The organism is Flavobacterium succinicans LMG 10402 (assembly GCF_000611675.1).
In the GTDB taxonomy this organism is placed as follows: domain Bacteria; phylum Bacteroidota; class Bacteroidia; order Flavobacteriales; family Flavobacteriaceae; genus Flavobacterium; species Flavobacterium succinicans.
Window position 1 is genome coordinate 1 of sequence record NZ_JATV01000012.1, and the last position, 115,343, is coordinate 115,343.

The 115,343-nt window shown below is 35.4% G+C and carries 95 protein-coding genes and 6 tRNA genes; 54 read left to right on the forward strand and 47 right to left on the reverse strand.

Annotation, left to right across the window (positions count from 1 at the left end; all coding sequences use genetic code 11):
- Positions 1-230: OmpA family protein (locus tag AO58_RS17245; RefSeq protein ID WP_035717770.1), on the forward strand; the 230-nt coding region annotated here is incomplete at its 5' end.
- Positions 231-290: 60 nt separating this feature from the next.
- Here AO58_RS17245 and AO58_RS0112285 read toward each other — a convergent pair.
- Positions 291-1,439, reverse strand: a complete 1,149-nt coding sequence (locus AO58_RS0112285) for an 8-amino-7-oxononanoate synthase (protein WP_024981991.1) — start codon at positions 1,437-1,439, stop codon at positions 291-293.
- 153 nt (positions 1,440-1,592) lie between these two features.
- Positions 1,593-2,081 (reverse strand): DUF1761 domain-containing protein, encoded by a 489-nt coding sequence (locus AO58_RS0112290; RefSeq protein WP_024981992.1) that lies wholly within the window; start codon positions 2,079-2,081, stop codon positions 1,593-1,595.
- A 180-nt stretch (positions 2,082-2,261) separates the two neighbouring features.
- Between AO58_RS0112290 and AO58_RS0112295 the strand changes: the two genes are divergently transcribed.
- Positions 2,262-3,080, forward strand: coding sequence for a leucine-rich repeat domain-containing protein (locus AO58_RS0112295; RefSeq protein WP_024981993.1), 819 nt, complete (start codon positions 2,262-2,264; stop codon positions 3,078-3,080).
- Positions 3,081-3,205: 125 nt separating this feature from the next.
- Here the strand turns inward: AO58_RS0112295 and AO58_RS0112300 are convergent.
- Both AO58_RS0112300 and AO58_RS0112305 read right to left on the reverse strand, forming a co-directional pair.
- Positions 3,206-3,278, reverse strand: a tRNA-Met gene (locus tag AO58_RS0112300).
- A 35-nt stretch (positions 3,279-3,313) separates the two neighbouring features.
- Positions 3,314-3,386, reverse strand: a tRNA-Met gene (locus tag AO58_RS0112305).
- Between the two features lie 151 nt (positions 3,387-3,537).
- On the opposite strand from AO58_RS0112305, the gene era reads away from it, so the two are divergent.
- The gene (gene era / locus AO58_RS0112310; protein WP_024981994.1) at positions 3,538-4,419 is read left to right on the forward strand and encodes a GTPase Era; all 882 of its coding nucleotides are present in this window, start codon (positions 3,538-3,540) and stop codon (positions 4,417-4,419) included.
- Between the two features lie 104 nt (positions 4,420-4,523).
- Positions 4,524-4,700, forward strand: coding sequence for a hypothetical protein (locus AO58_RS18020; RefSeq protein WP_155959421.1), 177 nt, complete (start codon positions 4,524-4,526; stop codon positions 4,698-4,700).
- A gap of 20 nt (positions 4,701-4,720) precedes the next feature.
- Here the strand turns inward: AO58_RS18020 and AO58_RS0112320 are convergent, their stop codons facing one another.
- Both AO58_RS0112320 and AO58_RS0112325 read right to left on the reverse strand, forming a co-directional pair.
- Positions 4,721-5,488, reverse strand: a complete 768-nt coding sequence (locus AO58_RS0112320) for a TlpA family protein disulfide reductase (RefSeq protein WP_024981995.1) — start codon at positions 5,486-5,488, stop codon at positions 4,721-4,723.
- Positions 5,489-5,508: 20 nt separating this feature from the next.
- Entirely contained in the window at positions 5,509-6,006 is a 498-nt protein-coding gene (locus AO58_RS0112325) for a hypothetical protein (RefSeq protein ID WP_024981996.1), read from the reverse strand.
- A gap of 139 nt (positions 6,007-6,145) precedes the next feature.
- Here AO58_RS0112325 and der point away from each other — a divergent pair, with 139 nt between their 5' ends.
- On the forward strand, positions 6,146-7,456 hold the full coding sequence (gene der / locus AO58_RS0112330) for a ribosome biogenesis GTPase Der (protein WP_024981997.1): 1,311 nt from the start codon (positions 6,146-6,148) through the stop codon (positions 7,454-7,456).
- Positions 7,457-7,498: 42 nt separating this feature from the next.
- Here the strand turns inward: der and AO58_RS0112335 are convergent, their stop codons facing one another.
- The 6 genes from AO58_RS0112335 to AO58_RS0112360 all read right to left on the reverse strand — a co-directional run bounded on the left by AO58_RS0112335 (position 7,499) and on the right by AO58_RS0112360 (position 11,816).
- Positions 7,499-8,251 (reverse strand): DUF2490 domain-containing protein, encoded by a 753-nt coding sequence (locus AO58_RS0112335; RefSeq protein WP_024981998.1) that lies wholly within the window; start codon positions 8,249-8,251, stop codon positions 7,499-7,501.
- Between the two features lie 226 nt (positions 8,252-8,477).
- Positions 8,478-9,293, reverse strand: coding sequence for a TPM domain-containing protein (locus AO58_RS0112340; RefSeq protein WP_024981999.1), 816 nt, complete (start codon positions 9,291-9,293; stop codon positions 8,478-8,480).
- On the reverse strand, positions 9,293-9,730 hold the full coding sequence (locus AO58_RS0112345) for a TPM domain-containing protein (RefSeq protein ID WP_024982000.1): 438 nt from the start codon (positions 9,728-9,730) through the stop codon (positions 9,293-9,295). The genes AO58_RS0112340 and AO58_RS0112345 overlap by 1 nt, the downstream gene beginning before the upstream one ends.
- A 59-nt stretch (positions 9,731-9,789) precedes the next feature.
- Positions 9,790-10,377 (reverse strand): LemA family protein, encoded by a 588-nt coding sequence (locus AO58_RS0112350; protein ID WP_024982001.1) that lies wholly within the window; start codon positions 10,375-10,377, stop codon positions 9,790-9,792.
- A 62-nt stretch (positions 10,378-10,439) separates the two neighbouring features.
- Positions 10,440-10,772, reverse strand: a complete 333-nt coding sequence (locus tag AO58_RS0112355; RefSeq protein WP_024982002.1) for a MerR family transcriptional regulator — start codon at positions 10,770-10,772, stop codon at positions 10,440-10,442.
- A 66-nt stretch (positions 10,773-10,838) separates the two neighbouring features.
- Positions 10,839-11,816 carry a M23 family metallopeptidase gene (locus tag AO58_RS0112360; protein WP_024982003.1) on the reverse strand — a complete coding sequence of 326 codons (978 nt, stop codon included), beginning with the start codon at positions 11,814-11,816 and terminating at the stop codon, positions 10,839-10,841.
- Between the two features lie 193 nt (positions 11,817-12,009).
- Here AO58_RS0112360 and alaS point away from each other — a divergent pair, with 193 nt between their 5' ends.
- On the forward strand, positions 12,010-14,640 hold the full coding sequence (gene alaS / locus AO58_RS0112365) for an alanine--tRNA ligase (RefSeq protein WP_024982004.1): 2,631 nt from the start codon (positions 12,010-12,012) through the stop codon (positions 14,638-14,640).
- 59 nt (positions 14,641-14,699) lie between these two features.
- Here alaS and AO58_RS0112370 read toward each other — a convergent pair whose 3' ends face one another.
- Positions 14,700-15,077: a RidA family protein gene (locus AO58_RS0112370; RefSeq protein WP_024982005.1), complete on the reverse strand. Its 378-nt coding sequence runs from the start codon at positions 15,075-15,077 to the stop codon at positions 14,700-14,702.
- Positions 15,078-15,157: 80 nt separating this feature from the next.
- Between AO58_RS0112370 and AO58_RS0112375 the strand changes: the two genes are divergently transcribed.
- Together AO58_RS0112375 and AO58_RS0112380 are read left to right on the forward strand one after the other, a co-directional pair.
- Positions 15,158-16,114, forward strand: a complete 957-nt coding sequence (locus AO58_RS0112375) for a GSCFA domain-containing protein (RefSeq protein ID WP_024982006.1) — start codon at positions 15,158-15,160, stop codon at positions 16,112-16,114.
- Positions 16,115-16,116: 2 nt separating this feature from the next.
- A complete protein-coding gene (locus AO58_RS0112380) occupies positions 16,117-16,737 on the forward strand; it encodes a DUF4230 domain-containing protein (RefSeq protein WP_024982007.1) in 621 nt (206 codons plus the stop codon).
- A 119-nt stretch (positions 16,738-16,856) separates the two neighbouring features.
- Here AO58_RS0112380 and AO58_RS0112385 read toward each other — a convergent pair whose 3' ends face one another.
- Positions 16,857-18,620: an aromatic amino acid hydroxylase gene (locus AO58_RS0112385; RefSeq protein WP_024982008.1), complete on the reverse strand. Its 1,764-nt coding sequence runs from the start codon at positions 18,618-18,620 to the stop codon at positions 16,857-16,859.
- A gap of 515 nt (positions 18,621-19,135) precedes the next feature.
- Here AO58_RS0112385 and phnW point away from each other — a divergent pair.
- Positions 19,136-20,233 (forward strand): 2-aminoethylphosphonate--pyruvate transaminase, encoded by a 1,098-nt coding sequence (phnW, locus tag AO58_RS0112390; protein ID WP_024982009.1) that lies wholly within the window; start codon positions 19,136-19,138, stop codon positions 20,231-20,233.
- A gap of 236 nt (positions 20,234-20,469) precedes the next feature.
- Complete coding sequence (locus AO58_RS0112395) at positions 20,470-21,045, forward strand: helix-turn-helix domain-containing protein (RefSeq protein WP_024982010.1); 576 nt, start codon at positions 20,470-20,472, stop codon at positions 21,043-21,045.
- A 5-nt stretch (positions 21,046-21,050) separates the two neighbouring features.
- Here AO58_RS0112395 and AO58_RS0112400 read toward each other — a convergent pair whose 3' ends face one another.
- The 6 genes from AO58_RS0112400 to AO58_RS0112425 all read right to left on the reverse strand — a co-directional run bounded on the left by AO58_RS0112400 (position 21,051) and on the right by AO58_RS0112425 (position 29,424).
- Positions 21,051-22,589 (reverse strand): purple acid phosphatase family protein, encoded by a 1,539-nt coding sequence (locus tag AO58_RS0112400; RefSeq protein WP_024982011.1) that lies wholly within the window; start codon positions 22,587-22,589, stop codon positions 21,051-21,053.
- Between the two features lie 71 nt (positions 22,590-22,660).
- Positions 22,661-23,335, reverse strand: coding sequence for a phosphonatase-like hydrolase (locus AO58_RS0112405; protein ID WP_024982012.1), 675 nt, complete (start codon positions 23,333-23,335; stop codon positions 22,661-22,663).
- Between the two features lie 4 nt (positions 23,336-23,339).
- Entirely contained in the window at positions 23,340-24,500 is a 1,161-nt protein-coding gene (locus AO58_RS0112410) for a TIGR03364 family FAD-dependent oxidoreductase (RefSeq protein WP_024982013.1), read from the reverse strand.
- 15 nt (positions 24,501-24,515) lie between these two features.
- The gene (locus AO58_RS0112415; RefSeq protein ID WP_024982014.1) at positions 24,516-25,826 is read right to left on the reverse strand and encodes a DUF5690 family protein; all 1,311 of its coding nucleotides are present in this window, start codon (positions 25,824-25,826) and stop codon (positions 24,516-24,518) included.
- A 24-nt stretch (positions 25,827-25,850) separates the two neighbouring features.
- Positions 25,851-28,682, reverse strand: a complete 2,832-nt coding sequence (locus AO58_RS0112420) for a TonB-dependent receptor (protein WP_024982015.1) — start codon at positions 28,680-28,682, stop codon at positions 25,851-25,853.
- Between the two features lie 358 nt (positions 28,683-29,040).
- The gene (locus AO58_RS0112425) at positions 29,041-29,424 is read right to left on the reverse strand and encodes a group III truncated hemoglobin (RefSeq protein WP_170852025.1); all 384 of its coding nucleotides are present in this window, start codon (positions 29,422-29,424) and stop codon (positions 29,041-29,043) included.
- A gap of 239 nt (positions 29,425-29,663) precedes the next feature.
- On the opposite strand from AO58_RS0112425, the gene AO58_RS18320 reads away from it, so the two are divergent.
- Positions 29,664-32,780 (forward strand): Ig-like domain-containing protein, encoded by a 3,117-nt coding sequence (locus AO58_RS18320; protein WP_244530709.1) that lies wholly within the window; start codon positions 29,664-29,666, stop codon positions 32,778-32,780.
- 57 nt (positions 32,781-32,837) lie between these two features.
- Here the strand turns inward: AO58_RS18320 and ilvA are convergent, their stop codons facing one another.
- The 5 genes from ilvA to AO58_RS0112460 form a co-directional block, all read right to left on the reverse strand.
- Positions 32,838-34,082, reverse strand: coding sequence for a threonine ammonia-lyase IlvA (gene ilvA, locus AO58_RS0112440; protein WP_024982017.1), 1,245 nt, complete (start codon positions 34,080-34,082; stop codon positions 32,838-32,840).
- A 10-nt stretch (positions 34,083-34,092) separates the two neighbouring features.
- Complete coding sequence (locus tag AO58_RS0112445; protein ID WP_024982018.1) at positions 34,093-34,521, reverse strand: hypothetical protein; 429 nt, start codon at positions 34,519-34,521, stop codon at positions 34,093-34,095.
- 313 nt (positions 34,522-34,834) lie between these two features.
- Positions 34,835-35,371, reverse strand: coding sequence for a DUF4136 domain-containing protein (locus tag AO58_RS0112450; protein ID WP_024982019.1), 537 nt, complete (start codon positions 35,369-35,371; stop codon positions 34,835-34,837).
- A 27-nt stretch (positions 35,372-35,398) separates the two neighbouring features.
- A complete protein-coding gene (gene hutU / locus AO58_RS0112455; protein ID WP_024982020.1) occupies positions 35,399-37,384 on the reverse strand; it encodes a urocanate hydratase in 1,986 nt (661 codons plus the stop codon).
- Between the two features lie 683 nt (positions 37,385-38,067).
- Positions 38,068-38,256: a C1orf53 family protein gene (locus AO58_RS0112460; RefSeq protein WP_024982021.1), complete on the reverse strand. Its 189-nt coding sequence runs from the start codon at positions 38,254-38,256 to the stop codon at positions 38,068-38,070.
- An 89-nt stretch (positions 38,257-38,345) separates the two neighbouring features.
- On the opposite strand from AO58_RS0112460, the gene AO58_RS0112465 reads away from it, so the two are divergent.
- From AO58_RS0112465 to hemL, 4 genes are all read left to right on the forward strand, one after another.
- The gene (locus AO58_RS0112465; RefSeq protein ID WP_024982022.1) at positions 38,346-38,687 is read left to right on the forward strand and encodes a hypothetical protein; all 342 of its coding nucleotides are present in this window, start codon (positions 38,346-38,348) and stop codon (positions 38,685-38,687) included.
- Positions 38,688-38,798: 111 nt separating this feature from the next.
- Positions 38,799-39,689, forward strand: coding sequence for a 1-aminocyclopropane-1-carboxylate deaminase/D-cysteine desulfhydrase (locus AO58_RS0112470; RefSeq protein ID WP_024982023.1), 891 nt, complete (start codon positions 38,799-38,801; stop codon positions 39,687-39,689).
- Positions 39,686-40,483, forward strand: coding sequence for a glucosaminidase domain-containing protein (locus AO58_RS0112475; protein ID WP_024982024.1), 798 nt, complete (start codon positions 39,686-39,688; stop codon positions 40,481-40,483). Before AO58_RS0112470 ends, AO58_RS0112475 begins: the two co-directional genes overlap by 4 nt.
- Before the next feature lie 60 nt (positions 40,484-40,543).
- Complete coding sequence (hemL, locus tag AO58_RS0112480; protein ID WP_024982025.1) at positions 40,544-41,833, forward strand: glutamate-1-semialdehyde 2,1-aminomutase; 1,290 nt, start codon at positions 40,544-40,546, stop codon at positions 41,831-41,833.
- A gap of 53 nt (positions 41,834-41,886) precedes the next feature.
- Here hemL and AO58_RS0112485 read toward each other — a convergent pair whose 3' ends face one another.
- From AO58_RS0112485 to AO58_RS0112510, 7 genes are all read right to left on the reverse strand, one after another.
- Entirely contained in the window at positions 41,887-42,333 is a 447-nt protein-coding gene (locus AO58_RS0112485; protein ID WP_024982026.1) for a DUF4890 domain-containing protein, read from the reverse strand.
- 71 nt (positions 42,334-42,404) lie between these two features.
- On the reverse strand, positions 42,405-43,946 hold the full coding sequence (gene nadB / locus AO58_RS0112490) for an L-aspartate oxidase (RefSeq protein ID WP_024982027.1): 1,542 nt from the start codon (positions 43,944-43,946) through the stop codon (positions 42,405-42,407).
- Entirely contained in the window at positions 43,946-44,875 is a 930-nt protein-coding gene (nadA, locus tag AO58_RS0112495; protein WP_024982028.1) for a quinolinate synthase NadA, read from the reverse strand. The genes nadB and nadA overlap by 1 nt, the downstream gene beginning before the upstream one ends.
- 318 nt (positions 44,876-45,193) lie before the next feature.
- Positions 45,194-45,715 carry a putative outer membrane beta-barrel protein gene (locus AO58_RS0112500; RefSeq protein WP_024982029.1) on the reverse strand — a complete coding sequence of 174 codons (522 nt, stop codon included), beginning with the start codon at positions 45,713-45,715 and terminating at the stop codon, positions 45,194-45,196.
- Between the two features lie 269 nt (positions 45,716-45,984).
- Positions 45,985-46,674 (reverse strand): anaerobic ribonucleoside-triphosphate reductase activating protein, encoded by a 690-nt coding sequence (locus tag AO58_RS0112505; RefSeq protein WP_035717795.1) that lies wholly within the window; start codon positions 46,672-46,674, stop codon positions 45,985-45,987.
- Complete coding sequence (gene nrdD, locus AO58_RS18025; protein ID WP_074917703.1) at positions 46,658-46,816, reverse strand: anaerobic ribonucleoside-triphosphate reductase; 159 nt, start codon at positions 46,814-46,816, stop codon at positions 46,658-46,660. Before nrdD ends, AO58_RS0112505 begins: the two co-directional genes overlap by 17 nt.
- Before the next feature lie 207 nt (positions 46,817-47,023).
- Entirely contained in the window at positions 47,024-49,132 is a 2,109-nt protein-coding gene (locus AO58_RS0112510) for a ribonucleoside triphosphate reductase (RefSeq protein WP_024982031.1), read from the reverse strand.
- Between the two features lie 383 nt (positions 49,133-49,515).
- On the opposite strand from AO58_RS0112510, the gene AO58_RS0112520 reads away from it, so the two are divergent.
- Positions 49,516-50,433 carry a glycerophosphodiester phosphodiesterase family protein gene (locus tag AO58_RS0112520; protein ID WP_162150404.1) on the forward strand — a complete coding sequence of 306 codons (918 nt, stop codon included), beginning with the start codon at positions 49,516-49,518 and terminating at the stop codon, positions 50,431-50,433.
- 38 nt (positions 50,434-50,471) lie between these two features.
- Here the strand turns inward: AO58_RS0112520 and AO58_RS18425 are convergent, their stop codons facing one another.
- From AO58_RS18425 to AO58_RS0112540, 5 genes are all read right to left on the reverse strand, one after another.
- Positions 50,472-50,714, reverse strand: a complete 243-nt coding sequence (locus AO58_RS18425) for a DUF5615 family PIN-like protein (RefSeq protein WP_162150405.1) — start codon at positions 50,712-50,714, stop codon at positions 50,472-50,474.
- 122 nt (positions 50,715-50,836) lie between these two features.
- Positions 50,837-51,067 carry a DUF433 domain-containing protein gene (locus AO58_RS0112525; protein WP_024982034.1) on the reverse strand — a complete coding sequence of 77 codons (231 nt, stop codon included), beginning with the start codon at positions 51,065-51,067 and terminating at the stop codon, positions 50,837-50,839.
- 89 nt (positions 51,068-51,156) lie between these two features.
- Entirely contained in the window at positions 51,157-52,860 is a 1,704-nt protein-coding gene (gene lysS, locus AO58_RS0112530; protein ID WP_024982035.1) for a lysine--tRNA ligase, read from the reverse strand.
- A 147-nt stretch (positions 52,861-53,007) separates the two neighbouring features.
- Complete coding sequence (locus tag AO58_RS0112535) at positions 53,008-54,018, reverse strand: hypothetical protein (protein WP_244530710.1); 1,011 nt, start codon at positions 54,016-54,018, stop codon at positions 53,008-53,010.
- 17 nt (positions 54,019-54,035) lie between these two features.
- Complete coding sequence (locus tag AO58_RS0112540; RefSeq protein WP_024982037.1) at positions 54,036-55,268, reverse strand: hypothetical protein; 1,233 nt, start codon at positions 55,266-55,268, stop codon at positions 54,036-54,038.
- A 179-nt stretch (positions 55,269-55,447) separates the two neighbouring features.
- On the opposite strand from AO58_RS0112540, the gene AO58_RS0112545 reads away from it, so the two are divergent.
- From AO58_RS0112545 to lipB, 3 genes are all read left to right on the forward strand, one after another.
- The gene (locus AO58_RS0112545; RefSeq protein ID WP_024982038.1) at positions 55,448-56,182 is read left to right on the forward strand and encodes a hypothetical protein; all 735 of its coding nucleotides are present in this window, start codon (positions 55,448-55,450) and stop codon (positions 56,180-56,182) included.
- A 150-nt stretch (positions 56,183-56,332) separates the two neighbouring features.
- Positions 56,333-57,079: a hypothetical protein gene (locus AO58_RS0112550; RefSeq protein WP_024982039.1), complete on the forward strand. Its 747-nt coding sequence runs from the start codon at positions 56,333-56,335 to the stop codon at positions 57,077-57,079.
- Between the two features lie 219 nt (positions 57,080-57,298).
- Positions 57,299-58,006 (forward strand): lipoyl(octanoyl) transferase LipB, encoded by a 708-nt coding sequence (gene lipB / locus AO58_RS0112555; RefSeq protein ID WP_024982040.1) that lies wholly within the window; start codon positions 57,299-57,301, stop codon positions 58,004-58,006.
- An 11-nt stretch (positions 58,007-58,017) separates the two neighbouring features.
- On the opposite strand, the gene rnhB is transcribed toward lipB, so the two are convergent.
- Positions 58,018-58,677 carry a ribonuclease HII gene (rnhB, locus tag AO58_RS0112560; protein ID WP_024982041.1) on the reverse strand — a complete coding sequence of 220 codons (660 nt, stop codon included), beginning with the start codon at positions 58,675-58,677 and terminating at the stop codon, positions 58,018-58,020.
- A gap of 197 nt (positions 58,678-58,874) precedes the next feature.
- Here rnhB and AO58_RS0112565 point away from each other — a divergent pair, with 197 nt between their 5' ends.
- The 9 genes from AO58_RS0112565 (at position 58,875) to AO58_RS0112605 (ending at position 74,376) form a co-directional block, all read left to right on the forward strand.
- Positions 58,875-61,973: a SusC/RagA family TonB-linked outer membrane protein gene (locus AO58_RS0112565; protein WP_024982042.1), complete on the forward strand. Its 3,099-nt coding sequence runs from the start codon at positions 58,875-58,877 to the stop codon at positions 61,971-61,973.
- Positions 61,974-62,025: 52 nt separating this feature from the next.
- Entirely contained in the window at positions 62,026-63,495 is a 1,470-nt protein-coding gene (locus tag AO58_RS0112570; RefSeq protein WP_024982043.1) for a RagB/SusD family nutrient uptake outer membrane protein, read from the forward strand.
- A gap of 522 nt (positions 63,496-64,017) precedes the next feature.
- Positions 64,018-67,170, forward strand: a complete 3,153-nt coding sequence (locus tag AO58_RS0112575; protein ID WP_024982044.1) for a SusC/RagA family TonB-linked outer membrane protein — start codon at positions 64,018-64,020, stop codon at positions 67,168-67,170.
- A gap of 2 nt (positions 67,171-67,172) precedes the next feature.
- A complete protein-coding gene (locus tag AO58_RS0112580) occupies positions 67,173-68,645 on the forward strand; it encodes a RagB/SusD family nutrient uptake outer membrane protein (RefSeq protein WP_024982045.1) in 1,473 nt (490 codons plus the stop codon).
- Between the two features lie 120 nt (positions 68,646-68,765).
- The gene (locus AO58_RS0112585; RefSeq protein ID WP_024982046.1) at positions 68,766-70,712 is read left to right on the forward strand and encodes a putative porin; all 1,947 of its coding nucleotides are present in this window, start codon (positions 68,766-68,768) and stop codon (positions 70,710-70,712) included.
- A gap of 12 nt (positions 70,713-70,724) precedes the next feature.
- Positions 70,725-72,086: a pyridoxal-phosphate dependent enzyme gene (locus tag AO58_RS0112590; protein WP_024982047.1), complete on the forward strand. Its 1,362-nt coding sequence runs from the start codon at positions 70,725-70,727 to the stop codon at positions 72,084-72,086.
- Positions 72,087-72,096: 10 nt separating this feature from the next.
- Positions 72,097-72,579: a 3'-5' exonuclease gene (locus AO58_RS0112595; RefSeq protein ID WP_024982048.1), complete on the forward strand. Its 483-nt coding sequence runs from the start codon at positions 72,097-72,099 to the stop codon at positions 72,577-72,579.
- A gap of 57 nt (positions 72,580-72,636) precedes the next feature.
- On the forward strand, positions 72,637-73,905 hold the full coding sequence (locus AO58_RS0112600; protein WP_024982049.1) for a DUF2851 family protein: 1,269 nt from the start codon (positions 72,637-72,639) through the stop codon (positions 73,903-73,905).
- Positions 73,906-74,148: 243 nt separating this feature from the next.
- On the forward strand, positions 74,149-74,376 hold the full coding sequence (locus AO58_RS0112605; RefSeq protein WP_024982050.1) for a hypothetical protein: 228 nt from the start codon (positions 74,149-74,151) through the stop codon (positions 74,374-74,376).
- A gap of 60 nt (positions 74,377-74,436) precedes the next feature.
- Here AO58_RS0112605 and AO58_RS0112610 read toward each other — a convergent pair whose 3' ends face one another.
- On the reverse strand, positions 74,437-75,906 hold the full coding sequence (locus AO58_RS0112610; RefSeq protein ID WP_024982051.1) for an APC family permease: 1,470 nt from the start codon (positions 75,904-75,906) through the stop codon (positions 74,437-74,439).
- 208 nt (positions 75,907-76,114) lie between these two features.
- On the opposite strand from AO58_RS0112610, the gene AO58_RS0112615 reads away from it, so the two are divergent.
- From AO58_RS0112615 to AO58_RS0112705, 19 genes are all read left to right on the forward strand, one after another.
- Positions 76,115-76,981, forward strand: a complete 867-nt coding sequence (locus AO58_RS0112615; RefSeq protein ID WP_035717776.1) for a ComEA family DNA-binding protein — start codon at positions 76,115-76,117, stop codon at positions 76,979-76,981.
- Between the two features lie 27 nt (positions 76,982-77,008).
- Positions 77,009-78,178 (forward strand): acyl-CoA dehydrogenase family protein, encoded by a 1,170-nt coding sequence (locus tag AO58_RS0112620; RefSeq protein ID WP_024982053.1) that lies wholly within the window; start codon positions 77,009-77,011, stop codon positions 78,176-78,178.
- Between the two features lie 160 nt (positions 78,179-78,338).
- Positions 78,339-78,536, forward strand: a complete 198-nt coding sequence (gene rpsU, locus AO58_RS0112625; protein WP_024982054.1) for a 30S ribosomal protein S21 — start codon at positions 78,339-78,341, stop codon at positions 78,534-78,536.
- A 77-nt stretch (positions 78,537-78,613) separates the two neighbouring features.
- Positions 78,614-79,504: a tyrosine-type recombinase/integrase gene (locus AO58_RS0112630; protein WP_024982055.1), complete on the forward strand. Its 891-nt coding sequence runs from the start codon at positions 78,614-78,616 to the stop codon at positions 79,502-79,504.
- A gap of 36 nt (positions 79,505-79,540) precedes the next feature.
- The gene (hpf, locus tag AO58_RS0112635; RefSeq protein ID WP_024982056.1) at positions 79,541-79,843 is read left to right on the forward strand and encodes a ribosome hibernation-promoting factor, HPF/YfiA family; all 303 of its coding nucleotides are present in this window, start codon (positions 79,541-79,543) and stop codon (positions 79,841-79,843) included.
- 89 nt (positions 79,844-79,932) lie between these two features.
- Positions 79,933-80,006, forward strand: a tRNA-Thr gene (locus AO58_RS0112640).
- A gap of 45 nt (positions 80,007-80,051) precedes the next feature.
- A tRNA-Tyr gene (locus AO58_RS0112645) sits at positions 80,052-80,132 on the forward strand.
- A gap of 67 nt (positions 80,133-80,199) precedes the next feature.
- Positions 80,200-80,271 (forward strand) — tRNA-Thr (locus tag AO58_RS0112650).
- A gap of 54 nt (positions 80,272-80,325) precedes the next feature.
- Entirely contained in the window at positions 80,326-81,510 is a 1,185-nt protein-coding gene (gene tuf, locus AO58_RS0112655; protein WP_024982057.1) for an elongation factor Tu, read from the forward strand.
- Positions 81,511-81,565: 55 nt separating this feature from the next.
- Positions 81,566-81,636 (forward strand) — tRNA-Trp (locus AO58_RS0112660).
- Between the two features lie 23 nt (positions 81,637-81,659).
- Positions 81,660-81,857 (forward strand): preprotein translocase subunit SecE, encoded by a 198-nt coding sequence (gene secE, locus AO58_RS0112665; RefSeq protein WP_024982058.1) that lies wholly within the window; start codon positions 81,660-81,662, stop codon positions 81,855-81,857.
- Positions 81,858-81,867: 10 nt separating this feature from the next.
- Complete coding sequence (nusG, locus tag AO58_RS0112670) at positions 81,868-82,419, forward strand: transcription termination/antitermination protein NusG (protein ID WP_024982059.1); 552 nt, start codon at positions 81,868-81,870, stop codon at positions 82,417-82,419.
- Positions 82,420-82,485: 66 nt separating this feature from the next.
- Positions 82,486-82,923 carry a 50S ribosomal protein L11 gene (gene rplK, locus AO58_RS0112675; RefSeq protein WP_024982060.1) on the forward strand — a complete coding sequence of 146 codons (438 nt, stop codon included), beginning with the start codon at positions 82,486-82,488 and terminating at the stop codon, positions 82,921-82,923.
- A 13-nt stretch (positions 82,924-82,936) separates the two neighbouring features.
- Complete coding sequence (rplA, locus tag AO58_RS0112680; protein ID WP_024982061.1) at positions 82,937-83,626, forward strand: 50S ribosomal protein L1; 690 nt, start codon at positions 82,937-82,939, stop codon at positions 83,624-83,626.
- Positions 83,627-83,648: 22 nt separating this feature from the next.
- The gene (gene rplJ, locus AO58_RS0112685; protein WP_024982062.1) at positions 83,649-84,149 is read left to right on the forward strand and encodes a 50S ribosomal protein L10; all 501 of its coding nucleotides are present in this window, start codon (positions 83,649-83,651) and stop codon (positions 84,147-84,149) included.
- Between the two features lie 88 nt (positions 84,150-84,237).
- Positions 84,238-84,606, forward strand: coding sequence for a 50S ribosomal protein L7/L12 (gene rplL / locus AO58_RS0112690; protein ID WP_024982063.1), 369 nt, complete (start codon positions 84,238-84,240; stop codon positions 84,604-84,606).
- Positions 84,607-84,871: 265 nt separating this feature from the next.
- Complete coding sequence (rpoB, locus tag AO58_RS0112695) at positions 84,872-88,684, forward strand: DNA-directed RNA polymerase subunit beta (RefSeq protein ID WP_024982064.1); 3,813 nt, start codon at positions 84,872-84,874, stop codon at positions 88,682-88,684.
- Positions 88,685-88,932: 248 nt separating this feature from the next.
- The gene (gene rpoC, locus AO58_RS0112700; RefSeq protein ID WP_024982065.1) at positions 88,933-93,243 is read left to right on the forward strand and encodes a DNA-directed RNA polymerase subunit beta'; all 4,311 of its coding nucleotides are present in this window, start codon (positions 88,933-88,935) and stop codon (positions 93,241-93,243) included.
- Positions 93,244-93,351: 108 nt separating this feature from the next.
- Positions 93,352-93,654 (forward strand): DUF3467 domain-containing protein, encoded by a 303-nt coding sequence (locus AO58_RS0112705; RefSeq protein ID WP_024982066.1) that lies wholly within the window; start codon positions 93,352-93,354, stop codon positions 93,652-93,654.
- An 88-nt stretch (positions 93,655-93,742) separates the two neighbouring features.
- Here the strand turns inward: AO58_RS0112705 and AO58_RS0112710 are convergent, their stop codons facing one another.
- A complete protein-coding gene (locus AO58_RS0112710) occupies positions 93,743-95,332 on the reverse strand; it encodes a peptide chain release factor 3 (RefSeq protein ID WP_024982067.1) in 1,590 nt (529 codons plus the stop codon).
- 318 nt (positions 95,333-95,650) lie between these two features.
- Here AO58_RS0112710 and AO58_RS0112715 point away from each other — a divergent pair, with 318 nt between their 5' ends.
- The 4 genes from AO58_RS0112715 to AO58_RS17830 all read left to right on the forward strand — a co-directional run bounded on the left by AO58_RS0112715 (position 95,651) and on the right by AO58_RS17830 (position 102,882).
- Positions 95,651-97,054: a peptidylprolyl isomerase gene (locus AO58_RS0112715; RefSeq protein WP_024982068.1), complete on the forward strand. Its 1,404-nt coding sequence runs from the start codon at positions 95,651-95,653 to the stop codon at positions 97,052-97,054.
- 76 nt (positions 97,055-97,130) lie between these two features.
- The gene (locus tag AO58_RS0112720) at positions 97,131-98,084 is read left to right on the forward strand and encodes an AAA family ATPase (RefSeq protein WP_024982069.1); all 954 of its coding nucleotides are present in this window, start codon (positions 97,131-97,133) and stop codon (positions 98,082-98,084) included.
- Positions 98,085-98,415: 331 nt separating this feature from the next.
- Complete coding sequence (locus tag AO58_RS0112725) at positions 98,416-101,184, forward strand: bifunctional aconitate hydratase 2/2-methylisocitrate dehydratase (protein WP_024982070.1); 2,769 nt, start codon at positions 98,416-98,418, stop codon at positions 101,182-101,184.
- 237 nt (positions 101,185-101,421) lie between these two features.
- A complete protein-coding gene (locus AO58_RS17830) occupies positions 101,422-102,882 on the forward strand; it encodes a peptidoglycan endopeptidase (protein ID WP_024982071.1) in 1,461 nt (486 codons plus the stop codon).
- 213 nt (positions 102,883-103,095) lie between these two features.
- Here AO58_RS17830 and AO58_RS0112735 read toward each other — a convergent pair whose 3' ends face one another.
- The 5 genes from AO58_RS0112735 to AO58_RS17270 form a co-directional block, all read right to left on the reverse strand.
- A complete protein-coding gene (locus AO58_RS0112735; RefSeq protein WP_024982072.1) occupies positions 103,096-104,391 on the reverse strand; it encodes a TIGR00341 family protein in 1,296 nt (431 codons plus the stop codon).
- An 11-nt stretch (positions 104,392-104,402) separates the two neighbouring features.
- The gene (locus tag AO58_RS0112740) at positions 104,403-104,945 is read right to left on the reverse strand and encodes a YceI family protein (protein ID WP_024982073.1); all 543 of its coding nucleotides are present in this window, start codon (positions 104,943-104,945) and stop codon (positions 104,403-104,405) included.
- 88 nt (positions 104,946-105,033) lie between these two features.
- Entirely contained in the window at positions 105,034-105,579 is a 546-nt protein-coding gene (locus AO58_RS0112745) for an acyl-CoA thioesterase (protein WP_024982074.1), read from the reverse strand.
- 3 nt (positions 105,580-105,582) lie between these two features.
- Positions 105,583-105,948 carry a hypothetical protein gene (locus AO58_RS0112750; RefSeq protein ID WP_024982075.1) on the reverse strand — a complete coding sequence of 122 codons (366 nt, stop codon included), beginning with the start codon at positions 105,946-105,948 and terminating at the stop codon, positions 105,583-105,585.
- 10 nt (positions 105,949-105,958) lie between these two features.
- Positions 105,959-107,323, reverse strand: a complete 1,365-nt coding sequence (locus AO58_RS17270; protein WP_035717779.1) for a DNA recombination protein RmuC — start codon at positions 107,321-107,323, stop codon at positions 105,959-105,961.
- Positions 107,324-107,585: 262 nt separating this feature from the next.
- Here AO58_RS17270 and cas9 point away from each other — a divergent pair, with 262 nt between their 5' ends.
- Together cas9 and AO58_RS18030 are read left to right on the forward strand one after the other, a co-directional pair.
- Positions 107,586-111,923 (forward strand): type II CRISPR RNA-guided endonuclease Cas9, encoded by a 4,338-nt coding sequence (gene cas9, locus AO58_RS0112760; protein WP_024982076.1) that lies wholly within the window; start codon positions 107,586-107,588, stop codon positions 111,921-111,923.
- 2 nt (positions 111,924-111,925) lie between these two features.
- Complete coding sequence (locus AO58_RS18030) at positions 111,926-112,066, forward strand: hypothetical protein (RefSeq protein ID WP_155959422.1); 141 nt, start codon at positions 111,926-111,928, stop codon at positions 112,064-112,066.
- A 324-nt stretch (positions 112,067-112,390) separates the two neighbouring features.
- Here AO58_RS18030 and cas2 read toward each other — a convergent pair whose 3' ends face one another.
- Together cas2 and cas1 are read right to left on the reverse strand one after the other, a co-directional pair.
- Positions 112,391-112,720 carry a CRISPR-associated endonuclease Cas2 gene (gene cas2 / locus AO58_RS0112775; RefSeq protein WP_024982077.1) on the reverse strand — a complete coding sequence of 110 codons (330 nt, stop codon included), beginning with the start codon at positions 112,718-112,720 and terminating at the stop codon, positions 112,391-112,393.
- Positions 112,711-113,604: a type II CRISPR-associated endonuclease Cas1 gene (gene cas1, locus AO58_RS0112780; protein ID WP_024982078.1), complete on the reverse strand. Its 894-nt coding sequence runs from the start codon at positions 113,602-113,604 to the stop codon at positions 112,711-112,713. The genes cas2 and cas1 overlap by 10 nt, the downstream gene beginning before the upstream one ends.
- A gap of 159 nt (positions 113,605-113,763) precedes the next feature.
- Between cas1 and AO58_RS0112790 the strand changes: the two genes are divergently transcribed.
- Positions 113,764-114,954, forward strand: coding sequence for an alkaline phosphatase family protein (locus tag AO58_RS0112790; RefSeq protein WP_024982079.1), 1,191 nt, complete (start codon positions 113,764-113,766; stop codon positions 114,952-114,954).
- The last annotated feature ends 389 nt before the right edge of the window (positions 114,955-115,343 follow it).

The following is a 115,343-nucleotide window of genomic DNA, read 5'->3' on the forward strand; positions in this document are numbered from 1 at the left end:
ATTGCAGACAAACAGCCAAATACAACATGGCTTTATCTGAACGTAGAGCCAAGGCAACAATTGCTTGGTTGGTCTCAAAAGGTATCGACAAATCCAGATTAACCGGACGAGGATACGGAGAATCACAATTGGTAAACGACTGTGGTTGCGAACCAACGAACCAGTCTAACTGCACCGAAGAGCAACATCAAATGAATAGAAGAAGTGAATTTATAGTGACAAGTTTGTAGCTTTTTCAAAACAATAAAAATGCCCTCTGAAATACATCATGAGGGTATTTTTTTAAGGGCTTACTTGAACGGATTTCTTTCGATCCAAATGGTTTTGGGTTCTAAGTATTTGAATAAATGAGGCAGAAAATAATTAATAATAGGATTTTTATGTTCCATCAATCCAAACATTGTCTCTGGTTTGGCTCCTACAGAACTTTTGATTTCTAGGGCTGTTCTGGCAAAGATTATTGTTTTGAATTCTTTTTTGATGGAGTATGCAATCATGTCGTATAGCATGTTCAGGTATAGCATTTTTTCGCGTTGTATCTTTTCATCATAACCTAAAAAATAGGTATCCATGGCTTCACTATTTTTAATCAAGGTATTAAATCCTACTAGTTTGTTTTCTATAAAATAGCCATAAAAAAGAAAGTCATCTTTCCAAATTCTTTTTAATTCAATAAAGTGATTTTTTGACAAGAAAAAGGAATTGAAAGGAGCATTTTTAGCTACATGATAATATAGTTCGTAAATTAAAGTTTGGTGCTGTTCAATTTCGTCCAAAGAGAGTTTTCGTTTTGTGAGGCCTTCTGATTTTTTTCTAGCTCTTTTGTATTGATCTCGGTATTTTTTGTTCAATGCCTGTATATAATCTTGTTCTGTTTTCCAGTGCTCAGGAATTGAAAAAATCATATTAGGTTGTGTAGTGAATTGAAAAACAGAACGAAAAGGAGTTTGATTGATCTTTTCTATTTCTGATTTGGAGAAATCTTTACTTGTCAATAGATGAACCTGTATTTTTTGTTCTTTTAATTTTTTTTCAATATTTTTTCTGGCTTCAAAAAGTGCAGTTATACCTTGTTCAAAAGGAATAGAAGGAGAAAAAGCATAGGCATTTTCGCCCGTGAGCATACAGTTTCCAAGAAATAGTACATGGGAGGAAAATTGTTTGAACAGGAAGTTTCGTAGAATGGTTTTTATACATTTATCTCGTTCTCCAAAGGAGGCTAGTTTTTTTAAATCTAAAAATTGACTTATTGCTACGCCAACCAATTTATCGCTGTCAAATATCCCAATAAAAAAACATTGCATATTGTCGGGGCAAGAGACTTCTAAAATTTCTAAGTAATCACGTTGTAAAAAAGTATTATTACTAGCGATAGTGTCCCAGTGCTCAGGTAATTTTTTGGAGGAATGATATATAATAAAGGTAAGCGATGCTTTCAAAAAGGGAAATATTGATTCGAAAGCAAATTTAAACTAAAAAAGTAAGGATTGTGGAAGTACGCAAAAAAAGAAGTGATATAATGGAAAATTGCTAAAAAAATCCTGTATAAAAACTGATTCGTTCCAAATAAATTAAAACGAATCAGTTCTCAATTATTTCCATCCACAAATAATGGCTCCCATAAAGGTTAGCGTGATGATCCAATAGCCCGCATGAATAAAAATATATTTCCAAGATTTTCTCTCAAATAGTCCATTGATGGCAATCATTGGAAAAGCAAAAAACAGTCCAGAAATGAATCCATGCAATGCGCCATGTTTGTAGGTTCTGAAAGCTGTTCCATAATCAGCCATAAAAGAGTTAAAAGAAGGAAGTACTTCGTTCATTTTTGAGGGGCCTCCAACCATTCCTAATGCTCCCATTTGATGAATAGTTAATGTCATTTCAATAGAAGCAATAAACAAAGAAAACAGGTAAGTAAGTCCGAAAATCTTCAACATGTTTCCAGTTTTAAGTTGATCTTCTGTTAGTCCTGCTTCTTTCATCCAAATGGTGCCAAATACTTTTGGATGGTACCAAACAAATCCAATAAAAAGGGTAAGCAAAGCTGCTACAAATAGCGATTGAAAATTCATTTCCATAATTGATTCATTTTTAGGTTAGTATTCAAATGTACAAAAAAAAATAAATTGCACTTTTTTAAATTCTTGTAGGATTACAGTGCTTATTTTTTTTATTGATGCATTTGGTCGATTTTATTTGTATTTAAACTTTGTCTGCCTTACTTTTAGAAAATAAAATTAAGATATAGTTAACATGTTATGAAAAAAGTTTTTTTCTTCTTGTTGTTGTCTTTTTCGACAAGCGCTTTTGCATCGGTTACTTTTAAAGAGCGTGATGCTTTGTTGCAGTTGTATTATAGTACCAATGGAAATACATGGAAAATTAAGTGGAATTTAGCAGCTCCTGTAGCTACTTGGTATGGTGTTACGGTACAAGAGGGTAAAGTGGTTGGAATTGATTTGTCGGGTAATAATCTTTCAGGAACTGTACCTGCTGCTATTGGTGATTTGGTTTTTTTGAAAAAGTTGCATCTGAAACAAAATAAAATCGAGGGAATCATTCCTAAAGCGATTGGTAATTTAGTTCAGTTGAATTCTCTAAATCTTTCTCAAAATAATTTACAAGGAGCGATACCTAGTACTATTGAAAATTTAGATTCTTTACTGGAGTTAGATTTGGGAATGAATCAGTTGATAGGGAATTTGCCTACTGGCATTGGTAAATTGGTTAGACTTGAAGTTTTGTCTTTATATAACAATGATTTAGAAGGAGAATTGCCGGTTTCTTTATATACAATTAGAACTTTAAAAACTGTTTTGCTCAACGGTAATCATTTCAACGGCGTGCTTCATGATAATGTAGCAAAATTGAGTGATTTAGAACAGTTGAGTTTGTTTGATAATGAATTGAAAGGATTGATTCCTAGAGGGCTAGAAAAATTGAAGAAATTGCGAGAGCTTAATATTTCATACAATAATTTTAAAGGTCCTGTCTCTGAAGAATTATGGAATAAAGATGCCTTAAATTTAACAATGCTTACTTCAAAAGGAAAGATAGTTTTGCTAGAAACAATATGATTTTTTGTTAATATGTTTATATTTAGTGATAAAGAAACCTGCTTTGGCGGGTTTTTTTTGTGCTATTGTAGGGGTAATAGTGTAATCAAAAAAAAACACCAGCTTTTTCAAGTGGTGTTTTCTAGTAGCGGGAACAGGACTCGAACCTGTGACCTTCGGGTTATGAGCCCGACGAGCTGCCTACTGCTCTATCCCGCGATGTGCGTTTTGTAATCTCAGTAAAATTAACTTAGTAGCGGGAACAGGACTCGAACCTGTGACCTTCGGGTTATGAGCCCGACGAGCTGCCTACTGCTCTATCCCGCGTTGTTTCGGGTGCAAATATACAACGGTTTTCTTGAAATCCAATCATAATATTAAAAAAATGTTTTATTTCGTCTATTGGGTTGATATGGCTACCTTTGTAGCGATGATCTTTTACTACGGACTATACGAAGTAAAAATAAATATATTTAAAATGATACATAAAGCCGGTTTTGTTAATATAATTGGAAATCCAAACGTGGGTAAATCAACCCTAATGAATGCTTTTGTTGGGGAACGATTGTCTATTATTACCTCAAAAGCACAAACTACCAGACATAGAATTTTAGGAATTGTAAATGGAGATGATTTTCAATTGATCTTGTCGGATACACCTGGGATTATCAAGCCTGCTTACGAAATGCAGGAATCTATGATGAATTTTGTGAAATCTGCTTTTGAAGATGCCGATGTTTTGATTTATATGGTGGAAATTGGCGAACAAGAATTAAAGGATGATGCTTTTTTTAATAAAATTATCCATTCTAAAATTCCAGTTTTGTTGTTGTTGAACAAAATTGACAATTCAAATCAAGAGCAATTGGAAGAACAAGTCGCTTTTTGGACCTCCAAAGTTCCAAATGCGGAAATTTATCCAATTTCGGCTTTACAGAATTTTAATGTTCCCGAAGTGTTTCAAAGAATCATTGCTTTGTTACCAGAATCACCAGCGTATTATCCAAAAGACCAATTAACTGATAAACCAGAACGTTTCTTTGTAAACGAAACTATTCGCGAAAAAATATTGTTGAATTACAGTAAGGAGATTCCCTATGCTGTAGAAATTGTTACCGAAGAATTTTTGGAAACAGATACTATTATTCGTATTCGCTCTTTGATTATGGTAGAGCGTGATACACAAAAAGGAATTATCATTGGGCATAAAGGTGCCGCTTTGAAAAAAGTAGGAATGGATGCCCGTGTTGATTTGGAAAAATTCTTTGGCAAACAAATTCATATTGAATTGTATGTGAAAGTGAATAAAAATTGGAGAAGCAACGCCAATATGTTGAAGCGTTTCGGGTATAATCAGTAGGGACAGGTTGCTACCTGTCCGTACAAAAATTGGCGAAGCAATGCCAATATGTTGAATCGTTTCGGATATAATCAGTAGGGACAGGTTGCAACCTGTCCGAACGCATGTTTGAAAAAATAGTAGGGACAGGTCGCGACCTGCCTCTACTATTTTTTTTTAGCCCAGATCGTAATGGAAACCCCGGAGTACCAAAAACTAGTGGTTCTTGTGGTTGCAGAGCGACCAGCGGAAGCTCCTTCAAGCGCATTAGAACCACAGTTTTTTGGAACGAGGAGTTGTAATGGAGAGCTGGAATGGCTACTTATTTAAGAGCTTCTTTTTGTAACGCAATGGCTAGTTCTTTAAAAGTAGTCACTTCTTTTGAAATTTTTCCTTGTTTGTTGATGATGATGTGCGTAGGAAATGTCGAAATTCCTAAAGTGTTTTTTATGAATAACGCTTGATTTGATACTACGGCATAGTTGAATTTCTTTTTGGTTAGGAAGCTCGATAATTTTTGACTGCTGTCATCAGCTAAACTTATGAATACAATGTCTGTTCTGGCTTTGTACTTCTCTACTAATGAATTGAGTTCAGGCATTTCTTCGATGCATTTTTGACAATGTAGGTTCCAACATTTTAAAACTATTATTTTGTTTTTTGTGTTCTCATGGTTGTATTTAACTCCTTTTAGATCTTTAAAGTTAAAGTGTGGAATTGACATGCCTTCTTTTTTGAAATTGTGGTAGGATTGTAAGCTTTCGTTTTTAATAGTGCTTTGTATGTTTGGATTGCAATTTGGTTCTAATTTGTATAGTTTGTAATGTTGTTGGCCGTTTTTTGATACTAATTGAATTGGAATGTATTTTCCTGATTGTAGTTTCTCTAAGAAAATTTCTTTGTTGATGATGTTATAGTTTTCGTCAATTGACTTGAAGTCAGATGATAGAATAATGGTGTTGTAATGATAGGTATACCATTGCATGAAATCTTTTTGAATTAAATTTGGGTCAGTGTCTGGCATTCCGTACTGAGTAGTATTGGTGCAAGACGCAAAAAGTATAAATACTACTAGTAATCGGATTTTCATAATTTTTTGGTTTTTAATGATTAAGATTCAATTATTTTTAAAAACACTTTTTCTAAGTCGTTCATTTGTTTTTCGCCGTTGGATCTTATTTGTCGGGCGATGACATAGAGGAGAAACCAAGCAAAAATCATCATAGAAAGTACGATTAAATCCCATTGTGTGGATTCTTTGAGGACATAATGTGTGTAGGCAATACCGCAAAACACGATGAAAGTACCTGCAATCATAAAATGGAGAAACATAAATAAGGTCCACAAAGTTGGGTCTGGCCCGAAGAGTCCACGGATATGGGTTTCGGTTTCGGATTTTTTTTCTAATTCGAGATGCAAATGGGGTGACCAATATCTTTTTTTGTCACCTTTGATGTTGAGCCAAATGTGATAGCCTCTGATTTTGGCATAATAATCAGGAGATTTTTCATGAATGAATTTTTCGAATTTTGCGCGAACGGCGTCAGTGTTTTCGGTGATGTCTTTGTAAAATCGTAGGCGTAATCTAATTTCGTTATCTGGATCCATGGTTTTGGGATATTGGGTTTGGAATAGTTTAGTTGTGCTAATATATCAAAAAAATTGATTCTCATAGTTTTAAACACTACCTTTGCACGCCTTAACCGCAAAAGTGTGCGCTAAGGATAACTATTTGAATACGAATAAAATGAATAATATTGTTGCGATAGTAGGAAGACCTAATGTAGGGAAATCAACCCTTTTTAATAGGCTGATACAAAGAAGAGAAGCTATTGTAGATTCAGTTTCTGGGGTAACCAGAGATAGAAACTATGGTAAAAGCGAGTGGAACGGAAAAGAGTTTTCTGTGATAGATACAGGTGGATATGTCCGCGGATCTGATGATGTTTTTGAGGGAGAAATCCGCAAACAAGTTGAATTGGCAATAGATGAAGCCGATGTGATTGTTTTTGTGGTAGATGTAGAAGAGGGAATTACACCGATGGATGAAACGGTGGCAAAGTTGTTGCGTAAAGTGACTAAGCCTGTTTTATTGGCCGTGAATAAAGTAGATAATGCGATGCGTGAGAAAGACGCAGTAGAGTTTTATAATTTAGGATTAGGAGAGTATTTTACTTTTGCAAGTATTTCTGGAAGTGGAACAGGTGATTTGTTGGATGCTTTGATTGAAGCTTTCCCAGTGAAACCTGAACCAGTGAAAGAAGAAGTAGTTTTGCCTCGTTTTGCTGTAGTTGGTCGCCCTAATGCTGGAAAGTCTAGTTTTATCAATGCTTTGATTGGTCAAGATCGTTTTATGGTGACGGATATTGCGGGAACTACTCGTGATGCTATTGATACAAAATTTGATCGTTTTGGTTTTGAATTTAATTTAGTAGATACAGCTGGAATTCGTCGTAAGGCCAAAGTAAAAGAAGACTTAGAATTTTATTCTGTAATGCGTTCCGTTCGTGCTATTGAACATGCCGATGTTTGTATTTTAGTGATTGATGCTACTCGTGGTTTTGAAGGACAAGATCAAAGTATTTTTTGGTTAGCTGAAAAAAACAGAAAAGGTGTTGTTATCTTGGTAAACAAATGGGATTTGGTAGAAAAAGATACGATGTCTACTCGTGATTACGAAGAGAAAATTAAAAAGGAATTGATGCCATTTACAGATGTGCCAATTCTTTTTGTTTCGGCTTTGACCAAACAACGTTTGTTGAAAGCATTAGAAGCGACTGTAAAAGTATATGAGGATAGACAACAAAGAATACCTACTTCTAAGTTTAATGAATTTATGTTGAAGGTTATCGAGGCATATCCACCGCCAGCTACTAAAGGTAAATATGTGAAGATTAAATATTGTATGCAGTTGCCAACGGCTACACCGCAATTTGTATTTTTTGCGAATTTGCCGCAATATGTAAAAGAACCTTACAAACGCTATTTAGAAAATAAAATTAGAGAACAATGGGACTTTTCTGGTGTTCCGATTGATATTTATATTAGAGAGAAGTAATAATTCAAAAAAACCAAAACAAAAAAAGTGTTTTGGTTTTTTTTATAAATGCATTTTATGAAAAATACTCAGTCTAATGATGTCTCTATTGAAATAGTCGACCCCGCTAGGACGTTGTTGAAAACTCTTTAGATACCCAAGTTCAATAGCAATGTTTTTGTTGATGCCATATTGTAAGGCACCATAGATTCTATTTTGGTCGAAGGTGTTGTAGATGATACTTTTTCCAGCATTTAGCATAATCTCATCGTATACAATTGCTTTGAGATATTGCTTTTCTTTTTCCCAAAACGGAAATTCTGCCTGCAATCGGTAACGAAAACGCCAACTGAAGGTAGTGCCATCTGTAAGTCCTGTCTTAGAAGCGTTGTGTATGAACCGTTCTTCAACCTGTAGTCTTTGGTTGAGGGTTATTTTTTTTAGATTGAACTTATATGTTACATCTTGTTGTCCTCTATATTCAGGAATTTCAAAGTCATACTCTTTATTTGGATCTTGGGTGTATACAGAAAAATAAGTAAAACCAGCTCCAGTTTCTATATTTGAATTCCATTTGTATCTTCCTTGGATTCTAAAAACAAATAGATTTTCGGTAATAGGTTTTAAAAAGACACGATTGTCAAACTCTGTATGAATGGACCATTTATTGTTCAAAGTCAATTGATTGTAATAGCGCGTCCAAAGGATATTTTGGTGGTCGATGTTTTTTGGTTTTTGTGCTATGCTTTGCTGCGAATTTAAAAGTATAACGCTAGCAGATAGTGTTGTTATGAGTTTTGAAAGTACAGTTGTCAAGATTGAGAAGTTTTCAGATTATAAATAATTATTTTCTGGAACAAATATATATCGTTAATTCTATAAAATTAGTAGAATTATAAAATATTTTTTGTTTAAAAACAAAGTGCTGATTAATAAGGTGTTTTGGTTTGATTTTAAAATAAAAACAGCGCAATGAACTATGATTGCGCTGTTATTTTATGCTTTTGTAAATGTGTTTTTGATACTAAAGTAGAAGTTTTATTTACCAACTTCCACTTGATCCTCCACCAGAGAATCCGCCTCCTCCGAATCCACCTCCGAATCCGCCACCGCCAAAACCTCCGCCAGATGAACCACCAAATCCACCTCCGCCGCCACGACCAAGGTTGCTTAGAATGATTACATCGAGTAGGCTAGGACCACCACCGCCTCGGTTTCCAGAATTGCCTCCACCTTTGTTTTTAGAGAACAAAATTATGAGCATGACAATAATAAAGATAAGGGGAAGAATAGGAAAACTATCTCCTTTTGCTTTTTTTCGTTCTCCTTTGTATTTGCCTTTAAAAACATCGAATAGGGCATCGGTTCCTTTGTCGACGCCATTATAATAGCTGCCTGCTTTGAATTCGGGAAGAATAATGTTTCGGATGATTTCACCTCCAATTCCAGCGGTAAGTCGGTCTTCTAGACCATAACCCGCTTGAAGCGCAATTTTTCGGTCATTTTTTGAAATTAAAAGAATGACTCCATTGTCTTCTTTGGCTTGACCAAATCCCCAAGTTTGTGCCCATTTGGTCGCTAATTGATTGATGTCTTCATTTTTTAAACTTTCAATCGTAATAACCACAATTTGTGTTGTAGTTGAATCAGAATAGCGTACAAGTTTTTCTTCTAGTTGGGCTTTTTCATTAGCATCAAAAAGACTGGCGTAATCATACACTGAAGTTTGAGCACTAGGTTTTTCTGGAATGGTAAATTGAGCTGATAAAAAACTACTATTTAATAAAAGTAAAATAAAAAGAAATAGTTTTCCTATCGTCTGTTGTCTGTTGCCTTCTGCCTTCTGCTTTTTTTTCATTATCCTTTAGAAATTTCGTTTGACAATTCGTTGGTATCACCTTCTTGCCAAGGAAAGTGTTTTTTGAGTTGTTCTCCAGCATTTAAAATACCATCAATCAAGCCTTGTTTGTAATTTCCTAATTTGAATTGGCTCACCATAGCATCACGAGTGCAGTTCCAAAAATCAGCAGCTACTACATCGTTTATACCTTTATCGCCACAGATTACAAAGGTTTTGTCATTCACTGCAAGATAAATTAATACCCCATTTTGTAATTCGGTAGCATCCATGTTAAGTTCATGAAAAACTTCCATGGCCCGATCATAAGCGTCGAGTGTTGTGGTTTCCTCTATGTGAACTCTAATTTCGCCCGAAGTGTTTTTCTCGGCCACACGAATGGCTTCAACAATGGCGCTTTCCTCTTCTTTGGTTAAAAAGTCTTCTACTTTTGACATTTGTTTATTTTTTTTTATTGGTATAAAAAAAGCCCCTCCTTCGGAGGGGTTGGAGAGGATTAGAATTTTACTTCCACAGGTTTTTCTGCACCTTCAACAGCTTGGAAATAGGCTTTTTCTTTAAAGCCAAACATTCCAGCAAAAATAGAATTAGGGAAGGTTTTTATGTGCGTATTGTAAGGTTTAACCGCTTCGTTAAAACGAGTTCTAGCAGTCAAAATTTGATTTTCAGTACTAGCCAATTCGTCTTGTAATTTCAAGAAATTAGCATTGGCTTTTAAGTCAGGGTAGCGTTCTACAGAAACCAATAATTTAGATAGTGAAGAGGAAACACCTGATTGTGCTGAGTTGAATGCTGTTAATTGTTCTGGTGTAATGTTCGTTGGATCCACTGTTACGGAAGTCGCTTTGGCGCGAGCTTCGATAACGGCTGTTAAAGTGCTTTTTTCAAAATCAGCAGCTCCTTTTACTGTGTTGACAAGGTTGCCAATTAAGTCATTTCTTCTTTGGTAGGAAGTGTTTACATTTCCCCAAGCTTCGTTGATGGTTTGCTCGTAACCCACAGCTGTGTTGTTAATTCCTTTCACCCAGCTATAGATTCCAAAAATAACTACTGCTGCAATAATCCAAGGCAAAAATCTTTTCATGTGTTTTAATTTTAAGGTTTATTATTTAGTGTTTAATTTTAATTTAAGTTTTCTTTCAGGGTTTAAAGCTCATTTTTGATGTTGGTTAACTGTGTTTTTATGGCTTCTAATTTTCGAATAATTTCAAATTTGTCTAATGTTTTCTTTTGTCCTTCTTTTAAATGGGTTTTAGCGCCTTCTAATGTAAACCCTCTTTCTTTGACCAAATGATAGATTAATTGTAAATTTTTGACATCTTCGGGAGTAAACATTCGGTTCCCCTTGGCATTTTTTTTAGGTTTTAAAATGTCAAATTCACTGTCCCAGAATCGAATCAAAGAGGCATTAACGCCAAAGGCTTTGGCCACTTCGCCAATGCTGTAATATCTTTTATCTGGAGCTAATTCTATATGCATTTTTTACTCTCTTTTTATAAATTATAGTAGCGGATTACTTTTAAACGGAACACTTTTTTAAAAGCATTAATCCAGCGATTGATTTTCTTGGTTGGCTGCATTAGAAATGGCAACATATTCTACCGCTGAAATTGAACCGTAATAAAAATTCAACGGATTCACTACTTTGCCATTTTTATGTACTTCATAGTGTAAATGTGGTGCTTCTGAACGTCCCGTGCTCCCAACATACCCAATAATGTCACCTCTTTTGACACGCTGTCCTGCTCGGCATTTGTATTTGCTTAAATGGGCATATAAAGTTTCATAGCCATAACCATGCCGAATCACTATATGATTCCCAAAACCGGACGCGCCATTGTCAGCTCTTGCAACCACTCCGTCGCCACTGGCAAAGATTGGTGTGCCTGTTTTGGCGGTAAAATCCATTCCGTTGTGCATTTTGCGTGCTTTGGTAAAAGGATCAGTTCGGTATCCAAAACCTGAAGCGACATGTTTTAAGTTCTCGTTTCTTACGGGTTGTATGGCTGGAATCGACGAAAGAAACTCTTGTTTTGCTTCAGCTAATTTTAAAATCGCATCTAAGGATTTAGATTGAATGGCCAATTGTTTACTTAAAACATCGATTTTTTGGGTGGTCGATACCACTAATTGCGAGTTGTTAAATCCCTGAAGGCTCGCATATCTATTTTGATCTTTAAAACCAGCGGTACGTTCTCTATCTTCAATCGGTGCGGTATTGAAATAGGTTCTGTACAGGTTGTTGTCTCTTTCGGCAATTTGTGTAGCTACATCTTGTAATTGTTCAATTTTCTTGCTCAAAATGGCATAGTTTATTTTTAAATGCTCTATTTCACGTGCTTGAATGCGGTCATTGGGTGTTTTGAAATACGGAACGTTGAGTAATGCTACAAATGAAAGAAAACCAAAAAGAGCCGAAGCAACTAGAAACAAAAGAGCAAAACCGAATTTTTTCCTTTTTTTTGGAGTTATTTTTCGATATGCTAATTTTTCTGAATCGTAATAATATTTTACTTTGGCCATATTTTAAAATACCCTATTTTTGCAAGCTGTAAATGAGTTAGTCGAACAAATTTAAGAAATGTTTCAAATGTTCAACTTTATTTTTACAATATTTAAGATAGTTTAAAAAGCACAGAAATGTAGGCTCCTAAAGGACAAGGGAATCTGTTTTTTACTATAGCAACAACTCAAGAGTAATATCTCAATTAACATTATGAAATCACAAGACGTACGTAAGCAATTTTTAGATTTTTTTGAAAGCAAAGGCCATCTTATTGTTCCATCGGCGCCCATCGTTTTAAAAGACGATCCGACGCTAATGTTTAACAATTCTGGAATGGCGCAATTCAAAGAGTATTTTTTAGGCTTAGGTACACCAAAAAGTCAACGTATTGCAGATACTCAAAAGTGTTTGCGTGTTTCAGGTAAACATAATGATTTGGAGGAAGTAGGAATTGATACCTACCACCATACTATGTTTGAGATGTTGGGGAACTGGTCGTTTGGTGATTATTTCAAGAAAGAAGCCATTCATTGGGCTTGGGAATTACTGACAGAAGTCTATAAAATTGACAAAGACATATTGTATGTAACTGTTTTTGAAGGAAGCGTTGAAGAAAATGTTCCTTTCGACCAAGAAGCCTATGATATTTGGAAAACTTTAATCGCTGAAGACCGTATTTTATTAGGAAATAAAAAAGATAATTTCTGGGAAATGGGAGACCAAGGTCCTTGTGGTCCTTGTTCCGAAATTCACGTTGATATTCGTTCTGCTGAAGAAAAAGCGTTAGTTCCAGGTAAAGATTTGGTAAACAACGATCATCCTCAAGTGGTGGAGATTTGGAACAATGTATTTATGGAATTCAACCGTAAAGCAGATGGTTCTCTTGAGAAATTACCAGCACAACACGTAGATACAGGTATGGGATTTGAACGTCTTTGTATGGTTTTACAAGGAGTGCAATCGAATTATGATACGGATGTGTTTACCCCAATCATCAGAGAAATCGAGACAATTACTGGTACAACATATACCATCAAAGCGTCCAATGAAGAAGAAGAAAAAATAAATATTGCGATTCGTGTTATTGCAGATCACGTTCGTGCTGTTGCTTTTGCAATCGCCGACGGACAATTGCCATCCAACACAGGTGCAGGATATGTAATTCGTAGAATTTTACGTCGTGCTATTCGCTACGGCTTTACTTTCTTGAATACCAAAGAACCTTTTATCTATAAATTAGTAGATACTTTAAGTGCACAAATGAGTGCTTCTTTCCCTGAAATTCGTTCTCAAAAAGCCCTTTGTTCTAACGTGATTCGCGAAGAAGAGAGTTCTTTCTTGCGCACACTCGATCAAGGTCTGGTTTTGTTGGACGCAGTAATTGCTAACAATCAAAGCAAGGTGATTGATGGTAAAAAAGCTTTTGAATTGTACGATACGTATGGTTTTCCAATCGATTTAACAGCTTTGATTTTATCTGAAAAAGGATTGCAATTAGACGAAAAAGTCTTTGAAGAACAATTACAATTGCAAAAAGAACGTTCTCGTGCGGCTTCAAAAGTGACAGCTGGCGATTGGAATGTTATTGTAGAAGATGATATTCAGGAGTTTGTAGGATACGATCGTTTGCAACACCAAGTAAAAATCACAAAATACCGTAGAGTAGAGAGTGTAAAAGAGGGAGAGATCTTTCAATTGGTCTTTAATTCGACTCCTTTTTATGGAGAAAGTGGAGGACAAACTGGCGATAAAGGATATCTTGAAGCTAGCAATGGAAACATCACTTACATCATCGATACCAAAAAAGAAAACAATCAAACCGTGCATTTGGCAAAATCATTGCCAGAAAATCTTACGGATACTTTTCAAGCGATTGTAGATAAAAAACAAAGAGCAAGAACTTCCTCAAATCATACGGCAACCCACTTGTTGCATCAGGCTTTGCGTAAAGTTTTGGGAACCCATATCGAACAAAAGGGATCTATGGTGCGTTCTGCTTCTTTGCGTTTTGATTTTTCTCATTTTTCTAAAGTAAGTGAGGAAGAATTGAAAGAAGTAGAGAACTTTGTTAATGCCAGAATCCGTCAAAGTTTACCTTTGATTGAAAAAAGGGGTATCGCCAAAGAACAAGCACTTGAAGAAGGTGCAATTGCGTTATTTGGAGAAAAATATGGTGACTTGGTTCGTATGATTAAGTTTGGAGACTCTGTTGAACTTTGTGGGGGAACTCATGTGGATAACACGTCAGAGATTTGGCATTTCAAAATTGTTTCAGAAGGAGCTGTTGCGGCTGGAATTCGAAGAATAGAAGCTATTACAAGTGTGGCTGCCAAAGAATTTTTTGAATCTCAATTGATGACTTATAGAGAAGTTAAGGAGGTTTTGAAAAATCCAAATGATCCAATCAAAGCGATACAAGGTTTACAAGATGAGAATGCTCAGCTGAAAAAACAAATAGAAGTTTTGTTAAAAGATAAAGCTAAGAACTTAAAAGGCGAATTAGCAGCTGCTTTTCAAGAAATCAACGGAGTGAAATTCTTAGCGCAACAAGTAGATTTGAATGCAGAAGGCGCTAAAGATTTGGTGTATGAATTAGGGAATTTGGGAGACAATATTTTTATTGTTTTGGCAACAGTTAATGAAGATAAACCGATGTTGACTTGTTATGTCTCCAAAGGTTTAGTAGCCGATAAAAATTTAAACGCCGGACAAGTTGTTCGCGAATTAGGAAAACACATCCAAGGAGGTGGAGGAGGACAACCGTTCTTTGCTACAGCTGGAGGTAAAAATTCCGCTGGAATTCCAGAGGCTTTGGCTAAAGCTATTGATTTTGTGAAGTAGTTTTTGGAAATATAAAGAAAAAGGAACCCTTTTAGTAATATGCTAAAAGGGTTTTTTGTTTATAAAGCGTTAATTACGGCAATGGCTTCAATTTCTATCAACCATTCTCTTTTTCCTAATTTCTCAATCCCTACCAAAGTACTTGCTGGGTATTGTTCGGTTCCAAGAAAATCTTTTCTAATTTTTCTATAAATGGGTAAATCTGTTTCAGGATTGAAGTTGACGATATAAGTAGTCATTTTTACCACATCTTTAAAAGAGGCATTTCCCAGTTGTAATTGTTTTTCTATATTTTTAAAGGTGTTTTTGGTTTGTACTTCGAGCGTATTTCCTATCCCTATTTGTCCAGAAATATATATGGTTTTGTAATGGCCTGTTGTTACAATAACTGTCTGAGAAAATCCTTCATTAGGTTCGATATATTCTTTTTTGATCATGATTTTTAAAAGTTAAGCTTAGTAAAAATACTAGTTTAATTGTAAAAACTACTTTAAATTTGGTCTCAAAACCTATCGCCTTGCTACTATCTACTCCAATATCAATTTCAAAAAGTAATTTCCCTATTGATTATCAATCGAAAATGGTTCTTATGGGGTCTTGTTTTGCTGAAAATATTGGAAATAAATTTCAATATTTTAAGTTTAATACGCTGGTGAATCCTTTTGGAATTATCTTTAACTCTGTTTCCATCGAAAAAATGATTGAAAGAGTAGTTCTGCAAAAAACTTTCTCAAAAGAAGACATCTTTTATCATAACGAACGTTGGCATTCCTACGAAGTGCATTCAGATTGTAGTACCGATGATCCAGAAGCGCTATTGAATAATTTGAATCAACTTCTTTCGGAAACCAAAAAGCAGTTGCAAGAAGCTACCCATTTTATCATAACCTATGGTACTTCGTGGGTATATCGCCATATCGAAACCAATGCAATTGTAGCGAATTGTCATAAAGTGCCACAAAAGCAATTTACCAAAGAATTATTGTCGATTGATAAAATCCAAAAATCGATTCAAAATACAATCTCTTTGATTACAATCCTAAATCCAAAATGCAATTTCATTTTTACTGTTTCACCCGTTCGCCATCTCAAAGACGGTTTTGTCGAAAATCAAGTGAGTAAAGCGCATTTGATAGCTGCAATTCACGATAATCTTAAAACTGAACACTTAGAACTGAACACTGATTACTTTCCTTCATACGAAATCATGATGGATGAGCTTAGAGATTATCGGTTTTATGCAGACGATATGATACATCCTAGTCCAATGGCGATTGATTACATCTGGGAACGATTTACGGCGACTCAAATTGATGCCAATGCAATAGCTACAATGGAATTGGTACAAACCATACAAAAAGGCTTGGCGCATCGACCATTTAATCCTAATTCTGAAAGCCATCAGAAGTTTGAGGCGAACCTGAAAGAAAAAATAGCTACATTAGAGGCACAGTATTCATTTGTAAAATTTTAGTTATGTTGAAACGCATTTTAATTGGAGTTGGAGTAGTAGTCATTGGCTTGTTATTGTTTAAATACTGCGATTTTAAAAAAGAAAAAGAAGACGAGTTCGATTACAATACGAACCTCATTCAGCAACAAATCCTAAATGTTGGGAAATTGGTGGTGACCGAAGGCCATTTTTCGGAAGTCATCACGTTTAAGAATTCAGCAAAGTTTTTAATGGACATGGTTTCTTTCGAGAAAAAGGCAATTGTTGTGGTGAATGCCAAAGTAACAGTGGCTTATGATTTGCATCAAATGAAATACGATATCGATGAAAAGAACAAAACCATAACGATTCTTTCCATTCCAAAAGAAGAGATTTCGATTTATCCTGACATCCAATATTATGATGTGGAGCAAAGCAAACTCAATGAATTTACAGGTGCTGATTACAACAAAATCAACAAAACCGTACGAGCTAATTTGGCTAAAAAAGTAGACAAATCGACGTTGAAAACCAATGCTAAAAATCGTTTGGTAAGTGAAATTTCCAAAATGCTCATCTTAACCAATTCTTTAGGCTGGAAACTACAGTACAATGGTGAAGTCATCGAAACCGAAAGCCAGCTAAAACAGGATTTGAAATTATAAAATGTTTGACACAGATTTCACAGATTTCACAAATTGACACAGATTTTAAAAAAAAAAATCATACAAAAAAATCTGTGGTCATTTATGTAATCTGTGTCTGTAAATTTTGTGTCGTATGTTTAATGTGCCGTTTCCTCTTTTTCAAAAATCAATTCCAAACCATTCGAAATTAATTTGGCTACTTCAGGGCGTTGCTTTTTAAGATTTTCTAAATGTGCAAGAACGTCCGAAAGTAATTGCGTTTCGTTTCTTGCTTTTAAAAGTTCAGCCAATTCAACGCAAAGTAACCAGTCATTAGAATGTTCTTCTTTTAATTTTTCAAAAATGGGAGCCAATGATGTTGTCGTGTCTTTGGTCTCACGGATATTTCGGACGGTATGATACAATACTTCCAAGACATCTCTTTCTTCTGAGGTTGAAGCTTTGATGGTTTTGCTACTCGGTACATGAGCAATCAAATCAAAACTATTCACATCTGCAGGGCCAGAAAAAGCCGAAACTAATTTTTTACCCACAGCCATATCGTAAGTACCCCATTCTGGACGGAAAAGTACCGTTTCACCGTGCGTAACCGTACAGTTTTTGAAAGAAATCAAGATGATTTCACCGTGTAGATTTCGTTTGCCAGTGATGATTTCGCCCACTACTTTGATGTTACCTTCAAACTCCAAAGTGGCGGTTTCGCCTTCGTAAATGTCGTATGCTTTTAAGTCACGTGGACTCATATCTTCAATTGCGAGGTTGATGCCTTTGAGTTTCCCGATGGGGCTACCAAAACCTTCTTGGTGAGCAGCAGTTCCGTGTCCTACTAATTCTTTCTCTCGGTTCGCCAAGGCTGTTTTTCCAGTGGTTTGTAGGTAAATAGGTTTGCCTTCATATTCAATCACGTTGGTAAAAACACCCGAGATTTGTAAACCAGTACTCAATTCCACAGTTCCCAAAGCTTTGGAATCGATGAGTTTTTTAATACCAGATAAACCACCTGTTCTCAAGGCCATCGTATTGGCAAATTCTTCTAGGATTAAGCTCAAATAAGCGAAATCAGGAGTTACGTAGAGTTGAGGTTGCACTTTGGTGATGTCAAAACTTTGTTGTGCTGCGCTAAAGTTGTACGGTATTTTTTTGACGTTATCGGTCATACACCAAGCACTTTCTCCAATTGAGGAAAGCAAACCAGCGCCGTATATTTTTGGATTTTCTAATGTGCCAATTAAACCGTACTCCACGGTCCACCAATGCAAGTTTCGGATTTGAGCCATTTCAGAAAGTTCACCCATATTGTTTTGCAAATCTTCTACTGCCTTTTCAGCAGCTTCAATTTCGCTTTGTGGCGTTCCCTCGGCTTCTTTTAAAATCGAAAGCAGACGAATGGCTTCATACATTTCGTAATCTTTGTGCGAAGAAATGGCTTTGCAACCAATTTCGCCAAAACGACGCAAGTATTCCGCATATTCTGGATTGGCAATAATAGGAGCGTGTCCCGCGCCTTCGTGAATGATATCTGGAGCTGGAGTGTATTCGATGTGTTCCAATTGACGAATATCTGAGGCAATCACCAGCACATTATAGGCTTGAAATTCCATAAAAGCGTTGGGTGGAATAAAACCGTCTACGGCAACGGCAGCCCAACCAATTTCGGACAATATGCGATTCATACCGTACATACTCGGAATGGAGTCGATTTCGATACCTGTTTTTTGTAAACCTTCGAGATAGGAACTATGGGCAACTTTGGATAGGTAGTCTACGTTTTTGCGCATCACATAGCGCCAAACGGCTTGGTTGATGGGCGTGTAGTCTTCGTAGTTTTGCGGTTTGATAAACTGTTTCAAATGTTTCGGTAATCGCTCGATTAGGGGATTACTTTCTATTTTTGCATTCATATCGAAATCGGTATAGTTTTTTGTAAAAATACAATTTCGAATGATTATTTGCAGGCTTTTATTGGGTATTTTTAGTAAACCAAGTGTTTTTATAGGATTTTAACAATGGTTTACTTTTTAAAAACTATCCCGTTGAAAGTACTTTAGCCCCGACAGTAGTTGAAATCCTTTGGTGCCGGGGTTCGGTACCAAAGATTGTAACGGATGGCGGGAACCCATACTAGCTGACAATGCCTTTTGTGTCGCTCCTGATTTTAAAACAATTTTTCGAACATAGATTTATACACTAGTTGGATGGTATTTGGTAGAAAAAGTTGCTTTTTAAACCGTTTTATCCGCCTCATTTGTTTGCTCATATTGAATTGTTGTTAAGTTTATGATATTGTTCTATTTTATTCTCTTCGTTTTATGTTTACAAATAGTAAAAATTGTATATTAAATTATGGTTAATATTTACTATTTATATAATTTTAATATTTTTAAATTCTATTTTTACAAAAAAAAACTATTATAATATGCACTATAAATTATTAACACCAGGACCTTTAACTACGACTGATTCCGTAAAACAATCCATGCTTAAGGATTGGTGTACTTGGGATGATGAATACAAAACATTGGTTGAGGATATTCGTTCAAAATTATTAGAAATAAACAATTTATCTAATAAAAAACATACGGTAACGTTGCTACAAGGTAGTGGTACTTATGGCGTTGAAAGTACTATAATCTCAAGTGTTGGTGAAAATGATCATTTACTTGTACTTAAAAATGGGGCTTACGGAGAAAGAATACATGAAATAGCCACAATTGCCAAAAAAAATGTTACTGCGTTGGCTTTTGATGAAACTTCAATAATTAACAGTGAAGTTTTAGATAATTATTTGTCCGAAAATAAGCAAATTACTCACGTTGCCTTTGTACACTGTGAGACTACGACAGGAATTTTAAACCCTTTAGAGGAGCTTTGTAAAGTGGTGAAGCAACACCAAAAAGTTCTTATTGTTGATGCAATGAGTAGTTTGGGTGGCATACCCATAGACATTGATGCTTTGGAAATAGATTTTATTATAAGTAGTTCCAATAAATGTTTGCAAGGGGTTCCTGGATTTTCATTTATTATTTCGGTTATCGAAAGCATTAAGAAATGCAAAGGGAATAGCACTTCGTTATCGTTGGATCTTTATGATCAATGGGTAAATATGGAAAATGATCCTGGAAAGTGGAGGTTTACGTCACCTACACATGTTGTTCGTGCCTTTTATCAAGCTATATTAGAATTAATCCAAGAAGGAGGGATTGCAAGCCGATATGCTAGATATGTAAAAAATCAAAAGGTTTTGGTTGAAGGGATGCAAAGTATTGGTTTCAACTGTTGTATTGCTATCGATATTCAATCTCCTATTATTACTACATTTTTGTTTCCAGATAGCACCTCGTTTACTTTTAAATCTTTGTATGATTATTTAAAATTATATGGTTTTGTCATTTATCCAGGGAAATTAAGCAATTTGAATGTTTTTAGAATTGGTAATATTGGAGATATTAATGCGAATGATATTGAACTATTGATTATGATACTTAAGAATTATAAGATTAATTATTTGAATTAGTAATTTATGGTTTGTTTAGAATAATACTGCAATTTGTTTAGATTATGTTTTAAAAATGGCAAACTTATGGTTTGTCATTTTTTATTAAATGTGTTTTGTATGTTGCTATTTTTAAAGGTATGCTATTGCGATTAGCATTTTTAAAATTACATTTACATTCTAAGTTAAGTTTTGATAGATTTTTCTGTTTTTAATGGATAACAGCGATAAAGTTGTTTTTAAATACTATAATAAAAATGAATGATTTTCTGATAGGTATAGGTAAAAGAATTAAAGATTTTCGAAAAAAAAATGAATTAACAATACAAGAATTGGCTAATAGAGCTAATGTTAGTAATGGGTTAATTTCTAGAATTGAAAATGGAAGAACAATACCTTCATTGCCTGTTCTATTAGATTTGATTCAATCTTTAGAAATTGATGCCAGTTACTTTTTTGAAGGTGTCGAACAAAAATCAAATGCTAAATTTATTCATGTACCAAAGGAAGAGCAACAAATCCTAGAAAAGGAAATAGAGGCAACAGGATTTAGTTATTTGCATGTATTTAGTAAAAGTATGCATGCCTTAGGATTTGAAGCTGTACTTCTTACATTGGAACCCGGATGTAAACGAGACAAAGTAATTACCGATGCTTGGGAATTTAAATATGTTTTAACTGGCGAAGTTTTGTATGTTATTGATAATGAAGAGGTTTTGTTGAAAGAAGGAGATTCATTATATTTTAATGGTAAAATTCCACATGTACCAGTAAATAATTCTAATGCAAAGTGTTCAATGTTAGTTCTTTATTTTTATTCAGAGAAAGAATAGAAAAGTTATTCTATTGTAAAAGTTACTGTTTCGGACCATTCTGACCAAGACAAGTTTTGGTCCCGATATCTAACTCTAATTTTGTAAGCTCCAGTTGCTAGTTCATTATCATTTACAGTCAATTCTAAAATTGAAGAAGATTCATAAATATTTATTGGAGTGTAATCAGGAAAACCTGAACTTCCAAACCATTTCTCGTAATCTCTTTTCTTTGAAAGAACAATAACTTCTTCTTTTTTAACAGTTTTTAGTATTTGAAATTCACTGCTGTTAAACGGTTCAGAGCCAGTGTATTTAGAACACTCAAAAGTAAATGGAAGTTTGATTTTATCGTCAAATGATTTAATGAAAGGAGTGTTGGGACGATTTTCCTTCTGTTTTTTATAAAAGCTATCTAGTAAATACAACGGCTTATTCAGTTGCGCATTCCCAGTTGAGTAGGTATTCACTTTTAATTGTTGTGTTTCGAAATCCAATTCGACCAATTGAAAGACATGGGCTTCTATTGTTTTTTGAACATCTTCATAAAGCGTAACTGCCTCAGGAGCATCCGTCCAATATTGATCCCAAGAGGCACCACCATTAATGATTTCATGTATTCTATGATTTCTACTGGCTCCTCTTGCATAAAGATGCGCATGTCCAGCAAAATAAACGCAAGTTTTAGCAGAGGATTGTAGAATTGGAAGGATTTCATTGTTGATGTAATCGTTTCCATCTTTTTTTAATTGTTCTGCTTTTGGAGGATGATGAGCTGAAGCAAAAACCCATTCAATGTTTTTATCACTATCAGCTTCATGAATTATCTTACTTACAAATTGTGTTTGATTCTCACTATTCGAATTACTGTTTAAATGAATAAACAATGCTTTTGCGATTTTAAAAGCGTAATATTCTGTGCCATTAATAGCTTTTGCAGCCTGAATATTATTGTATTTTAAATGGCTATAATCAAAATGCGCAAAATAATTTTTGGCTTCGGAATCTCCATAATACTCATGATTTCCTAAAACGGTAACGAAAGGAACTTTTGTAGATAATTCACTTGATTTATAAAAATGATGAATAGCATAATGAGATAACTCTCCGCCATTGTGTACTTGATCGCCTAAATTTATTACAAAATGAACTGTTTCCTCAATTGTATTTCCGTTCCATTTTTCTAAGGCTTTAGTCACAGCATTTGCAACAAGATTTGGATATGCATCATCAAAGCGTTGGTGATCACCAATTACAATGAAACGTAATTTTTGAAGGAATTTTGAAGGGTCAACTTGTGTTTTAAAACTATATATTTCTGAATATGTAGTACCTGATTTGGTTCTGTAAAAGTAACGCGTATCAGGAAGTAAATCATTTAGTTTAACGTGATGCACAATATGATCTTTCTCCATCGTTTTGCTCGTTCCACAAGCAGTATTCGATAAATCATCTTTTTCAAATCCGTAGTCTACTTGAGGAGTATTTTCGTCATTGGTAATCCACGAAATAAGAATAGAATTAGAATCAGGTGCTTGTAGATAGGGTACGGTATAATTATTCATCACTACTATTTTAAAAAACAAAAAATTTTAATCCCAGCCAATTAAGACTGGGATTAAATCACAAATTAGAGCTAACAAACAAACAACGAACTAATTTGCGTGATATTATCAAAAATGTAATCAGGATTTGCTTCTTCTAGTTCCTCCTTAGTTTGTGCTCCCGACAATACTCCAATAGTAATTCCACAATTGGCATTCTTTCCTTCTTCTATATCTATTGCAGAGTCACCAGCTTTTAAAACCGATTTACTGTCTTTAATATCAAAAAGCTCCATAGCTTTTAGAATCATTTCAGGGCTAGGTCTTCCATTCACAACATCATCAGCAGTAATCAAGGCGTCATATTGAACTCCTTTTTTCCAACCTAATTTTTCCAATAATTGGTTTGCGGTTTTAGAATTATAACCTGTATTTAATACAACTATAATGTTCTTCGCTCTCAATTCATCCAGGAATTCACGAACTCCAACGATGGGTTTAACCTCCAATTCTTCGTAAGCATTTTTTAGAGCTATAGAAAAATCCTCAAAGATTGTTGTAGCTTTATCTGTAGGTTGATTTAAAAATTCTAAGACATCTGTTATTGCTTTTAATTTTTCTTTTCCTGCTCCATATTTCAATACCGTTTCTAAATCCACTTCAATGCCGTATTTTACTACTGAATTTCTAAGTGTTTTATACACCACATTGTCTTCATCTACAGTGGTTCCTGCCATGTCTAATACTGCAAGTTTTATGTTTTTCATTTGTCTAATTTTTATTGAATATTAAATTTATTTTTTGTCTAGAAAATCCGGCACTTCCTGTCATGCCTTTGCCACCAATTCCGGTGATAATATGAATATTTGGACTAGGATTGTGTTCAAAAATATCCTGAGTTTTGCATTGTGAATAGATACCAAACCATCTTTTTTGTATTTCGAAGGTAGGTAGGTCGATTATTTTTTTAGCTTCATTAATCATAAAAGCATCAATTTCCATATTTAGATCGTAGCCTAAAACGTCGATGTCTTTTGCATCAGCATATTCATGAGAATCTCCAATAATGATTGAACCGTCTAAGGATTGTTTGAAAAGAATATGGATTCCAAATTTTTTATCGAAGCTAGTCGAAACTTCTTTTGCTTTTATACTAGTATACGATGGGCATTCTTCAAATGCTTCATACCGACGAATGGTTAAGCCTGTCAGTATATTACTAGGGAGAGCATATATGCCTTGCGGTTTAGTTTGTAACATCTGAAGTTTTGTCGCAACCAAATCGCTATTTTCATAGATATTAGGATGAAGTGTTTTGAATTCACTTCCGCCACAAATTATAATTTTAGATGCTATAAATTTTTGGCCATTGGCCGCAATTGCTTCACAACCTAAAGAACTCTCGCTAGTTGATGTAATGGTGGTGTTGTAAAAAAAGGTTAAGCCAAATTTTTCGATTAAGAGTCTTTGAAAACGTCTAATCAGCTCTCCAGAATCAACTGTTATCTCTTCGGGAAAGAACAAACCCGCTTTGCAATAGTCGGATTTTAATCCGTCAAAACGCTGTAAGCATTCTTTTTTTGTCAATAAAATAGAATCGTAATTTTGGTCTTTGTTTATTTGGCTCAATTCTTCAATCAATTGTACTTCTTCTTCATTTGAGGCTAAATATACGGAGCCGTTTTGTCGAATGGTTAAGTCGGTTTGGTCTTGTAGCTTTTTGTAGATTGAAACACTTTCTCTACCAAAATTTTGCCATTTTAAATTCATTGCAGATGGGATTACCTGTCCAAAATTGCGAACAGAAGCTCCACTGAGTATACTATTTTTTTCAATAATAGCCACTTTTAGTTTTTTTTGCAATGCATGATAGGCATGGAACAGTCCTAGAATTCCTCCGCCAACTACAAGTAAATCATATTTGTTTTGCATCGTGATGAATGTGTTTTAGTTCAGTTCTTGAAGTTGAAAAGTTGTTTCTTCTTCTATGGATGTTGCAGCCGAATTCATTTTATTAATCTTTCTTTGAAAAAGTACTGCCGCCATTATAATCGTAAAAAAACCAATAATGGCAATCACATAATTCAATTGAATATAGAAGTGTAACCATGATATTTTTTTATATCCAAAATTTTTAAATAACAATATTAAAATGCTACCCAAGTAACCGAAGGAATCCACAAAATAGATTAAGAATCCCACATTACCTTTTATTTTGAAAGTGGCAATCATACGATCAAAAAACAAACCGTTAAAAGGGATGTAACATAAATACATTCCGATTCCTGTGATAATCATCCAAGGCATTGGGGATAAAAGATGGCTGCTATATGCTATAGTCGACAAGCCAATAATCAAAACACCTGTTAGTAAAATGTAGTGATAAATCAAGAACGCTTTTGTGTTGTTTTTTATAGTAACCATAAAACTTAATACCAAAAGAACCGTAAAAGCTATTGGTATTTCGGCATAGGTATACAAAGAAACGGCATCTTTAAAGCCTAAGGCGTCCCAGATTTCACCGGTGAAATTGTCTCTAAAATCTCTTAGAATAGTTAAACTAATATATAAAATAGTTAAGCAAAATAAGGGAACCCAAAAGGTAAGAATTAATTTTTTTCTTTCTTTTTGATTTAAGGGAACTCGCTTCGTTTTGTATGCAATATCTTCTTTTGAAGGTTTTGGCAAACGATCCAAAAGCAAGCCAAAAAAGACTAACGGAATGATAAACCATAAACCCGTTAAAAAAGGCATCCAAAATTCGGTTACTCCAAAATAACTCATGGTGAATTTTCCAACCGATTTTACAAAACCTGAGGAAACAACAAAACTAGTACATAGAATTAGTCCTAAAATTTCTGTTGCTTTTCGGCCTTCGATATAAGAAAAAACAATGCCCCAAATCATTCCCAAGGGTAAGCCATTCAAAAACATAAAGAAAATGTTATAAGGTCTTGGAGTTAATGCAAATCCTAAAAGCGTAAGAAATGCAAATGCAATGAAGCCAAATAAAAACTTTAATCTATCTTTTTCTTTAAGTTCAGATACAATCTTGATACCAATGAATTTTGATAGAAAATAGCCCATAACTTGTGCAATAATCAATAGCACTTTATAGTCCACTCCCCAGTATGTTATGCCTTCGAAGCTTGCTATTGTAAATGGTTTTCGGAAGGCGTACATACAAAAGTACACACCAAAAGCAGCAAAAGCCGCTTTTGGTACATACCAATTATTTTTTGTTTTAGTATTTCTCATTCTTTAAGTTGAGGTACTTTTGATTTATAGTGTGAATTTCACACCAAAAGCCGTTTTCACACCATAAAATTCTACTTGTTTTGGACGATCTTCTGAGTTTCCGTAATGGTACATCAAAGGATTATTTAGGATGTTGTTGATGTCAGCAAAAAACAATAGGTTTTTAGTGATTTTACAAGAAAGACCTATGTCCAAAGTGCTATATTTTCCGTAGTAAATATCGTTCTTGTCTTGGTCTGCAAAAGCGATAGCGTATTTACCTTTGTAATTGTAGGCTGCTCTAATGTTGAATCCTCCTTTTTCAAAGAACAATTGCGCATTGTATAATTGTTTCGCTTGATAAGGCAAACCCACTTCTCTTCCTGTAGTTGTTGTCATCTCGGAGGTCATGAATGTGGCATTCAATTGCGTTCCAAAATACTGCAAGAAACCAGGCAAGAAATCAAAACGTTTCATGATACCTAACTCTAAACCACCAATCCAAGCTTCGTTTCCATTATTTGGTGTACTAAATTCAACACCTGGCTTACCGTTATAGGTTCCTTGGTAAGAATCTTGAAAAATTGGATCTTTAATTGATTTATAGAAAACCCCACCACTAATCAAACCAGCATTAGAAAGATAATACTCTCCCATTAAATCAAAATTCCAAGAATACGTTGGATTTAAATTTGGGTTTCCACCTTTAAATTCGTTGTCCGCTTCAACATATGATCCACCAGGGGTAATATCACCAAAATTAGGTCTAGCAAAAGTTCTTGTAGATGCAAATCTTACATTTAAATTGTCATTAGCTTGGTATTTTAAATGAAACATTGGTAATACCGCTAAGTATTTTTTTGTATTTTCAACAGGTGTCAATACACCGTTAATTACATTATAACCATTTACTTTTGTTTCAGTATTTGAAAAACGAATACCTCCTAAAGCAGTAAGATTTTCTGAGATTTTATAAGTCCCCATTCCGTAAGCATCAGCGTGCGTTTCGTTAACATCAAAGTTTCTTCCTAAACCTTTGTTGTATTCTAATGCTTCTGAATCTGCTGGGCTAATCGCAAGATTGTTTTGGTTTTTCTTCCAGAAATCTTTCATTCCATTAGTAGAAAGTACTGGTCCCAAAGTACTAGAAATGCTAGTGTTTAATTCTTTTAAATAATCGGCTCTACCAGGTTGGTCAATAATGAAACCTTGAGAGTCTGAAAGGAGTGGAGCTGTTCCGGATTTCCAAGTATAAAAGATGTCAGAGAATTTAGCAGTACGTTCTTTATCTCTAAATTTAAGACCATATTTTAAAGTCAATTTGTCATTGGCTTTGATTTCATGATTAAATGAAGCCACGATTTTATCTCTTTCTGTAATAGCTACTTTGTAGAACTCTAAATCACCAAATCTCATTTTAGTAGCATCAGTTTTGAAATTAGGATCACTATAGAAGCCAAATAATGCATCTGGATTCTTATAGTCTAACTTTCCGCCATCAACTGCCCAATAAGCACGTTGACCTACTCCTTTGTTTGTCATGTAGCTAGGATTTATACCTACGCCATCTTGTCTGTACTTTATAACAAAATAGGATTTGTTTTCAGCATCTGGAATATTACCGTATTTAAATTCATTTTCATACGAAGCCAAATCCCAATCAATAGAACCGTTGTTTAATTCGTGTTTTCCGCCAATGTTGATAGATTTAAGTTCTGTAATCAAAGTATTATTGATGTTTTGCAACTCAACTCTAGTAGTATTTGTTGTGGTGCTAAATCTGTCAAAACGAATTCTTTGTTTGTAATGTGTCTCAAAATCAGAAAGCGTTCCGTACATTGATTTTAAATAAATCTTGCTTTTTGGGCTCAAGTTGTAATCTAAAGCGACATTAGCTCCAGTTGTTTTACGTTCTCCAGTATAATCTCTTAATTCCATTCTAAAGACTCCTTCGTCCCCATTTCTTCTCGCTTCGAAGTTATCGGTCGCCCAGTTTCTGTTAAATCGAGTAAAATTCAAAAGATATCCAAATTTTTTGTCTTTGGTATGGCCACCAAAAGTCAATGCCGCATTATACACTCCTTTTCCAGATTTATCATTGTAACCACTACCAATGGTAGCGTTAAGGGTCTGTTTCATTGGCGCAGTATGAGTAATGAAGTTTACACTACCGCCAATACCGTCAGCCTCAATATCAGGTGTCAAAGCTTTGTTTACTTGTACATAAGCAATTAGTTCTGAGGGAAAGAAATCAAAAGCAGTTGCTCTAGAAGTCGTCTCTTCTTCAGCAGTTGGAATTCTATTACCGTTTATTGTTGTTGATGCCCAAAAAGGAGGTAATCCTCTCACGGATACAAATCTTCCCTCTCCTTGATCACGTTCAATAGAAACCCCTTGAACTCTTTGAACAGTTTCGGCAGCATTGCGGTCTGGTAGTTTTCCAATACCATCTGCAGCAATTACATTCATAATGCTAACAGAACTTTTTTGCATATTCAAGGCTCTTAATTCACTATTTTTTTGTGCAGAATTCACGACAACCTCTTTTAGTTTTAGTTCGTTTTCTGTTGGTTCTAAAGTGATTACTCCTAAGTTGTAAATTTCATTATTCTTAATAGTTACAGTTAATTCCTGAGTTTTAAATCCAGAATTGCTGATAGAAACAACTATTTTTTCCTCTTCAATTACATTCAATTTAAAATTGCCATCAAAATCAGAAGTAGTTTTTTTGTTGGAATTTAAAATAGAAATAGTTGCTCCGGGCATAGGTAATTTATTCTCATAAATAGTACCTATTATACTCTGTTTTTGAGCAAAGCACAATCCTGTAAAATTCAGTACTAGTAGAAATAGTAGCTGGCTTAGTTTTGTTTTCATTGTTTACTAATATTAAATATTTTTTACAAAAGAACTCAATAAGTTTAATATTGGTAAATTTTTTGAATTATCAAAAAGTATTTTTTATTTTATTAAAAAGTTAAAACAATGTTACTAGGTAAATTTTATGTTACCAAAAATTGGAATAATGGTGCTTTTTATAGGTTTTTGTTGAGAATTTAGTAGTGAAGCACGGTGGTGTGTAAAAATTAGTGTTCAGCGGTTTTTATTTTTACTAAAAAGAGTTGTTAGCAATGAATTACTTGAGTTTTAAAGTATTTTTATAACAATAAAGTTACGAACATAAAAAAAGCCGTAACTAAATAAGTTACAGCTTTAATAAAAAGAAACAGAAGGTTTATTCTTTCTCAGCCTTCCTAAAATACTCAATCTTATAGTTGAACATTTCAGCCATATTTTTGGCTCTAAGTTTAGCTTCTTCGGCTAATGGGCCTGCAAACAAACCGTCGATAGTGGTGGTGAAAATCGCCATCCAGCGGTCGAAATGCGTTTTGTCTACCGGTAATTGTTTGTGTGGCGGAAACGGACTTCCCGAATAGGTGTGGACTTCTAGCAGAATGGTTTGCCAGAAGCGGTACATTTTTTCGAGATGTTCTGGCCAACGTTCACCTATTTTTTCGTTGAAAACGGGGCCGATTGCCTCGTCTTGACGTACATTGCTATAAAACGTATCGACCATTTTTTTGATGTCGTTTAGGTCTTGTATATCTTTTGAAATCATAATTTTTTGTGTGTAAAAAGTAATGCAAAAATAAGATTTAATGTTGGATATACTGTTGTGGTTCGCAAGATGAAATCCCGTAGTTTCTAGTATTGGCTTGTTTGATGTGTTTTTGTAGTGATTAAAAATGATTGTTTTTTATTGAAATTGATCTAATATTACCTTTACAATTTTAACAGGCAATTAATTTACTAATGATGCAATACTATTAAATAAAGGAAATATTAAAACAAGATGTTATGAATGAAAAAAACAAAAAAAATAGAAATGTTGGAGAGCCATTAATTCTCTTCGTAATTATTCTGTTTGCTTTTTTTTTAAAGGCAGAAGCTCAAGTCGTTACGCCTTGGATGACGACTGGCAATCAGACAAAGTTGTTGCAACAGCAAGCGAATGTTAGTTTCGGTTCTATTTCTGGAAGTAATCCTTCGACTGTTACTATTACTCCTGCAACGACTTATCAAACTATGGATGGTTTTGGTTACACCCTTACAGAGGGTAGTTGTGAAGTGATTAGCGCTATGGCTGCAACGCAACAAAACCAGTTGCTCAATGATTTATACAATCCAACAACGGGTTTGAACGTGAATATTGTTCGTATTAGTATTGGTGCTTCGGATTTGAGTAGCTCTTCTTATAGTTACAATGAAACTTCAGGAGATGTGAATATGAATAATTTTAGCTTGAATGGTCCTGATGCGACTTATTTGATTCCAATGATTAAAAAGATACTGTTAATCAATCCGAATATTAAAATATTAGCCACTCCATGGACGGCTCCTCGATGGATGAAGACCAATAATTCATGGATCGGTGGAAGTCTGCAAACACAATATTATGCGGCTTATGCTAAATATTTTGTAAAGTATTTAGATGCTATGAAAGCCCAAGGTATTGCTATTTGGGGAATTACGCCTCAAAATGAACCAGAACACGGTAATAATGAACCCAGTATGTTGATGAATTCAACGGAACAAAAGAATTTTATTAATAGTCAGCTTGGCCCACAAATGGCAGCCGCTGGTTATGGTTATGTAAAAATTATAGCTTTTGATCATAATTGTGATAATACCGTTTATCCTATTGATGTGTTAAACAATAGTAGTTATGCTGAAGGTGCTGCTTTTCATATGTATAAAGGCGATGCTTTGGCGATGTCTGTAGTTCACGATGCAACAAATAAAAACGTTTATTTTACAGAACAATATACTGGTCCTAGTGGAGATTTTAGTGGGGATTTTGGTTGGCATATGCAAAATGTGGTTATTGGTACAACGAATAACTGGTCAAAGACTGTTTTAGAATGGAATCTTGCCAATAATTCAAATTTAGGTCCACATACGCCAGGTGGATGTACTACTTGTTTAGGGGCTGTAACCATAACCAGTAGTACAAGTTATACTAAAAATGTTGCTTATTATATTATTGGTCAAATATCGAAGTTTGTGAAGGCAGGAGCATTACGAGTTGGAACCAGTAGTACCAATGGTTCTATAACTTCTACAGGATTTAAAAATACAGATGGTTCACTTTCACTTTTGGTTTACAATGCTGGTGGGGCTGAAAATACGATCAGAATTGTTTCTGGGTCAGCAGCTTTTAATTATGCAGTTCCAGCAGCATCCGCAGTAACTTTTAATTGGATGCCATTAGATGCGGTACCTGTTACAGGTGTAAGTGTGAGTCCAACGAATGTAAGTATGTTTATAAATGCAAGTGCTCAGCTTACAGCCACAGTTTCTCCCGCTAATGCAAGTAATAAAAATGTAATATGGAGTTCTAGTAATAGTGCTGTAGCTTCAGTTAACTCAAACGGTTTAGTTACAGGAATTGCTCAGGGTACAGCAGTAGTAACGGCTACTACAGTTAGTGGAAACAAAACAGCTACTAGTTCCGTCACAGTTCAAGGACAATTGCCTTATGGAGGCATTCCAGCGACTTTGCCTGGAGTAATTCAGGCAGAGAATTATGATCAAGGAGGTCAAAATAATGCCTATTTTGATAACGAATCTACAAATCAAGGTGGCGCATACCGAACCAATGAAGGTGTTGACATTACTACTATTGCCGGAACTACTGGTTTTGCTACTGGATGGACTGCTACTGGTGAGTGGACAGAATACACTTCTAATGTAACAGCGGGAACCTATACTATAGAAGCAACTGTAGCGTCTATATATACTGGTAAGCAATTACGGGTGCTGTTAGATGGCGAGGTATTGGCAATTTTGGATGTTCCCAATACAGGTTCGTGGGATGTTTACAAAGTAGTTTCAATTTCTAACATTCCGTTTTCCGGAGGGAATAACAAAATTATACGCTTAGAAATTATTGGTGGGGAATTTAATATTGATAAAATTGAAGTCAAAAATATGGCATCGATTCCAGTTTCCTCTATTGCCATCAATCCAACTTCTTCATCGATTATAGTTGCTGGAACCTTACAGTTGGTGCCGACTATTGCGCCAAATAATGCAACGAATAAAAACGTTACTTGGAGCTCAAGTAATACAGCAGTGGCTTCTGTTAATGCAACAGGATTAGTGACAGCAATAGCTACTGGTACTGCAATAATTACAGCAACAACAGTTGAAGGTGCAAAAACAGCTACAAGTACTATTTCTGTTACAACTCCTTTTCCAGGATATTATAATATTATTTCAAGAAATAGCAACAAAGGATTAGATGTTTCAGATAATGCCACGACAAGTGGTGCAAGAATTCAGCAGTATGACATTGCCAATGGAGGAGGAAATAATCAACGTTGGAAATTGGTTCCTGATGGTAGTGGTAATTTTTATATTATCGTAAAATCGACGCAACTGTATTTGGCTACCGAGAATAACAGCACTGCTGATGGCGTAAAAGTTGTGCAAAGAGCATTCACAAATTCAAATGAATTGAAATGGACCGTTTCGGCTATTAGTGGAGGTTATTATAAAATTATAAACTTGAATAGCGGAAAAGCATTAGATGTAGAAAATGTTTCAACACTAAATGGCGCCTCTATTCAGGTTTGGACTTACTCAGGCGGACTAAATCAACAATGGCAATTGGCGCAAACAGAATCGACTGTTAATAAGTTTGCTGAGGTAAAACAATTGAAGGCACCACTAGAAAATAACATAGTAGTTTATTTCAATTCCACTAAAGATTTATTGAATATTACTACTGTAAATTCAGGATTTGGTGAAGTAAAATTGTATTCCATGTCAGGAGAACTAGTTTTGGTTAAAGATGTTGATTTTAGTAAAGGAAGTGAAGTTGAAATTGATGTTTCAAGATTACCAAAAGGCATGTATGTGGTTAAAATAAATGATGGAAATGGTATTTTCTCTAAGAAAATTCTAAAATAACAACTCCGATTTTGTTGAAAAAGGTTTTTTAGGCTGCCATTATTGGGCAGCCTTTTTTTAACCAATTAATTGTGTGAATAAATCTTGTTTGTTGTTGAGGTATTGGTATTCGAAACCCATTTTTTTCATATTGTCTTTGATGGCTAAAATGTCGTTTGGATTTTTCACTTCTAGACCTACCACAACGGAGCCAACTTCTCGACTGTTCTTTTTGGCAAATTGGAAGTAGGTGATGTCGTCGTCGGGGCCTAAAATGGTATTGACAAATTCTTTGAGCGCGCCAGGACGTTGCGGAAATTGTATCATAAAATAATGCATCAATCCTTCATAAAGTAAAGAACGTTCCTTGATTTCGGCGGTGCGTTCAATATCGTTATTACTGCCGCTTACGATACAAACTACGGTTTTTCCTTTGATTTGCTCTTTATAAAAATCCAATGCTGCAATGGTCAAAGCGCCTGCGGGTTCTACCACCATTGCTTCTTCGTTGTACAAACGCAAGATAGTGGTGCATACTTTCCCTTCGGGAACTAGGACGATATCGTCAAGGTTTTTTTGGCAAATGGCAAACGTTTGGTTCCCCACTTGTTTTACTGCCGCGCCGTCTACAAACTTGTCTATAGTGTCTAAAGGTGTATTGGCTCGATTGGCAATGGAAGTTTTCATAGCCGGCGCGCCTTGTGGTTCAACGCCAATGATTTTGGTATTAGGACTTAAGTGTTTGAAAACGGTTGAAAGGCCGGAAGCTAAACCTCCTCCGCCAATGGGAACGAAAACATAATCGATAGGTTGTTGGTAATAATCTAGGATTTCAAGTCCTACGGTACCTTGACCCGCAATGACTTTTTCATCATCAAAAGGATGAATGAATGCTTTTTGGTTGTCCTTGGCGTCGGCAACAGCTTTGGCATAGGCATCGTCGAAGGTATCTCCTGTCAATACAATTTCGACCCATTTTTTGCCAAAGAGCTGTACTTGCTTTACTTTTTGATTGGGCGTGGTTTTGGGCATATAGATTTTGCCTTGTATTTGTAAAAGATGGCAAGAGTACGCCACGCCTTGTGCGTGATTGCCAGCACTGGCGCACACTATACCGTTTGTTTTTTCGCTATCGGTTAAGGATTTCATTTTGTTGTAAGCGCCTCTGATTTTATAAGAACGCACAACTTGAAGGTCTTCTCGTTTAAGTAAAATAGTAGCCCCAAATTCTTCTGAAAGATTGAAATTCTCTGTTAATGGTGTTGCAGGAACTACGTTGGCTAATTCTTGTTGCGCTTGTTGTATGGATTGAAATAAGTTCATTTTGTTGATTTTAATTGAATTGTAATGTTGATTGAGTTAGGGTGTTTTCTAATACGTAATAGTGCTCATTGGTCATTTTACCACAACAAATCCAATGCTCCTTTTCTTGAAATAGATAAGAGATAGGAAAATGTGTGATTTGATCTTTGTGAATTATCGGAATTTTAAAAAGTAAGATTTGATGAGTTTCTAGTTCCTTTTGATTTTGAGTGTAACAACAAAAAATCTCTATAATTCGTTCCAAAAGGGCAAGCATAGTTTTGCTGTTGGAATCGTGATCCCAATAACCAACCCTGATTTTATATACAAAAGTGTGCTCACAATATTCTACCCAAAAATGATCGATTTTTATCTTTTTGCGAGTGAATATCAAGGCAATTTTACTGATTAGCGTTTCTTCTTTTTCGCAAAACAGGGTTAGGGTAATTTTTTCTTTCATTGTAATTGTGGTTCATTTTTATTCAAAAAAAAAACCTTTCTCAAGTGACGAGAAAGGTTTTATAGTTATACATAACATCCTAACTCGTCAACAAAGACGAATAATAATGATGTTAATAATAATACTAGTGTTTTGTGTCATATCTAAAAAAAAACCTCCCAATTGGGAGGTTCTATATTGTTATTGTTAATACTATACAGCGCCTCACATTCTCATCGAATGATAATTGAAATGCTGCTAATAATTGTGTTATTGTTTTTCATATAAAAAATGTGATGCCGCAAATATAAACAAATAAGGTATTCACCGCGATTTATTTTTTCACAGGAGGATATTGTGCTAAAATTTTCCCCACAAATTCAGCAACTACTTCGTCTTTTTTGTCCGTGTTTTTAGTTAAGGTTCCAATACCTTCGCCTTGCCAAATCATTTCTTTCTTTTTGGCATCGATGAGGTCGATAAACAAGGTGCCTTCTGTAGAAGTTGAAACGGTGGTTTGATTACCGCCCATCATCCAAGGATTCCAACCCCAGCCCCAACCGTAACCCCAACCAGCGTTGAATTGGTTTACGCTAACTTGTTCTCTTGATTTGGTAAAAATATTGATCAACAAGTCAGGTGTTTCGCTTTTGGTAAATCCTTTGGCAGCCATTTGTTGATCGATTGCTCTCAAGATACGTTTTTTGTCCAGATCCGAAATCTCTACTTTGTCAATGCCTGGTTTGTAAAAAGCATAGGTTTTGAAGGTGCTATAATCTACTGTTTTGTCGTAGTCTGAATGTACGCTAATACTACTACAAGAGCTTAAAAATACTACTGCTAATAAGGCGAAAATTTTAATTAGTTTCATGAGTTTATCTTTTAGGTTAACAAAATATTAAAGCAAATCATCGCTAACAAGGTTCGGAAGCGTCACTTTTAGTAAAGGTTCTACTTCCATAGCGCGTTTGATGGCAAAAATCGCTCCTTCGTTACGCGCCCAGCTTCTTCGAGAAATTCCGTTGTTGACATCCCAAAACAACATTGATGCCAAACGTTTAGAAGCTTCTTTGGAACCATCAAGAACCATACCAAAGCCACCATTAATGACTTCTCCCCAGCCCACACCGCCGCCGTTGTGGATAGACACCCAAGTAGCGCCGCGGAAACTATCACCAATCACATTATGAATGGCCATATCAGCGGTAAATCTTGAACCGTCATAAATATTCGAAGTTTCTCGATAAGGCGAATCGGTTCCTGAAACATCGTGGTGGTCACGACCTAAAACCACATAACCTATTTCGCCTTTAGCAATGGCTTGGTTAAATGCTTCGGCGATTTTAGTACGTCCTTCGGCATCGGCGTATAAAATTCGCGCTTGTGAACCTACGACCAATTTGTTTTCTTGAGCACCTTTTATCCACTGAATGTTATCCTGCATTTGTTGCTGAATTTCAATAGGTGAAGTTTCAATCATTTTTTCTAAAACGGCACAAGCAATAGCATCGGTTTTGGCCAAATCTTCTGGTTTTCCGGAAGTACATACCCAACGGAAAGGACCAAATCCATAATCAAAACACATCGGTCCCATAATATCTTGTACATATGAAGGATATTTGAATTCTCTGCCAAGCGTTGGATTATCAGCCATAACATCAGCTCCCGCTCTTGAGGCTTCTAACAAAAACGCGTTACCATAATCAAAGAAATACGTGCCTTTTGCGGTATGTTTGTTGATAGCCGCTGCGTGACGTCGCAACGTTTCTTGGACTTTTTCTTTAAAAAGGTCCGGTTGGTTGGCCATCATTTCATTGGCTTCTTCAAACGAAATGCCTGCTGGATAATACCCGCCAGCCCACGGATTATGCAATGAAGTTTGGTCAGAACCCAAATCAATATGCATATTTTCTTGGTCAAAACGTTCCCAAACATCCACCACATTACCTAAGTAAGCAATAGAAACGGTTTCGTTATTGGTTTTTGCCAAGGCAACACGTTGCACTAAAGCGTCTAAATCTTCAATCACTTCATTAATCCAACCTTGGCTGTGACGAATGTGGGTAATTTTCGGATTTACTTCGGCGCAAACGGTGATACAACCCGCAATATTTCCCGCTTTGGGTTGCGCGCCACTCATTCCACCCAATCCAGAAGTCACAAATAAACCACCTTTTGGATTCTTTTTAATTTTTCTAAAACCATTCAAAACCGTAATTGTCGTTCCGTGCACAATACCTTGTGGACCAATGTACATATAACTTCCAGCCGTCATTTGTCCGTATTGCGAAACGCCCAAGGCATTCATTTTTTCCCAATCGTCTGGTGCCGAATAATTCGGAATCACCATCCCGTTGGTCACCACCACTCTCGGCGCCTCTTTATGCGACGGAAACAATCCCATCGGGTGGCCAGAATACATCGTCAACGTTTGCTCATCGGTCATTTCCGATAAGTATTGCATCGTCAAAAGGTATTGTGCCCAATTTTGAAACACCGCACCATTTCCGCCATACGTAATCAACTCGTGCGGATGCTGCGCCACGGCATAATCCAAGTTGTTTTGAATCATCAACATAATGGCTTTCGCTTGCTCGCTTTTCCCTGGATATTCGTCAATTGGACGTGCGTACATTTTATAATCAGGACGAAAACGGTACATATAAATGCGCCCGTATTGCTCTAATTCTTCCGAGAATTCAGGTACTAATTCCGAATGATGTTTCGGGTCAAAATAACGCAACGCATTGCGCAACGCCAACTTTTTCTCTTCTGCCGTTAAAATCTCTTTGCGTTTCGGTGCGTGATTTATAGCAGCATCATACGGCTTAGGTTGTGGTAAAATATCAGGTATTCCTTGTTGGATTTGTTCTTTAAATGTCATCTTTTTTTTGTTTTTACAATCGAAAATAAAATAATTGCGATACTTTTTAGTAAGATTTGGGCGAGAACGCAATACCTCAAGTGGCCTACGCAGCGTTGTCGTGATACGGCCACTTGCGGTATTGCGGTCGGGCTATCCACGCTACTTCGGTAGCCAGTTCCTATCCCTCTCGCGACCCGTAGACCAAGGACTTTTCGTTTCCAAAACTACTTGGGCTATATCGTCACCCTCTAGTTCACTGTCATTAAGTTAAGAGATTTTAGATTGAAGATTAACGATTCTTGATTTTAGATTTTGGAATAAGTAAGTGAAGAGTAATTGATTTTCAGTATTTTGTATATCATCAATCAAAAATCGTTAATCAAAAATCAGCAATCATTTTATCATTTAATCCTTAATCTAGTGGCATTGTCTTTACCCTCTAGTTAGTTCAAAACCGACTAAGGATATCGAATATCCGACCGATGGTAGGACTTGTATATTTTGATTCTGTATTGTAAAGAAAGCACATCCATTTCTATGAGTTTTTGTATTTTAAGTGTAATAAATTCAACTAGGCTATTGTTACAATCTGCTTTCTATTTTATTCAATCTGAACATTAAAAACTGACCACTGATGACTAATTTCTGCCTTCTTCAATCTGCTTTCTGCCTTCAATTTTCTAACCTCTAACTTCTAAATTCTAACCTCTGTCTACCTTCTTAAACCCTCCCGTTTTCTTATCATAGCCATACGGACAATGACGGCAACCATTTTTGCAGCAATAACCTCTTTTTAGGTGATGCTTTTCGGTAAAACATTTATAGCCTTCGGGAGTAAAGTAAAAATCTTCCCCTTCTGTTAATTTATTTTCATTACTTTGTTCTGTCATAAATGAATATTTTTTTATGCATGACCGCATCGCATTTTTCCTTAAAGAAAAAGGTTCTATGGTTGCAAATCTATAAATTTTAAACTCAAATGATTCTTATTGTTGCTAAATATTTAATTCCAAAAGGCTATAGCGGTCTCGCTGCTTTTCCGTTTGTGCTAGTTAAAAAAGCAGGATACAAAGAGAATCGCATTTTCATCAATCACGAAAAAATACATTTGCGACAACAACTAGAATTGTTGATTATTCCTTTTTTTATTTGGTACAGCCTAGAGTTTTTAATCCGTTGGTGTTACTATCAAGATAAAAATGTAGCGTATCGCAACCTTAGTTTTGAACGCGAAGCTTATGCGAACGAATCCAATTTGGAGTACCTTGAAACTAGAAAGTATTTTAGTTTTTTAAACTATTTGCACACAAAAAGAAATTAAAAGCCTATTTAACCGCAAGGTTCGCAAAGAAAGCGCAATGACCGCAAAGCTTAGTGAACTTTGCGTAAATCTTTGCGAACCTTGCGGTTAATTTTGTAAAATCTATACACTTTGAATCAAAAAATAACATACGAATTGCCCAATGGAATTACTCTTGAAATAAAAAGGGAAGATTTACTTCATCCCTTTGTCTCAGGCAATAAATTCCGAAAACTAAAATACAATGTACTCCAAGCCAAAGCCGAAAATCATTCGGTGTTACTCACTTTTGGGGGCGCTTTCTCCAATCATATTGCTGCTGTTGCCTATGCTGGAAAAGAGCAAGGTTTTGAAACTATCGGTGTGATTCGAGGGGATGAATTGCGCGATAAAATTTCGGAAAACCCTACTTTGTCTTTTGCTCAAGAATGCGGCATGCGTTTTGAATTTGTCACCCGTGAAGCCTATCGTCATAAAACAGACGCTGCTTTTATTGAAGAACTTAAAGCACAATTCGGGTCTTTTTATTTGGTTCCCGAAGGTGGCACGAACGATTTGGCCGTCAAAGGCTGTGAAGAAATTCTAACGGAGCTCGATGCCGATTTTGATTTTGTTTGTTGCGCTGTTGGAACGGGAGGGACCATTTCGGGACTCATTAACAGTGCTTTGCCGCATCAAAAAGTTTTGGGATTTCCAGCGTTAAAAGGGGATTTTTTACAAGATGAAATTCGTAATTTTGTCCAAGATAAAAACTGGGAGCTGCAAACCGACTATCATTTTGGAGGTTATGGTAAAGTAACCGCCGAATTTATCGAATGGATGAATTGGTTTTATGCACAAACGGGTATTCCGTTAGACCCAATTTATACCGGAAAAATGGTTTTTGGCGTTATGGATTTAATCCAGCGCAACTATTTTCCACCAAATTCTAAAATTCTGATGATTCACACGGGTGGACTCCAAGGAATTGCGGGGATGAATATTCAATTACAAAACAAGAATTGGCCAACAATACTATTATGATCAAAAAAGCATTTTATTTTTTTACCCTTATAGTTTTGGTGAGTTGTAATAGCTCTAAAAAAGCAGTTACTTCTTCAAAAAACAACACTTCTTACTCCAAAAAAAATAAAACAGAAGTCATTCAATCTACCTCAAAAACGGTAACTACCAATGATGTGGTGCACAGATACATTGCCCGTTACAAAGAGGTAGCCATGAGTAATATGAAACAATACGGCATTCCAGCAAGCATTATTTTAGCGCAAGGAATTTTAGAATCGGGAGCGGGTAGAGGTACTTTGGCCGTTAATTCTAATAATCATTTTGGGATAAAATGCCATAGCGATTGGGCTGGAGAAAGTGTGTATCATGATGATGATTCAGCCCAAGAGTGCTTCCGTAAATACGATAATCCTGAGGGGTCTTATAAAGATCACGCCTTGTTTTTGACCAATAAAAAAAGATATGCAGCCTTGTTTTCATTGCGTAAAGGCGATTATGAAGCTTGGGCTAAAGGGCTACGAGCCGCTGGATACGCTACCGATCCACAATATCCTACTAAATTAATTTCGTATATCGAACGTTACCAATTGCATCAATACGACAACAAGGTTCTAGGCAAAAAATATGCTTTTGATGAAAATCAAAAAGAAAAGGAGTCAGTGGCAAGTAATGCTTCGCTGTATGAAGTCCAAAAGGGGGATACGTTGTATTCTATTTCCAAAAAATTCAATGTTTTGGTTGAAGATTTACAACGCAAAAACAACTTAACAGACAACGCCATTTCAATTGGACAAAAATTGATTGTGAAGTAAAAATAACGTTGATTAAAGTTGATATTTTAGAATTAAAAATACTTTATAAATAGTAAAAATATGATATACCAAAGAAGCAGTCAGCTTTTTGCTGAAGCGGAAAAAGTAATTCCAGGAGGCGTAAATTCGCCAGTACGAGCTTTTAAAGCTGTAGGTGGTACTCCGATTTTTGTACAAAGAGCGCAAGGCGCGTATTTATATGATGAAGATGGGAACCGATTGATTGATTACATTAATTCTTGGGGGCCGATGATTTTGGGTCATGCCTACGAACCCGTTGTGGAGGCTGTAACCGAGCGTGCCAAATTAGGTACTTCTTTTGGAATGCCTACAGAGTTAGAAACTAAAATTGCTGCTTTGGCAGTTTCGATGGTGCCAAATATCGATAAAATTCGTTTTGTAAATTCGGGGACAGAAGCTTGTATGAGTGCCATTCGTTTGGCGCGTGGCTTTACCAAAAGAGATAAAATCATCAAGTTTGCAGGTTGCTATCACGGTCATTCCGATTCGTTTTTGATTGCAGCGGGTAGTGGCTTAAGTACTTTTGGAGTACCGAATAGTCCAGGTGTAACCGAAGGAACCGCCAAAGATACTTTGCTGGCTCGTTACAATGATTTAGAAAATGTTAGCGCTTTGATTGCTGCTAATCCAAATGAAATTGCAGCCATTATTGTAGAGCCTGTTGCGGGAAATATGGGTTGTGTACCACCACTCAACGGATTCTTAGAAGGTTTACGTGAGTTGTGTTCGGCTAACGGAATTTTATTGATTTTTGATGAGGTGATGACTGGCTTCCGTTTGGCAGCAGGTGGAGTTCAGGAATTATTCGGCATTCAAGCGGATATCGTTTGTTTTGGAAAAGTAATTGGTGGCGGATTGCCAGTAGGAGCTTTTGCTGCTCGTGAAGAAATTATGAATTACTTAGCGCCATTAGGTCCCGTGTATCAAGCAGGAACTTTATCTGGAAATCCGTTAGCGATGGCGGCTGGCTTGGCGATGCTAGAGTCATTAAACAACGACAGAGCAGTATTTCAACGATTGGAAGAGAAAACTTCTTATTTAGAAGCAGGAATTCGTAACGTACTTACGGCAAATAGTGTGGTTTTTACCATTAATAGAGTAGGTTCCATGATTTCGGTTCATTTTGATGCAGAGCCTGTAGTTGATTTTCAATCGGCTGCTAAAGGAGATAATGTAACCTTTAAGAAATTCTTTCATGGCTTGTTGAACGAAGGCATTTACATTGCGCCATCGGCTTATGAAACTTGGTTTATTACTGATGCCTTGACCTATGAAGATTTAGATTTTACTATTCAAGCTATTGATAAAGTATCGAAGACTTTTAAGTAGAATGGAATACAAATGAAAAGGGAGTTTCTTGTAGTTGAAACTCCCTTTTTTTATTAATAACCGCCTTTATTCATTTTTCTGTCACCTCTTTTTTCCATCATTTTTTCTTGTCGAATGGCTCTGTCATTTTCCCATTTGGTGTATTGTTCAGGACTAAGAATTTTTTTCATTTGTGCCTCAGTAGCTTCTTTTTCGGCTTTCATTTTTTCAGCCATTGCTTTTCGTTCTTTGGCATTGGCTAATAATCGTTCCTCCTTTTTGGCCTCTCTTTTGGCTTTAAAATCGGCTGCTTTTGCACTTTGATCGGCCAATAATTTTTTTACTTCTTCTTGTTGTTTGGCATTCAAATTTAAATCAGTTGTCATTTTTTTCAAATGCTTCTCTTGACGTTGTTCTGGAGTTAATTTTTCCATTTCGTCACGATTAGGTCTTTCTCTCCTTTGTTGAGCTACGCTGCTTAAACTTACTGCCAATAGGGCAGCCAAAACTAATTTTTTCATTTTCTTCTCAATTTTTAGGGTTATATAGGTAAGACCCTAAAGAAGGAGAAAGGTTTAATGTTAACAATGTTTTAGTATTTGGCTTTTTTGATTTTGAAAAAACCGCCATGATTTTGATCTCTCAACAATGAATGTTGCACGATTAAAATCCCAATGGTAATCATGTTTTTTAGTTCGAAAAAAGCAGTGTTGCCTTGGTAATTGTCCTCTAGATCTTGAAGTTCTTTGAGCCAGCTATTCAATTGGTGCTTGGCTTTTTTTAGATCGTGATTGTTTCGTACTATTCCGGCATTACTTCGCATTAAGAGCTGTAGTTCACTTTTCATTTGACTCAAAACGGAGTTGATGATTAGTGGTAATCGGTCTTTTTGAATGCTTGATTTTAGGTTTGTTTTGGGTTCTAATGTGTCTTTTTCGTCTAAATTTGACAAATAATCGAAGATGGTATTGGAGAAAACCAAGGCTTCTAATAATGAATTGGAGGCTAGTCTGTTGGCGCCATGCAGTCCAGTTCTGGAGGATTCGCCACAGGCAAAAAGATGCTGTACAGATGTTTTTCCGTGGGTATCTACTTGAATACCTCCACATAAATAGTGTTGGGCAGGAACTACTGGAATCCAATCTTTGGTAATGTCAATGCCAATGCTTTTGCAATGTTCGAAGATCGTGGGGAAATGGGCTGTAAATGTAGTCATATCCAAATGTGTACAATCGAGGTAAACACACGACTCACCTGATTTTTTTAATTCCAAATCGATACTTTGCGAAATGATATCTCGTGAGGCTAGTTCTAATCTCTCGTCATAATCTTGCATGAAGCGATAACCATTTTTGGTTTTTAAGTACGCACCAAAGCCTCTTACGGCCTCTGAAATTAAAAACTGAGTTCCCAAAACATTATGGAATAAAGCGGTAGGATGGAATTGAATGAATTCCATTTCTTTGATATTGGCTTGTATGCGGTAGGCCATGGCAATTCCGTCGCCAGTAGCAATCACGGGGTTGGTAGTATGACCATATACATTTCCTATTCCGCCAGTGGCTAGAAGGGTGTAGTTGGCATAACAGTGCAAGATAGTTTTGTCTTTTTGATTCAAAATGATAGCTCCAAAACAATGATTGTTTTCGGCTATTAGGTCAATGGCAAAATGATGATCCAAAACCGTGATGTTGTCTTGAAGGTACACTTGTTGTAAAATGGCGCGTTCTATTTCGAAACCTGTTTGGTCTTTGTGATGCACCACGCGGTTTTGCGAATGTCCACCTTCTTTGCCTAAATCAAAATGGCCTTGAGCGTTTTTGTCAAATTGTGCGCCCCAATTAATTAATTCTTGTAGGCGTTTTGGACCTTCGGTTATTACTTTTCGGACTACTGATTCATCGCACAATCCATCGCCACAGATTAGGGTGTCTTGAATGTGTTTCTCGTAAGAGTCCTCTAGTTTGTTGGTTACAATGGCAATACCGCCTTGCGCATATTTGGTGTTCGATTCTTCGGCATTGGATTTGGTAACAATGGTTATTTTTTTTTCTGGAAATCGCGCTGCTATTTTTAAGGCAAAGGTTAAGCCCGCTACGCCAGATCCTATGATTAAGTAGTTGGTTTGTATCATTAGTTTGAGAGTTCAAGCATGCGCTCAATTGGTCGTAAAGCTTGTTTTTGTATGGTTTCGGGTATGATGATTTCGGGGGTTTCGTTTAAAAGGCAATCGTATACTTTTTGTAAAGTGTTCGCTTTCATATAAGCACATTCGCTACAAGCGCAAGTATTGTCCTCTTTGGAAGGTGCTGGAATTAAGATTTTATTGGGTACCTCTTCTTGCATTTTGTGCAAAATACCCACTTCGGTAGCTACTATAAATTTTTCGCAAGTACTGTTTTTGACATAGTTGATCATGCCAGCGGTAGAGCCAATATAATGCGCGGTTTTGAGAATGTGCGTTTCTGATTCGGGATGCGCAATGATTTCGGCATCGGGGTTTTGTCGGTATAAATCGATGAGTTTTTCCAGTGAAAAAGCTTCGTGTACAACGCAGGATCCGTCCCAAAGCAATAATTCTCGGCCAGTTTCATTACTGATATATTTTCCCAAGTTTTTGTCTGGCGCAAAAATAATGGGTGTTTCTTTGGGTATTGAGTTGACAATTTTTAGTGCATTGGCTGAGGTACACACAATATCGGTTAGCGCTTTTACTTCGGCTGAGCAATTCACATAGGTAATTACTAAGTGATCTGGATGGGCTTCTTTGAATTTTTTGAAGGCATCGGCAGGGCAAGAATCGGCCAAAGAACAGCCAGCATTGAGATCAGGTAGAATGACTTTTTTGGATGGATTTAAAATTTTGGCGGTTTCGGCCATGAAATGTACGCCAGCAAAAAGAATAATCGATGCTTCAACTTTGGTAGCTTCTTGAGACAAACCTAAACTATCTCCTACATAATCTGCAATATCTTGAATGTCGGTGTCTTGATAATAATGGGCCAAAATGACGGCATTTTTTTCTTTTTTGAGCGCTAAAATTTTTGCTTTTAAATCTTCCATTTTCTTTCCTTTTTTTAAATAATTTATTTTTTTAAAGGGGCTGTAAAAGTATTGTTACCTTATTTAATTCACAATGATAAATATCAGGTTTAGAAGTGGTTCGTTTTTTTTGGTCACAATTTGTTGATGAGATTTGAAAGCTTTTAAAAGGATGCTTTTTTTCTAAAAAATGTAAGTTAATTGAAAGGATTGAATGTTGTTTTAGGATAACTGTAAGCCGAGTATTGAAGTTAAAGATGCCAGAGGAAGGAGTATCATGGCCAAAAAAAACCTCCAATGTTTTGTTGGAGGCATGAATAATGAGTAGTTGTGCAGTTTTTATAGATGCAAAGCAAAACCAATATTGAATTGAAAACTATCATCGAAATATTGATTGTATAGGGCTTTATTATATCTAATGCCTGGTTCTATACTAATGTTTTTGCCTATAAAAATAGCATAACCGGCTTGTATGCCTACGGATTTTGGGTTAGCGTCTGTGTCTCCAATCCCAACTCCATTATAGGATATTTCAACGGGAATCATTTTTTTGAAGTAATATTTTACCCCTATTTTATAGGCTATGGGGTCGTTAGATCCACTTCCTGCGGTTTCGCCAAAACCTAATCCTAGTTTAAGCGCTAAATTATCTTTAATGAAGTAACCTCCTTCGAGCCCAACATTATAGGAAGTTTTTCCGTCTTTAGAAGAAAAGTAAAAAGAAGTATTTCCTACGTTATCACCAAATCCGGTGTTGGCTTCAATAAGCCATTTTTTTTTGGAAAGTTGACCGTCTTTTGCTTGTGCAATAACGAAGTTGGTAACCAATAGTACGAGTACAGTAAGTGTAATTTTTTTCATAAGATATAGTTTTTTGTTTTTCAAACTTAGGTATAAATAAAATACTACATATTTTTTTATGAAAGAATTAACTTATTTTTTCATTCACTGTGAATTATTTTACTGTTTTTTAATTTGCTGTAAATCAAATATTATCCGGTTTAGAATCGGATGTGGATGTAGTAAAGTGGAGGGTTTGGAAAAGAAATACAAATTTTTGAGTAGTGTTTGTGAAAACATTGGAAGTGGAACCGTGGTGTTTTGATGTTGTTTTGCTTTGGGGGACGGGTTTAATTCCGGATCACAAGTTGTAGTTTTTCAGGAGCAAAGGTTTGCGCATTAAATTGGCGTTGAGAATGACCTAGTTTTTTGATGGTAGGCGCTTCGTTTACAAAGTGCTGAATATAGTATTGGCCATGATAGCCTTTACGCTCCAAATAATGGATCATTTTTTGAAGGTCTGATGTTGAGATTAAATCAGTGTGGATGGTGGTGCGTACTTCGAAGGGTACGGAATGTTTGAGTAGCAATTCAAGGGATTGCTCGAAAGGGGCAAACAAATCAGATTGGGTTATTGTTTCGAAAGTGTGGGGCATGGCTTTGAAGTCCAAGGCCACGTAATCTATGGTTTGTTGCTCGAGTAAGGTTTGGAGTACTTTCGGATTGGAACCGTTGGTGTCAATTTTTACCAAAAAGCCCATTTTTTTAACGGTTGCAATGAATTCGATGCAGTTTTTGTGTAATAGGCATTCGCCACCGCTAAAAACTACAGCATCGAGTAGGTTTTTACGGGTGTTTAGGAAATCAATAGCGTGTTGAAAGGTGAGTTTACCTTTGCCTAACACGATTTCTGGATTGTAGCAATATTGGCACCGCATGTTGCAGCCTGCAAACCAAAGGATGCAGGCTGACTGATGCGGATAATCCAATAAGGTGAATGGAGTTATACTGTAAAGGGGTGTACTAACACTTGCATTCATTGAAATGGGTGCGTTGTTTGTGTTCTCCTTTTTTACCAATATTAAAGCTTTCTACCGGACGGTGGTAGCCCATCACTCGAGTGTACACTAGACATTTGGTTCTGCGTTCTGGGTTTTGTGCTAAAACAGGATGTGTTTTCATTATTTTAGGGTTTAAATTGTTTAAAGTTTAAGGTGGTTTAAAGGTTTGAATTGTTATGGTTCAACGTTTTTTGGATGTTTCCAAAAGGGTACTTTGTGGCTCTTTAGCCCCGACCGCAGTGAAAATCCCCCGCTTTTTCTGCGGGGAATTGTAGCGAAGAGCGGGAACGATGTTGGTTGATAAGCCCCTTGTTGCTGCTCCTAAAAATTAGCTGGCTAGTGCTTCTTTTTCTTTTTCTTGAATTAAAGCTTCGTCACATTTTGGGCAATATTCGTGTTCGCCATTCAAGTAACCGTGTACAGGGCATACGCTGAATACTGGGGTTACGGTGATGTAGGGCAGTTTGAAATTGGAAATTACTTTTTTGACAAATTGTTTACAGGCTTCGGAGGAACTGATTTTTTCGCTCATGTAGAGGTGTAGCACGGTTCCGCCAGTGTATTTGCATTGTAAGCCATCTTGTAAATACAGGGCTTCGAACGGATCTTCGGTATGATCGGCTGGAATTTGTGAACTATTGGTGTAATAAAAATTCTCTCCCTCTCCAGCTTGGATGATATCGGCAAAGCGTTTTTTGTCTTCTTTGGCAAATCGGTACGTGGTTCCTTCGGCTGGTGTGGCTTCGAGATTGTATAAGTTTCCGGTACTTTCTTGGAATTCTTTCATGCGATTACGAATGTGTTCCAAGATTTCACCGGCAAATTCGATTCCGGTTGGCGTGGTGATTGTATCGGTATTATTGCTAAAATTCAGGATCATTTCGTTCATACCGTTCACTCCGATGGTGGAGAAATGGTTGCGGAAATGCGATAAGTAACGTTTAGTGTACGGGAACAAGCCGCGGTCGTACATTTCTTGAATGAAGACTCTTTTCTTTTCTAAGGTGGATTTGGAAATGTATAGCAGGTTGTCCAACTGTTCGATTAAACCGGCTTTGTTGCCTTTGTATAAATAGCCCAAACGCGCCATGTTGATGGTGACTACGCCAATACTTCCAGTCATTTCGGCGCTACCGAATAGTCCGTTGCCTCGTTTTAACAGCTCACGTAAATCGAGTTGCAAACGACAACACATGCTTCGAACGGCATTGGGTTTGTAGGCGTTGGGGTTCTCTTCTTTGTTTCCGTTCTCGTCGAGCACATATTGGCTGCCGATGAAGTTTTGGAAATAAGAAGATCCAATTTTGGCCGTGTTTTCGAACAGTAATTCGGTGTTTTCACCATCCCAATCAAATTCTTCGGTAATGTTGACCGTAGGAATCGGGAAGGTAAAAGGTTGTCCGTTGGCATCGCCTTCGGTCATTACGGTGTAATACGCTTTGTTGATGAGGTTCATTTCGGTTTGGAAATGCTCGTAACGCAATTCGGTTAAGGTATTTACGCCTCGTGCTTTGGCACGTTCTAAAAGATCTGTACTGGTTTCCTTTTCGAAAAAGTGATGGTCTTTTTTAGTTGGAATTTGTGTTTTTAAATCCTCTGGCACGACCCAATCCAAGGTGATGTTGGTAAAGGGAGATTGCCCCCAACGAGCGGGTACGTTTAAGTTGTAGACAAAGCTGCGAACGGCTTTGAGTACTTCGTCAAACGATAAATTGTCTTTAAAAACATAAGGAGCTAAATAGGTATCGAAAGAGCTGAAGGCTTGTGCTCCGGCCCATTCACTTTGAAGGATGCCTAAAAAGTTAGCCATTTGTCCTAAGGCTTCTCTAAAATGAGCTGGTGGTCTGCTTTCTACACGGCCGCGAACACCATTGAAACCTTCGTTGAGTAGGACTCTTAAACTCCAACCCGCACAGTATCCCGTTAAACAATCGAGATCGTGAATGTGGATGTCGCCATTTCTATGTGCATAGCCTTCTTGTTTGGTGTAGACTTTATCTAACCAATAATTGGCAATGATTTTTCCGGCTACATTGTTTACCAAACCAGCATTGGAGTAGGAAGTGTTGGCGTTGGCATTGATACGCCAGTCAGTTTGATGAATATATTCTTCAATAGTTTGTGTGCTGTCTACATAAGTGGTGTCCTCGTTGATGCCTTCTGCATGCTCGCGTTGCAATTTACGTGTGTGTCTGAACAACATAAATGAGCGCATGACATCAAAATGTTTGTTTTCAAAAAGTGTTTTTTCGATGCAATCTTGGATTTCTTCTACGGACCAAGTTGTCATGGAATCTAACTCTTCCATCACTTTTACAAAGACTTGTTCATCTACTGATTGATGAACACTTTTAAAACTTTTTTCAAGTGCATCCTTGATTTTGAATGCTGCAAAAGGTTTGTATTCTCCATTCCGTTTGATTACGTATTTTTCCATGATTCTGAAAGTTTTAGTTTGTAAAATGTTGTTAAAAAAATAGATGGTTTTTTTGCTTAAAAATATAAATGACACATAAAAATTCCAAGTCGGTTTGTTGTAAACGACTTGAAATCAGTGTTATAATTTTGTTTTGGAATTTGTTTTTGTATAGTGCAATTTTACCCCTAATGGCTGTTCTTGGGACTGATATTTGTCATGTTTTGCCTTTTTTTATACCCATAGGAAAAGGAATCGGAAGTATTGAATTTGTTCGGTTTGCGAGTTTATTGGCAGTGCGTTGTTAATAACTTATTGTCTGTTTAAATCTTAAAATTTTTAAAAAGAAAGAGGCATTGGATTTCATTTCAATATTTTTGAAAGCTAAAATTTATAATATGAAAATGAAACGTTTATTTTTACTCGGACTTTTTTTGACTTTGTTGTCGCTACAGGCTCAAACTACAGAACATAGAATTGCCTTTAAGTCGGTCAACGAATTGCAACAATTTTTGAGGTATTCCAAAAAATCGCTTCCTTTGGTGAGTGCACATCGTGGGGCACCAATGCCGGGATTTCCAGAAAATTGTACAGCTACGTTTCAAAATACCATTCAGTATAATCCCGCGATCATTGAAACAGATATTGCGTTATCCAAAGATTCGGTTTTGGTGATGATGCATGATGATAAATTGGATCGCACCACAACGGGTACAGGACTGATAGGAAACTATACTTATAAAGAATTACAGGAATTCTATCTCGAAGATCCACAGGGTAAAGCAACTCCTTACAAAATTGAAACACTAGATCAGGTGTTGCAATGGGGGAAAGGAAAAGTGATTTTTAACCTAGATGTCAAAAAAGGAGTGCCGATGCAAAAAGTAATCGATGCCGTGCGTCGCAACCAAGCAGAAGCGTATTCGGTAATTATTACTTACAATGCTAATCAAGCTGCTGAGGTGGCGCGTTTGGCTCCTGATTTGATGCTGTCCGTTTCGGCAAGAGGAAAAGAGGACGTAGAGCGTATGGAAGCTTTGGGAGTAAAAGCAGAAAAAATGATCGCTTTTGTGGGAACGTCGGCACCGAAACCTGAAGTGTACAGTTATTTACACAGTCGAAAAATTGCGTGTATCGTAGGGACTATGGGTAATATTGATAAAAGTGCTGCGACTAATGGCGAGGCATTGTATTATCAATTAGTATTGAACGGTGCTACTATTCTGTCTTCGGATCGCTTTCCTGAAGCTAGTGAGCAATTGCAACGCTTTGCTAAAGATAACAAGCTACGCTCGAAGCATATTAAAATTAAAAAAAGATAATAACCTAAAAAGGAGCTTCAATTTTGAAACTCCTTTTTTTATTCGACCACCAAATTCAAATAGTTTTTGTTTATTTCGAGCATAAAACAATTGTGTGCGTCATTTATTGAATGGATTTTATGGATATTAAAGTCAAATATTTCTATTAAACTTTCGTTTGAAATATTTCCCAAATTTATTTTTATGAGTTTTTTGGGTGTTTTGTTCACAAGGAATGAATTTTTAAAATTAAAATCTTTAGTTATAAGTGTAAAATCATTCGCATCTGAAAATTCAGCAATTTTACGGTCGGATGTGAATCATTTGTCTAAAATAGTATTGAGGTGATGAATACATTCAAAACCTATAGTATTGAGATGTTTAACTAGTTTAATGGAAATATGGACATCACATAGGAACTTCATTAGCTAACTTCTTTTAGAATATCACCAGAAATGGATAGTTTTGCATATGCTAAACAAGCTAAAACATCTTCCTTTTCTAATTCACGATGATCTTCCATTATCTCTGATATTTCCATACCCGAACCCAGCATGTCAAGGATTACTTCTACAGGCCATCTCATATTTCTCACTGTAGGTTTTCCGTGGCAAATATCAGGATTTATCGTGATTCTTGATATTAGATTTTCCATATCATATAATTTTACTCAAAGATAAAGATAATTTATATAAAAAAAGGAGCTTCTATTTGAAACTCCTTTGTATATATGTTTTGAAAATTTTACTCTTTCAATCGGCAAGCTTTTACATCACCATCAACCACCACTTCGGTCATTCCAAGTGCGGAAAGGTTTTTCATTGCTTTATCCCATTTTTTACCACTCAATTCGGATTTGACTTTTAGTAAACTAAATTCCATTTGATTGTCATTGGCTTGTAAAAGGGTAACAATTACTTTTTCGTCAGCTTCTAATTCTACAGTTGCTTTTTTCTTTTCTGGTCGCATTTGTGGGAACAAAAGCACTTCCTGAATAGAGGCGTTATTAGTCAAGAACATCATCAAACGGTCCATTCCAATTCCTAATCCAGAGGTTGGTGGCATTCCGTATTCTAGCGCTCTCAAGAAATCTTCGTCAATAGTTCCGTTCGCCTCATCATCTCCTTTTTCAGCCAAACGCATTTGGTCTTCAAAACGTTCTCTTTGGTCTATTGGGTCGTTCAATTCTGAGTAGGCATTAGCAATTTCTTTTCCGCAAACCATCAATTCGAAACGTTCTGTTAATTCTGGATTGTCGCGGTGTTCTTTACACAATGGCGACATTTCTTTTGGATAATCAGTGATGAAAGTCGGCTGAATATAATTTCCTTCGCATTTTGCGCCAAAAATTTCATCAATCAATTTTCCTTTACCCATAGTTTCATCCACTTCAATGCCCATACCTTTAGCAGCTTCAAACAATTCGGCTTCACTTTTACCAGAAATATCAAAACCTGTAAAATGCTTGATGGCATCGGTCATCGTTACACGAGCATAAGGTGCTTTGAAATTGATAGTGTGTTCGCCAAAAGTCACTTCACTAGTTCCGTTTACAGCTGTTGCGCAATATTCCAATAATTGCTCTGTAAATTCCATCATCCAGTTGTAGTCTTTGTAGGCTACATAAATTTCCATAGCGGTAAATTCAGGATTATGGGTTCTGTCCATACCTTCGTTACGGAAATTTTTTGAGAATTCGTACACACCATCAAAACCACCAACGATTAGTCTTTTCAAATACAATTCATTGGCAATTCGCATATATAATGGAATATCCAAAGAGTTGTGATGCGTTATAAATGGTCTCGCTGCTGCACCACCAGGAATGGATTGCAAAACAGGAGTTTCTACTTCTAAGTACCCAGCTTCGTTAAAGAAAGTTCGCATCGCTGTGAACAATTTCGTTCTTTTGATAAAGGTTTCTTTTACGTGTTGGTTTACGGTCAAATCTACATAACGCATTCTGTAACGCAACTCGGCATCGTTGAACGCATCGTGAATTTTTCCGTCTTCGTCGATTTTTGGTAAGGGTAAAGGACGCAAGGTTTTGCTCAAAAATGTAAATTCATCTACACGAATACATTGCGCGCCTACTTTGGTAGTAAACAATTCTCCTTCAATACCAATAAAATCGCCTAAATCGGTTAATTTTTTAAAAACTTGATTGTATAACGTTTTGTCTTCTTCTGGGCACAAAACATCGCGATTTACGTACAATTGTATACGTCCTTCGCTATCTTGAAGCTCTGCAAAACAAGCTTTTCCTTGATCTCTCACACTCATTAATCGGCCAGCAACAATTACTTTCTTGCCTTCTTCAAAAGTTTCCTTTACTTGCTTTGAGGTATGATTAACTGGAAAAAGATTGGCAGGATAAGGATTGATTCCTAGATTACGTAATGCTTGAAGTTTTTCTCTTCGGATAATTTCTTGTTCTGATAAGGCCATTATGTTCTGAATTTTAAGTCTGCAAAGATAAGAAAAGAATACAGACTTCAGATTTTAGATTTTAGATTTTTTGGAAAGGGATTGCGAGTAGTGCTTTTGAATTTAGTTCAAAATTCTTCTATATGAAAATGAAAACTGAATGCGATTTTATTTCTGTTCCGCAATGGTAATTTTATTTATTTTCAGGATTCGGATGGTTTGATTAAGGTTGTCCGGTACAAATAAGCGTTGATCCAAAAGAGCACAACTAGCAATGCCTGTAAATGGATTTTGTCCCATGACGTCCATGTTGCTTAGCAATGGAGTATAGGATTGATCTAGGAAAGCCCCTTTGGGGTACAAGCGAATATGAGTATTTCCTTTTATATTCTCGGTGGTGATGGCCCAGTCGTTGCTAAAAGCTACTGAGGTTGGATTGCAATCGGTGATGACTTTAGTGTTGGGTAAAATAGGGACCGTTAAGGAGTTGGTGCCGTTTTTTACAATATCGGTTAGGTTGTAATGTAAATAACCATTGGCGTTGCGCCCAGCTACGATCAGATTTCCATTGGAAACATCCATCGAATAGATTTCATCGCTTCCTTTTAAGGTGTTGAGTTTAGCGATGGGTGCTAGATTCCAGTTACTAGTTTCTGTGATTTGTGCCGTTTGGAATACTTTAATGCTTGTGTTTTTTTCTTTAACAAATAAAAGGCCGTCTTTTGCTTTTAAACCGAATACGTGAACAAAAGTTTGCCACCATTGACCGTTTCCAATCGTATTGATACCCGAAAGTGATTTTTCATCCAAAACAAAAATTCTTGAATCAATACTTCCAAGGTAGATTCTACCATTGTCTACAGAGATGGAAGATAGTTTGGTGAACGGAATAGTAGTGGTTCCTTTGGTGTAGTTTTTTAGACTAGAAAGGTATGCTAATGTGGAGGCATCAAAAATTTCTAAAACATCACCATTGCAAACGTATAATTTGTTGTTGGCAATAGTTAGGGCTCTTGTTTCTAGTTTTCCAGTTCCACCTACAATTTGATTTGCGTTGATGGTCGCTTCGTTCGTTAAAAAATAGTGTTGATAGTTGGTCGGCTCGTATGTTTCGTCACTGTCTTTGCTACAACTGATTAGAGTAGATAGAAGTAGTATAAGGTAAAAATATTTTTTCATTTTGTTAGTGTATTGTATTAGTTCCATTTTCCTTCTCCTTTGTACTTTAGTAAAAAGGGATTGTTGTTGTTGATTTTAAAAACAGGTTTGTTGTATGTTCCGTTTAAATACTTGGTTTTTGTCCACCCTTTGAGGATCTCGGGGTCAATAAAAGGCAAGTCATTTAAATAGATCAAGTATTTGTAAAAATGTGTCAGCATTTCTTGTTGGCCACCTCCTTCGCCGCTATTGGCCAAATTACTACTGTGTCCAAAACCAATATGATGAGAGTATTCATGAGACCAAACCGACATATCGCCTAGCCAATGCCCTCTAACGTATGAGGATTCCCAATGTGAGGCCAGTGGTCCGCCTCCTAAAGCAGCAGCACCGCCCACCATGGCCATGTAAACTGTTCTTGAATCAAGATAGTTCCAGTAAATTTTTTCAATTTCTTCTTTGGTGTAATAGTCATAATTACCGTTGGTGTCATCTCCATTGCCATGCCAGTCAATCGCACCGTTTACGGGAGTCCCTGCTAAAGTAGCTTGCTCTTGTTTGTATTTGTCATAGTTTTTAAAAGTGTCATAATAAATTGGGTGACTTAGCGCATAGGAATAGTTGATGATCATAGTGATCGCTTCTTTGGCCAAAACAGGATTCATTGGGAGAAATTTCCCTAATTCGTTGATGTGGTACCCATCATGAAATTGTACTAGGTGTTTGGATTTAATTTTTTGAAATTTAGCAAATAAGGGATCGGTTGATGCGGTTGTAAACGTGATTTCGTTCGATGCAAAGCCTTCTATTTTGTCAATAGTAACGGTTTTTCCATTTTCTAATAAATAATCGTTTTTGCCAACTACCAATGGTATTTGATGTACGGATCTGTGAAAAGCTGGGATTTTGCTAAAATGAAACAACACAAATCGCTTGTCGTAGTTGGCTAGTTTGGCATAGATTTTTACGTCGGAAAGCGCTACTGGCGAGTACAATGAAATTTGTACAGAATCTTTACCTTTTTGGATTATTTGTAACGGTTCGTTGACGCGAAACCATCGGTCTTTTTTGTCATACATTCTGGCAGGATCTTCATCATCCTCAAACATTGTCATCGGTTTGTTGGCAGCGGGTAATTGGGTAGCGTCAATACTAGATAAATAATTAGGTTGGTACGTTTTGTAGTTTACGTCAGTTTCACAACCAGCAAAAACTAAAACAGTGATCGTTAGTGCTAGGAAAATCTTTTTGTTTTTTAAAATGCGATGCATAGGTTAAGTTTATTAGGTTTAGGTGCACAAATTTATTTTTTTATTTTGTAATCCTTTAGCGCAATATTTTTGTAATTCATAAATTTTATGCCTAGTGACTTTGATTTATATACTGTTTATTGACTGGAAATATTTTTTTATAGGTTATTTCTTTATATTTGATCGATTAATTGTATCATATGAAGAATGAAAATACCTTTTTGATGGTTATATGTTTGCTCCTTTTAGTGGGGTGTCAAGTAACCGAAACGATAGTGGTAAATGCCGATGGAAGTGGGCAGGCTACTTTTGAATTGCACCGAGTAGAGCAAAGTTATCAGCAGATAGCTGGTGAAGAGTATAACAAAAATGAAGTTTTTGAAGATACTACCTATGTTTTTGATGATTATATAAAAAAGTATGATGAAACTTTTTCAAAGTTAACACCTGAAGAAAAGGCCGTGTTTAATGCCTACAAAGGTGTGCAGGTGCATATCAAAAAGAATTCTTTTGAAAAAGAGTTTCGAACCACCTTTAAGCAAGATTTTCTTCATCCTTCCAAAATTGCAGATTTGTATAAGACGCAGGAATATGTGAGTGACATTGTTCATAATTATGCTTTGAGTGCTGAGGAGCATTATTATAAGGTTTCTTTTGAGTATTCAGGAAACCAATTTAAAAGGGTGGTAACAATTATTAGTGAGAAGTTTTTAAAGAAAGAACAAGAGAATTTAGTACAATATAAGTCTAAATTGTCTCCTATGAAGTTGCATCAAAAAATAACATTCAACTATCATTTTCCTAAAAAGATACAGTCGGTATCCGTGGCAAATGCCAAAATAAGTCCGGACAAAAAATCGGCAGCAATCACTTTTGATCTGCTTGAAAGTTTGATAAACCCCGAAAGTACTGCGGTGACTATTGTATTTGAATAATACTAAAAATAGGTAAAGAGCTTGACTATTTTGAGTTTGAACAAGTGTTTTTAGTATCTTTGGCTCAAATTAAATGTGTGCTACATTCTTTCTTTAAAAGTGTAGTGATTTTTTCAAATGCCTCATTTTAGAGGTTAATACTATTGGAATATGAAAGCCAAATTAATGCTTCTTGTTTTTTTGATCACTAGTTTAGTGACGAGTTGTACAGTGACCGAAAATATTTATGTAAATACGGATGGTTCAGGAAAATTTAGTGTAGATCTTGATGGTTCAGGATTAATGACCATGATGCCCAAGGATTCACTCATGGGGCAAAAAAATCTGGATTCTACTTTTACTTTTAAACAGATCATTGCTGAAAATAAAGATAGTATCGCTAAATTACCTATAGATGAGCAACAATTGTTGAAGAAATTAGAAAATTTCAACGTGCGAATGCAAATGAATCAAGAACAAAAGCAATTTTTATTCACTTTATCTACTGATTTTAAACAGGTGTCAGACTTGCAGGATGCTATGGTCGCAGTAAATGCTATGAGTGCTTTGCAAAATAAAGGATTCAAATCGGCTGAGTTTGGTTCAGGATTGCTTCAGGAAGGAATTGCTAATAATAATTCGACTTTGGTATATACTCTTAAAGGAAACACCTTTTCAAGAATGGCGACTTCTAATAAAAATGAGAGTAAGGATGAAAATAATGAAGCAACGGAAATGAATAAAATGATTTTTGCTTCTTCAAATTATATTTTGAAATATCATTTTGCCAAGCCCGTTAAAAAAGTTTCCAATGCATCGGCCTTATTTAGCGAGGATAGAAAAACGATTACCCTTCAATATCCTTTTTCGGACTATATGGATCATCCTGAAAAAATGAATATAGAGGTTGAGTTTTAGGGATTCCTTTTTTTTGTACTGCTTTTTGCGTTAGGGATTCCTTCACTTATATTATTTTCATAGGTGTTCAAAGAACTTCGTTTGCATTGAAAATCCTTTTTGAGGCTTTTTCTGCCTCAAAAAGATTGTAACGTGAGTCCGACCCTTGTGGTAACGCCCAAATATTGAGATTAAAAACTGCTGTTCTTTATGGAATTAAGCGAATTTTAGATACGTAAAATGAATAAAAATATCCAACTTCTAGATTTAGGCAGTAAAGATTATAAAGCAACTTGGGAATATCAAGAGGCCTTGTTCAAAGAAATTGTCGATTTAAAAGTCCGAAATCGTAGAGAGGAAACCCATCTTCCTACGCCAAATTATTTGCTCTTTGTGGAGCATCCACATGTGTATACTTTAGGGAAAAGTGGTGATTTGAGCAATTTGCTTTTAAACGAAACCCAATTGTCAGCAAAAGGTGCTACGTTTTACAAAATTAATCGCGGGGGCGATATTACGTATCACGGCCCAGGGCAAATTGTGGGTTATCCTATTTTGGATTTGGAGAATTTTTTCTCGGACATTCATAAATACTTGCGTTTTTTGGAGGAAGCCATCATTTTGACCTTGCAAGAGTACGGATTAGAATGCGGAAGGAGTGAGGGTGAAACGGGTGTTTGGTTGGGAGTAGGTACTCCGTTTGCTAGAAAAATTTGTGCCATGGGCGTGCGTGCTTCACGCTGGGTGACTATGCATGGATTTGCTTTAAATGTGAATGTTGATTTGGGTTATTTTGATAATATTATTCCGTGTGGCATTCGTGGCAAAGCGGTTACATCGCTCAATGTAGAGCTTGGTGTGGCAGTGGTAGATGAAGAAGATGTGAAGCAAAAAATTAAAAAACATTTTGCATCACTGTTCGAAGCTACTTTTGTTAGTGTGATTTAAAGTTTTGTTTTTTACAAATCGAGTTTGAGTTGTTCGGGTAATAGTCGAAAGCTCATGCGATGGTATTTTGTAACTCCATATTTTTGAATGGCTGCTCGATGCTCTTGCGTTGGGTAGCCTTTGTTTTTTTTCCAATTGTACATGGGGAATTCTTCATGAATACGATCCATGTATTCGTCCCTGTAGGTTTTGGCCAAAATTGATGCTGCAGCTATATTCATATATTTGGCATCCCCTTTTACAATGCTGGCGTTTTGTAATCCAGTTAAAAATTCGATTTCTTCTTTTGAAAATATTTTAACACCTTTCGTGATAATTCCTTTTTTTGGAATAAATGGGGCATTCCCATCAATGATGACAGCATTCGGTTTTGGATCCAATTTTACAACACATTCTTGCATGGCTTTTATCGATGCGTTCAGAATATTGATGTCATCAATTTCTTGTGGTTCGATATGGGTAATTGCGTAGGATATCGCTTCATTTTCAATAACGAATTTAAGACTTTTTCGAATCTTTTCTGTTAACTTTTTGCTATCATTAAGTAAATTGTTTTTAAAATGTAATGGAAGGATTACGGATGCGGCAGTTACAGGGCCTGCTAGACAGCCTCTTCCGGCTTCATCGCAACCGCTTTCGTAGAATTTTATGAAAAAATTAGGACTTAGCATATCGTATGGTTTTTAACATTACTATTTTAAATTATTCTCGTTTTTTTGGATTATAAATACAATATCAAAAAAATGCAGAAATATAGAACAAGATGTGTTTTTTTAAAATTCTCAGTGTTTGCAAGGCCTCGGAGATTCCTTGTGGTTTTAGTAATAATTTATAATTTTTGCAACATTACTAATAAAAATAAAATATCATGAGATTGAAATCTAAATGGATCTTTTCTCTTCTAGTGGTTTTGTCTATGCAATTTGCTTTTGCACAAGAGAAAACGATCACAGGAAAAGTTACGGATAACACGGGGCCGATACCAGGCGCAAATGTACTTATTAAAGGAACTACTTTTGGTGTTCAAACTGATTTTGATGGTGCTTTTTCAATTAAAGCAAAGACTGGAGATGTTTTGGTGTTTTCTTACATGGGAATGAAAGACAAAGAGGTTGCTGTTGGGGAAAAAACCAATCTAAAAATCAATTTAGATTCTAGTGCCAAAGAACTTGAAGAAGTAGTCATTGTTGCTTATGGTAAACAAAAATCAAAAGAAATTGTTGGTTCTGTTACTACTGTAGGGAAGGATGTGCTAGAAAAGCAACAAGCAACTAGTGTTTTATCGGCAATTCAAGGTAGTGTTGCTGGGGTTAACGTTGTTACTTCTGGTGGGCAACCAGGTGAGAATCCTGCGATTAGAATTCGTGGTATTGGTTCAATTAGTTCTTCTTCTGAGCCATTAATTATTTTGGATGGTGCGCCATATAATGGAAATATCAACTCTATTAGCTCGGATCAAATCGAATCTATGAACGTATTGAAAGATGCTTCGTCTACTGCATTATATGGTTCTAGAGGTGCTAATGGTGTAATTATTATTACAACCAAAAAAGGTAAATTCAATGCGCCAACAAGTGTTTCTGTGAATTCTGTTATTGGTGTTGGAGGAAATGCTGTGAAAATGCATGAATTGGTATCAACTGATCGATTGATGGAGATGACATGGGAAGCTCGAAAAAATGTTAATCTTGCTAATGGACAAAGTCCAACATTGGCTGCGACTAATGCTTCAAATGGATTGGTTTCTGTTTTAGGATATAACCCATATAAAGCTGCTGTTCCTGTAGGGGTTGATGGTAAATTAGTGACTACTGACAAGTATTGGTCTACGGATTGGGAGAATACTTTAATTAATAATTCTGCTATCAGAAGAGAAAATTCTATCGCAGTAAATGGTGGTGGAGAAAGTACAACTTATGCTTTTTCTGCAAATAACTTGAGTCAAGAAGGAGCTTTGAGAGGTTCTGATTTTGATAGAACGGCAGTGCGTTTAAATATTGCTACAAGAGTAAACAAAACGATTAGTGCAGGATTGAATATGGGGTATACAGCCTCTTCTCAAAACTACCCAACTCAAAGTGGTAATAGTTATAATAGTCCAATTCAATGGATTTATAGCGTGTCATCTATCTATCCTGTGTATCGTCATGATCCGAATGGTAGCTTGATTTTAGATTCTTTAGGGAATAAAATTTACGATTATGGTGCAAATCAAGGATCATTGAATGCGGCTCGTCCTTCTTTTCAAAATGAAAATGCTGCAGGAGCAATTTCAAATTATATTGTTAGAAATAATAGAGATGATATTACTTTAAATGGGTATGTAAACCTTGATATCATGGAAGGTTTAACTTTTAAATCAACTCTTGCGTATCAAAAATATTTGTACGACAATTATAACTATAGTTCTCCACTTTATGGTAATGCACAAAACGTTAATGGTAGAATTTCTCAAAACAGAGATATTTCAACCTCTATTAACTTTACTAATATGGTGAACTACAAAAAAGAAATTGGGAATCATACGTTCTCTATAGATGCTATTCAAGAGGCTTATCAGTTTAAAGTAGACGCTATGTATTCTAGCGGTGAAGGATTTTTGCCAGGAGTAGGTGTGAATAATGGGGCTACTAATCCAGTTGGGGTAGGTGGAAGTATCAATGAAGAAAGATTAGCTTCATATTTGGGAAGGGTTTCTTATAACTATGCTGGTAAATATTTTATTGAAGGTTCTTATAGATCGGATGGATCGTCTCGTTTTGCTCAAGAGGTGCGTTGGGGTAATTTCTATTCTATCGGAGGTGCTTGGAGTATTAAAGATGAGAGTTTCTTAGCAGATAACGAGACTATTAGTGCTTTGCGTTTAAAGGGATCGTATGGTGAATTAGGAAACAACAAGACTTCATCTTATTTTCCTTATGAGCAATTGTACAACTTAGGAACTTCAGAATTGACTAATGCAGGTATTACGCTTGGTAATCCTGTAAATAGAAACTTAACTTGGGAAAAAACAGCTTCAGCTAACATCGGAATTGAAGTGGGATTATGGAATAATCGTGTTCGATTTGGTGCAGATTATTACAACAAAGAATCTATTGATTTGATTTATGCAATTCCGCTTGCAGGTTCTACAGGAAGTACTACTTATTTAACTAATGCGGGTTCATTGAGAAACTATGGTTTAGAGGTGTATTTCAATACAACCAATATTCAAAATAGTGATTTCAGATGGACTACTGATTTGAATTTCTCTTTTGACAGAAATGAAGTGACTGCTTTAACGCAAGCGTCTGTAATTACAGGAACTAAAAGATGGGAAGAGGGAAGGTCTATTTATGATTTCTGGATGCAAGAATGGGCTGGGGTAGATCCAACCGACGGACGTGGAATGTGGTATGCAGATGGAGTAGATGCAGATGGAAATCGTAATACAACGAAAACCTATTCAAAAGCAGCTAGAAACTATACAGGAAAATCTTCTTTACCAGATGTAGTAGGTGGTTTAACCAATTATTTCAGATACAAAAATTTTGATATGAATGTATTGTTTAATTTTAGTTTTGGAGCTTATGTTTATGATAGTTCTTATGCATCATTAATGACAGGATTAAAAGATCCAGGACGTCCAGGTCACGTTGATTTAGAAGATCGTTGGCAAAATCCTGGGGATATTACTGATGTTCCTAAATTATACCAAGGTAATAATGATTTTGGTTCTCAATCCACCAGATTTTTGTTCAAAAACAACTATATCCGTTTGAAAGCTTTAAATGTTGGATATAATATGAACAAAGAATTAGTGAATAGATTAGGAATGAACAATGTTCGTGTATATGTTCAAGGTGATAATTTGTTTACCATTCAATCACACAAAGGAATTGATCCAGAGCAAAGTTTTGATGGAGTTACAGATAGTAGATCATACAATCAACGTGTGGCTTCTTTAGGGTTAAAACTTGATTTTTAATTAAATGCTTATTAGTAACTGTTTGACAGTTGCAAATTAAAATGTAAATACTATGAAAAAAACAATAAAAATATCGATAGTAGCTTTTTTAGGGGCTTTATCGTTAGTAAGTTGTGGTGATGACTTTATAAATGAAGCTAAGCCATCTACTGGAGTGCCAATAGAAGATGTTTTTGAATCTAGAAACACTGCCAATGGGGCTTTGTCTGGAATCATGAGAAATTTTAGAGCACAATACATGAGTACTGATTCAGGAGGGGTGAACTCAATGTTTTTTGCTAGAACAGTAAAGGGTAACGATGCTATCGTTGCTAGTAACTGGTATGCTTTTGATTATGAAAACGATAATCGTGAACCTGTTTATAGAAGAACAAATTTCTCTTGGAATTATCCTTATTTCATGATTAATCAAATCAATTCATTTATCAAGGGTGTACTTGGTAGTCAAAAATTAACAGCAACTGATAAAAATGAATTAACAGGTCAAGGTTATGCATTGCGTGCCTTCTTTTATCATCAATTGGTTTTGGAGTTTTCAAAATCATACAAATTAGATCCAAATTATCCAGCACCACCAATATACAAAGAGCCAACTTTGGTAGGTGGGCCAATGACAACCGTAAAAGAAATGTATGATTTTATTGTTGAAGATTTAATAAAGTCGATCGAATTGTGTAGTACTTCTCGTTTGGGGAAATCATATGTTAATAAACAAGTGGCTTCAGCTCTTTTGGCTCAAGTTTATCAAGTAATGGGGAAATGGGATTTAGCTGAAGTGGCTGCAAATTCTGCCTATGGTGGAAATGTTACAGCAGTACTTGATGCCTTGAGTTATGGTAATGGGTTTAAAGATTACAATAACAAAGAATGGTTGTGGGGATCACCACAATCGGAAGCGCAATCAATGTATTACTTTTTGGCACCTCATGCTTTCTCTGATCACAGAGCAACGGCTTACCTTAATGTGTATGTGAATTCAGATTTTGTCAAATTATTTTCTTCAACTGATGTAAGAGGAGGTATTGGGCCGAATAAGTTGTTTAATTTGAAATCTTCTACATACCCTGTAACCGACTTTAGATATTATGTGTCAAATAAATTCTCTTTTACTACAAGCTCACATTCTCCATTAATTCGTTTTGCTGAATTGATTTTGATCGATGCCGAAGCGAAAGCTCGTTTAGGAAAAGAAACAGAAGCAAAAGCTATTTTATATGCTTTGCAAAAAAATAGAGATGCAGAAGCGGTTCAGAGTTCTAATGCAGGTCAGGCCCTTATTGATGAAATTCTAATCGAAAGAAGAAAAGAATTATTCATGGAAAATGGTGTGGAATGGTTTGATGCTAAACGTTTAGGAAACGCAATGCCAAGAACAGGAAATCAACGTTTGCAAGGAATAAATGGTAGTGCTGGGTTGCCTTATGGGTTGCTTGCAGATGACAATCGTTTTTTCTTGAAAATTCCTCAAACTGAAATCGATGCCAATGCAAATATTGATGATTCGGTAAATAGAGGAAGGTAGTTACAACGAAGTAGCTTAAAAGTCCTTTATGTTTTTTAAAAAGCAGTAGTGAACAAAAGTTTGCTACTGCTTTTTTTTTGCATCTAATTAAAGAGTCTTTTTGTTGTCTTTTTTGTAATGCTGTTAAATTTCTTTTTTTGAAGTGTTAATTACTTTATGTTATGTTGTTTTTATTATTGAATAAATAATTAATTAATGATGTTTTTTAGTAAAAGCATGATGAGAAATACAGAAAAAAAGGACTAATATTTTTCCGTCTATACGTTTTTTGTTTTTATTTAACTTAAAACAACAGTTTTTGTTAAATTATTGTGTTATGTATTATATGTCTATGTTCTTAAAAAATGATAATAAATGTTTAAATTATTCGCTTTAAGTTGGTTTGTTTTGTTATAATGTCAAAATATTAACAAATAGGATGGTGTTGATGAATACTTTGTGAAAATAATTATGTTATTTATTTTTGGTGTATTAAGAAATTATTATGATTTTTGCTTCATAACTAATTCAAATAATAAAAATATGAGATCAAAATTCAAATGGATTTTTTCTTTGCTATTGGCCATGTCAATGCAATTTGTCTTCGCTCAAGACAAGACTATTACAGGGACAGTTACTGATCAAACAGGTCCAATCCCAGGTGTTAATGTTAGTATTAAAGGGGCTAAATCAGGAGTTCAAACTAGTTTTGATGGGGGATATGCTATAAAAGCTAAGGCAGGTGATGTTTTGTTGTTTTCATTTGTAGGCATGAAGAATGTTTCCAAAGTTGTTTCGAGTTCAACTGTTTTAAATGTATTAATGGTTTCTGATGAAGCTCAAACTCTTGAGGATGTTGTTGTAGTAGCTTATGGTAAGTCCAAAAAATCAGCTTTCACTGGTTCTGCTACTTCGGTTTCAGGTGAATCTTTAGAAAATAGATCGGTAACGAATGTTTTATCAGGTATAGAAGGGGCGGTTTCTGGAGTTCAAATACAAAGTGCAGCTGGTCAACCAGGATCTGCACCAACTATAAGAATTAGAGGTTTTAGTTCTATTAATGGTTCTAATACGCCTTTATATATTTTAGATGGCGTTCCTTTTACTGGAGATTTGAGTAGTATTAATACTGCTGATATTGAAAGTATGACCGTTTTAAAAGACGCAGCTTCTACTTCTTTATACGGATCTAAAGCGGCTAATGGTGTTGTAATCATAACTACAAAAACAGGTAAGTCAACAAAAGAAAAGTTTACTTTAAATATAAGTACGGGTTTGTCTTCAAGGTCAATACCTGAATATGAAAGGGTTAATGCTTTTGAATATTATCCATTAATTTGGGAAGCAGTTCGCAATAGTAGGGTCTTAACCACACCTGCAGATGTTGCGGCAGCAAATGCTTATGCATCTGCTAATACACCAGTGTTTTTAGTTAATAACCCATTTAATGTGCCTGCAAATTCTATTGTTGGTTTAGATGGAAAAATTAATCCAAACGCAAATCTTTTGTATACTGAAGATTTAGATTGGGAAAAACAATTAAGTAGGGCAGGGGTAAGAAAAAGCGTTGATTTTTCTTACCAAGGAAGAACTGAGAAAACAGATTATTATGCTTCATTGAGTAATTTAGATGAAGAAGGGAATATTAAAGGGTCTCAATTTAAAAGAGCTACTGCACGTATAAATATTAATACTAAACATAAAGAATGGTTTAAAACTGGAATTAATTTAACAGGTGTTTTATCTGAGTCTAATAATGCTGTAGATGGCGTAGATAACACTAGTAGTTTTAATAACCCATTTAGAACAATTCGTTATATGGGGCCTATATATCCTGTTTATAAACATAACGCAGATGGAAGTGTGCTTTTGGACGCTGTTGGTAAGCCTGTTTATTCTGATATTAGAGCTTCTGGTGCTTCAAATGGTAGAAATGTCGTTTATGAAACTCTAAATAATATCGACAAAGATAAAGGAATGGTTATTAATGCAAGGGCTTATGCAGAATTCAAGTTTTTAAAAGATTTTACTTTTAAAGCTAATGTTGCAATTGATAGAACTTCAACTGATAATAGTGTTTATTGGAATCCAGTTATCGGTGACGGAGCTCCAGATGGACTAGCTTCTAAGGAAAATAGTGTGACGAAAGGTGTTACTTATAATCAAATTTTAGATTATAATAAATCTATTAATGGTCATAATATTACTGCTTTATTTGGTCATGAAAGTTTTGATTATGAATTCAATTTCCTAACTGGGACTAAAAGAAAATTAATCAGTGCTAATAATACTGAATTTATTAATTTTGTTACTACTAGTGATCTTAACTCTTTTACAAGAAATTATGCTACGGAGTCCTATTTTACTAGAATTGGGTATGATTATTTAACTAAGTATATTGTTTCTGGTTCATTTAGAAGAGATGGTTCTTCAAAATTTGCTAAAGATAATAGATGGGGTAATTTCTGGTCTGTCGGTTTGGCTTGGGTATTGTCCAATGAAAACTTTTTGAAGGATTCAGAATGGATAAATGAACTAAAATTACGTGGATCTATGGGTGAAGTTGGAAATGACTCACATACTAGTAATGGAGGTTTGAACTATTATGTTAGCCAGCCTACATTTTCTAATGGATTCTCAAACGGATCCGAAGGTGGTTTTGTAGCTAATGGACCTGGTGCTGCAGATTTACAATGGGAAAAAAACACACAATCTGACATTGGTGTTGAATTTACTTTATTTAAAAATAGAATTAGAGGTGCAGTTGAGTATTATAAAAGAGAGACAGATGGTTTAATTTTTAATGTTCCTAATCCTTTAACATCGGGACTTGATAGTAGAGTAGAGAATATTGGTACGATGAATAATAGTGGTATAGAGATCTCTTTGGACGCAACTATAGTTCAAACTAAAGATTTTTCTTGGAATTTTAATGTTAATGCCTCTACAATTAAAAATGAAATAACAAAATTGCCACAAACTGAAATCATTACTGGGACTAAAAAATATTCAATAGGAAGTTCAATTTTTGATTATTGGTTGAGAGATTGGTACGGTGTAGATCCTGCTGATGGTTATGCGCTTTATGTTATAGATCCAAAGTTTTTGCCTGCAACGGGTGTAGTAGATCCAACTTACAGGGTAGTAAATGGTGTAAACGTTACAACTGATCAAAATAAAGCATTGTTTCATTATGCAGATACTTCGTTGCCTGATTTGTTTGGAAGTTTTTCAAATACATTTAAGTATGGTGGTTTTCAGCTAGAAGTTTTATTTACTTATCAATTAGGAGGAAAAACATATGATAGTAACTACTCTGGTTTAATGCATACAGGAAATAATTATGGTTCGGCTTTGAGTACTGATATTTTAAGAAGATGGCAAAAGCCTGGTGATATTACTGACGTACCAAGATTAGATGTGAATAGAAACGTTCAATCTTCAGCTGCTTCTGATAGATGGTTGGTAGATTCTGATTATTTATCATTACGTCAAATTACAATGTCTTATAATTTACCTTCAAAATTTGTTGGAAAAATTGGTGTTGATGGAATTAGATTTTTTGCTAACGGAGAAAATTTAATGCTATTTACTAAAAGAGTTGGGTTAGATCCTACACAAAATTTAAACGGAACAACGCAAAATAGGTTTTCGCCTGCTAGATTAATTTCTTTAGGTCTTAATTTAAACTTTTAATTATGAAAAAATTTAATTTTAAATATGTAATACTTTTAACCTCGTTATTAGTATTAGGTTCTTGTTCTGATGATTTCTTAGACAAGAAGCCAACTGAGTTTGTTGGTGCTGAGGATGCAACTTCAACTACTGATAATTTATATACCTTATTAAATGGTATTCACCGTTCACTTTATATTCGATATGAACAACAAAGTGAAACAGGTATAGCAGGAGTTATGCAAGCCGTTGATATTGCTGGTGAAGATGTAGTGTTTCCTGTTACTAATGGATGGTTCTTAGGATTTTATAACTGGACAAGTTTAAATAATCAAAATTCACAAGATGTTCGTTTTCCATATAGGACTTTTTATCAAATAAATAGAAATGCTAATACTATTATTAATGCAGTAGATGCGGCACAAGGAAGTGTTGCTTCAAAGAATTTAATAAAAGGGCAGGCTCTTGTATATCGTGCATTTTGTCACTTTCAATTAGTACAATTGTATGCAAAAAGATATGTTAAGGGTACGGTTAATTCTCAACCAGGGATACCTATTATTTTGGAGGTTAATAACGAAAAATTACCACGTTCAACAGTTGAAGAAGTATACAGTCAGATAAATAAAGATCTTGATGCTGCATTACAATTATTAGTAGGTTATACTAAACCTAATAATTCACATTTGGACTTAAGAGTTGCTCAAGGTTTAAAAGCTCGTGTTGCATTAGTTCAAGGAAATTGGTCAGTTGCTGCTGATTTTGCAAGTAAGGCTAGAGCTGGTAAAAATTTAATGACAATTGCGGAGTATGGCTCTGGATTTAATAATTACAATAATCAAGAATGGATGTGGGGAAGTTATATTAATGAACTTCAAACAGAATCTTTTGCAAACTTCGGGGCATATATGTCCAGAAATTTTAGCTCAACAGTTATTCGTAGTTGCCCTAAAGCTATTAATAGTAAGTTATATAATTTAATTCCGACAACTGATGTTAGATCTACTATTTTTAGTAGAACTGGACAACATCCAAATATCGTTTTAGTATCATCTGCTCAAAAATTCCCATTTACTAGTCAAAAGTTTCTTTCTGTTAGTACAGGAGATAGTAGATGTGATGTTCCTTACATGAGAGCTGCAGAAATGTTTTTGATTGAAGCAGAGGCAAAAGCAAATTTAGGGGCTCCAGATGCTGCTCAAATTTTGTTTAATTTGGTGTCAAAAAGAGATCCTGCTTATGTTTTGTCAACTAAAACAGGTACTGATTTGTTAAATGAAATTTACTTTCAAAGACGAATTGAGCTTTGGGGAGAAGGGTTTAGATTTTTTGATTTAAAAAGGACTAATTCTCCTTTAGATAGAACCGGTGCTCAACATAATACAACTATTACTGCGGGTGTTATGTCAGTTCCTGCTAATGATAAGAGATGGCAATTAGTGTTTCCGTTGTCTGAAATTCAAGTAAACCCATTGATTATTCAAAATGATTTATAGATAAGTAATCTTTAATTAAAACTAAGCGCTCCAAATTAATTTTGGAGCGTTTTTTTATTTCATAAATACTCTTTATTAATCTACCTTTGTCTAAAATTCATTCCATACAGATAATAATAGATGAAAAACCCACTCTTAGTTTTAATTATCTTATTTCCTTTTCTTTTGTTTTCCCAAAAATCAGGCAGAAGTACTACTCAAAACGAGAGTAGTAAACCCATTGATACCATAAAAAACAAAGTTGCCCCAATCGACTTATATCGTATCATTACGCTCGAAAAAGACACCACTTATATCGATACTTCCTTAACAATACAGAAAGAGTATTCTCACAATTACTTGCGTAAAGATAATTTTGGGTTGTTGTCATTTTCTAATGATGGACAAACGTTTAACACACTGCAATATGGTTTAGTGAAAAATGATATTTTTCCAGAAATGGGTTTCAAAGCCAAGCATTTCAACTTTATGGAAGCCAATCAAATTCGGTACGCATCTGTTGCGACGCCAGTTACCGAATTGTATTATAAATCAACAATTCAGCAGGGGCAATCGGTTGACTCGTATTTTGCGGTTAATTTAAGTGAAAACCTTAATTTTTCAGTGGCCTATCGAGGTCTTCGATCTTTGGGGAATTATATTAATCAATTGTCAAGTTCCGGGAATTTTAGGTTTACGACCAGTTATCATACCTTGAACAAAAGATATTTGGCCAATTTTCATTTTACGTATCAAGACATTTTGAATGGTGAGAATAGTGGGATCACTACGCTTTCAGATTTTGAAGGGGAAGATCCTAATTATGACAATAGAGCTCGATTAGAAGTTTTCTTAACCGATGCTAAGTCGTTCTTAATAGGAAGAAGGTTATTTCTTGATCATGAATTCAGAATCAACTCCAAAAAAGGAGAACATAATCTGTGGTTGAATCACCAGTTTAATTACGAAAATAAACTTTTTGAATACAATCAAGCTACGGTTGTTTCTACAGTTGGGTATACTCCTGTGTTACGATTTGGAGAATCGTACGTGTCTAGCGGAATGAACGATCAAACACATTATAATAAGATGTATAATCGAGTAGGTCTTGCTTATGAAAATCTTACTTTAGGAAAGTTCAATTTCTTCGTGGATGATTTTAGAAGTAACTTTTACTACGGCAAAATATTAATTTTAAACTCAGGTGTAATTCCGGGCTTGTTGAGTCAAAATATCAATAGTTTTGGAGGTCAATATTTGTATAATAAAGGCAAATGGAATGGCGACTTTAGCTATACTAGATCGATTACTAATCAGTCATTATCTAATCTAGAAGCCAAACTGACCTTTGATTTAGATGATGAAAATCAATTTTCAGTTGCGTTTCAAAACCGAAACAAAATAGCCAATAATACCTTTAACTTGTTTCAATCTAGTTTTGTGAACTACAATTGGTCCAATGATTTTAAGAATGAAAAAAATACAACATTCACTGTCAAAGCCGACACTCAATGGTTGAACTTTTCTGGTCAGTATACCGTTTTAAATGATTATTTGTATTTTGAAGACGTGACAACAGCAGCACAAAAAAACCTGAGACAACAAATCATAGCTCCAAACCAATACAATAATACGATCAATTATTTTTCTTTAAAAGCTAGTCGAGAATTTACATTTGGTAAATTTGCTTTAGATAATACCTTATTGTATCAAAAGGTGAAGCAATCTGTTTTTATTCTAAATGTTCCTGATTTTACATTCCGAAATGCCATTTATTTTTCGGATTATTTTTTCAAAAACAACGCGTTGTTCTTGCAGACGGGCTTTGTGTTAAACTACTTTACTTCATATTATGCTAACGACTATAATCCAGTTGTTGGTGAGTTTTTTGTGCAGAATGATAAAAAGATCGGAAATTTTCCGATGTTGGACTTCTTTGTCAATGCCAAAATACAGCGTACTCGAATTTATCTAAAAGCAGAACATTTCAATTCTGTTTTTAGTAAAAACAATTATTTTTCAGCTCCAAATACACCTTATCGCGATTTTACGATTCGTTTTGGTTTAATTTGGAATTTCTTTAATTAATATTTTTTTATAATGAATTATTCCGAAAACATATTAGGAACGATAGGTAATACTCCTTTAGTAAAGTTAAACAAAGTAGTGGCCGGTGTTGATGCGTTAGTTTTAGCAAAAGTAGAAACGTTCAACCCTGGAAATTCGGTAAAAGATCGTATGGCGGTAAAAATGATTCAAGATGCTGAGGCAGATGGTCGTTTGCAGCCTGGAGGTACCATTATTGAAGGAACGTCTGGAAATACTGGTATGGGATTAGCTTTGGCAGCGATTGTGAAAGGCTATAAACTGATCTGTGTAATATCGGACAAGCAATCCAAAGAAAAGATGGATATACTACGTGCGGTTGGCGCCAAGGTTGTCGTTTGTCCTACAGATGTTGAACCTACCGATCCGCGCTCTTATTATTCAGTTTCTAAACGACTGGCTAAGGAAACGCCTAACTCATGGTATGTGAATCAGTATGACAATCCATCGAATGCAATAGCACATTATGAGCAAACTGGTCCGGAAATTTGGGAGCAAACACAAGGCAAAATTACCCATTTTGTTGTAGGAGTTGGAACTGGTGGTACTATTTCTGGTGTCGCAAAATACTTAAAAGAAAAGAATCCAAACATCAAAATTTGGGGCATTGACACCTATGGCTCGGTGTTTAAAAAATATCATGAAACTGGAATTTTTGATGAGAACGAAATCTATTCCTATATCACTGAAGGTATTGGGGAAGATATTTTACCAAAGAACGTTGATTTTTCATTAATCGACGGTTTCACTAAAGTAACCGATAAAGATGCTGCGGTGTATACTCGTAAAATTGCGCTTGAAGAAGGGATTTTTGTGGGCAATTCAGCTGGTGCTGCTGTGAAAGGATTGTTGCAATTAAAGGATCATTTTAAGCCAGAAGACGTTGTGGTGGTTTTGTTTCATGATTCAGGAAGTCGTTATGTGGGAAAAATGTTTAACGACGATTGGATGCGAGAACGCGGGTTTTTAGAAGAAGAAATTACCAAAGCAGAAGATGTGATTAAAGATCATTTGGATAAATCACTTATCATTGCTAGAACAGAAGAATTAGTTTCGCATGCTATTGAACGTATGCGTAAATATAAAATTTCACAAATTCCAGTAGTAGATGTCAACGGATTTGTTGGTTCAGTGGATGAGTCGTTGTTGTTTCAAAGTTATATCAATGACAAGAATTCTGCCGAACGTCCTTTGCGTGAAATTATGGGTGCGCCTTATCCTATAGTAGCCATGGGAACACCGATTGAAGAGGTGTCAAAATTATTTACCAGAGAAAATGCGGCCGTTTTGATCGATTTAGGAAATGGGAAACATCATATTATTACCAAATATGATATCATTGGATCTATAAAATAAGCATAGTATGATATCCTTCGTTGCTATCGATTTTGAAACTGCTTCAGGATATCATCCTTGTTCAGTAGGGATTGTAGTGGTTGAAAATGGCGAAATTGTAGACGAATTTGTATCGCTCATACAGCCGCCGAACAACAGTTACAATCCCTATACGATTCAAGTGCATGGCATTTATCCTAAGGATACTGCTGATGCCAAAACTTTTGCAGAAGTCTATCCTGAAATTCAAAAACGAATTCAAAATCAAATTGTGGTAGCACATAACGAAAGTTTTGATCGTAATGTTTTAATCAAGGCTATGGCCTTTTCAGGTTTGCATTATGAAGACTTAAACATTGCTTCTCGTTGGGAATGTACCGTAAAAATCTACAAAGCCAAAGGATTGAAACCTGCCAAATTGAGCGATTGTTGTAGGATCATGAATATTCCTTTGCGTCATCACGAAGCCCTTTCTGATGCCAGAGCTTGTGCTCAATTATATTTATTGAAATAATTTTCTTTCTTATTTTTTAATTATCTTCGGGGTTAATTTGTTGACTATTTGGAGATTATGAAAGAAGATTTTTTACACTATATCTGGAAATATCAAAAAATCAATACCCTGCAGTTAAAAACAGTCCAAAACAATACTGTTACTATACTACATCCTGGTGTTTTTCATGAATTAGCGGGTCCTGATTTTTTTAATGCTCAAGTCACTATTGACGGTCAAAAATGGGCAGGTAATATAGAAGTTCACGTTAAATCTTCTGATTGGTATGTGCACCATCACGAACGAGATGACGCCTACAATAATGTTATTCTTCACGTAGTTTGGGAATACGATACCGCTGTATATGGCCCCGATAATACTGAAATTCCTGTGCTTGAACTCCAAAGTTATCTTGCTCCTGATTTAATAGTAAAATACCATGCTTTACTTTCTCCTAAGTCATGGATTTACTGTCAAAATACAATTGGTGCCATTGATCCTTTTGTGTGGTCCAATTGGCAAGAACGACTTTTTTTTGAGCGTTTAGAGCGTAAATCGCAATTCATTTTTGATAGTTTGTCACAAACCAACAACGATTGGGAAGCAGTTTTTTTTATAAGTCTAGCTAAAAATTTTGGACTCAATACCAATGGCGACTCATTTTGTAAAATCGCACAATCAATTCCTTTCAGTGTAGTTCGAAAAGAAACATCTGATTTACAAAACCTCGAAGCGCTTCTCTTCGGCATGGGCGGTTTACTTGAACAAGATAAAGAGGATGTTTATTATAAGGATTTACAATTTCGCTTCTATTATTTGTTGCAAAAACACGCTTTGTCCAAACCTGTGCTTGCCCCGTTGCAGTTTTTTAAACATCGTCCGGATAATTTCCCCACGATTCGCTTAGCTCAATTGGCTGCATTGTATAATATGAGAGTTCAATTGTTTTCAACCAGTATACATGAGTTTTCATTACTTAAGTTATACCAACAATTTGCAGTCCCCCCTTCAAAGTATTGGGACACACACTATCATTTCGATAAAGAAAGTCCTCGAAAAAGCAAAAAAATAAGTACCTCTTTTATCGAATTAGTGCTCATTAATACCGTTATTCCTATTCAATTTGCTTATGCAAGGCAACACGGTAGAGAAATCTCCGAGGACATAGTATCACTCATGCGTGAGTTATCGCCCGAGAAAAATGCTATAGTCGACAAGTTTAAAAGCTATGGAGTTTCAAGTTCTAATGCGTTTCAAACTCAGGCTTTATTACAACTCAAGACAGAATATTGTCAAAAAAACAAATGCTTTCAGTGTGCTGTTGGTGACCAATTGTTAAAGACTTAATTTCATTTGGAGCAAAGTCCCGCTTTCCGCTACAATTTTTTTTACACCTGACAGCTTTTAGAAACCTGTCAGGTGTAAAAAAAAAGGATTTCCACTACACTCGAGCGTAGCGAACTAGCGAAGCAATCGGGGCTAAGGAGCGGTAATTGGCTATTTTATTTTCATTTTAAAGCAAAACAAGAGTAGTTTAATTTTAATCAATTATTTTTGTTGTCCCAAACGTATTAAAAAAGTAAAGCACCTATGGCAGTCATTCTAAAATTAAAATATTTTTTAGAAAAACATGGATTCCATGTTTCCTCTCGAGTAGCAGATAAATTAGGTATGCGAGCAAGTAACGTCCGTATTTTTTTTATTTATCTGTCATTTGTAACTGTAGGTTTAGGATTTGCAGTCTACCTTACCTTTGCGTTTTGGATTCGCTTAAAAGACTTAATTCGCGCCAAAAGATCCTCAGTATTTGACTTATAAAAACAAAAAACTCCAACTTGATGTTGGAGTTTTTTGTTGAATGTCTTATAGGTTAAAGAATTATTCTATCGAATTATCATCATTTAATTTTGATCTTGTTTTGCTATAGCCAAAGTAAACAATAATTCCTATGATTAGCCAAGCACCAGAAAACATTTGGGCTTTTACACTCAAATTATACATCAAATATGTGTTGATTAAAATACCACAAATCGCAATAACTGGTAGCGCAGGAACTCTAAAAGTTCTAGTTAAATTAGGTTGTTTTACTCTTAGAATCCAAACCGCAATACAAACCATTGTAAAGGCAAACAAAGTACCAAAACTGGTCATGTCGGCTAATTCGTTAATTGGGGTAAAAGCAGCTACAATAGCGATTATTGCTCCTAAAATCATTAAGTTGGTTCTTGGTGTTCCAGAAATTGGGTTTACTTTTGAAAACACTTGAGGGATTAACCCGTCTTTTGACATACCTAAGAAAATTCTAGATTGTCCCATGATCATAACCATCAATACAGATACCAAACCTACAGTGGCTGCTAAAGTAATAATAAAGCCTGCCCATCCTTGTCCAGCGATGTCAAAAGCGTAAGCTACTGGAGCTTTGATGGCATCTGGATATTTTCCTAGTGGGTTGAAATCTTGATAGTTCATCATACCTGTTAATACCAAAGAAACTAAAATGTATAGAACGGTACAAATTGATAAAGAGGCAATAATTGCAAAAGGAACATCTTTTTTAGGGTTTATAGCTTCGCCAGATTGAGTAGATACAGCATCAAAACCAATGTAAGCAAAAAAGATTGCTGCAGCTCCTGACACAATTCCTTTTAATCCATATGCATTATGAGTAGATTCTTTATCAATGATTTGTGTAGCCTCAGGTATGAATGGAGACCAGTTGTCTGTATTGATGAAGAAAACTCCAGCAATGATTACAAATAATACAGCTGCAACTTTAAGCAAAACAATCATATTGTTGGCTTTGGCCGCGCTTTTTGTTCCTTTTATTAAAATTGAAATTACTAGTAAAACAATTAAAAAAGCCGGTAAATTCATTGAAAAACCTTCTCCTGTATAGCTTGCAGGATCTGTTGTTAGATAATCAGGAAGTTCAATGTGAAACATTTTGAGCATTTTATTGAAATATCCCGACCACGAAACAGCGACCGTCATGGAACCCATGGCATATTCAAGAATCAATCCCCAACCGATAATCCAGGCGAAAATTTCACCTACAGTACCGTAGGCATAAGCATAAGCAGAGCCTTCGACAGGTAAAATGGAAGCAAATTCTGAGTAACATAAGGCGGCAAATACACAAGCAATTCCTGCTATTATAAACGAAATTGCTAATGCAGGCCCAGCATGATAATATGCTCCTGTACCGGTTAGTACAAAGATCCCTCCACCAATAATGGCTCCAACTCCAATGGCAGTAAGGCTCCATTTTCCAAGAACTCTTTTTAAATCACTTTTTTTCATATCTGCTTCAAAGGCAGATATTGGTTTAACTCTCCAAATTGACATGGTTACTTTTTGTTTTAGTTATTAAGTTTCAAATGTATTGTTTTTTATAAAAAATAAAAAAAATATCTCATTTTACCTTGCTTTATTTTAGATTATCAGAAAAGATTCTGATAATCTTTTGGTTAAATGGATGGTAAAGAAAGTGTTTTGTTTGAAATCAATTCCCTTTTTTCTATTTTTAACATTAATTCATTTAGTGCTTTCAATCATGTTTAAAAACAATTTCTCCTTTTTTTCATTTTCAAGCGGGCAAAGAAAAGGAATTTTTGCTTTGGTTATTGTTATAGTTTTGTTACAATTTATGTATTGGTTTGTCGATTTTACTCCAGATAAGTCAAGTGATTTAACTAAAAACAAGTGGCTTTCTTTGCAAGATACTATTTCTGCTTTCAATGAATCCTCCACTAAAACCTCAAAAATGTATGCTTTTAATCCAAATTTTATATCCGATTTTAAAGGCTACAAATTAGGAATGTCTGTTCTAGAAATAGATAAACTTCACGCTTTTCGCCAAAAAGATAAATATGTAAATTCAGCCGAAGAATTTCAACAAGTAACTGGTGTTTCTGATTCGTTGTTGCGTGTTATGGCTCCTTTTTTTAAGTTTCCTGATTGGATTACCCAACCCAAGAAAGCGAATGGTTATAAAAAATATACAAGTGTTGCATCTCGTAAGCTAAAAAAAGACATCAATCTGGCCACTGTTGAGGAATTGATCAAAGTTTATGGTGTAGGTGATGTGATGGCGAATCGAATCATTGCGCATAGAAATACTTTAGGAGGATTTGTCTCGATGGAACAGTTAAATGAAGTTTGGGGCTTGAAGCCTGAGGTGATAAGTGAAATTGAAACTAGTTTTTCTATAACGAGGCTTCCGTCTTTGAGTTTGATTGATATAAATAATGCTTCTCAAAAGGAACTGTCACAATTTTATTACTTCAAATATTCGCTGGTTAAACAAATATTAATTTCTAGAAGTATGAATGGTGATTTTGTTAATATTGAGGATTTGTCAAAAATCAAAGGTTTTCCTGTAGATAAAGCTAAAATAATTGCATTATATTTGAAGTTCTAAAAAAAAAATAAATAAAAAGCACATTTTATGAATTCAGTATATTTTTCAGAAGAACATGATTTATTTAGAACGAGTTTGAAAGACTTTTTGCAAAAAGAAGTGGTTCCACACATTGAGAAATGGGAAAAAACAGGAACTATTGATCGTTTTATTTGGAAAAAATTTGGAGAGATGGGTTTTTTTGGAATTTCTTATCCCGAAGCATATGGAGGATTAAACTTGGATTTGTTTTACACCGTTATTTTGTTAGAAGAGTTGCAAAAAATTAAATCTTCAGGTTTTGCAGCTGCTATTTGGGCTCATGCTTACCTTGCGATGACGCATTTAAATGCTGAAGGTGATGAAAGAATTAAAAAAGACTATTTGGTGCCAAGTATTGCTGGAGAAAAGATAGGTGCATTGTGCATTTCTGAGCCTTTTGGAGGTAGCGATGTTGCGGGTATGAAAACTACTGCAGTAAAGAATGGTGATGCCTATATTATTAATGGTTCAAAAACGTTTATTACTAATGGTGTCTATGCGGATTATTATATAGTAGCTGCAAAGACGGATCCTAATCTTGGCAATAAAGGAATTAGTATATTTTTGATGGATACGGCTTCAAAAGGAGTCTCGGCTACCAAACTTGATAAATTGGGTTGGCGAGCATCAGATACTGCTGAAATTGCATTTGATAATGTAGAAGTGCCTGTGGCTAACTTAATGGGTGTGGAAGGAAAAGGTTTTTCTTATATCATGCAGCATTTTGCCTTAGAGCGTTTGATTATGGCAATCAATGCACATGCTAGAGCTGAATATGCTATTGATTACACTATAGATTATATGTCTCATCGCGAAGCTTTTGGGATGAAAATCAGTAAGTTTCAGGCTTTACGACATACTCTTGTAGAACATGCAACTGAGGTTGAGCATTGTAAAGTTTTCAATTATGCTGCTGTAGCGCGTCTTGATAAAGGCGAGTATGTGGTAAAGGAAGCAACAATGGCAAAATTGAAATCTACAAAAGTGGCCGATGAAACTATTTATAGCTGTTTGCAAATGCTAGGAGGTTACGGCTATATGGAAGAGTATCCATTGGCACGCTTGTTTAGGGATAGTCGTCTAGGGCCTATTGGAGGAGGGACATCAGAAATCTTAAAAGAGATTTTAGGAAAAATGATTATTGATAATCAAAATTATGAACCTGCAGTGAAATAATATTTCTCCATAATCAAGTTAGAAGGATAACAGTTGGATTTTAGTTTTTAGAGTGAAGGGACTTTGTTTGTGCTTAGGGTAAAAAAAAACATGATTTATGATTCATAATTCATAATTAATACTTACTTTTGCGCACTTAACGAAAGGGGGTGATAAAATTATGTTAATTATACCAATTAAAGACGGAGAAAATATCGATAGAGCATTAAAGCGCTATAAAAGAAAATTTGACAAAACTGGAACTGTTCGTCAATTAAGAGCGCGTACTGCTTTTATAAAGCCATCAGTTATCAATAGAATGAAGTTTCAAAAAGCAGCTTACATTCAAAACATGAAAGACGGATTAGAGAATATCTAATACTTTTTTATAAAAATTATAACCGTTAGTGATTAAAGTTAATAACTTTGATGCTAACGGTTTTTTTTTTGTTTACTATGGTTTTAAATGAAATAGCATTTCGAGAGTATTTAGCTTTGGAGAAAAAGTATTCGGTGCATACGCAAAAAGCATATGTAGAAGATGTGGGTGCTTTTGAAGGATTTTTGGAGCAAACTGCGGTAGATGTTCGATTGGAAGATGTGGCTTATGGTCATATAAGAAGTTGGGTAGTTTATTTGGTGGACTCAGGTGTGGCTAATGTTACGGTGAATAGAAAAATAGCTTCTTTAAAAGCTTTTTATAAGTTCTTGATAAAGTCAAAGCAGCTTCAGGTGAGTCCTTTGGTGAAACACAGGGCATTGAAAGTGGTTAGGAATGTTCAGATTCCTTTTTCAGAAAAAGAAATGAAGGTGGATGATGGTTTAGAGTTGATGGGTTTTGAGGCGATCAGAAATAGGTTGATGGTGGAGATGTTTTACGTTACGGGAATGCGAAGGTCTGAATTGATTGAATTGCGGTTGGCTAATGTTGATTGTGAGGAGGGGTTGGTTAAGGTTTTTGGGAAAAGAGATAAAGAGCGATTGGTTCCTTTGTTAGATGCTGTGATTGATTTGATTCGTTTGTATCTTGTTGAGAGGGAGAGTTTGGAAGTGGTGTTGGATGTGGATTATTTTTTTCTGTCGGCCAAAGGGTTAAAATTAAGTCAATCTTTTGTCTATAGAACAATTAATTTGTACTTTAGTAAAGTATCTGAAAAGGTAAAAAAGAGTCCTCATGTGTTAAGGCATTCCTTTGCTACACACATGTTGAATAATGGGGCTGATTTAAATTCAATTAAAGAATTATTGGGCCATTCTAGTTTAGCGTCTACTCAGGTTTATACCAATAGTAGTTTGGCAGAGCTTAAAAGAGTGTATAAAGAGGCGCATCCAAGAAATAGGAAATAGTTCAAAAACTCAAGTTTAACCCAAAATGTAATGATTATGAAGGTAAATGTTCATGCAGTTAACTTTACTGTAGACAAAAAGCTAGTAGACTTTGTTCAAGTGAGAATGGATAAGTTGGAAAAGTACTATGATAAAGTGGTTTTTTCTGATGTGTTTATGAAGGTAGAAAAGACTAGTGAAAAGGAAAATAAAATTGTAGAGCTTAAGATTAATGTGCCAGGAGACGATTTTGTAGTTAAAAAACAATGTAAAAGTTTTGAAGAAGCGGTTGATTTGGCAGCAGAATCAGTCGAGCGTTTGCTGGTAAAAAGGAAAGAAAAAATAAGATCTCATATTTAATTCAAATTTTTTTTAAAAAATGTTTTGATTAAGAGATAAAATCTATACATTTGCAGTCCGTTAGAAATAGCGGGCTTTTTTTAATATTTGCCAGCGTAGCTCAGTCGGCTAGAGCAGCTGATTTGTAATCAGCAGGTCGTGGGTTCGAGTCCCTCCGCCGGCTCAAGTTTTTCTTGAAAAAGATAGGTTCTTTAAAGTAATGGGTTATGGGGAGATACTCAAGCGGCCAACGAGGGCAGACTGTAAATCTGCTGTGTGAACTTCGCAGGTTCGAATCCTGCTCTCCCCACAAATTATAGAATAATGATTATTGATGTGAAGTTTTTTAAGCTTTAAACTTCTTAATTAAGAATTCTGCCGACTTAGCTCAGAGGTAGAGTGCTTCCTTGGTAAGGAAGAGGTCACGGGTTCAATTCCCGTAGTTGGCTCAAGTAAGTAGGAAATTGAAATAAATATATAACTAAGATTAAAAATTAAGTAAAATGGCAAAGGAAAATTTTAACCGTAACAAGCCCCATTTGAACATTGGTACAATTGGGCACGTGGATCACGGAAAAACTACATTAACTGCTGCAATTACGAAAGTATTGTCTGACGCAGGTTACTGTCAAGCAAAATCATTTGATCAAATTGATAATGCTCCAGAAGAGAAAGAAAGAGGTATTACAATTAACACTTCTCACGTAGAGTACGAAACGGCTAACCGTCACTACGCTCACGTTGACTGTCCAGGTCACGCGGATTACGTTAAGAACATGGTTACTGGTGCTGCTCAAATGGACGGTGCTATTCTTGTTGTTGCTGCTACTGATGGACCAATGCCACAAACTCGTGAGCACATCCTTTTAGGGCGTCAGGTTGGTATTCCAAGAATCGTTGTATTCATGAATAAAGTGGATATGGTTGATGATGCTGAGTTGTTAGAATTAGTTGAGATGGAAATCAGAGACTTATTATCTTTCTACGAGTATGATGGAGATAACGGTCCAGTTATTCAAGGTTCTGCTTTAGGTGGATTGAATAATGATGCTGCTTGGGTTCCTAAAATTCTTGAATTAATGGAAGCTGTTGATGCTTGGATCGAAGAGCCAGAAAGAGATGTTGCAAAACCTTTCTTGATGCCTGTTGAAGATGTATTCTCAATTACTGGTCGTGGAACTGTAGCTACAGGTCGTATCGAAACTGGTGTTGCTAATACTGGAGATCCAGTTGAAATCATTGGTATGGGAGCTGAGAAATTAACTTCTACTATTACTGGAGTTGAGATGTTCCGTAAAATCCTTGATAGAGGTGAAGCAGGAGATAACGTTGGTATCTTGTTAAGAGGTATTCAAAAAGAAGATATCAAAAGAGGAATGGTAATCTGTAAACCAGGTTCTGTTAAGCCTCACGATCACTTCAAAGCTGAGGTGTATATCTTGAAAAAAGAAGAAGGTGGACGTCACACTCCATTCCACAATAACTACCGTCCACAATTCTACGTACGTACAACTGACGTAACTGGTATTATTTCTTTACCAGCTGGTGTAGAGATGGTTATGCCTGGAGATAACTTAACTATTGAAGTTAAATTATTAAGCGAAATTGCATTAAACGTAGGTTTACGTTTTGCTATCCGTGAAGGTGGTAGAACTGTTGGAGCAGGTCAGGTGACTGAAATCCTATAGTTTTAAACTATAATTGATATAATAAGCCAGTAACTTTATTGGTACTGGCTTAACTACGGGCGTAGTTCAAGGGTAGAATAGCGGTCTCCAAAACCGTTGATGGGGGTTCGAATCCCTCCGCCCGTGCAAAATAAACACACAGTATAAATATGGCAAAAGTTGTTAATTACATTTCAGAGGCATTTGAAGAATTAAAATCAAATGTTACTTGGCCAGCTTGGGCTGAGGTTCAACGTCTAACAATTGTTGTTGCTGTTTTTTCAGTGCTATTCGCTTTGGCGACATGGGGAGTAGATGAAATGTTTGCAAAAGCATTAGAAGGATTTTTTAACTGGTTGAAAGCATAAATTTCTTGGGATGACTGAAAATAATTTAAAAAAGTGGTATGTCGTTCGTGCGGTAAGCGGGCAAGAAAATAAAGTAAAAGCCTATATCGAGACTGAAATCGCTAGATTAGGGATGGAGGATTATGTATCTCAAGTATTGGTTCCTACTGAAAAAGTAGTGACTGTAAAGGAAGGAAAGAAAATTGCAAAAGATAAAGTTTATTTTCCTGGGTATGTAATGATAGAAGCGAACTTGGTTGGTGAAGTACCTCATATTATTAAGTCTATCACAAGTGTTATTGGGTTTTTAGGGGAGATTAAAGGCGGTGAGCCGGTTCCTTTAAGGATTTCAGAGGTGAATCGAATGCTAGGAAAAGTTGATGAGTTAACTGTAAATACAGATACTCGTGCAATTCCTTTTAGTGTTGGTGAAACGATTAAGGTTATTGATGGTCCTTTCAATGGTTTCAATGGTACCGTTGAGAAAATCAATGAAGAAAAGCGTAAACTTGAAGTTATGGTGAAAATTTTCGGAAGAAAAACACCTTTGGAATTGAGTTTTATGCAAGTAGAAAAAGTATAATTTTTGTTACACTATAATAACCACTGCAATCGCTTCCAATGATTGCCGTGTTAAATTTTTTAAAAAATGGCTAAAGAAATTAGTAAGGTAGTTAAACTACAAGTTAAGGGAGGTGCTGCGAATCCGTCGCCACCGGTTGGACCTGCTTTAGGAGCTGCTGGGGTTAATATCATGGAGTTCTGTAAGCAATTTAATGCTAGAACTCAAGATAAACCTGGCAAAATATGCCCAGTACAAATTACTGTGTATAAAGACAAATCATTTGATTTTGTTGTAAAAACTCCTCCAGCAGCTGTTCAGTTATTGGAAGCTGCAAAGCTAAAATCTGGTTCAGGAGAGCCTAATCGTAAAAAAGTAGCTAGTGTTACTTGGGAACAAATTAGAGCTATTGCTGAGGACAAAATGCCTGACTTAAATGCATTCACTATGGAGTCTGCTATGAGTATGGTTGCTGGAACAGCTAGATCTATGGGTATAACTGTATCAGGAGATTCTCCTTTTTAATTAAGAGAAAAACATGGCAAAATTGACAAAAAAGCAAAAAGAGGCTGCTTCAAAAATTGAAAAGAACAAATTGTACTCTTTGAAAGATGCTGCTGCATTGATTAAAGAAATTGCTTCTGCAAAATTTGATGAGTCTGTTGATATCGCAGTTCGTTTGGGTGTTGATCCAAGAAAAGCGAATCAAATGGTGAGAGGTGTTGTAACATTACCTCATGGAACTGGTAAAGATGTAAAAGTATTAGCATTAGTTACTCCAGATAAAGAAGCAGAAGCTACTGCAGCTGGAGCTGATTATGTAGGTCTTGATGACTATTTACAAAAAATTAAAGATGGTTGGACAGATGTTGATGTTATCATCACTATGCCTGCTGTTATGGGTAAATTAGGTCCATTAGGGCGTATTTTAGGACCTAGAGGTTTAATGCCAAACCCTAAAACAGGTACTGTAACTATGGATGTTGCAAAAGCTGTTGCTGAGGTAAAAGCTGGTAAGATCGACTTTAAAGTTGATAAAACTGGTATTGTTCATGCAGGAATTGGTAAAGTTTCTTTTGGAGCTGAGCAAATTTATGACAATGCGCACGAAATTATTCAAACATTAATCAAACTTAAGCCAACTGCTGCTAAAGGTACCTATATTAAAGGTATTCACCTTACAAGCACTATGAGTCCTGCAATTGCATTGGATCCAAAAGCAGTATAATTGGTAGTTAATAATTTTTAGTATGACTAGAGAAGAAAAATCAATCGCGATTGAAGAATTAACTGCACAGTTAGCTGGTACAAACATTGTATATGTATCTGATATTTCTGGATTAAATGCAGAAACTACTTCAAACTTGAGAAGAGCTTGTTTTAAAGCAGGTATTAAATTAGAGGTTGTAAAAAATACTTTGCTTGCAAAAGCAATGGAAGCTTCTGATAATGATTATGGTGATTTACCATCAGTTTTGACTGGTAACAGTGCTATCTTTATTTCAGATGTTGCAAATGCACCTGGTAAAATTATCAAAGATTTCAGAAAAAAATCAGCAAAACCTGTATTAAAAGGAGCTTATATCAACTCTGAAATTTATATTGGTGATGATCAATTAGATGCTTTAGCTACAATTAAATCTAAAGAAGAGCTTATTGGTGAAATCATTGGATTATTACAATCACCAGCTCAAAGAGTTATTTCTGCTTTACAAAATCAATTCGCTAACAGCGAAGAGACTGGGGCATAATACTCAAAACAAGGGTTATCCTTGTTGCTTATTTAGCGCACAATAAATAAATTATATTTTTACAAATCATTTTAAAACGATAGAAAAAATGGCAGATTTGAAACAATTCGCAGAACAATTGGTTAACTTAACTGTAAAAGAAGTTAACGAATTAGCAACAATATTAAAAGATGAGTACGGAATCGAACCAGCTGCTGCAGCTGTAGTAGTTTCAGGTGGTGGAGAAGCTGCTGCTGAAGAAGCTCAAACAGAATTTACAGTTGTATTGAAAGAAGCTGGAGCTTCTAAATTAGCTGTAGTTAAATTGGTAAAAGAACTTACAGGTTTAGGTTTGAAAGAAGCTAAAGATGTAGTTGATAGTGCTCCAAGCAACGTTAAAGAAGGTGTTTCTAAAGAAGAGGCTGAAGGTCTTAAAAAATCTTTAGAAGAGGCTGGAGCTGTAGTTGAGCTTAAATAGTTAAACTCAGTTTTGAGAACTAGGTTTAGGTCTTGGATTAAGTTCCAATGACCTAAACCCTTTTTCGTATAATAAAAATATCCGTTTTATTATCAAATAGTTTAAAATACAAGAGTGTTTTTTAAATCAATACGAAGAAAGAAAATTTAAAAAGAGTATACTCTTATTTTATTTTTAAAGAGGTATTGATTCAAAAAGAAAGTATAGTTTAAACAGTGTTTTACACAAAAAAATTACTTTTTTTTAATCAAAATTTTGTCCATAGATGTTAACAAATCAGACTGAAAGATTGAATTTTGCCTCCACAAAAAATATTCCTGACTATCCAGATTTTCTAGATGTTCAGGTAAAGTCGTTTAAAGATTTTTTTCAATTAGAAACTAAATCTGACGAAAGAGGCAACGAAGGTTTATACAATACCTTCATGGAAAACTTTCCAATTACAGATACAAGAAATAACTTTGTATTGGAGTTCCTAGATTATTTCGTAGATCCACCACGTTATACCATTCAAGAGTGTATTGAAAGAGGACTTACTTATAGTGTGCCTTTAAAAGCAAGATTAAAACTATATTGTACAGATCCTGAACACGAAGATTTTGAAACTATCGTTCAAGATGTTTATCTTGGTACAATACCTTACATGACGCCAAGTGGTACATTTGTAATTAATGGTGCTGAACGTGTTGTAGTTTCTCAATTGCACCGTTCTCCTGGTGTTTTCTTTGGACAGTCCTTCCATGCTAATGGAACTAAATTATATTCTGCCAGAGTAATTCCTTTTAAAGGTTCATGGATAGAGTTTTCTACTGATATCAATAGCGTAATGTATGCTTATATCGATAGAAAGAAAAAATTACCTGTTACTACTTTATTCCGTGCGATTGGTTTCGAAAGAGATAAGGATATCCTTGAAATTTTTGACCTTGCTGAGGAAATTAAAGTTTCTAAAACAGGTCTTAAAAAATACATCGGAAGAAAATTAGCGGCTCGTGTATTGAATACATGGCACGAAGATTTCGTAGATGAGGATACTGGTGAAGTAGTATCTATTGAACGTAACGAAATTATTTTAGATAGAGATACTATTATCGATAAAGATAATGTTGAGGAAATTATCGATTCTAATGTGAAGTCTATTTTGTTACACAAAGAAGATAACAATTTAGTAGATTATTCTATTATTCATAATACTTTACAAAAGGATCCAACCAACTCTGAAAAAGAAGCTGTTGAGCATATCTATAGACAATTACGTAACGCTGAACCGCCTGATGAAGAAACGGCTCGTGGTATTATTGATAAATTGTTTTTCTCTGACCAACGTTACAATTTAGGTGAAGTAGGTCGTTATAGAATTAATAAAAAATTAGGTCTTGATACCCCAATGGAAAAGCAAGTGCTTACCAAAGAGGATATCATTACTATCGTTAAATATTTGATCGAATTGATCAACTCAAAAGCTGAGATTGATGATATTGATCACTTATCAAACCGTCGTGTTAGAACAGTTGGTGAACAATTGTCACAACAATTCGGTGTTGGTTTAGCTCGTATGGCTAGAACCATTAGAGAGCGTATGAACGTTAGAGATAACGAGGTGTTTACACCTATCGATTTGATCAATGCAAAAACATTATCGTCGGTAATCAATTCTTTCTTTGGAACGAATCAGTTATCTCAGTTTATGGATCAAACGAATCCATTGGCCGAGATCACGCACAAGCGTAGACTTTCTGCTTTAGGACCAGGTGGTCTTTCAAGAGAGAGAGCTGGTTTTGAGGTTCGTGACGTTCACTATACGCACTATGGTCGTTTATGTCCTATTGAAACTCCTGAGGGACCAAACATTGGTTTGATTTCTTCTCTTGGTGTTTATGCAAAAGTAAACGGAATGGGATTCATTGAAACCCCTTATCGTAAAGTAACGAATGGTGTAGTTGATTTAGAAGCTACTCCTGTTTATCTTAGTGCAGAAGAAGAAGAAGGTATGATGATTTCTCAAGCAAACATTGAAATGGATGCTACTGGAAAAATCACTGCTGATAACGTTATTGCAAGACAAGAAGGTGATTTCCCAGTTATTGAGCCTACTCAAGTTGATTATGCTGACGTTGCTCCTAATCAGATTGCATCGATTTCAGCTTCGTTAATTCCTTTCTTGGAGCATGATGATGCGAACCGTGCGTTGATGGGATCTAACATGATGCGTCAAGCAGTACCTTTGATTCGCCCAGAAGCTCCTATTGTAGGAACTGGTTTAGAGCGTCAAGTAGCTTCAGATTCTCGTGTTTTGATTAATGCTGAAGGAGATGGAGTTGTAGAATATGTAGATGCAAACATCATAACTATTAAATATGATCGTTCTGAAGAAGAAAGAATGGTGAGTTTTGAGGCTGATGAAAAAACATATAATCTAATTAAATTTAGAAAAACCAACCAAGGAACAAGTATCAACCTGAAACCTATCGTAAGAAAAGGGGACAGAGTTACTCTTGGTCAAGTTTTATCTGAAGGATATGCGACTCAAAATGGTGAATTAGCCTTAGGTCGTAACCTTAAAGTGGCGTTTATGCCATGGAAAGGATATAACTTTGAGGATGCGATTGTAATTTCTGAAAAAGTAGTTCGTGATGATATTTTTACTTCTATTCATATTGATGATTATTCATTAGAAGTTAGAGATACTAAATTAGGTAACGAGGAATTGACTAATGATATTCCTAACGTTTCTGAGGAAGCGACTAAAGATTTGGACGAAAATGGTATGATCAGAATTGGTGCCGAGGTAAAACCTGGTGATATTTTGATTGGTAAGATTACTCCAAAAGGAGAATCAGATCCAACTCCAGAAGAAAAATTACTTCGTGCTATCTTTGGTGACAAAGCTGGTGATGTAAAAGATGCTTCATTAAAAGCATCTCCTTCATTACACGGTGTTGTTTTAGATAAAAAATTATTTGCAAGAGCGGTAAAAGATAAACGTAAACGTACACAAGATAAAGATGCTTTAGGCGCTTTAGAAATGGAGTTTGAAGTTAAATTTGTTGAATTAAAAGACAGATTGATTGAAAAACTTTTCTTGATCGTTAATGGAAAAACGTCTCAAGGTGTAATGAATGATTTGGGTGAAGAAGTATTACCAAAAGGTAAAAAATACACTCAAAAAATGCTTTATGCTGTTGAAGATTTTGCTCACTTAAGTAAAGGTCAATGGGTTGCAGATGATGTGACTAATAAAATGGTTAATGATTTAATTCATAACTATAAAATTAAATTGAACGATTTACAAGGAGCATTACGTAGAGAGAAATTCACGATTACTGTTGGTGATGAATTGCCATCTGGAATCTTGAAATTAGCAAAAGTGTATATCGCTAAAAAACGTAAATTGAAAGTTGGGGATAAAATGGCGGGTCGTCACGGTAACAAAGGTATTGTTGCTCGTATCGTTCGTCATGAGGATATGCCTTTCTTGGAAGATGGAACGCCTGTTGATATCGTATTGAATCCACTTGGGGTACCTTCACGTATGAACATCGGTCAGATTTATGAAACTGTTTTAGGATGGGCTGGAATGAATTTGGGTAGAAAATTTGCTACTCCAATTTTTGATGGTGCTTCGTTAGATCAAATCAATGCTTTGACAGATGAAGCTGGTGTGCCACGTTTTGGACATACACACCTTTATGATGGTGGTACTGGAGAACGTTTCCATCAAGCAGCAACTGTGGGGGTAATTTACATGTTGAAATTAGGTCACATGGTTGATGATAAGATGCACGCACGTTCTATCGGACCCTACTCATTAATTACGCAACAACCTTTAGGTGGTAAAGCGCAATTTGGAGGTCAGCGTTTTGGAGAGATGGAGGTTTGGGCATTAGAAGCGTATGGAGCTTCTAGTACACTTAGAGAAATCTTAACAGTGAAGTCTGATGATGTAATTGGTAGAGCTAAAACTTACGAAGCTATCGTTAAGGGCGAAACTATGCCAGAACCAGGATTGCCAGAATCTTTCAATGTATTGATGCATGAGTTGAAAGGTCTTGGACTTGACTTGCGTTTAGAAGAATAACAAAAAGAATGTAGTCAGCTTCAATTAAATTGGAGCTGATTACTCATTTATAGAAGTTTTTAGGATTTATACCCGTAAACCGTTCCGATTTTTTATATGAATGTTCATATAACTAGCACTTCAGAGAGAAGTTTTGAGAAGTAAGCCGTGGTAATAGAGCTTAATGAGTCGAGTTTTTTAATTAAAAATACTTGTTCTCATCAATCTAAAATCAATTTTTAATTGCAAATAAATCAATAGTAAAAACTATGATGAATAATAGAAACAACAATAAAGATAAGAATCCTGTAAAAAGATTCAATAAAATTTCGATAGGATTGGCCTCTCCTGAGTCTATTTTGAAAGAGTCAAGAGGAGAAGTTTTGAAGCCTGAAACTATCAACTACAGAACGCACAAACCAGAACGTGACGGTTTGTTTTGTGAAAGAATTTTTGGTCCAGTTAAGGACTTTGAATGTGCTTGTGGTAAATATAAAAGAATCCGTTACAAAGGAATTATCTGCGACCGTTGTGGTGTAGAAGTTACGGAAAAGAAAGTAAGAAGAGATAGAGTAGGGCATATCAATTTGGTAGTGCCTATTGCGCATATCTGGTATTTCCGTTCTTTGCCAAATAAAATTGGTTATATCTTAGGATTACCTTCTAAAAAATTAGACATGATTATTTACTACGAGAGATACGTAGTAATTCAAGCAGGTATTGCTAAAAATGCCGAAGGCGAATCGTTGAAACGTCTTGATTTCTTAACTGAAGAAGAGTATTTGAATATTTTAGATACCCTTCCAATGGAAAACCAATATTTAGATGATTTTGATCCTAATAAATTTGTTGCCAAAATGGGAGCAGAGTGTATTATGGATTTGTTAGCGCGTATTGATTTAGATGAGTTGTCATACAGCTTGCGTCATAGTGCGAATAACGAAACATCTAAACAACGTAAAACGGAAGCGTTAAAAAGATTACAAGTGGTTGAGTCTTTCAGAGAATCTAACTTGAACCGTGAAAACCGTCCTGAATGGATGATTATGAAAGTAGTTCCAGTTATTCCACCTGAATTACGTCCTTTGGTGCCGCTAGATGGTGGTCGTTTTGCAACTTCTGATTTAAATGACTTGTATCGTCGTGTAATCATTCGTAACAATCGTTTGAAAAGATTAATGGAGATTAAAGCTCCTGAAGTAATCTTGAGAAACGAAAAACGTATGTTGCAAGAATCTGTAGATTCATTATTTGACAATACTAGAAAAGCTTCTGCAGTTAAAACAGAATCGAATCGTCCATTAAAATCTTTATCTGACTCGTTAAAAGGGAAACAAGGTCGTTTCCGTCAAAACTTATTAGGTAAACGTGTGGATTATTCTGCTCGTTCGGTTATTGTTGTAGGACCAGAGTTAAAATTATTCGAATGCGGATTGCCAAAAGATATGGCAGCTGAATTGTTTAAACCTTTTGTGATTCGTAAATTAATCGAAAGAGGTATTGTAAAAACAGTTAAGTCGGCTAAGAAAATTATTGACAAAAAAGAGCCAGTGGTTTGGGATATTCTTGAGAATGTAATCAAAGGACATCCTGTATTGCTTAACCGTGCTCCTACTTTGCACCGTTTAGGTATTCAAGCATTCCAGCCAAAATTAATTGAAGGAAAAGCGATCCAATTGCACCCATTAGTATGTACGGCGTTTAACGCGGATTTTGATGGGGATCAGATGGCAGTTCACTTGCCATTAGGACCAGAAGCAATTTTGGAAGCGCAATTGTTGATGTTAGCGTCACATAATATTTTGAACCCTGCTAATGGTGCTCCAATTACGGTACCATCTCAGGATATGGTTTTGGGTCTGTATTACATGACCAAAGAGCGTTTAACTACTCCTGAATTAACCATTTTAGGTGAAGGCTTAACTTTCTATTCTGCTGAAGAGGTGAATATCGCTTTGAATGAAGGTAGATTAGAATTGAATGCAAGAGTTAAAATTAGAGCAAAAGATTTTAATGAAAATGGTGAATTAGTTTACCAAATCATTCAAACTACTGCAGGACGTGTATTATTTAATGAAGTAGTGCCTGAAGCTGCAGGATATATCAATGATGTATTAACTAAGAAAAACTTAAGAGATATTATCGGTCACGTATTAAGCTCGACTGATGTACCTACTACAGCTGCCTTCTTGGATAATATGAAGAACATGGGTTATAAGTTCGCTTTCAAAGGGGGTCTATCTTTCTCTTTAGGTGATATTAGAATTCCAGAACAAAAAACAAAATTAATTGCTGATGCAAGAGAGCAAGTAGAAGGTATTTCTGCTAACTACAACATGGGTCTTATTACCAATAACGAACGTTACAACCAAGTTATTGACGTATGGACTTCTGCCAATGCTCAATTGACAGAATTAGCAATGAAAAATATTAGAGAAGACCAACAAGGTTTCAACTCGGTGTATATGATGCTTGACTCTGGGGCGAGGGGTTCTAAGGAACAGATTCGTCAGTTAACTGGTATGCGTGGTTTGATGGCTAAGCCTAAAAAATCTACTGCTGGTGGTGGAGAGATTATTGAAAACCCGATTCTTTCTAACTTTAAGGAAGGTCTTTCGATCTTAGAGTACTTTATCTCTACGCACGGTGCTCGTAAAGGTCTTGCGGATACGGCGTTGAAAACGGCTGATGCTGGATACTTAACACGTAGATTACATGACGTTTCTCAAGACGTAATTGTAAACATCGAAGATTGTGGTACCTTAAGAGGTGTTGAAGTTTCTGCTTTGAAGAAAAATGAGGAAATCGTTGAATCTTTAGGAGAAAGAATTCTAGGTCGTGTGGCTTTACAAGAAGTTGTGAATCCATTAACTAACGAAGTTTTGGTTAGTGCAGGTCAACAAATTACCGAAGCAATCATGAAAGCGATCGAAGCTTCTCCAGTAGAAAGAGTAGAAGTACGTTCGCCATTAACTTGTGAAGCTTTAAAAGGAATTTGTGCAAAATGTTACGGTAGAAACTTAGCTACCGGAAAGATGACCCAAAAAGGTGAAGCTGTTGGAGTTATTGCTGCACAGTCTATTGGTGAGCCAGGTACACAGTTGACATTGCGTACATTCCACGTTGGAGGGGTTGCTGGAGGTATTTCTGAAGATTCTAGTATTATTGCTCGTTTTGGAGGTAAACTTGAAATTGAAGATTTAAAAACAGTTAAAGGAGAAGATAACGAAGGTAATGCAGTTGATATCGTGGTTTCTCGTTCTACTGAATTGAAATTAGTAGACGAAAAGACCGGAATTTTATTAAGTACACACAATATACCTTACGGTTCTAGTATTTATGTAGCCGATGGTCAATCTGTTGCTAAAGGTGAAGTAATTTGTAAGTGGGATCCATATAATGGTGTTATCGTTTCTGAATTCACTGGTAAAATTGCATACGAAGATTTAGAGCAAGGACAATCGTTCATGGTTGAAATCGATGAGCAAACCGGTTTCCAAGAAAAAGTAATTTCTGAGTCAAGAAACAAAAAATTAATCCCAACTTTATTGGTTTACGGTAAAGATGGTGAATTGATCCGTTCTTACAACTTACCAGTAGGTGCTCACTTAATGGTAGATAACGGGGAGAAAATTAAAGCAGGTAAAGTATTGGTAAAAATTCCACGTCGTTCTTCTAAATCAGGCGATATCACGGGAGGATTACCTAGAATTACAGAGTTGTTAGAAGCTCGTAATCCATCTAATCCAGCTGTAGTTTCTGAAATTGACGGGGTAGTTTCTTTTGGAAAAATCAAAAGAGGTAACCGCGAAATTATCATCGAATCTAAATTTGGTGATGTTAGAAAATACTTGGTGAAATTATCAAGCCAGATTTTGGTTCAAGAAAATGACTTCGTTAGAGCAGGTGTGCCATTGTCTGATGGTGCTATTACTCCAGATGACATTTTGAGAATTCAAGGTCCAGCTGCGGTACAACAATACTTAGTGAATGAAATTCAAGAGGTGTACCGTTTACAAGGTGTAAAAATCAATGACAAACACTTTGAGGTGGTTATCCGTCAAATGATGCGTAAAGTAAGAGTTCAAGATCCAGGAGATACTTTATTCTTAGAAGATCAATTGATTCATACTAAAGATTTTATCGTTCAAAATGATAATCTTTACGGAATGAAAGTGGTGGAAGATGCAGGTGATTCTGCAGTATTGAAACCAGGTCAAATCGTTACTCCACGTGAGTTGCGTGATGAAAACTCTTTATTGAAACGTACCGATAAAAACTTGGTTGTAGCTCGTGATGTTATTACAGCAACTGCTACTCCAATTTTACAAGGTATTACAAGAGCATCGTTACAAACGAAATCATTTATCTCTGCTGCTTCTTTCCAAGAAACAACTAAAGTATTAAACGAAGCTGCTGTTGCAGGTAAAATTGACTACTTAGAAGGATTGAAAGAAAATGTAATTGTAGGTCATAGAATTCCTGCAGGTACTGGTATGAGAGAGTATGACAATACCATTGTGGGGTCAAAAGACGACTACAATGATATGATGGCTAACAAAGAAGAGTACATATACTAATTTTTAGTAATTAGCAGATAGTAATTAGTGATTAGTCTTTTGGCTAATCACTTTTTGCTATTATTGCGTTACTAATCATTGTTTACTAATCATTAAATTTTCTATAAGATGAAAGAACAACAAGAGCAAATTAATATTGAGTTAGACGAAACGATTGCTGAAGGAGTGTATTCTAACTTAGCAATTATCAATCATTCTTCTTCTGAGTTTGTTTTGGATTTTGTAAGTATCATGCCAGGTTTGCCTAAAGCTAAAGTAAAATCACGAATTGTTCTAACGCCTCAACATGCCAAAAGATTAATAAAGGCATTGGCTGATAATGTACATCGTTTTGAATTGGCTAATGGGGAAATCAAAGATACTGAACAAGCGCCAATTCCTTTAAATTTTGGTCCAGCTGGACAAGCTTAAATACAAAAAAGACTTCGTTATGAAGTCTTTTTTTGTTTGGAATTATAAGTAAAACAAAAGCCAACTTTTTATAGTTGGCTTTCTTGTATTATTCAAATTCTGAAGTGAAAAATAATTTTACACTTGGAAATTTACTTTGTGTCATTTGAATAGTAAAATCCGAATCGGCCAGAAATACTAATTGATTGTATTTGTCTTTGGCCAAAAATTTTTGTTTGATACGTTTAAATTCTTTGAACTCCTCATTTTTAGCATCATCAGGCTTTACCCAACATGCTTTGTGAACCGGAAAGTTCTCATAGGTACATTTTGCACCATATTCATGCTCTAAACGGTATTGAATAACTTCATACTGTAGCGCTCCAACCGTACCAATGATTTTACGATTGTTCATTTCAAGGGTGAATAATTGCGCGACACCTTCGTCCATTAATTGGTCCACTCCTTTGTCTAGTTGTTTTGCTTTTAATGGATCTGCGTTGTTGATGTATCTAAAGTGTTCTGGTGAGAAACTTGGAATACCTTTAAAACTCATGATTTCTCCTTCGGTTAAGGTGTCACCAATTTTGAAATTACCTGTGTCATGAAGACCGACAATATCACCAGGATAGGAGATGTCAACGATTTCTTTTTTCTCAGCAAAAAAGGCATTCGGGCTAGAAAATTTTAGATTTTTCTTTTGACGAACATGATAGTAAGGTTTGTTTCTTTCAAAAGTTCCAGAAACAATTTTTATAAACGCCAAGCGATCTCGGTGTTTAGGATCCATGTTAGCATGAATTTTAAACACAAAGCCAGCCATCTTTTCTTCTTTCGGATCTACTAATCTAGTTTCAGACTCTTTTGCTCTTGGCGAAGGAGCGATGGCTACGAAGCAATCTAATAATTCTCTTACCCCAAAATTATTCAAAGCTGAACCAAAAAAGACAGGTTGTAATTTTCCATCTAAATAATCCTGACGGTCAAATTTTGGATATACCTCGTCAATCAATTCTAATTCTTCGCGAAGTTTGTCTGCTGGTTTTTGACCAATTATTTTTTCTAACTCAGGACTTTGTACGTCTGAGAAAGCGATGGTTTCTTCAATATTTTTGCGGCTATCTCCACTAAAAAGATTAATGTTTTGTTCCCATAAGTTGTAGATACCTTGAAAATCATACCCCATACCAATTGGGAAACTCAATGGCGTTACAGTAAGACCTAATTTTTGTTCTACTTCATCCATCAAATCAAAGGCATCTTTACCTTCACGGTCTAATTTGTTAATGAAAACAATCATCGGAATGTTTCTCATTCTACAAACAGCGACCAATTTCTCGGTTTGTTCTTCGACTCCTTTTGCAACGTCAATTACTACAATTACACTATCAACAGCCGTCAAGGTGCGGAAGGTGTCTTCGGCAAAATCCTTGTGACCTGGCGTGTCCAAGATATTGATTTTTTTTTCTTTATAATTAAAGGCCAATACCGAAGTAGAAACAGAGATTCCTCTTTGGCGCTCAATTTCCATAAAGTCACTTGTAGCCCCTTTTTTGATTTTATTGTTTTTAACGGCCCCAGCCTCTTGAATGGCCCCTCCAAAAAGCAATAATTTTTCGGTTAGTGTCGTTTTTCCAGCATCAGGATGTGAAATGATGCCAAATGTTCTTCTGCGTTGTATTTCTTTTAAAAAACTCATATATACTCTAAATAGTTTGCAAAAATACTATTTAAATATGCGATTTAAAAAAATGTAAGGCTATTTCTATTGTCAAATTAGCAGGTGTAGTGATTACTATATCAATTAACGTAATAATTTTATGTTAATAGTAGGTGGGATAGTTGTATTATCTCTTTGAATTGTTATTTTTGTTTGCAATTTACTTGTCATTTAACAAAAGAGTATAGCCTTTTAAGAGTTTACTTATTTAGTTAAGGTTGTGCTGTTTTGCTTTATGCTACAGACTTTAGTAATTCAAAAAAAAAATATAACACCCATAAATTTAACCTTTTTTCGATGAAGTTTTTAAAATACAATTTTGCACTTCCTTTCTGTTTAGTTATTCTGTTTTCTTCTGCTGCAGTGGCACAGGAAATAATAAAAGATAAAGCAATTGATAAGGTTGAAGAAGTCCGATCTAAGCGTCAAAAAGTGGACGGAGTTATTGCAACGGTTGGTGATTATATTGTTTTAGATTCTGATATAGACAAATCATTTTTAGAGATAACAGCCGGAGGAGGATCGGTAAGCGGGATTACTAGATGCCAGATGCTGGGTAAATTATTGGAAGATAAATTGTACGCGCATCAAGCCATTCAAGACAGTATTGTAGTTTCTGACGCTGAGATCAAAGGAATGATGGAAGAGCGTTTGAATTATATGGTAGAAAGTCTAGGATCCATGGATAAAGTGATTGCCATGTACAAAAAAGGAACTGAAGAAGATTTAAGATCGACTTTTTTTGATGTACTAAAGGAACAAAAATTAAGCTCAGAAATGGGTAAAAAAATTGTTGATGGTGTGGAGATTACACCGGAAGAAGTTCGTAATTACTTTAAAGCTATTCCTAAAGCAGATTTACCTTTTTTCGGAGCGGAGATGGAAGTAGCTCAAATTGTAGTCGCACCAGTAGTGACTCAAGAAGACAAGCAAAAAGTAATTGACCGTTTAAAAGGATTTAAAAAAGAGGTTGAAGCAGGTGCTAGTTTTTCTACGAAAGCAGTTTTGTATACTCAGGATCCAGACGGAAGAAGAACTGGTGGGTTTTATAAAATCAACAGGAAAACCCCTTTTGTTAAGGAATTTAAAGAAGTTGCTTTTAAGTTAGCGGAAGGCGAAATTTCAGAACCATTTGAAACTACTTTTGGGTTTCATATCATTTTGGTAGAAAAGATAAAAGGACAAGAATTAGAATTGCGTCATATTCTACTCACTCCAACCGTTTCAGAGGTATCCGTTAAAGAAGCCAAAGAGAAAATCGATTTGATTAGAAAAAGAATCGTAGATAAGGATATTACTTTCGCAGAAGCGGCAAGAACACTATCAGATGAAAAAGAAACAAGAGCTAATGGAGGTGCTTTGATTAATCCAAAAACACAAGATACTCGTTTTGAATTGACCAAAATGGATCCAAGTTTGTATAGCAGGGTTTCTAATCTTAAAGATCAAGAAATTTCTCAGCCTTTTCTAGAAGAGGATCAAGGGAAAAAGACTTTTAAAATTATAACTGTTACCAATAGAATCGACGAACATACCGCCGACTACTCCAAAGACTACATCAAAATTAAAGATTTAGCTTTGAAAGAAAAACAGATCAAAGCAGTAGGGAAATGGTTTGATGAAAAAATTAAAGAAACCTATATTAAGATCAACGGAGAGTACAGAGATTGTGCTTTTACCAATAACTGGTTGAAAAAATAATTTTTATAAAATAAATAAAAAGAGTTAGTTTTATGATTTCATAGTACTAACTCTTTTTTAATTTAAATCCATTTATATGTCGGATGTCGATGCGATTCATGCTTTAGTTCAAAAGCGAAACCAACTCAAAACTGAAATTGCTAAAATAATTGTAGGTCAAGACGATGTGATTGATCAAATTGTACTTTCTATATTCTCAGGTGGCCATGCATTGCTTGTTGGAGTGCCAGGTTTGGCCAAAACATTAATGGTAAATACACTGGCGCAAGCACTAGGTTTAGATTTCAAGCGAATTCAATTTACACCTGATTTAATGCCTTCTGATATTTTAGGGAGTGAAATTTTAGATGAAAATCGACAGTTTAAATTTATTAAAGGACCTGTTTTTTCGAATATCATTTTGGCAGATGAAATTAATAGAACGCCTCCAAAAACGCAAGCAGCTTTGTTGGAAGCCATGCAGGAACGTGCGGTGACTATTGCAGGGCATAACTATAAATTAGATTTGCCTTATTTTGTATTAGCTACTCAAAACCCAATTGAGCAAGAAGGTACTTATCCTTTGCCAGAAGCACAGTTGGATCGTTTTATGTTTGCGATCAAGTTAGATTATCCTTCTTTTTTGGAAGAAGTGCAAGTGGTAAAAAACACTACTTCTGATGTTAAATTAACGATTAATCCTTTGTTTAGTGCTGAAGAAATTATTGAATACCAACATCTAATTCGTCGTATTCCTGTTGCGGATAATGTTATTGAGTATGCGGTAACGTTGGTTAGTAAAACGCGTCCAAATAATCCGTTGTCGAATGAGTTTGTAAAGAATTACCTAGATTGGGGAGCAGGCCCTAGAGCGTCACAAAACTTAATTATTGCGGCCAAAGCCAATGCAGCATTTCATGGAAAGTTTTCTCCAGATATTGAAGATGTGAAGGCTGTTGCAGTTGGAATTTTGCGCCATAGAATCATCAAAAATTATAAAGCCGATGCAGAAGGAATTTCTGAAGAAATGATCATAGCAAAGCTTTTATAACGTTGTAGTTTTGTTATTTAGAAAGGTTCTTAGTTAAAATGATAGCTAAGAGCCTTTTTTTTAGCTGTGCTGTATTTTGAAATTCTTAAAAATACCTTCTTTAAATACTGAATACATAATATTTTAATAAAAAAATAAATTTTTATTAATAAAAGATAATGTTTGAGTTGTTTTGGTAATAATAATTTTCAAAAATAAGACTTCTATTAAATTTTTTTTAAGTTTCCGCTTTAATTCCTAGCTTTGCTCATGCAATTTAAAACCTTATTTATGGCTTTTGGTAATCGAAAAATAAGTACAATTAGCCATTAACTTTATAAACCTTTTCATTATGAACACTTATAGCGATTACATTAAAGAAATCGAAGAACGAAAACTACAAGGGCTACATCCTAAACCTATTGATGGTGCAGAATTGTTGTCTGAGATTATTGCACAAATTAAAGATGTAAATCATGTAGATCGTAAAGATTCGCTGCAGTTTTTTATTTATAATACCATACCAGGAACTACTAGTGCGGCTCATGTTAAGGCGAAGTTTTTAAAAGAAATTATTCTTGGAGAAGTAGTAGTTGAAGAAATACAACCTTCTTTTGCTTTTGAATTGTTATCGCACATGAAAGGTGGTCCTTCTATTAAAGTTTTACTTGACTTAGTTTTAGGGGAAGATAAAGCTATAGCCATCGAAGCAGCTAAAGTTTTAAAAACACAAGTGTATCTTTACGATGCAGATATGGCGAGACTTAAAGAAGGCTATGAGAATGGAAATGAGATTGTAATTGATATTATTAAAAGTTACGCAAAGGCTGAGTTTTTTACTCAATTACCAGAAGTGACTAAAGAGGTTAAAGTGGTTACATTTATTGCTGGTGAAGGAGATATTTCTACAGATTTACTTTCTCCAGGAAATCAAGCACACTCTAGATCGGATCGTGAGTTGCATGGAAAATGCATGATAACACCTCAGGCCCAAGAAGAAATCAAAGCCTTACAAGCACAACATCCTGATGCATCAGTGATGCTAATTGCTGAAAAAGGTACCATGGGTGTAGGGTCTTCAAGAATGTCAGGTGTAAACAACGTGGCACTTTGGACGGGTAAGCAATCTAGTCCTTATGTACCCTTTGTAAACTTTGCGCCTATTGTTGGAGGAACCAATGGAATTTCACCTATTTTTCTAACTACAGTAGATGTTACTGGAGGAATTGGGATTGATTTGAAAAACTGGGTTAAAAAATTAGATGCAGATGGAAAACCCGTGTTGAACGAAAGCGGTGACCCTATTTTAGAAGAAGTATATTCTGTAGCCACAGGAACAGTGCTTACGATTAATACAAAGAAAAAGAAATTATATAAAGGAGACCAAGAACTTATTGATATTTCAAAAGCTTTTACTCCTCAAAAAATGGAATTTATTAAAGCTGGAGGATCGTATGCTATTGTGTTTGGAAAAAAACTACAAACATTTGCCGCTAATCTTTTAGGGATTGATATTCCGTTAGTGTATGCTCCGTCCAAAGAAATAACTATTGAAGGGCAGGGGCTTACGGCTGTAGAAAAAATATTTAACAAAAATGCTGTAGGTACTATTTCTAAAAAAGTATTACATGCAGGCTCTGATGTGAGAGTTACGGTGAATATTGTAGGTTCACAAGATACGACAGGTTTGATGACTGCTCAGGAATTAGAGTCTATGGCGGCAACTGTAATATCGCCAATAGTAGACGGTGCGTATCAATCGGGATGTCATACAGCTTCGGTTTGGGATAAAAAAGCGCAGGCTAATATCCCAAAATTGATGAAATTTATGAATGACTTTGGATTGATCACGGGTCGTGATCCTAAAGGTGTATATCATGCTATGACGGATGTTATCCATAAAGTATTGAACGATATTACTATAGATGATTGGGCTATCATTATCGGTGGTGACTCGCATACTAGAATGTCTAAAGGCGTTGCATTTGGAGCAGACTCTGGTACTGTTGCGTTGGCTTTGGCTACAGGCGAGGCGTCTATGCCAATTCCGGATTCAGTAAAAGTGACTTTTAAAGGAACGATGAAAGAATACATGGATTTTCGTGATGTGGTACATGCTACACAAGCACAAATGCTTAAGAAATTTGGTGGCGAAAATGTATTTCAAGGTCGTGTAATCGAGGTTCACTTGGGCACGCTTACAGCTGATCAAGCCTTTACTTTTACGGATTGGTCTGCTGAAATGAAAGCAAAAGCGGCTATTTGTATTTCTGAGGACGCAACTTTAATCGAATCGTTGGAGATTGCTAAAAGCAGAATCCAAATCATGATTGATAAAGGGATGGATAATGCAAATAAAGTGCTTCAAGGCTTAATTGACAAAGCGAATGTTAGAATTGCTGAGATTACATCGGGAGAGAAACCTGCCTTGAGACCAGATGCAACAGCTAAGTATTATGCGGAAGTAGAGATTGATTTGGATCAAATTGTTGAACCAATGATTGCGGATCCAGATGTGAATAATGTGGATGTTTCTAAGCGTTATACCCATGACACGATCAGACCATTATCTTTTTATGGTGGTACTAAAAAAGTAGATCTTGGATTCATAGGTTCTTGTATGGTTCATAAAGGAGATATGAAAATTTTGGCTCAAATGCTTAAGAATGTTGAAGCACAACAAGGCAAAGTTGAATTCAAATCACCACTTGTAGTAGCTCCGCCAACGTACAACATAGTAGATGAATTAAAAGCCGAAGGTGATTGGGAAGTGCTAAAAAGATATTCTGGGTTTGAGTTTGATGATAACGCACCTAAAGGTGCAGCACGAACTAAATACGAGAATATGTTGTATTTAGAGCGACCAGGTTGTAATCTTTGTATGGGTAACCAAGAAAAAGCTGAAAAAGGTGATACGGTGATGGCTACTTCAACGCGTCTGTTTCAAGGAAGAGTGGTGGAGGATGCTGATGGTAAAAAAGGAGAATCTTTATTGTCTTCTACGCCTGTAGTAGTGCTTTCAACCGTGTTGGGTAGAACACCAACTATTGAAGAATACATAGCGGCTGTTAAAGGAATCAATTTGACTAAATTCACACCCTCAAATAAGCAGTTGATTTAATTAATTGCTGTATTTTAACTGTAAAGCCTGAGTTTTAAACTCAGGCTTTTTTATTTTTCTTTGTTAAATGCAGCTCTAATTTATTGTGTTTTTAACACTATTATTTAGTTAAATAAGTATATTTGTAATTGTTGAGAAAAGTTTGTTTTTTGCGTATAAAATCATGCTTTTTTTGTGTGAAATTTAGATTAACTCCGTTTTTGATAAAAATCGCCCCCAATTTTTAAAGAAAAATTCATGAAATATTTTGGCTTAATTTTATTGTTTTTTAGTACTGCTACCTCTACTCTTTTTTCGCAAGAAAAATACATTCAACATCAAATTTCACAAGGTGAAACCATTTCAACAATAGCCGAAAAATACCATGTAAGTCAAAAGGTTATTTTTGAATTGAATCCAAAAGCTTCAGGAGTTTTAAAATTGAAATCGGTTTTGAAAATTCCAAATAAAAACTATAAAAAAGAGTTGGCTCAAAAAGAATTAGCGGCCAAAATGAAACGTTCCAAAACAATTGAGTATGAAGTTTTACCCAAAGAAACTTTGTATGGGATTGCCAAAAAACATAGTCTCTCAGTTGATGATATTAAAAAAAGTAATCCATCGATTGATCTAGTGGGTTTAAAAGTAGGAAAGAAAATTAAACTCATTGTTCCTGCAAATTTTGTGCTAAGTCCTGAAGTGGCGGTTGTGGATAGAGATAGTGTTAGTCTCATAAATGAAAATGCTGCAAGTAGTAAGGAAACTCAAAATGTAAGTGCTATTGTTGCCGAACACAAAGCCGTTCAACCTCATACAGTATTGGCAACGGAAACCAAGTATGGAGTATCTAAAAAATATAATATTTCAGTTGCAGAATTGGAGCAATTAAATCCCAATCTAATTAATAAAAACTTGGCCATTGGACAAATGTTGAATGTCCCTTTACAGGATAAACAAGTGACTGCAGTACCTGTCGGTGAGCCGTCTTCTGCTACTACTCTAGGAGCTGTTGCTTTGGAAGTACAAGATCAGGCTGTTACAAAAGTTGAAAACGCAACTACAGAAAACGGTACAACTGTAACTAAATCAGTTGATGCCTCAGTGCATCAAGTTTTGCCAAAAGAAACAAAATTTGGAATTGCAAAGAAGTACAATATCACTGTTGCCGAATTAGAACGTTTAAATCCTTCGATTAAAAACACGCTTAGAGTTGGTTTGGTTTTAAAAATAAATGAGGGTACGTCTTCAACTACAGATGCAATTGCGATCGGAAGTACTAAAAACGAGGTAGTATCTTCTAATGAAGAAAGTGCTACTAAATTTTTTGGAGATTTTGCAGTTGCGGATCATTTAATAGAAAAAGCTTCTGATAATTTAGGCATTCGTTACCGATCTGGTGGTACTTCAAGAGCAGGTTTTGATTGTTCAGGATTGATGTATACAACCTTTGATGCCTTTGATATTAAATTGCCTAGATCTTCTTTCGAACAAGCCAATGTTGGTTTAAAAATAGCACCCCAAGAAGCTCAAAAAGGGGATCTGATTTTCTTTAAAACTCGTGGTAGTGGTCGTATTAACCATGTGGGAATGGTAGTAGAAGTCGAAGGTAACGAAATTAAATTTATTCACTCTTCTACATCTAACGGTGTGATTATTTCTTCAACAAAAGAAAATTATTACCAACGAAACTTTGCACAAGTTAATCGTGTACTGAAATAGACCAATTGTCTTTTTATTAGCATTTTTTGCGTTAGGCATTACTTCACTCATGCTATTTTCATAGGAGTTCAGTGAACTTCGTTTGCAGTGAAAATCCTTTTTTAGGCTTTTTCGGTCTCAAAAAGATTGTAACGAAAAAGCCCGACCCTTGTAGTAACGCCCAAATAGCGAGATGAAAAAATTGCTGTTTAGTATAGAAGTAAGTCTAATCCATTAATTTTCTCGGAGTAGAATTACATTGTTTTTTTGAACTCTTTTCTTTAGCCATTCTTTTAGTTTTTTTTCATCATTGGTAGTCAAAGGCTTTCTGCTGTTATATACCGCTACGGTTTTGATAAGTGTACTATCCGTGTTTTCGTTGTACGTATGATTGGCAATAGAAAGGTTGGTTATATCTGGAAATAAAATGCTAATTTCTCCTCTTAATCCTTTATTGTCAAATGAGTTGCTTTTTAGTTTATTCTTTAAATTCACAATGATTAAATCTTTTTTGGTTTCCTTCGAATTCTCGTTGATATAATTCTCGGAAATTAACTTCTTTATGTCGGTCGTATCTTGTTTGATGATAAGTTTAGTGTTTTCTATTTTGTATTTTTTTAGAGAAGCATTCAGTTTTTTTTCCTCCTGACTACTTACTTTTTTATTTAGAAAGGCCAACTCGATGCTTTTGGGATTGGCTTTGTAATTTATTTTTTGATAGACAATAGTGAAGCCGTTCTCTATAAATTCTTGATTTAAATACAATTCAATCCTTTGATGGTATTTTTTTTCTTGAGCTAATAAGTAAGCAAAATACACACTTGGCAAAATCAGTAATAAGATTATGGTCGAAATGGTGTATTTTATTTTCTTACGGTAGCGTTGATCAACAATTTTGACTTCAGGATATTTAAGATATTTTACAATTACAAAGGTTGAAATACAGATAAAAACACAGTTGATGGTGTACAAAAAAAGTGCCCCAAGAAAATATTTCCAATTCCCGATAGCTAGTCCGTAACCAGCAGTGCACAATGGCGGCATTAAAGCTGTGGCAATTGCAACACCAGGAATCGGATTTCCTTTTTCAACTCGCGTAATGGCTATAACGCCAACTAATCCTCCAAAAAAGGCTATAAGAATATCGTAAATATTGGGCGCTGTACGTGCTAAAAGCTCACTTTGGGCTTCTTTAAAAGGCGTTAGCATGAAATAAATAGTCGATACTAACAAACTTACAAGAGTCGCAATCAAGAGATTTTTGGCGGCTTTCTTTAGTAATTCAAAGTCAAATATACCTAAACTAAAACCTGCGCCAACAATCGGTCCCATTAACGGCGAGATCAACATCGCACCAATAATCACTGCAGTTGAATTTACATTTAAACCTACTGACGCTACGACTATGGCACAAGCCAAAATCCAAACAGTAGATCCCCTAAAAGAGATGTTGGCTTTTACGTTTTCAAGTACTTTTTGTTTGTCTTCTTCGCCAGTGTGTAGATCTAAAAAACTTTGTATTCGATTCATTGTGTTGTTTTTTATTCTGTTAGCGTTACCTTGAGGGTGGTGCTAACTTGTTTTGATATTTTTGAGGTAATAATTACGGGTATTTTTATGTTAAAATCTTCCGTGTTTAAAATAAAAGTGGTAGAAAGCGATAGGCCATTGTTGGATTTGTTGATCCAAGCTTTGCAAAACACAGGCTTCGATTTTCCATGTATTTTAATGATGCCCTTAATGGTATATTCGTTGGGTTTTTCTGTAAGGGATTCATAATTTAATTTTTCTATTCTCCCAATAAAAGAGGCTTTGGGGTAGCGGTCACTTTCTAAATAATTTTCATTGAAGTGTTGTTGCATCAATGGGAGTTTAAACCGAAATTGTTGTATGTAAACGGTACAATTAATTTCATTTGTGGTTAAAATCACCGAACAAGATACTTCGTTATTTGTTGCTTTGATTTCTTCAAAAAAAGGTACAGAGGCTTCAAAATGAATCGATCCTTTGGTAGTTGACCATTCATTTTGAGCTTGCGCCAGCAGGCTGAACATACAGAGAAAAATCAAAGTGTTTTTTGTCATGTGATGAACAATAGGTTCACTTAAAGTTACACTTTATATGTATGTTGAGCAAATTAATTTTTTTTAACCGCTTTGTCTGTTAATGAAGTTATAATTCTAACTTAATATTGTATTTGGTTATGTTTTTTAGATTTTCTGGGGAATAAAAATCAAACACTTCTTCGTGTTCTTCGTGGATTTTTTTGAGTTCAATTTGCTTCAAACAATTGCTAAAACGGCGTACGTCATTTTCGGTTCTTAAAATTAAACCGGGTACGCTGACGCTTTTTCCTAATTCATTTTTGGCAACCATCGTAAAGTAAGACGAATTACAATGTTTGACAAGGCCTGTTTGTATGTTCTCGGATTCGACTCTAATGCCTACAATCATTGAACTTCTACCTACATAGTTCACTGAGGCTTTCATAGTGACCAATTCGCCCACTTCAATAGGTTGTAGAAAATTGACTGTATCAACAGAAGCAGTAACACAATAGTGTCCGGAAAATTTAGAAGCACTTGCAAAAGCAATTTGGTCTAGCAACGATAAGATATATCCTCCATGGATTTTACCGCTAAAATTGGTGTGCGAGGGGAGCATTAGTTCAGAAATGGTAATATGAGAAGCTGAAACAGATTTGAATATAGGGGTCATGAATTATCGATTATTAAATGGAGAGACTTCTTTTTGTACTGAGGTTATAAAAAAACGAGTTTCGCCCCACCACATAAAAGTGCGCTTTTTTTCTTCATAGGTTAAGCGAACATAATGACCTTGTAACACTTTTAAACTATCGATAACTGCTTTGTCTTTGTCTAAAACTGAAAAGCGAAAAATTTGTGCTCCCGAAATGCCTTGGCTCAATTCGCCTTCCCAAGTTTTGATGACCACACCTTTATGACTCAAACGGATTAATTCTCCAGAACGCACGCCATCGCTAACAGGAATGTAATAAATAAAGGCCATATAAATAGAAACGATTAGCACTCCAGTGAGTAGTAATAAAGCGGCAATTTTTTTCATCGGAATTCATTTAAAGGTTTGTTGAGTCAGCTTCGGCTCTTTTTAATACATTTTCTGGTAATGCCTTTTTGGCTTTGGCTCCCATTTTTTTTAGTTTTTCAACACTGGTGATCAGATTACCCTTGCCTTCTACTAGCTTGTTCATTGCGGCCCCGTATTCTGTTTTGCTTTCATCTATTTTTTTGCCAATTTTAATCAAATCGCCAACAAATCCTTCAAATTTATCATACAGAGCACCCGCTTGGCGCGCAATTTCTACCGCATTTTCTTGTTGTTTTTGGTTGGTCCACATGCTGTCAATGGTGCGTAATGTGGCTAATAAAGTCGATGGAGTAACGATCACAATATTCTTCTCAAAGGCTTTATTGTATAAGCCTGTATCTTCATTTAGTGCAATGGCAAATGCCGGCTCTATCGGAATGAAAAGCAAAACAAAATCAGGACTTTCCATCTGATACAAATCCTGATAATTTTTCTCACCTAATTGCTCTACGTGGCGCTTTATAGAGAGAATATGTTCTTTTAGATATCCAGCCTTTAAATTATCGTCTTCTTCATTAATGTATTTTTCGTAGGCGGTCAAAGACACTTTAGAGTCCACAATCATTTTTTTGCCGTCGGGTAGATTGATAACAACATCGGGAAATACTCTGCTTCCTTCAGAAGTAGTATGCGATTGTTGTACAAAATATTCGCGGTCTTTTTCCAACCCCGATTTTTCCAAAACCCTTTCCAATATGAGTTCACCCCAATTTCCTTGCATTTTACTATCTCCTTTTAATGCTTTGGTAAGGTTTAAGGTTTCTTTACTCATTTGAAGATTCATTTGTTGCAAACCCACAATTTGCTGACGTAACGCCGCGTGATAATCAATACTTTCTTTATGGGTATCTTCTACTTTTTTCTCGAATAACTGAATCTTATCTTGAAGCGGACTCAAGATATTCTTCATGTTTTCCTTATTCTGTTCGGTGAATTTATTCGATTTTTCGTCTAGAATTTTGTTGGCTAAATTTTCGAATTCTTTGGTGAATTTTTCTTGAAGTTGTTCTACTTCATTTTTTTGTTCTTTATGTCGTTCTAGTAAATTATCAAAATCTACCTCTTTTTTAGAAAGCTGAATGGCCAAACTATCTTTTTCATTTCGAATGGCTTCTTTTTCTTGAAGGCTACTTTGCAATTGTTTTTCGAAAGTAGTTTTATCGATTGTAGCTTGTTCTTTTTGTTGTTGCAGCAAATGTTGTACAGCATTGATTTTCTCTTCCAAGCTTATTTTTTGTGACTCAAAACGAGCTGAAAACAACAGTTTTCCTATGAAAAATCCAAGGCCAAGTGCAACGATAAAAACCAGTAAAAAAGAAAATAATTCAGACATAGAGGTGTTTTTTTTAGAAAAGTAAAAGTAAGAATTTAATATGGAGTGACAAGTTGGAGTTTGTCAATAAAAAAAGTCCCACCGAAGCAGGACTTAAGGTTTTCACCTACGGCATATAGCCTTATTGTGATAAGATTAAAGATTAGAAGTTTTAATCTGTGGTAAATGTAGGAAAAAAAACTTGAGTTCTTATGAGGAAAACCGTAATGTGATTAATTTATTTTTTCATAGCTTTAAAAATTCTTACAAAATAGAGTGTATTATGACAAAAATATTGGGATTGGATTTGGGAACGAACTCGATAGGGTGGGCGATTGTGGATAAAGAAGGCAATGAGTTTTCATTAGTGGATAAAGGAGTTAGAATATTTTCAGAAGGAGTGAAATCTGAAAAAGGTATAGAGAGTTCTCGAGCGGCTGAAAGAACTGGATATAGAAGTGCACGTAAAATTAAATTCAGAAGGAAACTTCGTAAGTATGAAACTTTAAAGGTTTTATCAAAAAATGGTATGTGTCCATTATCTCTTGACGAGGTTGAAGCATGGCGTAAATCAGGTTTTAAGCAATATCCGTTAAATCCTGAATTTTTAAATTGGTTACGTACAGATGACGTTCATAATATTAACCCCTATGTTTTTAGAGATAGGGCTAGTAAAACTAAAGTTACACTTTATGAAGTAGGAAGAGCGCTTTATCATTTGGCTCAACGAAGAGGGTTTTTAAGTAATCGATTAGATCAATCTGCTGAAGGTATAATTGAGCTTCACGCTCCAAACATTGAAAGTAGAATTGAAGAAACAACAACCATTAACGACTTAAAAATTGAAATCCAAGAATATTTTGAAGGCTTGGACATTTTGGATAAAAATGCGAAAGAGTTAGATGAGGGTGAAAAGAAGCTTAAATCTCTATATAATGCTTTAGATAAAATAATTAAAGCAAATGAATTTGAAAAAGCTAAAACAGAAATCATAGCTAGATTAAATTGGAAAGAAGACCAAGGAGCGGTAAAACAAGAAATTGGAGAAATTTCTCAAGCAATGAAGGATGGTTGCTTTGAGACCTTGGGTCAATACTTCTATAGTTTGTACAACAAAGGGAAAATAAGAAATCACTATACAGCCCGAGAAGCTCATTATCTTAATGAATTTGAAAAAATTTGCGAAGTACAAAAAATAAGTGCAATTGACATTAGTGAGAATATCCCTGAAAAAAGATATTCAGGATTGGCAAAAGAATTGTATCGAGCCATATTTTTTCAACGACCTTTAAAATCACAAAAAGGATTAATTGGGAAATGTTCTTTGGATAAAACCAAATCTCGTTGTGCTATTTCACATCCTGATTTTGAAGCGTATCGTATGTGGTCTTATCTTAATACGATTAAGATTAAAACGCCACAAGAAGAACAATTACGTTTTTTAACTATAGAAGAAAAGCAACAATTAATTCCAAAGTTTTTCAGAAAAAAAGACAACTTTAATTTCGAAGACCTATCCAAAGAACTTATTCCAAAAGGATATACTCCTGATTTCTATAAGTCTTCAAGTGCAAAAACTGCCTCGTATATTTTTAATTACAAAGCAATAGATAGTGTTGCTGGTTGTGTGGTTTCAGCCTCTTTAAAAAATGTATTAGGCGAAGAATGGAATACAAAAACATGGACATATGAAACCAAAAATAGTAAAGGCGAATTTGTAAACCGAGAGGTAGATTACAAAGATTTATGGCATTTGCTGACTGTTTCTACCTCCGATGCTTATTTAGAAGAATACGCAATAGAGAAATTAGGATTGGATGAAAAAAGAGCCAAATCATTTTCTAAAATCCGATTGAAAAAAGATTTTGCAAGTTTGAGTTTAAGTGCGATTAATAAGATACTTCCTTATCTCAAACAAGGGTTGCTCTATTCGCATGCGGTATTTATGGCGAATATTGAAAAGATTGTAGATGAAAACATTTGGAACAATCCAGAAGAAAGACTGTACATTCAAAATAAAATCGCTGAAATTATCGAGAATAATACTTTTGAAAACAGTAAATTAGAAATAGTTAACGGGTTAATTAAAGATAGTAAATTAAATAGTTGTTATTATTCTTTAGAAGCAGAACAGTCGTATAAAGAAGATTTAGTCAAAAAAGTAAATTCTATTTTTAAAGAAATCGATAACAAAGAAGCTATTGTCAACGATTTATTTCCAGTTTTTATAGAACAATTAAAGAAATACGAATACATTTCTGTTAAGCGCTTAGACGAGAAAGTATTGGAATTTTTAAAAGGTGAAAATGAAGATGGTGAAATCTATTGCACTAATCCTAGCAAGTTGAATAAACTTTTTCATCCATCAGATATTGATGTTTTCAAAAAGAAAGTAATTGAAGATGAGTTTGGTAATAAAAAAGTTGTTTTAGGTAGTCCATTAATTTCATCTATTAAAAATCCTATGGCAATGCGAGCTTTGCATCAGTTACGTAAAGTTTTAAACACTTTGATTATTGAAGGTTTGGTAGATGAAAAAACGCGAGTACACATTGAGTTAGCTCGAGAGTTAAACGATGCGAATAAACGAAAAGCAATTCAAGATTTTCAAAAAGAAAACCAAACCAAAAGAGAGGAATTTCGAAAAGAAATTAAGGCCTTGTATTTGGCTGAAATTAATAAAGAGATTGAGCCTACAGAAGATGATTTGTTACGCTATCAATTATGGATAGAACAGGATAAGAAAGAAATCTATGAGGAGGGTAAAAATATCAGTATCTGTGATTTTATTGGCGAAAACCCGAAGTATGATATCGAACATACCGTGCCAAGAAGTATCTCGCAAGATAATTCCTTAATGAATAAAACCTTGTGTAGCCAGCGTTTTAATCGTGAAATTAAGAAAAACAAAATGCCAATTGAATTGGCAAATCACGAGGAAATTATTAAACGTGTGGACCATTGGCGCATTGAAGCCGACAAACTTTCGTGGGAAATTGAACAGCTTTCAAAAGGTATAAAAGCCGCTGCAACCAAAGATACCAAAGACAGAAAAATAAGAAGAAGACATTTTTTAACATTAAAAAGGGATTATCTCAAGGGGAAATATTCACGCTTTGTTTGGAAAGAGCCTAAAGTAGGTTTTAAAAATAGCCAAATCCCCGACACTGGAATTATTACCAAGTATTCTCGAGCGTATCTAAACTCTTATTTTTCTCGAGTAGAAAGTGTAAAAGGGGGAATGGTTGCCGAATTCAGAAAAATATGGGGTATTCAGGAAAGTTATAGTAAAGACGGTAAAAAATATTACGTAGAAAAAGACCGTAGTAAGCATACGCACCATACGATAGATGCGATTACTATTGCTTGTATGACTAAGGACAAATACGATGTTTTGGCAAAAGCTTGGACAGATGAAGACAATGAAAACCTACCATTGGCTAGGAAATTATTAGCCGACTCGAAACCTTGGTCTACTTTCACAGAAGATATTAAGAAAATAGAGGAAGAAATCTTGGTTTCGCATCATACCCCAGATAATGTAAAAAAACAGGCGAAGAAAATAATTCGTATTCGTGGTCAAAAACAGTATTTGGCAGAAATGACCCAAGAAGAAAACGGTAAAAAAGTGCCTCAAAAAGACGAAAATGGCAAAATAATTTATAAATTAAATACTGACGGTAAGAGGATTCCTAGAGTCCAGCAAGGCGATACGGTACGAGGTTCTTTGCATCAAGATAGTATTTACGGAGCCATTAAAAATCCTTTGAATCCAGAAGAAATCCGTTACGTGATTCGTAAAGATATAGAAAGTATCAAGGCTACAGATGTTGAAAATATTGTGGATGAAGTGGTAAAAGAAAAAGTAAGAGAAGCCATTGCTAATAAAGTATTGCTCATTTCTTCCAATCCACAACAAAAAAATAAATTGGCTGACAATCAAAAAGTTTGGATGAATGAAGAAAAAGGTATTGCAATTAACAAAGTTAGATTGTATGCCAACTCCGTAAAAAATCCGCTGCATATTAAAGAACACAGTAATTTATCGAAATCGAGACACGAACACAAACAAAAAGTGTATGGTCAGAATGATGAGAATTATGCCATGGCAATTTATGAATTGGATGGGAAACGAGAATTTGAGTTGATTAACAATTTTACTTTAGCTAAATTGCAAAAAACAGGAGAAGGGTTTTATCCTTTATTCAAAGAAAAAGAAGTTAAAGGAAAAAAAATATTATATCCAATTGCTAAAAGCAATAATAGAGATGTTGTTTTGAGAAAGGGTCAGCAAGTTATTTTTTATGATAAAGCTCTTGAAAAACCTTTAGACATCAGTCATATCGATGATTTTACAGGGAGAATTTACATAATTGAAGGATTGTCAATCAATAGAGTTAAATCAGGAAACAATATTTATGAGTTTGGTGTAATTCAATTGAGATATTTTAAAGAAGCTAGAAAAGCAGATGACATTAAAAAGGATAAGTATAAACCAGATGGTGATTTTAAATTAGGTGAAAATAAACCGACAAGAAAAATGAGTCCAGGACAATTTAACGCATTTGTTGAGGGAATTGATTTTAAAGTATTGCCTTCGGGTAAGTTTGAAAAAATATAATTATGGAAGAATCAAAACTAACAAAAGAACAAATAGAGAAAATTCAAGCTAAATTGGATAGAACTTCCAAAAGTGGTTTAGTACAAAAACAAACTAAAGAAGAAATGTTAGCAGAATTCAAAAGGAAATTAAATATGGTATAGTTTTTTTATATCTACAAAGTTGGACTCACACTTGTGGCTTTGGTTGTATTTTTTTCTCCATCGGAATGTAAAAAAAAGTTGGAATTGCTCTTTGACATGAAGTTTTTTAAACTCTTAAACCACCAAACCACAACTGAAAGGTAGGGCATCCGCCCAGCAGGGATGCTATAGCTTTCAGTTGTGGTTTGATTAAAGATTAGAAGACACGATATTAGTTGGTTTGTTACCTTCTAATAATCAAGAGATTAATTTGGAATATCGTATAAAAAAACGCCTCTTTTTTGCCCTGATAAAGCAAGATTGAGGCATTTTTTATTTTGTAGATTAAAACAGTTCCAATTGTGTCGGTTGTGGAGCTTTTGGTACTTCGGCTTTGCCCCAGAAATTCATAATGTTGCCAAATTGTTTATCGGTAATACGCAGTATACTTACTTTGCCCATAGGAGGTAAGAGTTGGTGGATCCTTTTTTCGTGCACATCGGCACTTTCACTACTGGCACAATGCCGGATATAAACCGAAAATTGCATCATACTGAAACCGTCTTTGATCAAATGGCCTCTAAATTGTGAAGCGTTTCTTCTATCCTTTTTGGTTTCGGTGGGCAAGTCAAAAAATACAAATAACCACATAATTCGGTAGCCGTTTAAGTCCATAATTTAGGATATTTTATTTTCTTGCGTTCGCCAGTATAGCATTGCTGCAAGGAACTGGCGGTTTTTTGTAGCGCCACCATCAACGGACTCTTTTCGTCTTCAAAATAAACGGTTTGTGTTAGAATTTGCAATAAATCGGCTTTGATTTTGGTGTTGAGGTCTTGTTCTTCATACTGTTCTATGATTTCAAATACCTTTTCATCTACTAGCGGGCGAAAGGGTTCCATTATATCATCTGCCAAAGCAAAAGCATTGTATTTACTTTTATGATGAATGCCCAAAGTGTTCAATAATCCACTCCCCGAAAGGGCTCTTGCAGTGGCTGCTCGTAGAATGGCGTAACCATAATTGAGAAAATTATTAGGGTAGTCGCCAAATCGTTCCCTTTTGAAGGCGATGTCTGTAGTTTCAAAAAAGCTTTTCCAATATTGACTCGCAGCAACGCCTTCCATATTGCTACTATCGCCACTCAATACTTTGGAAGCCAAAAAATCCAAGGTGTTTTTTTGGCTGGTTAATTTGTGGAGTAAAAGACCTTGGTTAGTAATTTTTTCAATAATGGTCTGTTGCCACAACTGTTTTTTGAGGGGCAAGGAGGCTTCGATTTGATTTCTGAAGATTTCTTGTTGGATATGATGGCTATTCAAGTTTAAGAATTGTCCATTGGGTAGATGATTCTTATTGCAAATGATAACTGCCGAATTGTTCTCAATTAATAAATTCATAGCAGGAATACTAATATAAATTTCAGGATGATCCAAAACCAAAAAACCGATTTCCTCAATGGGCACCGTTCCTTCTCTAGTTTCTGATTTAACAATGAGCTGTAAATTTTTGGCTGAAATAGAAGATTTGTTTTCTATTAAAAGGGTCTTTTTTAACATGGGAATAAAAGTTTAAGTAGTTATTAATAAGTGTAATACTATCAAAACACATGCCTATCTCAAGTACGAGCATCAACCGCAGCTATTAACTGTGGTTGATTTTGGTTTGGATCGCTTTGTTTTGCTGTCTTGTTGTATCTTTGTGGACAAATTTTAAACATGAGAATACTAGTAATATCCATTTTTTTGCTTTCTTTTTGCAACGGGTTTAGCCAGAAGGTTGCCAAGCCCTATGTCGTTTTAGTGTCATTAGACGGATTCAGATGGGACTATCCCGATATATTTGATACTCCAAATTTGGATCGTTTGGCCCAAAATGGTGTAAAAGCCAAGTCCATGCAGCCCAGTTATCCTACCAAAACATTTCCTAATCATTACTCCATTGTCACAGGATTATACCCGGATCATCATGGAATAGTAAACAATAATTTTTATGATAAGGAGATACAAAAAGTATTTACCTTAAAAACGGCAGCCAAAAGAGAAGCGCATTTTTATGGAGGAAATCCGATTTGGAACCTAGCGGAACAGCAGGGAGTAAAAACCGCTTGTTACTACTGGCCCGGTTCGGATACAGGAGTAAAGAGTCCGAGTATCTTTAAAATATATGATGATACAGTAAGTTACGAAAGTCGTATTAATACCGTTATCGATTGGCTTAGTCTATCAGAATCCGAAAGACCACACTTAATCACCTTGTATTTTGATCAACCCGACAAAACTGGGCATGATTTTGGTCCTTTATCAGCCGAAAATAAAAAAACAGTTACTGAAGTGGATGCAGTAATTGGACAATTGATGCAGCGGCTTGATGCGCTTCCTATCGGTAAAGAAATCAATCTCATTGTGCTCTCAGACCACGGAATGGCATCAATTAGCAATGACAAAAAAGTAGCCATTCTCGATTACCTTCAACCAGAATGGTACGGATATGCTGCCGTAATCAATCCCATTATGAGTCTTGAAGCAAAACCAGAATATACTGAGGCTATTGCCAATGCTTTAAAAAAAGTGCCTAACATTAAATGGTATCCTTCGGCAAAAGTACCTAAGCGACTGCATTTTGGCGCCAATCCAAGAGCACTCGACTTTGTGATAGAGGCCGAGGAAGGATTTAGTTTGGTTTATAAACCCGATCAAAAAGTTAGCGGTGGTACACATGGCTATGATAACGACATACAAGATATGCAGGCAATTTTTTACGCTAAAGGGCCCAACTTTAAAACAGGAAAAAAAGTAAAATCATTTCGTAATGTTAGTGTTTATCCCTTAATTGCCGAAATTCTGGGACTGAAAACAGAAACAATAGATGGAGACTTGGCCGAGGTGAAAGCGATGTTGCGTAACTAATTTCCATTAGACTTACAATGTAGTTCATACATCATCCTTTCTACTGCACAAATCCTCAGGCTATACATTTAGTGCAATCGTGGTGTATACAATTGTTATGGCGTTCTCCTTATATATAGAGAAGTTTGGTTTTAAGCCAGAAGTTTGGTGGTACTATATATAAGGAGCCGGGCTATTCGCTACAAGTCCTCGACTAGTTTCGTTGTCACTACACTAGTCTGTGGGCTTTTCACTACTATCCCTAACGCGTAAAGTCGTATCTAAGCGCTAATCTTGTATATAGACTAATGCTTTATATGTATGGAGATAAAATAAATATAAAGAGAGCGGTTTTGTCCTCTAGCCTCAAACTCTATATTCTATACTGTAAAAGCTGTTTATACACTATA

Coding starts and splice junctions, on each gene's coding strand:
- AO58_RS0112290 (WP_024981992.1), bottom strand. CDS start 2,081: ATGGAAATGAATTTTCAATCGCTATTTGTAGCAGCTTTGCTTACCCTT.
- AO58_RS0112295 (WP_024981993.1), top strand. CDS start 2,262: ATGAAAAAAGTTTTTTTCTTCTTGTTGTTGTCTTTTTCGACAAGCGCT.
- era (WP_024981994.1), top strand. CDS start 3,538: ATGATACATAAAGCCGGTTTTGTTAATATAATTGGAAATCCAAACGTG.
- AO58_RS18020 (WP_155959421.1), top strand. CDS start 4,524: ATGTTTGAAAAAATAGTAGGGACAGGTCGCGACCTGCCTCTACTATTT.
- AO58_RS0112320 (WP_024981995.1), bottom strand. CDS start 5,488: ATGAAAATCCGATTACTAGTAGTATTTATACTTTTTGCGTCTTGCACC.
- AO58_RS0112325 (WP_024981996.1), bottom strand. CDS start 6,006: ATGGATCCAGATAACGAAATTAGATTACGCCTACGATTTTACAAAGAC.
- der (WP_024981997.1), top strand. CDS start 6,146: ATGAATAATATTGTTGCGATAGTAGGAAGACCTAATGTAGGGAAATCA.
- AO58_RS0112340 (WP_024981999.1), bottom strand. CDS start 9,293: ATGAAAAAAAAGCAGAAGGCAGAAGGCAACAGACAACAGACGATAGGA.
- AO58_RS0112345 (WP_024982000.1), bottom strand. CDS start 9,730: ATGTCAAAAGTAGAAGACTTTTTAACCAAAGAAGAGGAAAGCGCCATT.
- AO58_RS0112350 (WP_024982001.1), bottom strand. CDS start 10,377: ATGAAAAGATTTTTGCCTTGGATTATTGCAGCAGTAGTTATTTTTGGA.
- AO58_RS0112355 (WP_024982002.1), bottom strand. CDS start 10,772: ATGCATATAGAATTAGCTCCAGATAAAAGATATTACAGCATTGGCGAA.
- AO58_RS0112360 (WP_024982003.1), bottom strand. CDS start 11,816: ATGGCCAAAGTAAAATATTATTACGATTCAGAAAAATTAGCATATCGA.
- alaS (WP_024982004.1), top strand. CDS start 12,010: ATGAAATCACAAGACGTACGTAAGCAATTTTTAGATTTTTTTGAAAGC.
- AO58_RS0112370 (WP_024982005.1), bottom strand. CDS start 15,077: ATGATCAAAAAAGAATATATCGAACCTAATGAAGGATTTTCTCAGACA.
- AO58_RS0112380 (WP_024982007.1), top strand. CDS start 16,117: ATGTTGAAACGCATTTTAATTGGAGTTGGAGTAGTAGTCATTGGCTTG.
- AO58_RS0112385 (WP_024982008.1), bottom strand. CDS start 18,620: ATGAATGCAAAAATAGAAAGTAATCCCCTAATCGAGCGATTACCGAAA.
- phnW (WP_024982009.1), top strand. CDS start 19,136: ATGCACTATAAATTATTAACACCAGGACCTTTAACTACGACTGATTCC.
- AO58_RS0112395 (WP_024982010.1), top strand. CDS start 20,470: ATGAATGATTTTCTGATAGGTATAGGTAAAAGAATTAAAGATTTTCGA.
- AO58_RS0112400 (WP_024982011.1), bottom strand. CDS start 22,589: ATGAATAATTATACCGTACCCTATCTACAAGCACCTGATTCTAATTCT.
- AO58_RS0112405 (WP_024982012.1), bottom strand. CDS start 23,335: ATGAAAAACATAAAACTTGCAGTATTAGACATGGCAGGAACCACTGTA.
- AO58_RS0112410 (WP_024982013.1), bottom strand. CDS start 24,500: ATGCAAAACAAATATGATTTACTTGTAGTTGGCGGAGGAATTCTAGGA.
- AO58_RS0112415 (WP_024982014.1), bottom strand. CDS start 25,826: ATGAGAAATACTAAAACAAAAAATAATTGGTATGTACCAAAAGCGGCT.
- AO58_RS0112420 (WP_024982015.1), bottom strand. CDS start 28,682: ATGAAAACAAAACTAAGCCAGCTACTATTTCTACTAGTACTGAATTTT.
- AO58_RS0112425 (WP_170852025.1), bottom strand. CDS start 29,424: ATGATTTCAAAAGATATACAAGACCTAAACGACATCAAAAAAATGGTC.
- AO58_RS18320 (WP_244530709.1), top strand. CDS start 29,664: ATGAATGAAAAAAACAAAAAAAATAGAAATGTTGGAGAGCCATTAATT.
- ilvA (WP_024982017.1), bottom strand. CDS start 34,082: ATGAACTTATTTCAATCCATACAACAAGCGCAACAAGAATTAGCCAAC.
- AO58_RS0112445 (WP_024982018.1), bottom strand. CDS start 34,521: ATGAAAGAAAAAATTACCCTAACCCTGTTTTGCGAAAAAGAAGAAACG.
- AO58_RS0112450 (WP_024982019.1), bottom strand. CDS start 35,371: ATGAAACTAATTAAAATTTTCGCCTTATTAGCAGTAGTATTTTTAAGC.
- hutU (WP_024982020.1), bottom strand. CDS start 37,384: ATGACATTTAAAGAACAAATCCAACAAGGAATACCTGATATTTTACCA.
- AO58_RS0112460 (WP_024982021.1), bottom strand. CDS start 38,256: ATGACAGAACAAAGTAATGAAAATAAATTAACAGAAGGGGAAGATTTT.
- AO58_RS0112465 (WP_024982022.1), top strand. CDS start 38,346: ATGATTCTTATTGTTGCTAAATATTTAATTCCAAAAGGCTATAGCGGT.
- AO58_RS0112475 (WP_024982024.1), top strand. CDS start 39,686: ATGATCAAAAAAGCATTTTATTTTTTTACCCTTATAGTTTTGGTGAGT.
- hemL (WP_024982025.1), top strand. CDS start 40,544: ATGATATACCAAAGAAGCAGTCAGCTTTTTGCTGAAGCGGAAAAAGTA.
- AO58_RS0112485 (WP_024982026.1), bottom strand. CDS start 42,333: ATGAAAAAATTAGTTTTGGCTGCCCTATTGGCAGTAAGTTTAAGCAGC.
- nadB (WP_024982027.1), bottom strand. CDS start 43,946: ATGATACAAACCAACTACTTAATCATAGGATCTGGCGTAGCGGGCTTA.
- nadA (WP_024982028.1), bottom strand. CDS start 44,875: ATGGAAGATTTAAAAGCAAAAATTTTAGCGCTCAAAAAAGAAAAAAAT.
- AO58_RS0112500 (WP_024982029.1), bottom strand. CDS start 45,715: ATGAAAAAAATTACACTTACTGTACTCGTACTATTGGTTACCAACTTC.
- AO58_RS0112505 (WP_035717795.1), bottom strand. CDS start 46,674: ATGAATGCAAGTGTTAGTACACCCCTTTACAGTATAACTCCATTCACC.
- nrdD (WP_074917703.1), bottom strand. CDS start 46,816: ATGAAAACACATCCTGTTTTAGCACAAAACCCAGAACGCAGAACCAAA.
- AO58_RS0112510 (WP_024982031.1), bottom strand. CDS start 49,132: ATGGAAAAATACGTAATCAAACGGAATGGAGAATACAAACCTTTTGCA.
- AO58_RS0112520 (WP_162150404.1), top strand. CDS start 49,516: ATGAAACGTTTATTTTTACTCGGACTTTTTTTGACTTTGTTGTCGCTA.
- AO58_RS0112525 (WP_024982034.1), bottom strand. CDS start 51,067: ATGGAAAATCTAATATCAAGAATCACGATAAATCCTGATATTTGCCAC.
- lysS (WP_024982035.1), bottom strand. CDS start 52,860: ATGGCCTTATCAGAACAAGAAATTATCCGAAGAGAAAAACTTCAAGCA.
- AO58_RS0112535 (WP_244530710.1), bottom strand. CDS start 54,018: ATGAAAAAATATTTTTACCTTATACTACTTCTATCTACTCTAATCAGT.
- AO58_RS0112540 (WP_024982037.1), bottom strand. CDS start 55,268: ATGCATCGCATTTTAAAAAACAAAAAGATTTTCCTAGCACTAACGATC.
- AO58_RS0112545 (WP_024982038.1), top strand. CDS start 55,448: ATGAAGAATGAAAATACCTTTTTGATGGTTATATGTTTGCTCCTTTTA.
- AO58_RS0112550 (WP_024982039.1), top strand. CDS start 56,333: ATGAAAGCCAAATTAATGCTTCTTGTTTTTTTGATCACTAGTTTAGTG.
- lipB (WP_024982040.1), top strand. CDS start 57,299: ATGAATAAAAATATCCAACTTCTAGATTTAGGCAGTAAAGATTATAAA.
- rnhB (WP_024982041.1), bottom strand. CDS start 58,677: ATGCTAAGTCCTAATTTTTTCATAAAATTCTACGAAAGCGGTTGCGAT.
- AO58_RS0112565 (WP_024982042.1), top strand. CDS start 58,875: ATGAGATTGAAATCTAAATGGATCTTTTCTCTTCTAGTGGTTTTGTCT.
- AO58_RS0112570 (WP_024982043.1), top strand. CDS start 62,026: ATGAAAAAAACAATAAAAATATCGATAGTAGCTTTTTTAGGGGCTTTA.
- AO58_RS0112575 (WP_024982044.1), top strand. CDS start 64,018: ATGAGATCAAAATTCAAATGGATTTTTTCTTTGCTATTGGCCATGTCA.
- AO58_RS0112580 (WP_024982045.1), top strand. CDS start 67,173: ATGAAAAAATTTAATTTTAAATATGTAATACTTTTAACCTCGTTATTA.
- AO58_RS0112585 (WP_024982046.1), top strand. CDS start 68,766: ATGAAAAACCCACTCTTAGTTTTAATTATCTTATTTCCTTTTCTTTTG.
- AO58_RS0112590 (WP_024982047.1), top strand. CDS start 70,725: ATGAATTATTCCGAAAACATATTAGGAACGATAGGTAATACTCCTTTA.
- AO58_RS0112600 (WP_024982049.1), top strand. CDS start 72,637: ATGAAAGAAGATTTTTTACACTATATCTGGAAATATCAAAAAATCAAT.
- AO58_RS0112605 (WP_024982050.1), top strand. CDS start 74,149: ATGGCAGTCATTCTAAAATTAAAATATTTTTTAGAAAAACATGGATTC.
- AO58_RS0112610 (WP_024982051.1), bottom strand. CDS start 75,906: ATGTCAATTTGGAGAGTTAAACCAATATCTGCCTTTGAAGCAGATATG.
- AO58_RS0112615 (WP_035717776.1), top strand. CDS start 76,115: ATGTTTAAAAACAATTTCTCCTTTTTTTCATTTTCAAGCGGGCAAAGA.
- AO58_RS0112620 (WP_024982053.1), top strand. CDS start 77,009: ATGAATTCAGTATATTTTTCAGAAGAACATGATTTATTTAGAACGAGT.
- rpsU (WP_024982054.1), top strand. CDS start 78,339: ATGTTAATTATACCAATTAAAGACGGAGAAAATATCGATAGAGCATTA.
- AO58_RS0112630 (WP_024982055.1), top strand. CDS start 78,614: ATGGTTTTAAATGAAATAGCATTTCGAGAGTATTTAGCTTTGGAGAAA.
- hpf (WP_024982056.1), top strand. CDS start 79,541: ATGAAGGTAAATGTTCATGCAGTTAACTTTACTGTAGACAAAAAGCTA.
- tuf (WP_024982057.1), top strand. CDS start 80,326: ATGGCAAAGGAAAATTTTAACCGTAACAAGCCCCATTTGAACATTGGT.
- secE (WP_024982058.1), top strand. CDS start 81,660: ATGGCAAAAGTTGTTAATTACATTTCAGAGGCATTTGAAGAATTAAAA.
- nusG (WP_024982059.1), top strand. CDS start 81,868: ATGACTGAAAATAATTTAAAAAAGTGGTATGTCGTTCGTGCGGTAAGC.
- rplK (WP_024982060.1), top strand. CDS start 82,486: ATGGCTAAAGAAATTAGTAAGGTAGTTAAACTACAAGTTAAGGGAGGT.
- rplA (WP_024982061.1), top strand. CDS start 82,937: ATGGCAAAATTGACAAAAAAGCAAAAAGAGGCTGCTTCAAAAATTGAA.
- rplJ (WP_024982062.1), top strand. CDS start 83,649: ATGACTAGAGAAGAAAAATCAATCGCGATTGAAGAATTAACTGCACAG.
- rplL (WP_024982063.1), top strand. CDS start 84,238: ATGGCAGATTTGAAACAATTCGCAGAACAATTGGTTAACTTAACTGTA.
- rpoB (WP_024982064.1), top strand. CDS start 84,872: ATGTTAACAAATCAGACTGAAAGATTGAATTTTGCCTCCACAAAAAAT.
- rpoC (WP_024982065.1), top strand. CDS start 88,933: ATGATGAATAATAGAAACAACAATAAAGATAAGAATCCTGTAAAAAGA.
- AO58_RS0112705 (WP_024982066.1), top strand. CDS start 93,352: ATGAAAGAACAACAAGAGCAAATTAATATTGAGTTAGACGAAACGATT.
- AO58_RS0112710 (WP_024982067.1), bottom strand. CDS start 95,332: ATGAGTTTTTTAAAAGAAATACAACGCAGAAGAACATTTGGCATCATT.
- AO58_RS0112715 (WP_024982068.1), top strand. CDS start 95,651: ATGAAGTTTTTAAAATACAATTTTGCACTTCCTTTCTGTTTAGTTATT.
- AO58_RS0112720 (WP_024982069.1), top strand. CDS start 97,131: ATGTCGGATGTCGATGCGATTCATGCTTTAGTTCAAAAGCGAAACCAA.
- AO58_RS0112725 (WP_024982070.1), top strand. CDS start 98,416: ATGAACACTTATAGCGATTACATTAAAGAAATCGAAGAACGAAAACTA.
- AO58_RS17830 (WP_024982071.1), top strand. CDS start 101,422: ATGAAATATTTTGGCTTAATTTTATTGTTTTTTAGTACTGCTACCTCT.
- AO58_RS0112735 (WP_024982072.1), bottom strand. CDS start 104,391: ATGAATCGAATACAAAGTTTTTTAGATCTACACACTGGCGAAGAAGAC.
- AO58_RS0112740 (WP_024982073.1), bottom strand. CDS start 104,945: ATGACAAAAAACACTTTGATTTTTCTCTGTATGTTCAGCCTGCTGGCG.
- AO58_RS0112745 (WP_024982074.1), bottom strand. CDS start 105,579: ATGACCCCTATATTCAAATCTGTTTCAGCTTCTCATATTACCATTTCT.
- AO58_RS0112750 (WP_024982075.1), bottom strand. CDS start 105,948: ATGAAAAAAATTGCCGCTTTATTACTACTCACTGGAGTGCTAATCGTT.
- AO58_RS17270 (WP_035717779.1), bottom strand. CDS start 107,323: ATGTCTGAATTATTTTCTTTTTTACTGGTTTTTATCGTTGCACTTGGC.
- cas9 (WP_024982076.1), top strand. CDS start 107,586: ATGACAAAAATATTGGGATTGGATTTGGGAACGAACTCGATAGGGTGG.
- AO58_RS18030 (WP_155959422.1), top strand. CDS start 111,926: ATGGAAGAATCAAAACTAACAAAAGAACAAATAGAGAAAATTCAAGCT.
- cas2 (WP_024982077.1), bottom strand. CDS start 112,720: ATGGACTTAAACGGCTACCGAATTATGTGGTTATTTGTATTTTTTGAC.
- cas1 (WP_024982078.1), bottom strand. CDS start 113,604: ATGTTAAAAAAGACCCTTTTAATAGAAAACAAATCTTCTATTTCAGCC.
- AO58_RS0112790 (WP_024982079.1), top strand. CDS start 113,764: ATGAGAATACTAGTAATATCCATTTTTTTGCTTTCTTTTTGCAACGGG.